We start from the raw sequence: 115343 nt of genomic DNA, 5'->3' as shown, positions 1-115343 counted from the left end.
CATTCACCAGTGTTCCGGTTGAAGTCAGCAGCTTGCCCGCCGGGCAGCGATAGATGTCAGCCTCCCGATCGTAGGTGAATTCATCGCGGGCAAACGTCCCATCCTCGCGAGCCGATTTGTCGAACACGGGTATGTGCGGCTCAATTTTACGCTGGTCCACCAACCAGGCCAGCATGTCGGCTGATCCGTAAGCGCTGTCGGCAGCCAGGCGCTCGGGATGGATGCCGAAGCGATCCTTTGTACGCGCGATCATCGTGCGTGCAGCACCGACCTTGGCCGGTCGAATGGCGCGTGTCGCCTCGACATCAACAATGACCGCAGCCTTCAGATCGATCAGGTAGTTGTCGGCGTAGGCAAAGAAGGCGTGGCCTTTGTGAGCCCCGGTCCATTGCGCGGCCGGATCGGATCGAGAGACAAACTTCGGCACCGTCTCGCTCGCTGCACCCCAGGCCGCTTCGTCCAGTGTGTCGAGGTACTCGCGGACGGACCGCCGCGCCCGGGCAAGCGTGTCCCAGTCATGGTCCTCAGTCCCCACAGCGGAGCGCTGCTTGTTGGCGTCGGCAGCGATCAGGCTGGCATCGACGGCGAAGGCCGTTCCATCGACCAGCCCCTCCGCCATGCAGCGTCGCACTACCGTCTCGAACAGCTTGCGCAGGAGATTGCAATCACGGAAGCGACCATGTCTGTTCTTTGAGAAGGTCGAATGATCCGGCACCTCACCGTCGAGGCCAAGACGGCAAAACCAGCGATAAGCGAGGTTCAGGTGAACCTCCTCGCACAACCGGCGCTCCGACCGGATGCCGTAACAGTAGCCAACCAGCAGCATCCGGACGAGCAGCTCAGGATCAATCGATGGCCGTCCGGTCGAACTGTAGAAGGGCGCCAATTCGCTCCGAACGACAGACAGATCGACGAACCGGTCGATGTTCCGCAGCATATGGGCGGCTGGTACGTGTCGCTCCAGCGAGAATTCGTAGAACAGAGCCGCCTGATCAGTCTGCTTCGGACCCATCATCGATTCAGCCTCCGCCGATAGCGGGATTGAATCAGCGATGGCGTCCCGCTTCAACAGGGGAGTTTTTCAACACAATCGGTGCAAAGCGGACGTCGCGGATCAATGTCGGCAAAGGTGTTCGATGGCGGCCAGCACGATCCAAACGCTGAAGGGATGCCGTCAGGCGCCGTATCCCTCCCGAAGCCTTACCTTTCGGCCATATGATCAGCGGGATGGTCTCTAGAATGAAGAACACCGTTTTGAACGGCGTTTAGGACGTATTTCCAGGCGACCGTCGTCCGCGGGCATCTTCCGGCGTGCGGAGCATGCGCATTCTCTATGACATCGGCATAGACATCGTTAAAAGGTATGCAAACGCAAGCGTTCGCTCCTTTTGCCGAGAGATCAATGAGCCTGGTGAAGACCTCCAAGATTTCCAAAGCCGCGGCCAAATCTCAGGCTTCGTCTCGCAAAGCTCCGTCAGCTCCTAAGTTGGGGTCACGTGCGCAGGCTTCTGCAGCCGAGCCCAATGCGGATCGGGTTGCGGAGCGGATTGCGGCCGCTACGGAAGAGCTTGCCAGCGGCCTGACCCAGGCGTCGGCGGCAGCAGAAGAGCTGCAAGGGGCCATGCAACAGATTGCCGTCGGTGCGGACGAAGCGGCGGGCGCCTCCCAGGAACAGCTCTCGGCCATCCGGAATATATCTGGCAACCTGGCCGTGGCGCGGAGCGAAGCGGACAACTCGCGACGGAAGACTGAAGCGACCCAACTCCTGCTGGCCGATGTGGCCGCTCAGATCTCCGTCTCCGTTCGCGCCATCGAGAAGAATGCAGAGCGGCAGATGGCTTCGGGAAAGGTTATCTCCGAACTCGAACGTCGTGCCCAGGACGTGGGGGCCATCACCGGCACGGTGAGCAGGATCTCGGACCAAACCAATCTCCTGGCATTGAATGCCGCCATTGAGGCTGCGCGCGCCGGCGATCAGGGCCGTGGTTTCGCAGTCGTGGCGGACGAAGTTCGGGCGCTTGCGGAGCAAAGCGACAAAAGCGCCCAGGAAGTCCAGGGCCTGGCCGAAGAGATAGCGGCCAATGTCCGAACTGCCGTGAATATTGTCGGGACTGTCGTGAACGCGGCGACCGTCCAGGCCAACGCGGGGGCCAGTGTCGTGAATACCCTGGCGGCGATCCGGGAAGATATGGCCCAGCTGTCCGACGGAAGCCAGCAGACGGTCACCGCGTCGATCGGAGCCGAGCGCGCCGTTCTGGAAGCCCAGAAAGGCGCAGAACTGGTCGCTGGCGCGGCCGAAGAACAAGCGTCAGCCGCCAACGAGGCGCAATCCGCCATCCGTGAGCAGGCCAAAGCCCTGAGCCAGGGCCAGACCGCAGCCGAGTCACTCGCAGCCCTTACGGAGGATCTCCGCACCGGCAAGGCTGCGACGTCCGCGCATGAGCAGATCGCGAGCATGGCGGAAGAGCTGTCAGCCACGATTCAGGAGCTGTCTGGCGCAGCGAGCGAGATCTCTACGGCGGTCGAGCAAATTAACCGCGGCGCTCAACAGCAATCAGCGGCGGCCCAGCAGACGTCGGTCGCGCTGGCGCAAATCGAGGACAGTGCGCAGCTCGCGGAGAAGAAAGGGCTTTCGGCGAGTGCACGAGTCACGGACGTCCAAAAAAAGTTGACCACTGCCACGTCAACCGTTGAACAACTGATCGACGGCGTTGAGCAGTCATTGAGCGAGACCCGCAAGAGCCTGACCACAATCGTCCAGCTCGAAGCCGTCGGCCGCAAGATCGGTAAGATTGTCGATTCCATCGGTCTGGTCACCGTTCAGACCAGCATGCTTGCCGTCAGTGGTTCAGTAGAGGCAGCGCGGGCCGGCGATGCCGGCCGCGGCTTTGCGCTGGTTTCCAACGACATCCGGGGGCTGGCGCGTGAAGCGTCCGACAGTATCGAGCGCATCAAGGACTCGGTGGAAAGCATTCTCGATCAGATATCACTGCTTCGTCGCGATCTTGAGCAGATCATCGCCGCCGCTGAGATCGAGGTCCAGAACAACCGCTCGGTTGCGAAGGCGCTCGCGAATGTGACCGAGGATATGGCTGGGTTGAGCGTCGCCAACCATGCCATCGTCGAGGGTGCCAAGAAGATTTTGGAAGCGGCCACCGGGTCCGCGCTGGCAGCAAAGCAAGTCGCGGCCGCGGCCGAGGAAGCGGGGGCGGCCGTGCGGCAGGCGGCGGCGGCGTCGGCCGAACAGGCGCAGGGCGCGGACGACCTCGCGGCCGCGATCGAGGAAATCGCATCGCTCTCCAGTGAGCTCAAGCAGTAGCATGCCGGACCACGACGCCGAACACGGTGCCCGTTACCTGACGTTCCGGTCTGCGGGACGTCTCTACGCCGTCATTGCGGACAAAGTGTCAGAGGTGGTCAGAATGTCGCCGCTGGCGCGCGTCCCCCAGGCGCCGAAAAGTCTGCTGGGGCTGACCAATCTGCGCGGAACAGTGGTCCCTGTCGCTGGCGTACGCAGCCTGCTTGGACGGAGCGAGATCGCGGTGTCCGATCGGTCGCGTTTGGTCGTGCTCGGCGGGGCAACGCCCGTCGCCCTGGCGGTCGATGAGGTCGCATCGCTAGAAACCGTCGATGCGCGCCACGTCAAACTCGCCGAGGCTGACATGTCTGCGGAAGCGGACGAGCAGTTAGACGGAATCTTCCAAACCAGGACTGGCATCACCAAGATCCTGAACATCGACGCATTGCTTGCCAGGGCCTTTCCCCGAACAACAGCACGTCGTGCCACGGGAACGGCCACCAGGGCGGCAGTCGCGGTCCCCGTGTCTTATGCGGCAGGACGACGCCTGGTCACGTTTCTTGTCGCTGGTCAGGAATATGCGCTGTCGCTGGACGCCATCCGTGAAATCGTGCTTGCTCCGGACGATCTGACGCAAGTGCCCGGCAGCGATGAAGCCGTGCGTGGCGTGATGGCCTATCGTGACAGACTGCTGCCATTACTGTCATTGCGCGTTTTGCTCGGTGTCGGCGCCGCGGCGGAGACCGGCAGGACGGTGATCGTGACTGCGGTGCGGGGCGTGATTGTCGGCCTCGTCGCCGACAGCGCACGTGACATCCTCACGGTGGATCCGCAACGCGTCGAGCCGGCTCCGAAGGTGTTGAGCGCGCGGGCAGGTGGAGAAGCAAGGATCCAGGAGATCTACCGTTCTAGCGAGCGGCGCCTGATCTCCATACTGGTTACAGAAGCGCTGTTCCGGGAAGACGTCATGCAGAAATTGTCGCAAGCCACGGCAGGAGCCACCGCGATCGGCAAGGCCGTCACCAACACACAGACGGCCGAGCTGCGCTTTCTGGTCTTCAGACTGGACGGCAATGAGTTCGCACTGCCGATCGATGCCGTCGGCGAGGTGGCGCGTGTGCCTGATCAGATCACCAGATTGCCCAAAACACCAAAATTTCTCGAAGGCGTCATCAATCTGCGGGGCGCCGTGCTGCCGGTCATCGATCAGCGCCGGCGTTTCGACATGGCGCCATCGGACGGCGGCGCGAGCCGGCGCCTGGTGGTCGTGACGTCGCAAGATCATCGCGCCGGGCTGATCGTGGACGGTGTGACCGAGGTCCTTCGCTGCAGCGCCGAGGCCATTCAGCCGGCACCGGATCTCACCGGCGATGCGCTCTCGCTGGTCGGTTCAGTCATCAATCTCGGCGGGGCGGGACGGATGGTCCTGCTGCTTGATCCCGCTGAATTGCTCAGCCGAGCGGAGCGCGGCCTGTTGGATTCGTTTAACAGGACCCCGTCGGCCAAGGGCGGGCGGCCGTCAGCTCAGTGATCAAGATCCTTGTCGTTGACGATTCCGCGCTGGTCCGGAAGCTTCTGGGCCAGATCTTCTCGACGCAGGACGACTTTCAGGTTGCTTTCGCGCGCAATGCCAAGGAGGCGCTCGACTCCATCGCCGCTGCGGTGCCCGACGTCGTGACCCTCGATGTCCACATGCCGGACATGGATGGGCTGCAGTGTCTCGACCGGATCATGATCGAACATCCCTGTCCCGTCATCATGGTTTCATCGATGACCGCCGACGGCGCGGATGCGACGCTGGAAGCGCTGCGCCTTGGCGCGGTCGATTTCGTGGCAAAGCCGACGGGTGCAGTTTCGCTCAAGATGGATGCGCTTGCGCCGGAGCTGGTCAGCAAGGCGCGACAGGCTGCTGGTGCGAAGTTGCGGACGTCGTTGCGGCTGCGCGAGCGCATCCGTCACAAATCTGCTGGTTTGCGCTCGGCGTTACCGCGCAAGGCAGCCGCCCTCAAACTCCAGCCCGCGGCCGGTGAAGGTCTGGTCCTGGTCGGCACCTCCACCGGCGGTCCGCCTGCGCTGGAGGCGCTGCTGGTGCCGCTCCCGTCATCCTTCCCGTGGCCGATCGTGGTGGCGCAGCATATGCCTGCGACGTTCACGGGATCGCTCGCCCGCCGCCTGGACAGGATCTGTAGCCTCACGGTCAACGAGGTCGTCGCCGCGACGGCATTGAAACCGGGACACGTCTATATCGCGCGCGGCGACGCCGACATCATCGTCTCCAAGCGCAAGGGTGGACTGGTGGCGCTGCCGGCACCCGCAGAGGCCGGCTATCCATGGCACCCCAGCACGGACCGTTTGGTCCGGAGCGCGCTGAACCATGTCGATGCCGGCCAGTTGGTGGGCGTACTCATGACCGGCATGGGAGACGATGGAGCGCAGGCAATGACCGTCCTGAACAGCAACGGTGGACGGACCATCGCCGAAGCCGAGGAGACCGCCGTGGTTTGGGGAATGCCAGGCGAACTGGTGAAAGCGGGCGGCGCCGACTTCGTGCTGCCATTGCCCGACATCGCTGCGCAACTGAGAAAGCTGGTGCCTTGAATGCCCTTGATCAAAGGCAAATCCAACCAGCCCAACGATGAAACGACCGGCCGTGAAGCCGGGCAGGCGGACATCGCTGCCGCGATGTCGGGTGGAACGGTGGATGAGCGCTGGGCAGCAGTACGCGCCGCTGCGAATGTACCGGCGGGTCTGGATATTCTCAGGCACGCGCTCACGACCGAGACCGTGTCGCGGGTGAGAGAAGCAATATTCACCGCGTTGGCCAGGATCGGGACGCCGGCGAGCGCTGCGGTTGTGGCGGCCTATGTCGGATCGGATGATCCGGAAATGCGCACGGGTGCCCTCGACGCGCTACGTGCGATGCCCGAGGCAACGGCGCGTCACCTGCCAGATCTGCTGCGCGACAGCGACCCCGACGTGCGCCTGCTGGCATGTGAACTGGTGCGCAACCAGCCGACTGAGGCCGCCAACGAGCTGTTGTCGTCCCTGCTTGCCGACGAAATGCAGGCCAATGTCTGCGCTGCGGCGGTCGAGGTTCTTGCCGAAATCGGCGATCACGCAATCCTGCCTGTCTTGCAGGGCTGCGCGGCACGCTTTCCGGACGATCCGTTCCTGGCATTCGCGATCGGACTGGCCAGCGATCGCATCGGTTCACAAGCGTCGTGCCGTGGCTGAACCGGCAACCATCACCGAGGACGAGTTTCGAAAACTCGCCGAATTCCTCTACCGGCGTACGGGAATGGTCTTCAATGAGGCGAAGCGATATTACGTCGAGCGGCGCATCCTGGACAGGATGGCTGCGACGTCGAGCGATACGTTTGCCGGCTATTTCATAATTCTTCGCGGCGAGATGCGGCGCGAGGTCGAGCATCTGATCAACGCCTTCACGGTCAACGAAACCTATTTCTACCGCGAAGACCACCAGCTCGAATGTCTTGCGCGCGATCTTTTGCCGGACCGGGTCCGGTCCAAGCGGGCGGGTGAAGCGATCCGGATCTGGTCGGCGCCCTGTTCAACAGGCGAGGAGCCCTATTCGATCGCAATGTGGCTTCTGGAAAACTGGCCGCTGGTGGATACCTACGACATCGAGATTGTCGGGTCCGACATCGACACGCGAGTCCTGGAGGCTGCGGCGAACGGCACCTATGGAAAGCGCGCGCTGATGCGCTTGCCAGCCGATGTCATCGCCAAATACTTTAATCAGGTCGACGAGCACGCCTGGCAGATCCTAGATGACCTGCGGCAATCGGTGCAGTTCTCGCGCGTCAACATTATGGAAACCCGTGAGACCCGACCGCAGGGTCGGTTCGACGTCATCTTCTGCCGTAACGTGCTGATCTATTTCGACGACGAATCTCGCCGGATCGCCGCGGAAAACCTATTCGAAAACCTGCTGCCTGGCGGCTATATCTGTCTCGGGCACACGGAGTCGATGAGTCGGATTTCTCCGCTTTTCGAAGTGTGCCGGTTTTCCGATGCCATCGTCTATCGGCGACCGAAGGAGGGACGCGCATGACCGCAAAGCGTGTACTGGTCGTCGATGACGCCTCGCTGATGCGCGCCTATTACAGGCAGGCGCTGGAGCGCGCAGGCTATGTCGTCGATGAGGCGTTGAACGGTCTCGAGGCTCTGGAAAAAATCCTGGTGCAGCCGTTCGATCTGGCGATCGTCGACGTCAACATGCCGCAGATGGACGGCATCACCTTCATCAAAACGCTACGCGGAAAAGACCTTCCCACATCAGCCGTCGCCGTACTCGTTACCAGCACCGAGGCGAAGGACCGCGACATCCTTGGTGCCCGGATGGCCGGCGCAAACTACTATTTGACGAAGCCTATCAGTCAGGAAACGCTGATCGAGCATGTCGTACTTCTCTGTGGTGCTGCGTGATGGATGAGTTTGTCGAGCAATTTCTGGTCGAGGCGCGCGAGCTTGTTGAGCAGGCGACGGTGGCGCTGGATGCCCTCGACCGGGGCGGCGAGAAGCCGCGCGAGATCGACAGCCTTTTTCGCGCAGTGCATACCCTGAAAGGCGCCGCCGGCATCGTCGAATTCGACGCTATGGGCCGGGCCATGCATGCCGTTGAAGACGTGCTGTCGCGGCTGCGGACCTCACCGGAATCGATGCCGTCGACATTAGTCGTTGACAGTTATGCCAGCATCGACCAGGTGACGCGCTGGCTCGACGAGATGCAGGCGAGCGGCGAGCCACCCAAAAATGCGGATGCGGCCGCCGACGCCATCATCCGCCGTTTCGACAGAAGCTCACATGGGTCAGGTACCGAGCCTTCGCAGGTCGCGGATCCATGGCTGGACCGGCTGCGCAAGGCCCATCCCGTGCGATTCGTCGAAAGCGTTTGTGCGTTTCTGTATTGCCCGGCGCAGGACGCATTTTTCGCGGGTGAAGACCCGCTGGCGGTCGCTGCAGCTGCGCCCGGCGCGAAAACTATGGATCTGTGGCTGGCGAATGACGTCGCGTTCGATGAGTTCGATCCGTTCAGTTGCGCGCTGCAGATAGTCGTGCTGTCGGACGCTCAGGCCAGCGAGACGCGTAATTTCTTTCGTGATCAGATCGACCGGGTCGAGATCATCGATCTGAAAGGACCCGCGAGCAGCCCGCTTTCGCCAACCGCTCGCGCGGTGCTGGACGCCCAGCTTAAGATGCTCGCATTCGATGCACAGCACGGTGACGAAGGGCGTGTCGAAGCCGCCGCTAGGGTAGCCGTCAACGTTTTGCGCATCTCTGGCCTCCAGGAGAATGCTTCCGCAGTGGAGACAGCGCTTGCAGCACCGTCGGTAGATCGGCGGCGAGAAGGCGTGATGGGCCGGATCCGGGACGCGGTGGTGCAGCGCGACGACGTGATCATCCAGCACGAACCGGCACCACAAGCGGCCGTGGCTGCAACCCGGTCATTGCGCGTCGACATGGATCGTATCGACGCACTCGTCAATCTGACCGGCGAATTGACCGTTGTGAAGAACGCGATCGGCCACATCACGGGATCGCCCCCGGATCAGGTGGATGCAAATGCCATTCGCGTGGATCTCCGCAAACAGCACGATTTGCTTGAGCGGCTGGTGCAGCAGTTGCAAAGTGCTGTCTTGCAGGTGCGCGTCCTTCCGCTTCGACATGTGTTCCAGCGCTTTCCGCGTCTGGTGCGCGAAATCTCCGCGACGCTCGGCAAGCCCGTTGCCTTCGTGATGGAGGGCGAGGCGGTCGAGGCCGACGCCACAGTGGTCGAAAGCCTGTTCGAGCCGTTGCTGCATCTCGTACGCAACGCGGTCGGCCACGGTGTCGAGCACGCCGTCGATCGCTCCGTGATGGGCAAGCCTGCGACCGCCCGGATCACGCTGCGGGCACATCGCCAGCTTCAAAACGTCGTCGTCGAGATCGAGGATGACGGTAAGGGGATCGACATCGAACGCGTCCGGCAGACCGCCGCGGCCCGGCAACTGGCGTCCACCGACGAACTCGCCCGGATGACCGAGGCGGACGTCGTCGCGCTGATCTTTGCACCCGGGTTCTCGACGGCGGCCGAGGTCACCGGACTGTCGGGGCGCGGGGTCGGTATGGACGCCGTCAAGAACGCGGTCGAACGCATGGGCGGGACGGTGACGGTCGAAACCCGTGCTGGCCGCGGCACGATCTTTCGCCTCGTCCTTCCGTTTTCTGTGATGATGACGAGGGTGATGACGGCAGAAGTCTCCGGACAGGTGTTCGGCGTGCCGCTCGAAGCGGTGGTGGAGACCGCGTCGGTCGCAAGAGGTGCCATCAGCACGATCGGCGCCGGACGCGCGATTGTGTTGCGAAACCGCACTCTTCCGGTCCTTACTCTTGCTGCGGAACTCGGGCTTCCTGCCAGTTTCGAAACTGCCTCCGAGGCCAGGTTGATCGTCATCGCGAACAGCGACCAGCTCGTTGCCGTCGAGGTCGACAGGCTCGGCGAACGGATGGACGTTATGTTGAAGCCTCTGGAAGGATTGCTGCAGGGCATGACGGGGGTTGCGGGGACCACTTTGCTAGGAGATGGCCGAGTATTGCTCGTTCTGGACGTGCAGGGGCTGTTCGCATGACCGTTGCCTTGGAAAACGGGATCGTTGTCCTCAGTGGCGATTGTCCCGCCGGAGACGCGGAGGAGCTTCTCCAGCACCTCCTCGCCGAGCCGGCTGCCGCCATCGACTGGCAACGATGCGACACCGCGCATTCTGCGGTCATTCAAGTCCTTCTTGCCGCCCGGCGTCAGATTTCTGGGCCTCCGGGAGGCGAATTCCTCCGATCTTGGGTCGAACCAGCGATAACGCGGGCGCGGAGCAGCATTTGAGCTTCCGGAATGGCCACGAAGGTGCGAAACAGCCTGTCTCATCTGCCTTGGCGGCCCCTGATGGACGAAAAATGACCCGCAAGCTCTTGATCGTAGACGACAGCAAATTGGCCCGAATGTCGGTAGCGAAGGCCCTTAAGGCTCTCTATCCCGACTGGGTGCGCGTTGAGGCCGCCAATGCCGACGAAGCGCTCGCCTTGTCGCGCGATGACGCTTTCGACATCGCTTTGCTCGACTTCAACATGCCCGGCCGCGATGGTCTGGATCTGGCGGGTGACCTCCGGAAGGCGCACCCGACCATGCCGGTGGCAATTATTTCCGCCAACCACCAGACTGAAATCGTGGCGCGCGCGACGGCGATCGGCGCCACGTTTCTGCCGAAGCCGCTCACCGAACAGGCTCTGTCCGACTTTCTGAAAGCTTCGCTCAATCAAATCGAAGCATCGAACCGATGACGGACGACCAGACGAATATTCTGACAGAACTGCAGCTTGATGCGTTGACCGAGCTCGTCAATCTCGGCGTCAGCCGGGCTGCGACAAATTTGCGGGAAATGGTGGGCGCTCAGGTACACCTGTCGGTGCCCAATGTTACCTTGGTGAACCGGGCCCGCGCGATTGCCATTCTTGCCGAGCGCGAGAGCGACAATCTGGTCGCGGTGCACCAGGTCTTTGAAGGCGACATCGGCGGCCGGGCGCTCCTGATCTTTCCGGAGACGAAAAGTCTAGAACTGGTACGGGCCATCACCGGTGGCGACCTGCCGCTGGAGGACATCATCGAGTTGGAACAGGAAGCCCTCGCCGAAACCGGCAATGTCTTGCTCAACAGTTGTCTCGCGACCATTGCCAACATGCTACATCGCAGCCTGAAAATGTCGTTGCCGGAAGTCTTGCGCGGCAATGCGGCGACGTTCTTCAGTCTCGAATCGCCTCCCGAGGCCGGCGACGTGGTGATGTTTCTCTACATCACTTTCGCCGTTCGCGAACGCGACATCAGCGGCTACATTGCCATGATCATGGACCTGCCTTCCCTCACGGCACTTACGCATCTGCTTGACGAATTCATCGAGCGGGAAGCAGGCTGACGATTTCGATGACCAAGGTCGATCATGAGGTAATGAGGTCGGCTCTCGATGCGCTCGATGCGGGCGTGGCGATCCTTGACGCTTCACAGCGCGTGGTCGAGTGGAACGAGTGGCTCGTCACCGCGAGCGGCCTTCCGCGCGCGCAGATTTTGGGAAAGACGCTGCCCGAGATATTCGGACACGACCTCTCGAACAGGCTCATGACGGCGATCGCGGACACGCTGGCGCTCAATTCCTCCAGCTTTCTAACCTATTCACTCAACCCAAAACTATTTCCGTTCCGGACGCGCGCCGGAATTCCGATGCTGCAGAATATCACCATTCGTGCGCTCGGATCGGCCGCAAACACGCAGTGCCTGATCCAGGTTCTTGATGTGACGGCTGCGGCGCATCGCGAGAAAGTGCTGCGGGAGCGTCAGAACGCCCGCTATGATGCCGTGGTGGAAAGTGCTCCGGATGCGATCCTCACGCTGGACGTAGACGGCGTCGTGCGGTTCGCCAACTCCTCTGCCGAGCGTGAAATCGGCTATACGCAAAAGGAACTGATCGGCCAGCGTCTTGAGATGCTGTTTGATGATCGCTCGGCGTGGGAAGAGCTGCTTCGCAATGTGCTGCAAGGCGAGCGCTGGGTGCGATCGCGCGATCTGCTGGCGCGGCACAAGGATGGCTCCGAAATCCATCTGGAAATTTCTGTTGCGAGATGGGTGAGTGCCGGGCGCCCGCTCGTGACCGCAATCTTGCGCGATGTGACTGAGAGAAATCTGGCGCAACAGGAACTGCGAACGCTAAACCTGACGCTCGAGAAGCGGGTAGCGGAGCGCACCGAGGAGCGTGACCAAGTCTGGCAGGTCAGTCAGGACATGCTGGGCGTGGCCGACACGCAAGGGATCTGGATTAGCATCAATCCCGCTTGGGCTCGCACGCTGGGATGGCGGCCCGACGATATTCGCGGCAAGACGCTGGCCTGGCTTCAGGACGCGGCCGAAAGCGCTAACAAACTCTCGGAATTCGTCACGCTGGCCGCCATCGGGCAGACCTTCCATTTCGAAAACAGCCTGCGAACTCGGGATGGCGACTATCGCGTCCTGTCATGGACAGCTGTGCCGGCCGATGGTTTGATTTACTGCGTGGCGCGCGACATTACGGACCAAAGGCGGCAGCAGGACGCCTTGCTCAAGGCCGAAGAGGCGCTGCGTCAGTCGCAGAAGATGGAGGCTGTGGGCCAGTTGACCGGCGGGCTGGCGCACGACTTCAACAATCTTTTGACCGGCATTTCGGGCAGCCTAGAGCTTCTGCAGCTGAGAATCTCCCAAGGGCGCCACAAGGATGTCGAACGCTATATCTCGACGGCGCAGGGCGCTGCCAACCGCGCGGCAGCCTTGACGCACCGACTACTGGCTTTCTCACGCAGGCAAACACTTGATCCGAAGGCAACCGACGTGAACCGGTTGATCTCTGACATGACCGGTTTGATCGATAACACGGTCGGTCCAAGCATCGAGACGACTATCACTGACGCTCCAACTTTATGGACGACACTGGTCGACCCAAATCAGCTCGAGAATGCGCTTCTGAATCTCTGTATCAACGCACGTGATGCAATGCCCGAAGGCGGCACCCTGCATATCGCCACAGGAAATCGTTCATTCGTTGAAGCAGATGCGCAATTGCTGGAAATGCGTGGCGGCGACTACGTTTGTCTTTCAGTTACAGATTCCGGAACAGGAATGCCCGACGACGTCATCGCGCGTGCCTTCGATCCGTTCTACACGACAAAGCCTTTAGGGCAGGGCACAGGCCTCGGCCTGTCGATGATCTATGGCTTCGCTAAGCAGTCCGGTGGACAGGTCCGTATCTCTTCGCACGTGGGTGCCGGCACGACCGTGGAGATATTCCTTCCCCGCCACGACCAGCGTGAGGTCGAAGCGGACGTGGCAGTGGATCTCGCTCGCTCCCCTCGAGCCCAAGCGGGCCAAACGGTACTCATCGTTGACGACGAACCGTCCGTGCGGATGCTCATTACCGAAGTGCTCGCCGAATTGGGCTATACGTCGATAGAGGCGTCCGATGGATCGAGCGCGCTCCGCGTCCTTGAGTCAGACGTACGCATCGATCTTCTAGTGACGGACGTCGGTCTTCCCGGCGGCATGAATGGGCGGCAGGTCGCCGACTATGGTCGGATCGCGCGTCCCGGCCTCAAGATTTTGTTCATCACCGGCTATGCTGAAACATCGGTGCTGGGCGGAGCCCAGCTGGATGACGGAATGGGCATTCTTACCAAGCCATTCGCTATGGACGGACTGGCGTCGCGGATCAAAGAGCTGATTTCATCGAATTAGTCAGGGACTCGCGGGTTTCTGCCTGATCATCGAGGCGGATCATGGCAAACTGTCATGGTCTCCTTTTGGCGCAAAGCAGACATCTCAACGCTACACCGGCGGATCCAGCAGCACCCATAGACGGGCGATCCGGCCGTCGACAATTTCGGCGACATCGACGCCGGTAACCACGACCGGGCCGTTCTTCGGCCCGGCATGCCATGCCAGATGCGCGAGGCCGTGATGGCCGTTGGCCTGTCCGACCGGCATGAAGGCGAAGTCGGGGCCGAACTGTTCGAGCAGTTTGTCGACGGTCTTCGAGATGTTGTCCCGTCCCTGCACGATATCGGTCGGCTCGAGCAGCACCGGTTCGGCCGTGTAGATCTCCGCGATCACCTTGTCGCGTTTCGCCGCGTCGCGTTCGCCGAAGACGCGCTCGATATTGGTGCGCAGGAGATGGTCGTAGTCGGGTTTATGAGATGACATGACGTGGTCCTTTGCGGTGTCCGGTGTCGCAAGATATGCGAACCAGGATACGAAGGGATGCCCGGCCGATCTGCAGGAAGATATCGGCCGGGTAATCTACTGGATCAGCCCGCGATGGCGGCCTGGAGATTTCCCAATACGCCAAGCTGGGCCATCAGGATGGTCGCTGCCGTGTAGCAGTGGAACGATTTCACCTTGCCGTTTTCGAGGTGGAAGACGTCGCAGCACGGCGTTTGCATTTCCTTGCCGGTGGCCGGGATAGTGCCGGCCGTGAGCGCCAGCGGTCCTTTATGCGTGCCGTTGAGCGACAGTTCGACGACCACGACATCTCCGGCGACATAGATGAGGTCGAGCGCACGATGCATATCGGGGAAGGCCTTGGCATAGATGTCGACGACGTTGCCGATATCGGCGCCGTAATATTTCTGGCCGGCGGAAACATCCCAGAAATAGCCGTCCGGCGTGAACAGTTCGGCGAAGCCCTTGGAGTCCTGCAGTTCGGCGACGGCGTACAGATTGCGGATGATGCGTTCATTCTCGGTCATGGTCGGTTGCTTTCACTTGATCGTGGATATGCGTGAGGAGAGGGTGGTCGGCGCCGGCGGGCTCAGATCTGTGCCTGTCCCCCATCGACGAAGAGTTCGGTGCCGTTGACGAAGCTGGAGTCTTCAGAGGCCAAGAAGACAGCCGCCTTGGCGGTCTCTTCGGGCTCGCCGACGCGGCCCATCGGAACGAGCGACGCCATATAGTCGAGCAGTCCCTGCTGCTGGGCGGCATCGGGACCGGCCAGCTCGACCAGACCCGGCGTGCGGATGGGACCGGGGCTGAGCGTGTTGATGCGGATGCGGCGATCCTTGAGGTCGAGGATCCAGTTGCGCGCGAAGGAGCGTACCGCGGCCTTGGAGGCGGCATAGACGCTGAAGGCGGGGGTGCCCTTGATGCCGGCGGTGGAGCCGGTGAGGATCACCGAGGCGCCGTCCTGCAGCAGCGGCAGCGCCTTCTGCACGGTGAACAGCACGCCCTTCACGTTGCGGTCGAACGTATCCGCATATTGCTGCTCGGTGATCTGGCCGAGCGGCAGCATCGATCCGCCGCCCGCATTGACGAACAGCACGTCTATCCGGCCGGCTTCGGCCTTTACCTTCTGGTAGAGCTGGTCGAGATCGCCGAGCTTGGCGGCGTCGGCCTGGACACCGGTGGCGGCGCGGCCGATCTTGGCCACCGCGGCGTCGAGTTCGGGCTTGCGGCGGCCGGTGATGAAGACCTGTGCGCCCTCGGCGGCAAAGCGTTTGGCGGTGGCGAGGCCGATGCCGCTGGTGCCGCCGGTGACGACTGCGATCTTTCCGATGAGCTTCTGGGACATGGTGGTCACTCCTGCTTCGTTGACGAACAGAAGATGGCGCCGGCTGGAGTATTCCGATATAGCAACGATTGAAAGTTATCGTTGCAGGATTGTCGATGTCCAAGCTCCCCGATTTCGAAGGCCTGGCGCTACTGGCCAAGGTGGCAGAGGAGCGCTCCTTCGCCGGCGCCGCCCGCTCGTTGAACCTCTCGGTGGCGACGGTGTCGCGGGCCATCACCCGGCTGGAAGACCGTCTCGGCGCGCAGGTGTTCAACCGCACCTCGCGCAAGGTGGCGCTGACCGATTTCGGCCATCGGCTGGCCGAGCGTGCCGCGCGCGTGTTGCAGGAAGCCGAGGCGGCGGAGAACGCCGCGCGCGAACTGTCGAGCCAGCCGCGCGGCACGATCAATCTGGCGGTGCCGATGTCGTTCGGCCTGCGCGAGATCGCGCCGATCGTGCCGGCTTTCCTGCGCCAGTATCCGGAGATTTCGCTCAACCTGCATCTGAGCGACGCCACCGTCGACCTGATCGGCGACGGTTTCGACGCGGCGATCCGGATCGCGGCGCTGCCGGACTCATCCCTGATCGCACGCCGCCTGCGCGCCATGAGCCGCTTCGTCGTGGCATCGCCGGCCTATATCGTGCGCTATGGACGGCCGCAGTCGCCGTCGGAGCTCAATGCCCATCACTGCCTCGGCTATGCCTATCGCGCGCGGACCAACAGCTGGCACTTCACGCACAAGGACGGCGAGCAAGTCTCGGTGACGCCGACCGGCCCGTTCTCGGTGACCAATATCGACGCTGTGTTGCCGACATTGCTGGACGGGATCGGGATCGCCGAACTCCCGTCCTTCGTCGCCGATCCCTATGTCGCCGACGGACGTCTCGAAATCCTGCTGCCGGACTGGCAACTGCCAGGCGGTGGGTTGTACTTCATCACGCCTTCATCGCGGGTACGGCCGGCGCGGATCGACGCACTAAGCGAATTCTTGGCTTCGCATCTGGGACGCTAGTAACCGACCGGTAATGGCGCAAAGCGGACAATGACCAATTGGCTTCATGGAAAATGAGCCGCTATCAATAAACAGCTTGGAAGAAATCGGGAACAAGTGGAAATCTGTCATGTTTTTATGAGAACCATGACGGGGCCGCGCTAAATGTTACAGAAAACGAGGATGGAGCCGGAAACAGATCAGTTCTTCGGCGATCAAGAAAGGCAGCCGCTCCCCCTTGACGCCGCGGCCCGGATGAATTCCCGAGTTGTGCTCGCCCTTATCGTTTTTGCCTTTGGAGTGTGGACTGCGTGGGCTTTGCTGCCGTCATTGATATGGGCAACAATTATCGCTGTTGCACTATGGCCTCTATACCTCAAGTTCGCGGGCTGGTTTTCTTCGGACAAGTCAAGCATCGCAGCGTTTTTCTTCACTGCACTCGTTGCATTGGCGCTCTTCACCCCGATTTCGCTTGCGATTTACCAGATAGCTCAACAGAGTGACCTTTTCGTCAGTTGGCTGAAACAAGCACGGGAGAGCGGTGTTCAGGTTCCTGAATGGATTGCGCGTTTACCCGTCGCCGCAGAAAGCCTGCAGACTTGGTGGCGCACCAATTTGTCGGATCCAAAGGCCGCAGCCGCGTGGCTTCAGACCGTCAACGCGGACAACGCATCGGATCTACTCAAGACTTTCGGGGCGCAACTACTTCACCGCTTCTCACTCATGCTTTTTTCGCTTCTTGCTTTGTTTTTTCTGCTTCGTAACGGAAGAGCCGTTGGAAGGCGCTTCCTGGAAACCTGCGATCGCCTTCTCGGCGATGCGGGAGAAGGGCTTGTTGGAAAAATGGTCGAAGCAACTCGCGGCACCGTCAACGGAACAGTTTTTGTCGCCGTTGGCGAGGGCTTCTTATCGGAGCTGGGTTTGTCGCCGCTGGCGTGCCCAACCCCCTGATGTTCACTGTACTGACGACAGCATTCGCGCTGTTGCCGTTCGGGGCCTGGCTGGCGTTCACCGCCGCAGCAATAGTTCTGGTCACTGGCGGCGGGAGCGGTGTCGCGGCCGTGGCGGTGTTTCTGTGGGGCGCTACGGTGATGCTTGCCGGCGATCATTTCGTGTGGCCTACGTTAGTCGGCGGTTCAGCGCGTCTGCCATTTCTTTTAGCATTTGTCGGAATCTTTGGAGGAATAGCCGCGTTTGGGTTGTTCGGGCTATTCCTCGGACCGGTCATTATGGCGGCCGCTCTAACCGTTTGGCGCGAATGGATCTACGGGTCTAAGACGCCCGAGCTCTGAACCTCCTCGTACAAGGGATTACAAGTTTCGCGTCGGATCGACATGGATGCTGCAGCTCCAGACGAATTAAGCTGCAATGGACCCGGCGGCGGTCATGAGAAGGCGTTCGAACTCATCTGCGGGGCATGGTTTGCCAAAGAAGTAACCTTGCCCTTCGCGACAACCCATTGCTAAGAGGAGATCGGCGGTCGCCGCATCCTCGATCCCTTCAGCAATCACTGAGAGATCGAGCCCTTCCGCGAGGCTGATAACCGATCTAACAATCGTGCGATCGCTCTCACATGAAAGAGCGTCCTTCACGAACGATCGATCAATTTTCAGTCCGTGGAGAGGGAAGGATTTCAAATAGCTGAGGCTGCCAAACCCGGTCCCAAAGTCGTCAAAGACAAGTCGCACACCGCTTCGCTTTAATCTCTCAATCGCTTTTTTGGCCTGGACTTCGTCGTCAAGGAGAATGTCTTCTGTAACCTCAAACTCGATAAGGTCTGGACGTATGGGAGCGGCGTGCAGTAGCGCCTCGACCTGCACGCTAAGCGAACCATCTGAAAATTGGCAGGGTGACAGGTTGATGCCCATGCGTATCTCATGGCCCGCTGCCGCCCAACGACTTGCTTGTCGCCATGCAGTCTCCACAACCCAGCGCGACATTCCGACCGAAACCGCCGTCGCGTTTGCAATTGGAATGAAATCAATCGGAGGCACAAGTCCTCGCACGGGATGGCGCCACCTAATCAACGCTTCAGCGCCGATTATTCGTTTGCTGTCCAGGCAAACTTGCGGCTGATAGAAGAGCTCAAACTCATCGTTTTGCAGAGCTCGAACCAGATCTGCCTCGGTAGCGAGACGCTTTTCGACAAGAGCGCGGTCTCGCGCTTCATAGAAATTCGCCGCCCCGTCAGCTTTGTCCTTATCCAAGGCGATATAGGCATTAGCGAAGGCGACCTCGGTCGATGCTCCATGTTCAGGCAGGTCTGCTGCGCCGATACGAACGTGGGCTTGGTGCAATCTTCCGCCAACCTGCAATGGCGTGTTGAAGAGGGCCATTACCCTTGCCGCAACATTTGGTGCAGCCTCTGAACTGCAATCGCTCGCCAGCAACGCGAACATTTCATCGCCGATGCGACCTAAAAAGTATCGATCCTCATGAAATTGATGACGAAGTGAGCTGCCGACTGCTTTGATCAACTCGCCGCTGAATGAAGGTCCGAAAATTACACTAGTGTCGGATACTCTGTTCACCCGCACGACGAAAAGGCAAAGTTGACGTTTCTTTGCCAGCAGTTCTGTAACGCGTCGTTCAATTTGATGCCGATTGGGCAGGCCGGTAAAGGAGTCGAAGTCTGCCAAGTATTTGATTTTCTCGGCTTCTCTCTTCCGGATCGAAACGTCTCTGAGGCTGACACCATAGCTCAGGCCGTCAGTATCCTCCCATGACGAAAAGCAAGCCTCAGCATCGAATTTCTGTCCATCCTTTCGGACGCCGTGGAACTCGACGAGGCGTCGGTTGTTGCCGCCAACGAGGTCGGCAGTGACGTGCGAGATCGCGTTCGAGTCTCCTGATTCCGACATCAATTCACTGAATGAACGTCCGATCATCTCGACCGACAGATAGCCAAAAATTGACTCGGCCGCGGGATTCCAGATTGTGATGCGCAAATTCGCGTCCATGCAGATGAGCGCGTCGCCCATCGACATCGCAATTCGACGGAATCTTCGCTCCGCCACACGCGTCATCAATCCCCGGACGTCGATTTCCTGAAGGGCGATCGCAAGTAAGTAGGCGGCGAAGGTAATCTGCAGCAATGATGTATCTGCGATCACTGGGATGTAGTTTTGGATGCAAAGCGCGATAACTTCGACGGCGACGGAAACAAAAGCAATGAGTATAAGCCGCCTCATCGCAGACGTTCGAGGCCAAACATACATCATCGCAATGATCGATAGGATCACGCCCGCCAGGCTGACCACCCAAGATGTCGCTGACAATGCGCGGTTTTGAGTGATCGATTCAGCGGCGAGAATTTGCAGCAATGGGCCTGGCAGAACGGACGCGTTGGGTACGCTGAAGCGATCTCCAAGTTCTATGGCTGTTCCACCGATCAGGACCTTCTTTCCTCGAAGGCTCAAGCGTGACACTGAGTTCTCATCGAGTACATCTGAATAGGAAAACATCGGTATTTCACGGAAACGGATACCGTGGTCGATGTAGAAGGCTGGCTTTGAGATTGTACCGCTTCCGGACATAGCCGTTGCGATGGAGGGGATCAGGTTGGTTCCAATTCGATCGGAGTAATCGTATTTCCGCGCGCGGCCGTCTTTTCCGACTTTGACGCTTGCCGAAGCGATCCATGCATCAGCCGCGAGAAGAGGAATTGGCAGGTTGTCGTGGACAGAGGGCGAACTACTCCTTTTCGATTGTTGAAACGCTGGAAGGACAACTGAACTGCTCGACTGTTTAATCGCTTGAGCCAAGTCGTCATCAGCGGTTGGCGTTGACGGCGAGCTGAAATCAACGTCGAAGACGATATCGCTGACACCAATCGCGTCGAGCTTTCTGATGAGATCGGCGTGGATGGATCGAGACCAGGGCCAGGCCCCCATTGCCTCGATTGAGTGTGGGTCGATAGCTATCAAAGCGATATTGCCCGTCGGCGCGCGGGAGGTCATGGAGAAGCGCCAATCGGCCGCAAAATTAAACAGCGATGCGGCGATTCCAGTCGCTGCCGCTAGGGCTACGACAAGCGTCGCTAAAAGGTGAGCGCGATATGGCTTCATGATTGTAAGCCGCTCTAAGCGTTATTTCCTTCCGTTCCCATTTCCATTGCCGTTTCCATTATTGCCATTGCCATTGCCATTGCCATTGCCATTGCCGTTGCCGTTGCCGTTGCCGTTGCCGTTGCCGTTATTCCCGTTCCCATTGTTGCCGTTCGCACGGCCGTAACCGTTACCGTTGTTACCTGCTCCCGAATTCCCATTCCCCGAGGCTGTGTCGCCTGATCTTCCGTAACCGTTACCGGTTGCGCCGGACTTTCCATTGTTTGTAATTGAGTTGGGGTTGGCGGAAGCGCTTGGCGTGAAGGTGGGCGTGACAATTGGGCTGGCTGCGGCACCGGCTACGTTGCTCGGTATTGAGGCGGGTGTGTCCGAAGTCGATCCGTTCGATCCTGCCGAGGATGGATTTGTGTTTGGCCCAGAGGTCCAATAACTCGCTCGCCTTGGCTCTCCACGACCGGGCTGCCCATCTGATGCGCCCCGAGCGAGGCCGTTTGTCACCCGGTTGATGTTGAGACGTACATCGCCAATCGGTGCGGCGATTTGTATCGGGCTGGTCTTGCTGTGAGATCCAGGTCCTCGATTCCCGATTACGCCTTCCGACTGTCGACCTGTGGGAGCCGCGGAGGAGGAAGAAGTGCCGATGGCTGCGAGCGTTCGGACTTGGACACCGGTAGCTGCCGAGCGGGGGCGGGTAGACCTGACCGCGGCACTGGCAGCCGGTCAAATGTTGGCGTTCTGGGCGTTCCTTGTTGGATGGGACTGTGGATGCCAGGGCCGGACAGCGAGAGCCCTACGCTTCCGGCCGAGCGAGATAGGACGGTCTGGCCGGGCATCACTTGAGCGATCTGGCCGGATTTGAAGTCAGCGACTTCGACCTGGCCACGAACAACGTTTACGTCGGTCCCTCGGGCCGAAACGCTGACCCGAAACTGCGTTCCTTTGACCACAGCAGCTAGATAGGGTGTTTCCACCTCGAAATGCTTCACGTTCTTTTTCTCGACATCCAACAGGATAGAGCCGGCCTTCTGAATTATGGTCGTCGACAGGCCGTCAGACGTAGCCACCGGAAGCTTCACTTCAGAGTTTGGGGCTATCAAAATCGTTTCATCTCCGCGTTTGAGCAAAACGCGGCCGTTTTGACCGGTACGAATGGTGTCGCCCGCTCGGATTTCTTGGCTTGTGAGCGATACCGGCTGGGCTTGGGAGCTGACCGTCCAAACCTGCCCCGACGACTTGGCGATGTGCCAGCCGCGTTCGTCCGCTGCGTAGGCGGGCGTTAAGATGAAGGCGAGCGCTAAGACAGCTACGACTAAATGTCTGATATCCGACACAAAAATGCTCCAGAACCGGGAACCGCCACGCTATCTGGAAACATTCAAAAATAAATTTACGTGCAAGGACACCTACAACTCGCGCGTTAACGTCTCGTTGACCATACCAACCTACCCACTTGATGAGCGGCCAATTCCGTAGTCGCGCGTCAAGAACTGGACTCCATGGCACCGTTCTGCTTTGCCGCTTATCGCCCGATCCAATCAGCACTCGCCGTAAGTCTCGTCGCCATAACGCTCATCGGCGGAATGGACGCAGCGCTCGCTCAAGCGGCCAGTCCTGGCTTCGATCCACTTCAGCCGGAGAAACGCTTTGAAGCTATGAAGCAAGGAGCAGAGCGAGCCGGCGAGGAAACTTCTCTTCCCGCAGTCTCGGCCCGCATCGGCGCCGTCGGAGGAGGCAGAAGCTTCAAGGTGCGCGGCATATCGCTCGTCGGAAACAAAGCGATATCGACAGCAGCCATCGAGCCTCTGTATCGCAAGTTTGTTGGCGACAGGATCACCGAAGGCGAGCTCAGTGAGCTTGTTGAAAAGATCAGCGAACTTTACCGCGCTAATGGCTATCACCTGTCCAGGGCGATTGTGCCGGCCCAAGACGTCGCGAGCGGCGTCCTTGTTATCAAAATCGTTGAGGGAAGTATCACGGAACTTGTTATCGACGGCGAACCTCAAGGGCGGTTCGGCGTAAGAGCTCTGTTGTCACCTATCTTGGCAGAGACGCCATCGCGACAGCAAACGCTGGAACGCCAGCTTCTACTTCTTAATTCTCTTCCTGGAATCCGGGTCTCGGATACGTCGTTAACGGAGATAGGCAATACGACGGGAGCTTTTCGTTTATCTGTGTTCGTCAAGTCATGGCAAACGTACGCATCGCTTGGCATCGACAATCTGGGGTCAAGCTCCGTAGGGCCATGGCAGTCTTACGCAACGGGCGCATTCAATTCGTATATCGTTGCAGGTGACGCGCTAACGATCAACGGTTCGACAATAGCGAACGACCCAAGCCAACTTGGGTTCGGCCGTATTGGATATGAAGCGCCGGTCGGCGTGAATGGTGTGCGACTGGGCGGATCGGCTTTCTATAGCGAAGTTCGGCCAGGGGACTGGCGTCGAGATTACGGCAACCTCACAAGAACGCAGTCCGCCGAACTGCACGCGAGCGCCGTTCCGATCCAGACCCAACGCCAGACCTTAACTGTCACAGTAGGATCACAGTTCACGGAGGTTTCCGAGGGCGATGCATTCGGGCCGCTGTATAGGGATCATCTGCGGACGCTGTATCTTACCGGAGACTACCGACTAAAGGATGAGTACGGCGGCGCGAACTACCTGACCCTGATGCTGCGTAAAGGACTTGACGTTTTTGGTGCGTCGAAAGCTGGCGATGAAATGTTGTCACGATATGGTGGCTCCGCACAAGCTGCGACGCTCAATCTTCAATACGCGCGGTACCAGTCTCTCGCCAATGACTGGTCTGTGAAGATCGCTGGCGCTGGTCAGTTTGCATCGACACAACTCCTTACCTCGCAACAGTTCTATTTGGGGGGCAGCTCTTTTGGCCGAGGCTACGGAAATGCCGAGATTAGTGGCGACAATGCCATGGCGGGATCTTTCGAATTGCGTTTCGATGGAACACTGAACGTCGGACCTCTGCGTGGATATCAGATCTACGGTTTTGCTGAGACCGGTGTCGTTTGGAACGTGGGATACCAGTATACAGATGGCCTATCCCTAGCGTCGGCTGGCGGCGGCATTCGGCTTTTTCTCGCGGAAAACCTACAGGCCGATTTCGGTGTCGGTGTCCCTCTCAGCTATCGCCCATTTGACAACGTCAACCGCAATCCACGATTTCTATTTTCTGTTTCGAATGCTTTCCGCATGTAGCAGGCGCTTAGCACCATAGAGTTGCGGGTTTCGACGCCTCATTCGACCGCGATGTCCGCTCAAGGCGCTAAATCATCATTCAAGCGCAGGCTCTAACGGGGTTGGCAGGCGCATCAAACTTGCGAGAGCTCGCCCTCTTTAACCAGTCGATGGTAAGCTTTGGGCGTCGCGTCTTTCTGGATCTTAGCGATGACCGGTCGTGCCTCAGAACAATGTGGGCTGGAAGTTAAAGTCGATCCTGTCCGTTATTGAACATGATCGCGGATCGTGGCGCCAACGATCGAAGCGCCCCTGCGATCGACAATGATGGTTCGCCCGGCGGAGGTGCTGGACTGTCGGAGCCGGGAGACCTCGAACCATACCCGTCGGTGCCAGCGGCCATCAACGGCGTCGGCCGCTGCCTTAAAGCATGCAAGATCAAAAGACTCGTTGATTGTCTTGTCCATTTTCGTCTTGCGTCCGGTCATACGCCCGCGGGAAACGGAAGGCTGATTGCCAAAATGAACAATGCGATAATCCCATGCGCCAGTTCACCATTCGACGGTTCATTCAAATCTTGTCGCGGTATCAATGGAATTCTAAACAAGGTGGGCTCGAGACCCACGTTGTTTGGTGCCCGCGGCAATTTCGCTGAGAAGCGCGAAAGTGAAAATCGCTTCGGCAATATCTGCGAACCAGGAGGCAGCGGAATAGCCGCCGTTAGCAGTGGGCTAACTCGTCACCAACACGTGCGTCGAGCAATCATTAGCGATAGTGGCCTCGATGATGTCCACGACCGCGATACCATCCGTAGTGATGACCGCGACCGCCTCGACGCAGGTGACCATGACCATGCCCGTGGCCGCCTTTCACGAGGACAGTGTCAACCTGTTGCAATTGGCTAATCGGCGCGGGCGTCATTGAGAATGCTGGGCTACAGAATAGTGTGAAGACGAAGGTTATTGCGGCGAGGGCAGTCTTGATCATATTCGTCTCCAATCTCGGGGTTCGAATTTCGATAGCGCATATACACATGCCGGTTCGCCTGGTTGAACCCGCGTGCTGAACGAAGTGCATTTGAAACTATGAGTCGCTGGGGCCATTTATTGGCCCCGGCGACTAGCTCGTATTAATCCCAGTGGCGGTGACGCCGCTCCTTGATGATCACGGTACGATCCCGATTGCGCCAGCCGCGATGCCAACCGCGATCATGCCCGGCGAAATACTCCGCGCGTGAACCGCGAAATCCATGGTCGTGATGGCGAACGTAGCCCCGGTCGTCGCCTACGCGTATGCGTACATCCTGTGCGCTGGCGGTGAGGGGACCAAGAATTGTCATCGCGGAAACCGCGGCGACCAAGCATGATATGCGCTTCATCTGGATTCTCCTGTTAATGCCAGAAAAACGGGAAAAACATGCAATCGTTCCATCCGTCACGTAATTCGCTGCGATCAACTTAGGCTTTTCACGTAGGAATATTCGAAGGCGGCCAACTACCGGCATTGCCACTTCATCCCGGCCCCGGAACTTAAAGCCGATTAAGTAAGTTCGAGATGTACGACGGAGAACCCCGATGAACACGCAGAGCCTTCGACCTCAACCTGCCCGGCGCGAGATAGACATCGCCGACGCGGAAGCCATGAAATGCTGGTGTCGGCACCTTCGCGCCACAAAGGCAGAGATCGAACGGGCCGTGTCCACGGTAGGTCCCTCGGCGGCAGCCGTCCGGAAAGAAATTGGCCGTAAGGATCGGTGAAGCGGCGCGCTCGATACGATGCCCTCGCTTGCCGCGGGCACCAAGAGCATTCGGCTCAAAGATCGTCATTTTCGGCCAGGCGGGGGAACGTCAATGTCGCTGCGCCGAAGCAAATAATCCAATCCTCCCGTCCTAAACCATCTATAACCGAAACCCTCCAGCATGAGATGGTGCCTACCGCGATCATCGGCGCGACTATGGCTTTCGGAGAGTAGGTTGATGAGGTGCAGGTCGCGGTCATCGTCCAAACCAACCACGAATGTCACTTCGCGTGGGCCTTCGTCAAAGTTGTGAACAAAGAGAGCGGAATTGTTGCGCCAGTCGTATCGAATGGCCAGCACTGACGGATCGCGGGTCGGGATAATCGAAAAGTCTCCCCATCCGATCTCTGGCACTTCCTTACGCATTCGTATCATGCGCTCGGTCCAGTTCAGCATCGAATCTGGATCGCGTCGTTGCATCGCAACGTTGACGTGATCGTAGCCATAGGGCCCCTTGTCTATCACCGGGTTCTTCAGGCGCGCGCTCTTGGTGAAGCCTGCGTGTGGTTCAGTGGACCATTGCATAGGTGTTCGAGCGCAGTTGCGTTCCGGAAGAGCGAGATTGTCGCCCATCGCGATTTCATCGCCATATCTCAAGACCGGCGTACCGGGCAGGGTGTACATGAGACTGTAGGCAAGTTCGAGCCGTCTGCGGTCACCGCCCAGCATGGGCGCAAGACGGCGGCGGATGCCGCGGTCATAGAGTTGCATCGACTTTTCCGGACCGAATGCCTCAAAGACTTTCGCTCGCTGCTTCTCAGTCAATCGGCCAAGATCAAGTTCATCGTGATTTCGCAGGAACAGCCCCCACTGTGCTGTGGCGGGCCGGGGCTTCGTGACCTTCATTGCGGCGGCGAGCGGCCGCGCATCGCCGGAGGCCATGGCGTAGAAGAGATGCTGGTTGACGTGGAAATTAAACATCATGTGCATCCGGTCACCGTCGTCGCCGAAATACTCCATGTCCGTTTCCGGTAGCACGTTGGCTTCTGCAAGCACGATCGCGTCACCCTTGCGCCACTGCAGAAATTCACGGAACGTGCGCAGCATGTCATACTGCTCGACCGGTTTATTGACCTTCGGTCCCTTGGTGGCGATCACGAATGGGACCGCGTCCATCCGAAATCCGGAGACCCCGAGCTGCAGCCAGAACCCCATGATTTTGAGGATTTCGGCCTGGACGTGTGGGTTTGAGGTGTTGAGGTCGGGTTGGAAGTCGTAGAAGCGGTGGAAATACCAGGACTTCGAACCCTTATCGTGCGTCCAAGTCGCCTTCTGGACGCCAGGAAACACCATCCCTTTGTTGGCATTGGCGGGCTTTTTTTCTGACCAGACATACCAATCACGGTAGGATGAATTCTTCGACGAGCGGGCTTCCTTGAACCACGGATGGCGATCTGAGGTGTGGTTGACGACGAGGTCGATAATGACGCGTATGCCGCGTTGATGGCAGCCGTGCGTGAATTCAACGAAGTCGCCAAGAGTGCCATAGCGCTGATCGACGCTGTAGTAGTCCGAAATGTCGTATCCATCGTCCTTGCCGGGCGAGGCCTGAAACGGCATGAGCCAAATCGCCGTGATGCCGAGGCCGTGCAAGTAGTCGAGACGCCGCGTGAGACCGCGAAAGTCGCCTATACCATCGCCGTTGGAGTCCATGAAACTTCCGACGGATAAGCAGTAGACGACCGCGTTCTTGTACCAGAGATCGTCAATCATGGATCACCTGTCAGCGAAGGAGGCGGTGAGCGTCGCGATGTCAGAGCGCCGCAACGCAAACAGCGGCCCGCCTTTCGATGGGCCGCTGTTCACGAGGTAATAGCTCGATTATTCGATGATCTGGACAACCCGTCGCGACCGCGGATCGACAAGCACCGTGCGATCGTTCACGACGGTGTACCGATATTCGCGGGCCGAAGCGTAGTCGTCCGGAACGTCGTAATAGGTCACGCCGTCCGACGGGAGAACGGTGCCAACGGCGACCGGCTCCGCATAGGTGTATGAGCGGATGTGGCGATCGGCCACGTAACGGTGAAAGCGCGGACGGTCATCGACACCCAAGACGCCAGCCACTCCGCCCACGACGCCACCAACCGTAGCGCCGACCACGGCGCCGACCGGGCCTGCCGCGCGTGCGCCCTCATGAGCCCCGCGCTCGATCCCTCCAGGGACACCCTGCGCCATGGCGAACGAAGTGGAAGCAACCACGGTAGCCGCAACAACGAAACCTTTGAAGTATGTAGACATTTAATCCTCCAGATGCATGTATTGCCCGGGATCCTAAGTGCAGGTGCAACAAAATGTTCCGTTCAATGTAGAGTAAGGTTGCGATCGAGAGTTGAACCGCTTGCCACGCTTTCCCGTCAGCGCTCCAGGCCAATCTCATTAGAGGCGGCCGACACCCAATGATCGACCGCTTTCTTGGCTCGAATCCATTCGCTGGAAGCGGATGAAATGCCACGGCCGCCCATCGCTCTCGCAAGCGCCAAAATGGACACAAGCGCGGCCCGTTCCACAGAGGCCAGACCTTCACTGACGCGCGGTGTGGGTGTCTCGGTTGAGAGCGCGCGGATCAACTGATGCGCTTCGCCATCTGAACCGATCAACGCGGTATTCATAAGCGCTACGGCGTAGCGCGCCTTTAGAAAACTAACGTGACTGCTCATTTTTCACTCGCCGGAATAAGGCTTACCTCACAAAATCGTCTGCATTCGCCGCGTATTTATGCCCGAACACCTTTTTCTCAGGTGGAGCTCAGGCGATGACGGGCAAGTGCTAGTTTTGGATCAGAATGCAGGGAAATCATCTGAACGAACGTTCAGAAAATTCAGCGTTTATGCCGAGGAACGCCAGAGCTATTACCGCATTTTCCCGATGTAAGTTCCCAAGGAGATGGAAATGCGAAAGATCGTTCTCGGACTAGCCGCCCTTGCCACCGTCGGCTTCGTTATGCCCATGGCCATCACGACCCAGGCCGAAGCCAAAACCGTCATCATCAAGAAGAGCGGCGGCCATCACCATCATGGCGGGTGGCATCGCCACGGTCCGTCCAAGAAGGTCGTGATTATCAAGCATCGCCACCGGCACTAAGCAAAACTCCGGATCGTTTGGAAGGCCCTCGCAAGAGGGCCTTTCGTATTTCGGGGAGGTGCTCGTGACTATGGCAAGTCCATCGAAAACCTTCCCTTCATATTGCTTTTGGAATCATTCTAGATGTAGGTAAACTCCGGTTTTTCCGAGGTCGCATACTTGATGACGTCACATGATCACTTGGGCATCATGATCGACTGGCTAGACGCCTATCGTGACTGCGATCTTGGTGTGATCGTCAATTTATACGGTGAAGATGCCGAGATTAGATGCCGCTGCACAGGCGAGACCTCGCGCGGGAGGTTGGCAGTCGAAAAGTACTGGCGCGATCGGTTTCGGCAGTTGCCTGCGGGCGAATTAATCGATTTGCGTACAACAGGGGACGATGTCGTCGTCACATACTGCGCCGGTGACGGAGTAGTGGAAGCGTCCTTTTCGTTCGCGCCTGATGGGCGGGTATCAACATCGATATGCGGTCCATTGCGCCGAGCATAAATGTTGGCCAGAAACGCGGTCTAAACGGTTTTTAGTTCAAGCCATGCACGCGTGAGGTGGGCAGGGTGAGAAACAACCGGATGCCCTGTTGCGACGAAGCTGCGTGTGTTTTCCGAATAAACCGTCAGACATTGATCTCGATCGCGAGTCGAATCAGGTCCGAGTGGCTGCGAGCATTCATCTTCTTCTTGAGAAGCGAGGTCGTATTGGCCACCGTCTTGTAGGAGATATCGAGCGCGTCCGCGATCTCCGCGATTTTTCGCCCCTTCGCCAATAACCGAATGATTTCCAGCTCACGTTTATTCAACCTGGAGAGTGGTTTAGCCCGGGCGTTTGCGGTGTCGAATGCGACCGAAGTAGCGATCGCAGGGCTTATATATACCTCACCTTTCGCGACGGATTTTATTGCTGCCGACAGTTCTCGTGGGTCGCCATTCTTCGCCAAGTATCCCTTGGCGCCGAGTTCGATTGCACGCACCACCACCGTGGGATCGGTGTTCATGCTGAACATCACGACGTGCGCATCCGGGTCGGCTTTCAAAATGCGACGGAGCAGTTCAAATCCGGATACATCGGGGAGGGTAATATCGAGGAGTACGACATCGGGCTTCATTTTAAGATACGTCTTCAAACCGCTTTTTGCGCTGTCCGCGCCCACGACGTGCTGGTCGTCCGCCTCCAGCATGGCTTTGCACCCTGAAACCACGACCGGATGGTCATCCACGACCAGAACCTTTATCTCTTGACTGCGAGCCACCTGGTCTGTCCTGTCAATATTTCGGGTCAAATCGGCAAAAGCGGGTCTGTATGATGTGGTCGTCCATGACATTGCGCAAGCGTATCGCAATGCTCCTTGCGGCACTTCTCGCGGGTGTCTTCTTGGCCACCATGGCCGGGCTTTGGATCGCAAATGATGAAGATATCACGGCGGAACGAGAGCCGTTCGAACGCCAAAGCGCACAAGTCGCTGCATCACTCAATGCCGTCATCAACGCCTCTAACAATCCCGATCGCGTTTTAAGCGCCTTCGTTACATCGCTGGAAACGTCGAGTGGTGCAATCACGTTCCAAACCGATCGACCGACAAACGATGTTCGGCGGAAGATGCCTCGCGTTCCATCGTGGTTTCTGCATCTGTTGCCGCTTCAAGAAAACTGGTCGCGGTCGTACCCGGTTGAGGTCGGAGGAAGAAAGCTGGGATATCTGACCTTCTTTCAAGATTTGTACCCGGATGTCTACGAGAAATGGCTGACCTTTTTGACCGTGGTCGTCATCTTTCTTGTGTTCGGCACAGGTTCCTTGGTGATCATCTACTTTGGTCTCGGAACGATGCTTCGTCCACTGGCGAGCTTGGAAGAGGGGCTTGAGGCCATCGGGCGAGGAACATTACCCGGTGCTGACGCCGGGCACGGACCGCCGGAGATCAACAGACTCATCGAAAAAACAAACGAGATTGGTGTCGCGATGTCCGGGCTTCGGCGAGAGAATAATGAATTGTTGAGGTCGATGGTCGCTCTCCAGGATCGTGAACGAGACGAAGTCTCTCGCGACCTGCATGATGAACTCGGACCGATGCTATTCGGTTTACGTGCCAATGCGATCTCCCTTCAGCAAACCGCATCGATTGAGGGATGCAGAAACCGAGCCGTCGAAATGGAAAACTCCATTGCCGCCCTGCAAGGCGCTCATCGCCAGATCCTCGACCGCTTGCGTCCCATGGAAATCCGGGAAGTCGGGCTCACCCGAAGCATTGCGGCATTGGTTGAGCGTTCTGCGAACGTGGATCCAGGCCTCAGGATCTCGTTGAACACACAACCAGGTCTGGATAAAGCAGCGGAAGCGGTGTCACGGACTGTCTATCGACTACTTCAGGAAGCAATTCTCAACATTCAGCGACACTCACACGCCACGGAGGCCGAGGTTTCCGTTGCCGTCAATCCGGGAACATCAGGTAGCGACACTATTTCGGTTTCAATTTGCGACAACGGAGTCGGATTCCCTGACGACCTGTCGGTCGGACGAGGATTGAGCGGGATGTCCGAGCGCGTGAAGGCTTTGGGCGGGAAATTCGCGCTCCATCGCAACGCTACAGGCGCAAGAATCACATGCGAATTGCCATTAGCTGGCTGACCAGATTGCTAATTTTTCCCGATCAGTGGAACTAACGTATTTCGGATCAATTAGGCCGTCGGCTCATTGAGAGCTTTGGAGGCCAAAGAGCATGAGCGATGTGGTATCCGCCACCTTATGGCAGGGATGCGTAGTCCTCGTGTTTTTCGCCGTTTTGCTTGCGTTACGGCAAATCATCTGAGTGTAGCGCGGGTGGAATTGGAGCGGGTCGATTGCCGGAGTTCGGCAATCGACCCGCTATTCGGCTGACTGGATCGGGCAATGGGGATGATCCAGCCAAGCCGAAATTCGGTCGCTACAGTCCTGACCGGCCACCGCCGGCAGCTTCAATCACCACCGGCGTGGGACCGGTGTTCGCGGACTTAATTCTGATGCTTGATTTGTCGATCTCGGCTCTTGTCGGGCTCGCGGGAGGCTTCGGAAGATAGGCGTCCGCCAAAAACAGAAGGGAGAGCAGGGCGCTTCCTACGAAGAGAAAATATCGGCCGACTGGCATGCGGAAGCCCCTGTTTCGCCGGAGTGGACCAATTCTTTTTGGCGAGTCACGCCTCGGCGATTGCAGGGCACAACGGATCTTTCGGCGATCTGTTCCAATTGGAGCTTGCAAAATCAGGAAAAACTGGCAATCGTTTGGATGCTTGCGCGATTTGGATCGACAAGCTCCACATTCCCTTGCCCCGGCTGCATGCCGGGGTATTTTTATCCGCAGGCGCGGGTAACAGGAATGGGTGACAGTTCTGTCCTATAAAGTTAGAGGCAGTATCGGCGATTCCACGTCAGGGTTGCTGGTCGGGACGCTGACTGAAGCCGCGGCGGCCGTGTCGAGGCTCAGGCGGGAAGGCGCAACCCAGATTGAGGTAACCGATCTTGCGGACAGGCCGGTTGACCGCTCGTGCCTTGAACCGATCGGCACCAAGTCATCGTCGCACTATCAAACGTAAGGCGAGAGCTAACAATTTCTTATGCGATGTACCAATTCCAATGACTGTTTAGAATGGTCGGGAACTTGTTGCAATCCGGAGACTTGAAAGGAACCTCAAACAGGGAGATTCCTAATGAAAAAGATTTTGCCGATCGTCGCCGCCGCCGCCGTTTTCTCGACCGCTGCGTTCGCGGAAACCGCGAAAACGACGGGTGCGGCCCCCGCCGAAGCAAAGTTCTCCTCGGTTTCGAAGGATGAGATGTTCTCGTCCAAGCTCAAGGGTCTGAACATCACGAACCAGAAGGACGAAACGGTCGGTGAGATTTCCGATGTCGCTCTCAAGGGAGAACGCATCGATGCCCTGATCCTGTCCGTGGGTGGCTTCCTGGGCGTCGGTGAGCGCTACGTGGCCGTCTCACCTTCATCGGTTGCGATCACCCATGATGCCAAAGCGAATAAGTGGGTCGCGAAGATGAACACGACCAAGGAAGCGTTGAAGGCTGCTCCAGAGTTTAAGTATCCGAAGTAAGAACGAACTCAGTCTGGCGAACGGCCGCGGTTTCCGCGGCCGTTTTTCGTTGTGGGGTGGTCGAATGGAAAGCAAGGACTTCGGCAGTCAGAAAGGTCTTATCTTGGCTGATTGTCGGCTCGGATCTGCCGCGTGTCGGCCGGGGGCGCTTCGGTGGGAGTCCTTGTTTCCCAAGGCGCGGGCAAGATAACCCTGACGGCGCGGTTTTGTGGCGCTCGCTCCGTGCTAGGTGCAGTGGGGGCGGCAGGATCGGCGGTAGCGGCGATTGTCATCATCAACAGCGCGAAAGGCGCCGCCAGAGCTCGTATCAATTTCATGAATGCCTCCCTTTTCGACGCGACAACGTCTTGCCAGGAAGAAGGTTCGGCTCCGGTGGTGGAAAGCGGAAATAAATCGGGAACAAGTGGCAAGTGGCAGTGTTCTCTGCACGCCCACACAGAGGGGCTCTTTATGAGGAGGAAACGATGAAAGCCAAGACCCTTGCCATTGCCGCGGTTCTGACGTCGCTTGCCGCTCCGGCATTCGCTCAGTCCTTCTACGTTGTGCAGGACGTGAAGACCAAAAAATGCACAATCACAGAGACGAAGCCGACGACGACCGAAACGACGGTGGTGAGCGGTGACACCGTCTACAAGACGCGGGCGGAAGCGGACGCCGGGATGAAGACTGTCAAAGTCTGCACCACCAACTAAAAGCGTCGTGCGCTGTGTGAAAGATTCGCACAGCGCACGTTTTATTCTTAATTGGACCGCTCGAAGTTCTGTTCGACGATTCGGCCGTTTGAATTGAAACTCAGTAAAGTGCTCATCGCTCCAAGGCGTGTTGCGAACGAGATGCGGACTCCGTTCTCCATTGGGTTGAGATCCAGCAATTCGGAAGCGGGGTGGTCTCGCAAGCGGACCATCCAGTAGTGGCGCAGTTTGCTTGCTCCGCTGACGATTGTTGAACCAACGCAATTGCAGTGGACCGTGGCATCATCGGCATACATGGCGATGATCAGATCAAGATCTTCCTCACGGTAAGCGTCAAGCCAATCGATTGCAGCGGCCATCGGGTCAAAGGTCATTATCCTCACCTACATGCCGTCGTTTGCGTCTCCTTATTCATTGTCCAATGAACGAAAACTGAAGGGAGCCTTCATGGAACCGCTGGGTTCCAGTCCGGCGCGGTGGCGTCTCTTGGTGACGACGGCGGATTGCTTGATGTCGCGTTGTGACAGAGCAGCAGGCCTGTGGCTGCGGCGAACGAGGTCAATCCCGCGAGTAGGATGAGGATTGTACTCAAGTACATGAGCTTCTATGGCCAGCCTTCAAAGAAGAGGCCGACCGCAGAACCGTCCTCGCAAATTGAGATCTGCAATCCAGACATTGAAAGCGTTGGACCTCGGACGCCGTTTTGCTCGGATGAGGGCCACTTCGATAGTGGACCATCGAGCCACCGCATTTCCGGCACTTTCGATGAGCATCCTCATCATCGCTGATTTTCGCGTCAACGGTATTCATCGTTTTTCCGTGGGTTGGGGTTTGCCGGATTGCTGGCCCGTAAGTCTGAACGCACGTCACGAAGACCTGGCAATTTGAAACCGAGCTCACGCGCCTTTTGCTGAACCGATGACGATGGACGATCGAGAGCGGCCGAGGCGCGCATCAACGTCGCACCGGCTTCACTCAGACGGAGCAGCTTGGCAAGATCGTCTTCCGTCCAAACCCTGGAAAGTGGACGCCGCGACATTTGTGCCCTTCAGTACCTGAGGCCTGGATAGATAGGACGATCAGTCCCATGCGGCTGAATGGATAGGTCAATTTTGACCACACAACCTATCAGCTTCGGTTACCGGACACCTCAGTCCCGCCCATAGTATCGGGAAAACTTGGTAAACTAATATTGCCGAATGATTTATACGACAACGATGTTACTGACATTATCCCAAGCCCTTGAAAGCAGAACGTTAACAAGCCAAGCTCTCAGGTCGATCTCACAAATTGCGATCGTGAACCCATTCATCTTCTGGGCGGTATCCAGCCTATTGGCTTCTCATCGCGGCTTCGATCGACTGGATCATCGTGCGTGCCTCGACGAATGTCGGTGATTTCATTGGACATGGCCATGCTGAGTTGATCGGCAGACCGATGGCCGAGATCTTCCCTGCGGCGCTCCTGCATGATCTTCGCAATCGGATGACGATCCTGCGAGGGCCTGATGCGGTGGAGCGCCTTTTCAACTGTCAAATTGTGAAGGGGGCGTCGGAGTTCGACATTTCGCTCCATATTTCGTTCGGCCAGATTATCGTTGAGGCTCAACTGTCGGAAGGACCGGCCGGGGACACGACATCGACTGTGACCTCGATGGTGTCCCGTCTGGACGTCACACCAGACATTCCATCGCTGTATCGCGAAGTGGCGCGCCAGGTTCGGGCTTATCTCGGCTACGATCGGGTGATGGTCTACAAGTTCGATCGGTTAGGATCGGGAGAGGTGGTCGGCGAGGTATATCGAGTAAGACGGGGCCAATGTCCGTTGATGGCGCAAAGCGGACACTCTTCTGAAATGCGAATGCATTTCTATTTTCTCGCGCGATGAACCTGTGCGGCAGCCTGCCGCACAAGTGAGGGCCGGCTCATGGAGGTCATCATGCCAGTTGCACTGAAGCGCTCGGAATTCTCGGCAGACCTGGATACCCGCCCAGTCCTTTCACGCATATCCTATGCTTCATCGTGGCGGGGCTGTTGGTGTCGGTCATCGCTCTCTCCTACGGGGTCGATCTCAGTCCGGGATTTTTTTGACCGGATCGTGATGGCTCCGCACATACATCAAGCGTCTGGAAAAATTGGCCTGATTCCGCTCTTTGCTGCGGACCTTTCTCCAATTTCGGATGTAGTTTCTGCGCGGAGCGCATTGCCCTAGATCCTTGCATCCGCCAGGTGGTCCGGTTTTGTCCCAACGGCTGGGCCGCCTGCCACAAAGGAGCAGCTAATGGCAAAGATCGAAGACGGTAGGGTTACGCAGACCGCGACGGAGGCTCGTCAGGCAGAACCTGGGCCGACGGTTCGCAACGTCCTCGTTATCAGCGTGGCGCTCGCGCTGGCCTTCATGGCCGTTATCTGGCTCATCTTCTTTAAGACGTGAGGATTGCGGGCATCAAGCGAAGCTGATCCCACGACTATGTCCGCGCAGGTTTCACCGCGAGCATTTCATTGGCGTCGTGTCGCAGGTTGTCGAGCGGCGTCTTGATGACGCAAACGACACCTCGTGGGCGATAGTCAATTTTTGCCTAACCGCCGATTTCAGCATTTAGTATGCGCTCAATCATCCGGCTGCCGAAGCCGGTGCGGGTAGGTGGCTTGACGGGAGGACCGCCGATTTCTTCCCATCGCAATTCGACCTGATCTGCGCCGTTCCCGGTCACGATCTCCCAATTTACGATGACCCGGCCGATATCACCTGACAGCGCGCCATACTTTGCTGCGTTCGTGGCCAACTCATGCAACGCCATTGCGAAGGCGATGGACGAGCGAGGATTCAAGCGAAGGTCGGGCCCGACCGTGCTGATGAGTGAACCGCTCTTGGTTCGGAACGGAAGGAGGGCGTTATCGACAACTTCAGCCATCGTCGCGCCCTCCCAGTTTTCGCGGGTGAGGACGTCATGCGCAACCGCCATAGACTGCAGGCGGGATTCCAGGCTCTTTCTTGCTTCTTCGAGAGAACCCGCCGAACGAAACGTCTGATAGGCAATCGACTGCATTGTTGCCATCGAGTTCTTGACGCGATGGTTCAGTTCACCAGCCAGAAGCGCGCGATGTTCTTCGCCCCTTTTCCTGGCAGTGATGTCGATTGAAACGCCAGCCATGCTCAACGGTGTCCCGTCGGCGCGATAGAAGGTCTTCCCGCGAATTTGAACCCATCTGATCTCGCGGGATGGCGTGACCACCCGATACTCGATGTCGTAGTCAATGCCATTTCCGATCGATTCCGCGACGGTGGCTTCCATCCGCGCTCGGTCCTCCGGGAAGATTGCTTCTAGCAACTCCGGATAGGAAAACGGGTCCGTCACGTTGCGCCCGAAATTCTCCTTGCAGATATCGGACGCCACGAGCCGACGGTCAGCGAGGTCAAGCGTCCACGTTCCAAATCGGCCCGCCTTAAGCATGAACTCCATCTTTGCTTCGCGACGGCGAAGATCTTCATTCCAACGTTCGATCTCGTCTTCAAGCGCGTCGCGGTCCTGCCGAACACGAACAAAGCGATCCCGTTCGAGCGTGATATCGAACTGCGATGCGAAGAAGTAAGTGAGCTGTCCTTCTTCGTCGAATACCGGTGAGATGAGTAGACGATTGTAGAAATCTCGCCGCTTTTCTTATGATTGAGAAGCTCGATCTCGATCGGCACGCGGCGCTCGATCGCCGACCGTATCTGTCCGACAAGCGCTGGTTTCGTCTCGGGCCCCTGCAGAAATCTGCAGTTACGGCCGAGAATTTCTTCGCGCGAGTAGCCTGTAAGCCTTGTGAACGCATCATTCACGAAGACGATTGGGTTGTCTGGCTGATGAGGGTCGGTGATCAGCATTGGCATGCGGGTCGCCTGAACGGCGGCCGCGAAGGGGTCTGTGGTTCGACCGTGCCGAGATAGCTCGGAAACAAGTCGGTCGTGCTCACGCTGATTGGTCAATTTCAGTTTCCGAGACAAGGCCGACTGCAGTCGGACCTTTTGTCTCGTTCATTGGCACACTTCAGCCGTGCGGATCGAGGTTTTTCCAACCCGATCCGTCGCAATCCAAACGCTTCGCCAGAGCTCAGCCATGACTTTGCAGAAACGAGAAAACGCCGAGAACAGCGAGACCGCCGGCGATAATCCAGACGACCAAGCCAATCGATAGGGCTTTTGCGGGGCCCGGGGTTCGATCCGTTGCAGGTGTTTCATGCGATGCAACGAGAGAAGTTTCTTCGGATGCCATGATGCTTTTGTCCTTTGTATACGGTCATTTTGAACCGTCAAAAGCAATGAGCGTTCCGGATCGACCCGCGCAGCCTACGCGGCATTAACGCATGTCGTCATTCGTATGGGCATCGAGCATAAATGGATGGAGTTTGAGAGGTGCTTAGGTAATTTGTGATGCGCAGCCCAAAACCCGCAGGCATTTTCCCCCCGTAGCTTTAGTGCCGACCGTCAACGCGGCCAAATACCCATACGCGCCAGTTCCTCGACGGAACCGACAGAGACCGTGCTCGTTTAGCATTCACGCGCCAAAGCGGGCGCACCCTCGTATTTTCGGAAATACCGTTGAGCCAAATTGTTTCCCAGGTGGATCTGACCAATTGCGACAAAGAGCCGATTCACCTGTTGGGCGCCATTCAGCCGATCGGCTTTCTCCTTGCCGCATCTAATGACTGGATCATTGCTCGGGCGTCCGCCAACGTTGCCGAATTTATCGGGCACGATCATGCAGACCTGATCGGCAGACCGCTTGCCGATATTTTTCCGGCATCGCTGATCCATGACCTGCGCAACCGAATAACGGCGCTGCGCGGACCGGATGCCGTGGAGCGACTATTTCACTGCTCCATCGTAAAGGGCGCTCCCGCCTTCGATATCTCCCTCCACATGTCGTTCGGTCAGATCGTCATCGAAGCTCAGCCTTCCGAGGGGCCAGCGGGTGACACAACGTCCATGGTGACGTCGATGGTCGCCCGCCTCGACAACACGCCGGACATCACGGCTCTTTACCGCGAAGCCGCGAGACAGGTGAGGGGCTACCTCGGTTACGACCGAGTGATGATTTACAAATTTGACCGCGGTGGCTCAGGTGAGGTCGTTGGCGAAGCGGTGCGAGGCGGCATCGGCACCTTCAAGGGCCTTCGCTACCCGGCCAGCGACATCCCCGTTCAGGCGCGAGCTCTTTACAAGCGTAATCTGTTGCGCGTCATCTCCGACGTGAACGCCGAGGCTATCCCGGTTACTCCGGAACGGGACGAAGACGGTCGGCCACTCGATCTTTCGATGTCCGTGCTCAGATCGGTATCTCCGATCCACATCGAATACCTGAAGAATATGGGCGTGGGCGCCTCGTTGTCTATTTCAATCGTCGTAGAAGGCGAACTCTGGGGGCTGATTGCTTGCCATCACTATTCGGCCTTTTGCCCGCCGTTGCAGAAAAGGTCGGTCGCCCAGCTTTTCACGCAAATGTTTTCGCTTCAACTCGAAAGCCGCGAGCGGCAGGCCGCGATTCAATACGAGGCGCGGGCACGCGATATTTCCGACCAGCTCCTCAGCGCCGTCGCGTCAGACGAGACGCTTCTCAAAGATCCTGATTGGCTTGCCGATATCCTGACCCACGCCATTCCTGCCGACGGCGTCGGTGTCTGGCTTAATGGCAATTATGCATTCAGCGGCGTCACACCCCCGACCGAAGCGTTTCGGCGCATCATTCGTGCGTTGAACGGCATGGCAGCCGGGAAGATCTTCGCCACCGACCATATTGCTTCCATCGTCCCTGGCGCTGACGAGTACGCCTCGCAAGCCGCCGGACTCCTCGCGATCCCGATCTCAAGGTCCCCGCGAGACTACGTGGTCTTGTTCAGATCTGAGCTGGTCAAGTCTGTTCGCTGGGCAGGCGATCCGCACAAGCCAGTCGAGTATGGTCCGAATGGGCCTCGTCTGACGCCGCGAGAAAGCTTCGAGGAATGGAAGGAGCTCGTTCAGGGGCGGTCAGAGCCGTTTACAGTGCCGCAATTGCGCGTGGCCGAGACATTGCGTGCGACCCTGATCGAAGTCGTGTTGCGCCTCGCGGACGAAGCAGCAGCCGAGAGGCATCAAGCCAGTGCGCGACAGGAAGTTCTGATTGCAGAGCTCAATCATCGCGTCCGCAACATTCTGGGCGTGATCCGAGGTCTGATAAGACAATCGCAGCCAGAAGAGCCGGGCGTTAAGGAATTCGTGAAGGTCGTTGATGGCCGCATTCACGCATTAGCCCGCGCGCACAATCAGATCACCGACGACCACTGGGGACCCGCGCCGTTGGAAGCGCTGATTGCGGCGGAGGCGGCTGCATTCGCCAACAGGCCGTCCTCAATCCGTGCGCATGGCCCCGCGGTTTTGCTCAATCCGGCCGCTTATTCGACATTGGCACTCGTTCTCCATGAACTTGTGACGAATTCCATCAAATACGGAAGCCTCTCCACGCCGAATGGCGAGGTGCAGATCGAATGGCATCGGTCCAATGCCCGCGATCTTGTGCTGACATGGGAGGACGTTAAAGGGCCGCCAGTGAAGCCGCCGACCCGAAAGGGTTTCGGCACCACGATCGTCGAGCGCTCGGTGCCATACGATTTGGGAGGCGCGGCAAAGGCCACATACAATCCCGACGGCGCCAAGTTCGAGTTTGTCATCCCGGCGCGGCATGTCGTAGATGCCAAGAATAGTGCAGGGCCCAAGCTGAACCTCTGGGGCAAGACACACGATAACCGCGGACTTCACAAGAAGCTGCCACCGCCCGGCGTTCTGATCGACAAGACCCTGCTCCTGGTCGAAGACAGCTTGATCATCGCACTCGACGTCGAGGACATTGCCGCGCAACTGGGGGCGCGTGAAGTGCAAACCTATGCCACCGTGCAAGGCGCGCTCGATGCTATCGACCGGGAGAAGCCGTCGGTCGCGGTTCTAGACATCAACCTCGGCGACGCCAATTCATTTCCGGTCGCCGACCGTCTGGCCGAGCTTGGCGTTCCGTTTTTCTTCGCGAGCGGGTATGGCGAGCAAGCCCGAATGCCAGCCGATCACCGTGCGCGCAAAGTGGTGCAAAAGCCTTACACGGTCGAAAACCTCGCTCGCGCCTTTGCGACGTTGTTCGGTGCGGATGACCGTTAGGATCAAAAAACTGGCTAATTCGTCCATCGTTCGTACATCCAACCCGGCAATCACGTGAACAATCTGCCTGCATTTCTCCGTAACAGTAAAAGCCAATTGGCGGCTGACATTGCCGCCTTCAACTGGGGAGCGACTTCACTCGGCCCGATTGAGCAATGGCCGATATCGCTGCGGAACACGTTGGCGACGATGCTGGCATGTCCGACGCCGATTTACGTTGCGTGGGGCCCAGACCTCATATCTTTTTACAACGACGCCTACCGACCGCTTCTCGGATACCGGGAGGCGACGGCGCTGGGAAAGCCGTTCCCGGAACTGTGGTCGAGCCTCTGGTCCGATATCGCGCCGCTCGTCGATGAAGCACTTGCGGGCGGTCATACGCGCGTTGTGAATATGAGGCTCGACCTCAGTCGTGAAGGCGTGCCCGAAGAGAGCTACTGGACCTTTAGCTATTCGCCGGTCTTCGACGACGATGGCCAGCCGTACGGCATGTTTTGCGTGACCGACGAAACGACCACAGGGGTCGTTGCGCTGCGCGACCGCGATGCCGCCGACGAGCGGCTACAACTTGCGCTTTCTGCAGGCAATTCGATCGGCGCATGGGATTGGGACGTCGAAAACGACATCGTTCGTGCAGACGGTCGTTTTGCCGCGCTTTATGGCGTTGATGCCAGTCGAGCCGCTGCGGGAGCGCCAATCGCCGAGTTCTTCAGTGGAATACATCCGGATGATCGGCCGCGCGTGCTTGCGGAGGTCGATACGGCAATCAAGTCATCCGATATCTTCAGGTCCGAATATCGACTTCAGCGATCCGACGGGACGGTGCGTTGGGTCGCGGCCCAGGGTCGTTGCGTCCGAGACTCTGAGGGGCGATGCATTCGTTTTCCAGGCGTGAGCTTCGATATCACCGAACGCATTGATACTGAGCTTGAGATCAGAAACGCAAAGGAAGAGCGCGACTTTGTCATTGCGCTGACCAACCGCCAGAGAGCGGTGACTGATCCGCTCTCGATTATCCGGCTCTCAATGGAGGCGCTCGGTCAAAGGCTGGGGGTTCATCGCGCCGGATTCTACAGGCTGTTAAATTCCCAAAGATTGCAGCACGTCGGGTGCTGGTCTAACGGGAGCATGCTGGCGTTGGTCGGCGATCAGCCGCTCGATGCATACGGCCAATTCGCCGAAGGTGAGCGACGAAGCGGTCGCACCTTAATTTTCAGTGATAGCCGCCACGATAGCGACGGCAAACTCGCACCATATGGCGAGGATGGGGTTCTGGCAGGGATTTGCGTCCCGCTGATGGAGGGCGGTCGCTGGTCTGCAGGCGTCTACCTCCATCATGCCAGTGTGCGTCACTGGACCCAGGCAGAGATCTCGCTTGCGCGTGAAGTCGCGGGCCTTATTGCTGTATCCGTTGATCGAGCCGAAGCGCTTATGCGTCTAAACCATCAACTGGACCAGCAAGCTGCGGAGCTCACAAATGTCGCATCGCAAGTCGAGGCGCTGGCAAGGCAGCAGGCCGATGCCGAGACCCAAATTCGCCAGCTCCAGAAAATGGAGGCGATCGGCCAACTGACGGGTGGCATCGCCCACGACTTCAACAACATGCTCGCGATCATCATCGGCGGACTGAACTTCGCTCAAAGACGGTTAGCCCGTGGCGAGACGAATATCACCCGGTACATCGATAACGCTCTTGAGGGGGCGACACGTGCGGCGAACCTCACCCAGCGACTGTTAGCTTTCTCCCGTCAGCAACCGCTCGTTCCGGAAGCAATCGACGTCAATCGACTTGTCATGAACCTGAGCGAGCTTCTGGCAAGGACGCTCGGCGAGAACATTCAATTGGAAACCGCGCTTGGTGTCGGTTTGTGGAATATCAAGGCCGACCCCGGACAGCTTGAAAACACGATCGTCAACGCCGCCGTAAATGGCCGGGATGCAATGCCGGACGGTGGAAAGCTGACGCTGGAGACGAGCAATGCCTCAGTGGACGACGAGTACGCGAGGCAGCAGTCGATTTCTGTCGGCCAGTACGTTTTGATCTCGATCACGGATACTGGGACGGGGATGAACGCCGATGTCCTCGCGAAAGCGTTCGATCCTTTCTTCACGACCAAGGAAGTCGGCAAGGGGACCGGTCTCGGGCTCAGTCAGATGTTCGGCTTCGTTCGCCAGTCTGGCGGTCACGTAAAGATCTATTCCGAGGTTGGATATGGCACGACAGTGAAACTGTATCTCCCGCGTTTTTGGGGAGTTGCGCCACAGCCCGTCCCTCGCCGTGTCGTCGGTGGGCGTCGCACAGGCAATCTCGACGAGATCATCTTGGTTGTTGAAGACGAGGATCGCGTCCGCAATCTGACAGTCGAAGCGCTTCGTGAATTTGGCTACACGGTTCTGCTGGCATCCAGTGGCCGAGAAGCTCTGAAAATTTTAGATAGCGATCAGCCTGTCACGCTACTGCTCACGGACGTCGTCATGCCGGAAATGAACGGCAAACAGCTCGCCGATCTTGCGCTGGCGAAACGACCATCGTTGCACGTTCTTTATGTGACCGGCTACTCACGCAATGCCGTGCTCAACAACGGCGTCCTTGATCCCGGCACCAACTTCTTAGCCAAGCCTTACGGATTGGACCAATTGGCCGAGAAAGTTCGCGAGGTTCTGGATACGCCGAAGCTGCCTTTGTGAATCGGCAACGCGCGTCTGGCTTTATGCGAAAACCGGTCGAGCCACAGTCGGTTTCGGAGTAGGAGCCGGCCTCACGCGTTCTGAGGTCTCGGTCGGTCTAGGATCGGCATTCCACTCGCGATGCAAGTGAGAGACCAGGGACGGCCGATCAATGCACGGCAAAAGGCCGAAGCTGCTCATCAAACATGCCGTAGCCAACAAGCCGAACAGGCTGATTTTGGACCTTGTGAACACAGAAGCTTTCTGGCCAGCACCGTTGAAGTGCGCGGATCAACACACTTTAGCAAGCCACCAAGACCGTCAATCCCTGCTGCCTATCATCCTCGATGAAACTTTTGTTCTGACATCGAATTGGTATCCGCTCGGAATGGGGGCATCGTGGCGCAGGTTTTGGTAGTGGAGGACGATTGCCTTATCGCATTCGTTCTGGAAGACGCGCTTTCGGAGGCAGGCCACGGCGTCGTTCTGGCCGCAAACGCCGACTTGGCGCTCAACATCATGAAGGACAGTCAGTTTGACGTCCTTTTTACCGACATCGACATGCCCGGCTCGATGGATGGTATCGCGTTGGCCAAGCTTGTTCGCACAACCAATCCTCAGAGAAAGATCATCATAGCAAGTGGCAAGAGGCAGACATCCAGACAGGAGCTGCCGGAGAATTCCATTTTCTTGCCAAACCTTACCTTGCCTCTGAGGTTTTGAAGCTGATCGAGACAGTGTAGCCGAAGCGTGTCGATGTTTGGGGTTTCTGCCTGATCATCGTATGGACGCTCGTCGTTTAGCCGCCGTCGAGCAGGACAATCTCCGTCGGCATTTCTTCAAACCGTCCAATACGCGGATAATGCGGAGCAAACGGCAGTGGATCGGCGGATGGCGTGACCTCGCGCAACTGCCCAGCCTCGTTAGCTACGACCCAATGCCTCTGGAAAATGCAGGATCCAATGATCAGCCGACCCCTCACTTGCCCAAACCTAGGCTGATCATCTGAAAACCGCTCCGAATTTGCCTCGGCCGTCCAGCGTAGCTGCATTTGCTTGAAGTAAAATCTGGACCAAAAAAGGCCCCAGTCAAATCCATAATCATCATGCTGCTGCCGGTTGTTGCTGGAGCGCGCAAAATTTACCTCTCAGCTCTGCCACAGTGGGGATGCAGCAGTGACCAATCTCGCAAACGTAGCCGCCGTGGATCACACGGGCTTTGCCGTTTCCTCGTTAAAGGAGTCGATCCGCTTCTGGACGGAAGCGCTCGGCTTCGAGCTGCAACGGCAGTCGGAGATGGAAGGCGATTTCCTGCATCAAGTTACAGGTTTAGATGATCCGTACGTCCGGACCGCAATTGTCAAGGCGCCGGACGGGTTCGTGGTTGAATTGCTGCAATATTCAAGAGGCCGCCAAAATGGGGCCGTGCCGGAGAGCGCGGGCGCTATCGGGGCTGCCCACTTGGCTTTAACCGTGAAAGACATCCACGCCGCCATCACTCGTGTCGAGGTCGCGGGGTGGAAGGTGAAAGGAAGCCCGCAGCCGATTCCAGGCGGGCCACGAGTGGGGACACTGACCGCCTATGTTTCAGGACCGGATCACATCACGATAGAATTTATGCAGCCGCCAGGCTGACTGCGGGTTCACCGTGCAGGCTCATCAAATGGTCAGAGCACTTAACTAATTGAAATGCGATATCCTCTGTCGGGGTGGCTCGAACGTGTTCTGGTGACACCCGCGAAGCTATGACCGAGCCAAGGAGGGCCGGGATCTCCGACGATCGCGGCCAAGAATACGATTCTCAGAAATCTTGCTTTCGCCACAGTGACAAGGGCGCGTTGGTTTGTACGGGCAAGGTATTAGCATAGGCAATATGATCGGCGGGCGCCTCGTCCATCAACAATCCGATAATAAGAAATCACGTGAGGCATGAGCGAGCCAATTGGCTGTCACGACTGGAAGACAACGTTCACGAGTCCGCGGTTGGCGCGAAGCAGTCATCCGTAGGACGTTTTCAAGTCGCCTGCCTGCGTTCGCCAAGAGCGCTGCGTTGCGCGCCTCGGTTCGATAGGCGACCCCCGACCGTAAGCTAACGATGAGGTCTCACGCGGCGCATCAGTGATTGACGGCCCTTCGTGCGCGGCCGATGCATCGACCGCAGCCACGCGCGGTGGGGCGATCGCCGTGGGCGGGTTGGCGCGCGTCACTGTGGAATACCCCAAGACGTCCAGATGACCGGGCGGCCAAAGCCTCAAGGCCTCTCGCCAGGAGATAAAATCGGTCTGAGTGCAACAATCGCATCCGAAAGCCGTCCGGTGTTGCGCCCGGGCGGCTTGTGGCGTTGTCGCACTGCTGCGCCCTAAGCGCGGGAGGGGACACGGCTGCGTTTTGGTGGTATAGCACCTCAACTCAGGAGCCGCACATGCCATGTGTCCCCACGTTTTCAGTTCGGCCTCATTCCAGCGCCGGCTTCGTTATCATCGCGTCGTGGCCTAAAGGTCATGTTGAACAGCTTGTCGGCGTGTTCGAAACTTCGATTGACGCTAAAAAGTGGGTCGCTCGGCACTCAAGTGGCTACGTGGAGCAGCTCGGACCCCCGTCAAGGCGGGTGGTTCGACTTGAGGAATACCGAAAAAATTGAGCGCAACGGACGGACTGTTATCGCTCAGGTCTGTTAGTAACGACGGCTTTCACCCATCTGAGTGATGCAGGGTTATTATATGTTGAGAGAAACTGCTGTTGCCAGATTCGAGGGTGATAGCATGCCTACGAACAGCCTTGTCCCTTGTCCCAAGTGTAATACGCGTCGCCACTTTGCAGGAATGTGCAAAGGTTCGCTGGGCGCGGAAATTCGATTGTTCGACTGCACATCCTGCGGCGTCATCACAGAATACGAGCTTCGAGGCCGCTCAGTTCAAAAGCTGATAGATCGGCCTAGTCAGCCGTCGGAAGCCGTCGCGTAGCAGATTCGATCTGACCGTCAGCAAGTTTGCGGCAGAACCCAATCGTGGTAGCAGCCCCCGGCGGAATTGCGCTGTACAATCTCGCGGGCTTTGGCTCGGGCGGCGTCCTGGGCAGGGTGAATGTTTCCCGAACATGTCAACGCTGATCAGATGACGGGTCCGCATGCTCGCCGATCGCGTTGATCAGAAAGCGCAGGTGGTCGAGCAAGAGTGCTTAACAGTAAATGTCGGAACCAGCGTCGCGCGGACTTCGGATGAAATAACGCCAAGCAGGTCGTAGCGCTCAATCGTCTTCAAAGCTTTCTTCGAAAAGCCGAGAGAAGTGATCACCAACTTCAGCGTGGCACCCGCATGACGCTTTAACCAGTTTGCGCTTGCTTAAAATCGAAATTTCACCCCGACGGTAGTCGATGGCGCCGTCCCGTTGGAGTTCGAGCGCACATTCTGTAATGCTTGTGCGCCGAACACCTAACATCCGCGAAATGTCGCTTTGTGTCAGGCTCAGCTCATCTCCGGCGAGTTCTTGCAACCTGAGAAGCCATGAACTTAGTCGCCCTGACAGCTCATGAAGAGCACTACACGCAGCCGTCTGCTGAACTTGAGCAAGAAAGTATTGCTCATAAGCGAGAGCCCTTTTGCGAAATTCTGGAACGGTAAGCAGAAGCTCTTTGAGTGTCTGAACCGCGATCGAATAGGCATATCCGATGGATAGGGCGCTCACACTATAAAGACTGACTCTATCATCAAGAGCCATTCCGGCGCCAAGCAGACCATCACTTCCAATGAGACCTGTAGTGAATGAGGCGTCATTCTTCAGTTCAATATCGACCACAAAGGTTGTGCTGACCGGAAAGTAAGCCTTCTCAATTTTTGAATAGGGTCGAGCGACTACAGCCCCTGCTTCTAGACTAACTAGGTTCAGATGTGGCTGGATCAGTTTCCGGGCTTCAGCACCGAGGCCGGATAGAAACTCGCTATCTCGGGCCACTTCGATATCTGCGGGGATGTTCATTTCTTCAAGTGGCCTTCCGCTTCAGGGGGAGGGGTTTTTTGCCGTCAGGCAGAAGTTCCTGCAACCGATCGTGAACGACGTCTGCACTGAACGGCTTGTTGATGAATATTGCGCCGTCAGGCATGTCGCCGACAGCTGGTTTGGCGGCTCCGGAAGCGATCAAAATGCCGATGTCGGGCCAGCGCTCGGCACATTGCCTGGCCAGATCAAAACCCGTCAGTTCTCCTGGCGGCATATGCACATCAGTGAAGAGAAGTTGGACGCTTTCGGCGTGGTGCTCCAGCAGCTCTATCGCCTCGGCAACGTTGGAGGCTTCGTGCACCAAGAAGCCGGCTGCTTCGAGGATGTCCGCCGCATCCATGCGGATGAAGGCATCATCATCCGCAATGAGGGCATACGGCGTTAAATCTTGATCGTCGAACATTTGCTTCTCCACGCGAAGCAAGTCGCTCAGGTCACGATTGATCCACGCTTCGGCAAGTTTTGCTTCGTCGACCGCTTTGCATTGACTTGAAGCTTTGACCGCACATAGGCAAGGCGACAATGCGGCCTCTCTTTGCCGCAAAAAACCTGCGACTGTTGAGTCGCCTAACCGACTGACATTGAGAGCCGGTCCTGTTATGTTCTGTCACGTCACCGCACGGTTCGTGGCTTATACCGGTGATGAGAACGCCCCGAAGCGCTCCCGCCCTCCTCAAATGGAAGGGAAATTGCGCATGATCTGGCTTATTTCTTCAGCGCGACGCGACACCCGACAGATACTGATCGACCAAGCAGCGGTGTTACGAGCACAGGCTCAAAAGATGCCGCCCGGCGTTGAGCGTGACCGGCTTATAAAGCAGGCCCGGCAACTTGACGCTGAGGCTAAAGCTGGAAATTGGGCAAATTCGGCTGCTCTGCAGTCGCCCACGTGAACTGGTGGAATTGTCGCAGCAGTGATGTGGAACGGCAATTGATGCCGTCGGTTCTTCCTCGCCTTGCAGCAGACCTGCTGCATCAACGAGGATCCTGATGCCACAGCACAATGAGACGGCCGTCGCCGAACACGAAACTCCGCAGAACGATCACACGCCGTTTCCCGCCAAGGTCTTGACGATCAGTCTTGTCGTCTGGCTCGTTTTGGGCGGTTTGGCTGTCCTTGGCACCTACAGCTATCTGCTCCAGGGCCGCGGATAGTCTCGTTCAGCGCATCGGCGTCGTCCACAATGCCGAAATTTCTGCAGACTCGGCTCGGTGCTCAGCGTCCGAAGCTGCCGCGATCAGCCCAGCTTTCATGGCGCCGTCTGACATGGCCTCTGCATCGTCCCTGAGCCGAGCTGCCCTATCTCGAAGGCCCGCCGGGTCTGATTGCAGATCGAGAACAAGTTGGCGGGCACCGTTTCGTTTTGTGGATCGAGCGTCTTTCGCCAACTTCATCTCCTCTTTGTAGCTAGACGCATAGAGGTCGACCGACGTTCCGCTGAAGAATGCAGCAAGGGCGAAAGCGGTAATGGAAGGTGCATATTTTCCGTCGCCGCAGCCATCCGGAACGAAACATCAGAGCTTGTTTTGAATCGCTGTCAGTAGCGGAGTTGCGTTATGCGTTCAGGATGGAGCCCATCCGTGGTGCCGGCCGGCGTCCACGACACTGTGTATCTCGTCGTCGATTGCCACGGTCCCGGCGGTTGCGTTTGGCGAGAGGCAGATATCAACGGCACCGATCTGGAGACCGTCATCACAGATCTTATACGCGGCGAGTATTCAGACCCTCTCTGCATCGTGGCCTTTAACACCACAGAAAACTGGTCGCGGGACGTAACCGCCGACATTGCCCGCGAGATCCAGGAACGTTGCGACCTTGCTTATGAGGACCTGCCCACGTGGCTTGAGGATTTCGTGCATCAGCATGTTCGACCAGAGCGCGAGACGCCGCTGAGGCTAAGCCGATGAAAGCTTTAGCGCCTCCGATCGCCCCGTCTCCTCAGACCGATGCGCTGCTCGAACTGATCGGCTATCTTGGCGCAGCGATCGTCCGATCCGACCACATCCCGGATCCTGTCGTACGGGCGCAGCTTCACTCCGCACATCGTATCGCGCTTGATCTATACGCGTGTCGTGATGAACGGCCGCAGCGTCAACATACTGCTTGAACAGGGTGGTTTTCGCACGCGTGACGGCAATGCGAGCGCCCTCACTTAAAACGGTCGATCGTATGTCGCCGTCCCCGGCGTGGTAACTGCGATGAGGTCAGATCCCGCCTCTCATGCAACGCTGGAAGAGCGGAATTAGCCGCCGAAGCGTCTATACAGCCGAGATGCCACTAATTGTCGTTGGCTAGATGTCGATAGTGCGCGAGGAACTCTTCGTTTTCTGCCAGCTGAATCCATCGTAACGCTTGCGTTACGAGCTCCACCTGCTCTTGCACATCGGGGGATGCGTCAGCAGCCCTCGAGAGATTTGCCGCGCGTAGCGATAAGAAGAAGACTGATAGTGGGGGTATAGCGCGCGTCCATTCTGCTCCTCAGGGCACTACGTACATACTCCAAATACCGCTGGCCATAAATGGGCACGTGAAGATCGCTTTTAGTTGGAAATGCAATCGAGGTGCGCAGTCGTCGCCCTTTGCTGCATTATTTAGCATTTGCGACGCGCGACCATCGAGTGTCGCCTAGCAGACCGACGGGAACTCTGTCATTGGCTATTGAATCACAGTACTCGCCAGGCTGGTCTCCTATGCCCCGCAAATTGCTGACTCAAAAATGGACAGACGAGGATGCGGCAAAGCTAGTCGAGCTCTCGAAAGCTGGCGCGACGCTCGCACGGGCTGCGGGTGCGTTGAGCAGGAACACGAGCTCGGTTCAGAAAAAAGGTCGCGAATTAGGGGTGGCTTTTCCCGGTGTGCGGGCAGTTCGAGAGGCTCTTCGAAAGTCGGGCGCTATCGAAATCGGGCGCAGGCCTGCACGCTCGTAAACGAGACGGCACAACGCAGAGACGACGTGATAGGCAAGGCGAGCTAGACCCGTGTAAACAATCGCAATGAAGCCAACAGCAGCCGTATGGGCTGAACAAGCCGCCGATCTCCGAAAGCGTGCCGAGACGTTGCCGCTTGGCGAGGACCGTGACCGCCTGTTGATCCAAGCTGATCAGTTGGATGCGGCGGTCGATATGGTTGAGATACTCTCCGTTCAACGGCCGCCTCGGACGCGGTGATCTGGCGACAAACGTGAATGACTGCTCTTGGCAATCAAGCCGGGCAGCCACTAGCGGTCCGTAGGCGCCAGGATGTGCGCGAATGAGCGTCAGCCCTGCGTCGGCGCGTTTAAAGGCGCCATTGCGACCCTCTTCTCCCTATCCGCAATTTCGGATACAATTTGCTCTAATTTGACAGCGACCGCGGGGGTGAGAGCAAAGTGCGACCACCAAAGTTCGGTCGACACGCCTCTGCGCGATTTCAGTTCGTTGAACCATTCGCTAACCTCGTTAACCGGGGTTCGGGTCCCGCCCCAAGGCTGAGGGGCTGGAAAGAGCGGGAACGTCCCCGCGCCACGTGCACCGACGCATCTACTAAGGTCGGTTTTTCAGATGCGTTCCCTGCCAAGTCTTCATTCCACCTGGGTTTGCCGTTTCTCGTTGTTGGCATTGCGCTGTCGCAAATCTCTCGCAGCGGACACTCCGAGCTTGGTGGCTTGCACCCTTATTGCTGGCTCGCTCCGGCGGAGTTTCCTCGCCACCTTGGCCACAGACACGCCGGCAACAAGAAGCGCGACCATTGTCTCATGATCGGCCGCGGTCCATTTTCGGTTCGGTCGTAATGTAAGCCTCATCGCCATACAGGCGGGTTTAGCAGGAGCCGGCGTTCGTCGCCAAGGGCCCCCATCCTTAGGGCGCAGGCCAAATTCGTGCGCTTACATGGCGCGCCGCGATAGGCTTAGCCAACCGTCCATCGTGATCACGTTGGCAGCTGGCTTCGGAGGGAGCGGCGTTCCGCTGACCACAAGGGCGATAACGGGCTTGCCAGACACGGTCGTAAGCGGCTTCTCGATCGCGGGCATTGGAGGTGCAGTGTCCATTCGCTGCAGCGCTTTCCGTCCGGCGTCGGTAATCTGCCAGCCGTTTGCGTCACGTATGACGAAACCTTCGGTGAAAATGTCGAGGCCTGGCGCATTCGAGGCCAGCTTATTGATGCGCTGCGTCCATGCAGGCCCGGCGCCCGCAAGCACCTTCAGATCGGCGTTCATCGCCGCAAGCGTCGCTCGGCCGTTCGGGTGGCCCGACAACACCAACATAATCTGAACTTGCAACGACACGCCTACGCTCTCACGCTGCCGGACAACCGATCCTGACAGATCTGTGTCGGCTATCCGCTTCGGCGTGGAATTGTCCACAGTTACCCGGCTCAGTCCACAGGCACTTTAGGTGCATGACCGAACAGCTCATCGGTCATCGCGCTCGATGGGATTCAAGCTAGTAACGTTAACCGCGGGGCACGATTGAGGGTCGCGGAAGAAACACGCTACCTGCCAACAGCCGGAACGTGGTTCCAGACCCGCGAACTGGCTAGGCTCGACGTCGCCCAGATCGACGTCGGGCCGCCTTATGCGGCTTTCGTTTTCTTGGTCGAGGCAGGCTTCTTAACAGCTCGAGGCTTCTTGGACACCTTTGCAACGGCAACGAGCTGGTCGAGGGAAGCTTCCAGTAACTGATGCTGCGCAATCAGCCAGAAATTATCAGCTTGGCCATCCGGTCGGCCCGCATCGTCCCACAGATGGTAGGCCCGCTCACGTATCGAATTTTCGATGTCTTGCATTTGCAGCTCCTATTGCGCTGCGGAACGTGTGGCGGATCGTGGTAAACGGCGTCCTAACAAAGCGCAATAATCGCCACAAAACCGGGAAGGGCGTAGTTGTCGAATTCCCTTGCTAACGGCCAAAATTGCTTTGGCGCGGAGCCAGGCCTTTATGTCTCAGATGGGCCACCGTCGGTTGTCAGGGCTGACTGGTCGCATGGGGTTTGATCTTTTCGATCCCTTGACGACATCAGCGACTTCAAACCTGGCCGCCGACCGTTCACACGGAAGAGCGCGTGCACCTTGCCATCGACAGTTGCACAGCCGCCGCGCATGTTCGGGAAAATCAACGTCGCTTCGCTCATTTTCTGCTCCTGACTTTCAAGCAGACAACAAGAGTTAAATTAGAGCGTTCCTATGAGCCTGCCGTCAGGGTTAGTGCTTGGTTAATCACGGGCGTGTTCCTAGCGCCGTTGCTTGTCCATGACAACAGGCCATACAACGCGACCGTTCCCTCCGGCTTCGCGAGGCGGTCGTAACATATGAGCGGTGCGCCTCGATGAGACTACAACAGCTCAGGCGCTAACTGATCCCTTCTCAATGTGTCGCAAACGCAAACGGCCTGCCGTTAACAGCAGGCCGTTTATCAACATTGTCCGAGCGTTGTTACTCGACGATCTGCACAATGCGACGAGTACGCGGATCGACCAGCACCGTGCGGTCATTCACGACGGTGAAGCGGTATTCTCGCACCGAAGCATAATCATCTGGCACGTCGTAATAGGTCACGCCATCAGCGGGCAGCACGGTACCAACAGCGACCGGCTCAGAATAGGAGTACGAGCGGACGTTGCGGCCTTGGACGTAGGTGCGGAAGCGGGGACGGTCGTCCACACCGAGCACGCCAGCCACGCCGCCGACAACACCACCCACCGCCGCGCCGACCGCAGCGCCTACCGGACCGGCTGCACGTTCGCCATCACGGGCGCCACGCTCCATGCCGCCGGGGACGCCCTGAGCCACTGCGACCTGGCTGGTTGCGATCAAAGCAGCGACTGCGACAAACGATTTGAAACGAAAAGTCATAGTGAACCTCCATGAGACATTGCCCGCGCTACAAGCTGCTGTGCGGCAATATGTTCCAGAGAATTTCGCGGTGAACATCAGCCCATCGCTTACGAAACCATCGTGCAGCTCGAAGTCTCGGTTATGGATTACATGCGCTCATCATAGGCCGCTGAGTTATGCGTACCGCCAACAAGGTGGGCTGCCGGCCCCAAGTTTGGTTTGCATCAAGATGGGTTCTTGAGCGCATCCACTGTGTTATCGACCGCGTCTTTCGCGGCGTTCTTCGTGTCGTTCATCGCTTTCTGAGCATCGCCCTTGGCTTGCGACGCCCTAGCGATGCTGAACTCAGCCACCTCTCGCAGCGAGCCACACACGTAATCTGCGCCGGTGGCCTCCTGTATTACAGATTTTTCCGCTTCTGTTGCTGACGATGCAGAAATCACGACGACGGCATCCGGCGCCTTGCGGCGTACACGACGGACGGCGTACCGCATATGGGACGTGTTTCGCCACTCCAAATACGTCAAGCATACCAACGCGACACCGGCGACATTCAGTTTGAAGATGTTTTTCGTCGTCAACGCGTCAGAAGCTTCTGAACGCGCGCCAATGCCATGTACGCGGCAAAGATGGGCGAGCATGACCGCGACGCTTTCATCTAGCGCCGTCCGTCCGGCAATGAAGAGAGCTGGGGTGTCGCCCTGCCACGCGGGGAGCAGGCTTTGCTTTTCAACCACGGCGAGCTGCTGTTCCGGAGGCACATGCTCGAGCGCAGCGCTCGCTTCTGCATCTGTCAGCGCCCCCGCACCATTGGATTTCTGCAAAACTTGATCGGACAGATCAGCCGTGAACTCGATGACCGTTTCGCTGATCTTGGATAGGCGCTCGTCGTCGAGAGCTTCGCGTTCGAGGTCTGCTTGCGCAAGCATCAAGCCGGGCAGCGCAACGTCGTCGTAAAACGCACCGAGAGAGCGCTCCTTCAAGAACTGCTCTGCTTTCTCGGCCGCCTCGGTCGGGTCGCCGGCGAGCATGCGTTGATAGAAAATCTCGGGCGGCGATAAGGCAGGTCGGTCTCCGAACATGACATCAAGGAATTCGAGGCGTTCGACATGGCGGCCAAGGACGACGAGGCATACGGTAAGTGGCGTCGCGAGGATCAGGCCGATCGGCCCCCATAGTGCCGTCCAGAACGTCGCCGAGACGACAACGGCCACCGGAGACAATCCAGTGCTTCGTCCGTACACCAAGGGTTCTATAACCTGTCCGATGCCCGGCTCGATCACAAAGAAGAGGATCGCGGTCCAGATGAGCATGGACCAGCCTGGATCTACGGCAAGAGCGAGCGTCAGCGGGAAGGCGGCGGCGATGATCGAGCCGATATACGGGACGAAGCGAAGGACGGCGGCCAGAATGCCCCACAGCGCGGGGCTGGGCACGCCGATGATCCAAAGACCTATGCCGATCAGAATGCCGAAGCCGGAATTGATGAGGAGTTGATTGAGAAAGAGGCGACTCAGACGACGTGCGGCGTCGTCTAGCGCAGCCGTCGTGCGCTGAAGGTCATGCGTCCCCGCCAGCCGTATCAAGCGGTTTCGGAGATCTTCTCTCTGCAGAAGAATGAAGATCACGAAGATAACGATGATGCCCGTTGTTGCCAACGGCGATATCAGAGGTGCGATCAAAGACCTGAGATTGCTGAGGGTGCCGGGATCGGGCTGCAAGACTTCGACCGGGACAGGTGTGCGGGTTTTGCCATCGGTCTGGACATCGGCCTGTGTAAGGGACGGGGACGACGTGCCTTTCGGTTTGTTCAGCTCTTTGCTCAATTCCTGCAGCATCCCCTCTGCACGCTCCATCGTGGTCGAGCCGCCGGCGACGCCCCGGAGGGACGAGATCTTCCCCTGGATAGTGGACTGGTACTTCGGTAGGTCTCCCGCGAGGCGGGTGGCCTGCGATGCGATGAGGCTCCCGAGAGCAAAAATGACCGCGAAAGCGCACAACACGGAAATAATGGCGGCGATCGGTCGAGGCAGGCGAATGTCCTCGAGCCACTCGACCGGGCGCGCCAGTACGAAGCTCAGCAGGATAGCCAGAGCCATCGGCACGAACACCTCGCGTGCAACGTACAGCGTCGCCACGATGATCATTGCGAGGATTGTCACCGCGCAGGCGCCAACGAGCCCTGCGACATCTTCGACCGATTGCGCTTTGCCGATCTTCATCGCCGTTCCCGAGCTCGTTTGTCGGCCGGAGGCGCGAGCCTTTGTCGATCGACTGTCTGTAGAAGGAAGCCTCGCAATTTCGCCAACCTTCAGCCGAACCTGACAATTGCGTTGATAACTGAACGTTCCGACCACGCGCATTTCTGCCTTGGAAAAACGGAACAAACTCGGCGCGCGGTGTTTACATCGACGGAAAAGACGGAGGATTTCAATGTTGATGAAGCTGCTGTTCGGTGATGTTGTGCGGGAAGAGGCAAGGTCCACGAGCGCCCTCCGGCGTAGCAGCAACGGTTCGGACTTCTCGGAGATTGTGCGGATGCTCGGCGCCGAGGACTACCGGGACAGTCACGAGGTTGTCGAACGCGTCATCGGGCCAAGCAAACGCTGATCAACCCTGACCAGTTTTTTGGCCACTCCTCGAACCGGAATTTCGACGCTGGCCGCAGGTACTGGCGAGACCGGACGGATCTAAGGAGATCGCTTCACGTCGTCGGCAAACTGTTCAAACTGAAGACCACTGATAACGTACCAACGCGGTATCTAGGTAGGTCTCTATTTTCTTTCGTTCGTACTATGTTCTTGCGTCAGCAATTGTCTTAGGACAAAGTGCGGCGGAATTAATTTGGGCGGAAGCGTGCCGCATACGGGTTACAAGTCGGACGAGCACTTCATGCGCATGGCGATCGAGGTCGCCACCGAGCGCGGCAGCGATCCGGATCTCTCACCAATCGGATGTGTGATTGTGCTCGATGGGCGAATTGTTGCGACCGAGCGCAATCACGTTGCTGAGAAGCATGACTCCACCGCTCATGCTGAGATCGAAGCCATTCGTGCCGCCGGGCGTTCGTTCAATGACGGCGAACTGAGGGGCGCAGTCCTCTACACCACACTACAGCCATGCGGCATGTGTACGATGGCTTCGATCTGGAGCAAGGTCGGCAGGATCGTCTACGGCGCAGGTCGCGACGACGTGCATCCGATGTATTTCGAGGCGCGTCACGTTAACACGCTCGATTTCGTCGCTGACGCTTTCCGAGAAGATATCGAGATCGTTGGGGGCGTCCTTCGGTCCGAATGCGCCGAATTGTACTATCGCCCTTGGGACGACGTCCCTGAGGCGAAGCAAGGAAACAAGTAGGCGCGAGAGCCTCGCGGATGCCGCGGCCTCGGTGCCTCACATGCCTGATCGGTTTTCTCATGGATGTCCGTCGCAAACTCGAAATCCTCGCCGACGCCGCGAAATACGATGCCTCCTGCGCGTCGAGCGGCACGGAAAAACGCGACTCGCGTGACGGCAAGGGCATAGGCTCTACCGAAGGGATGGGCATCTGCCATTCCTACGCGCCGGACGGCCGTTGCATCTCGTTGCTCAAAATCCTTCTGACGAACGCGTGCAATTTCGATTGCCTCTATTGCGTCAATCGTGCCTCCAGCAATGTCCCGCGCGCCCGGTTCACCGTGGACGAAGTCGTAAAGCTCACGCTGGACTTCTACCGCCGCAACTATATCGAAGGCCTGTTTCTGTCGTCCGGAATCATCAAAAGCCCGGATTACACGATGGAGCAGGTGGTCGCCGTCGCACGCAAGCTGCGTGAGGAGCATCACTTTCGAGGATACATCCACCTCAAGACCATTCCGGAAGCCGGCGACGCATTGATCACGGAAGCGGGGAAGTATGCCGACCGACTTTCGATCAATATCGAGGTTCCGGAAGAAGGCAGCCTGAAGAACCTGGCTCCGGAGAAGGATGTCCGCGCGATCCGGCGCACGATGGGACGTCTGCGCCTGAAGCTCGATGAGGCCAAGGAAGGGGCGAAGCCGACGCCGCGCGGCCGCACCGCACCGCGCTTTGCGCCGGGCGGACAGAGCACGCAGATGATCGTTGGCGCAGACAGCGCCAATGACGCGACCATCATCAAGACATCGGCCAATCTCTACGGCTCCTACAACCTCAAGCGGGTCTATTACTCCGCCTTCAGTCCGATCCCGGATGCCAGCCGGGCCTTGCCGCTCCGTGCGCCGCCCCTGATGCGCGAGCATCGCCTGTACCAGGCGGACTGGCTGATGCGGTTTTATGGTTTCGACGCCGACGAGATCGTGGAAGGTGAGGGTGGAATGCTGCCTCTCGACATGGATCCGAAGCTTGCATGGGCACTGCGTAACCGCGAGCGCTTCCCGCTGGACGTCAACCGGGCCAGTCGGGAAGAACTGCTTCGCGTTCCGGGCTTCGGCGCGCGGACCGTCCAGCGGATCATCGAGACGCGGCGCATCAGTTCGATCCGAACCGGCGATCTCGCGCGGCTCCACGTGCCGTACAGGAAAGCGTTGCCCTTCATCGTCCTGCCGGACCATCGCCCGGTCATCACCCAACTTGACAGCGCGCGGTTGATCGAGCGGTTCAAGCCAAAGGCAGAGCAACTGGGGTTCGGTTTTTAAATTCGCTCGGTGCGGACGTTTCCCACCTAAGATGTTACGGGAGCTGATGGCTGAACTAGCCAAGCTGGGCGGCTCCGGCCGACCCGCGATCCGGCGATCCCGCAGGTCAACAATAGAGAGCGGCGAGCACGGATCTTTCTTGTGCCCAAAAAGCGGTACTGCGAAGGGCGTCATTTTCATCACTATCGAGGACGAATGCGGCGTCGCCAGCCTAGTCGTCTGCTCGTCGCATTACGAGCGGCATGCCCCCGTCATTCTCGGCTCCTCGATGATCAGGGCCCCAGGACACGTGCGGCCAGAGGGGATGTCGTCCACCTCGTAGCATACAACTGACCGACATGTCGGCGGATCTGATCGGCGACCGCGACGAAAGCTTTCCGTTACCGCGCGGCCGCGGCGACGAATGCGCATCGCGGCGGATCACCGTACGCCCGCGGTGTGTTACTGAACGGACTGCGTACGCGAGACATCTACACCCCTCATCCCCACATCGACAGTTCGTAGATCGCTTCACGCACTTTCCTTTAATCATAACCTGTCGTTGGGAATGCTCATTCTGCTGAGGAACCATGAGGTTGTAGGCGCGTTCCGTTCAAGCTGCCGCAGAAGTAAATTTCTTCATAGCACCATTATGTTCATAGCATCCCGCCGGACAGCCCGCGCGCGGCGTGGACGGTATTGGCCGCCTGAAAGCCACGGGGATCGCAATATGACACGAACGGCAAACGAACCGCTCCGAATGGCTGTGCAGCGGTTGCGGCGATCTGTCATTCGCGAAGGCAAGCCATTCCCGCTAGGTGCGACATGGGACGGAGTGGGCGTCAATTTCGCATTGTTTTCCGCACACGCCACGCGGGTCGAGCTTTGCCTATTCGACGAAAAGGGCGACCGAGAACTGGAACGCGTCGATCTCCCGGAATATACCGACGAAGTTTGGCACGGCTACTTGCCAAACGCTCGGCCAGGCACTGTCTACGGATACCGCGTCCATGGCCCATTCGAGCCTGATGTCGGGCACCGGTTTAATCCCAACAAGCTGCTACTGGATCCCTATGCCGACCATTGAGCATTTACTCCGAGGAAGGGCTCGGCACGACCGTCCGAATGGTTTTTCCGTGCGAGAATTCAAAACCGGAGCCGGTTGGGTCGCGGCCGCCCCGTTCGACGCCGGACGGCAGATACTTTGTCGTGAAAGGCCGGCTCTGGCGTCTGGCGGATCCCTCATTGCCAGAGGCAAAAAAGTCTGCGCTCGTATCGGAGCTCATGCGGGCGCGCCGGGCAGTGAGGACCGCCAAACAGGCAGGCGACGAACAGGCGGAAGCTGCGGCGCATCGCGACGTGGACGCCGCCAAGCAGGCGCTGGGCGAACGCGGAGCGGTCTGGTGGGGGAACGGCGATCCGGACCTCAACAGGCACATGGTGAAGAACACGTCCTACGCGTCATGGTTTGCCGGCCTCAAGGCAAATCGGGGTAAGCGATCCGCGTGAAAATCGTGACCTTCGACTTCAACTAACGGCTCCGCAACCTGCTGGCGTGGCTGAAGTCGTCGAAGCCCGATGGGGGACCCTCGGCACGGCAGATCCGAGTGCCTGCGCACGGACGTTTATCAGGCTTGCACGAGATGATTGACGGCGTGCGGATCGACGCCGCTCCTCCTCTACCGTTCAAAAGTTCGGCTCGGAACGATTGCATTGAAGGCGAGTTCGTTTTTCTCTCGAGGGATAGCAGATGCCGACGAACGACAAGTATTCCGCACCGCTATCCGTGACTCGAAGAGAGGTCGTGGGCGCAGCAGGCATAAGCTTGTCAGCCGCCGCGTTCGCCAGACCAGCATTCGCGCAAGGACAGATTCCGATGGCTCCGAAAACTCTGCAAGACCCCGCACGCAATATCCGCAGCCGCCCTACAAGAAACAGTCGCAGAAGTGGCCGGGTCTCGCCAGCGATATGGATCCTGTGCCCGACCATGGCGAGAAGACCTATAAGGGGTCCGGACGTCTCAATGGCCGGAAGGCTTTGATCACCGGTGGCGACTCTGGGATGGGCCGCGCGGCGGCAATCGCCTACGCGCGGGAAGGAGCCGACGTCGCCATCAATTATCTGCCAGACGAAGAGCAGGACGCAAAGCAGGTGATCGAGCTGATCAAGGCCGAAGGCCGGGTCGCTGTAGCTATTCCGGGTGATCTGCGCTCAGAAGCATTCTGCCAGGAAATGGTGGCCAAGGCTGTCAAAGACCTTGGAGGCCTGGACATCCTGGTCAACAACGCCGGCCGGCAGCAGACCCAGGCGTCGATCATGGACATCACGTCGGAAGCGTTCGACGCGACAATGAAAACCAACATCTATGCGCCGTTCTGGACGATCAAGGCGGCGCTTCCGCATCTGAAGCCGGGCTCCGTGATCATCGGTACGTCGTCCGAGCAGGCCATGGACCCGTCGGCCGAGCTCTACGATTACGCTCAGACCAAAGCGGCGACCACGAATTATGTGAAGTCGCTGGCCAAGCAGTTGGCGCCCAAGGGTATCCGCGTGAACGCCGTCGCCCCCGGTCCGATCTGGACGCCACTGCAGGTATCGGGTGGCGCGACCATGGAAAAACTGGAGAAATTCGGCGGCATGACGCCGCTTGGTCGCGCGGGCCAACCAGCCGAGCTTGGCTCGATCTACGTGCAGCTCGCCGCCGCGGACGCCAGTTACGCCACCGGTCAGGTCTATGGCTCGGCTGGAGGTTCGGGGCAGCCATAGCGCCGAACCGAGGAATGAAACCCTTAAGCGTGAAGTGTCTTTTATGCCGTGATGATCACGACGGTCGCAGTCAGCATAAGACCCATCGTAACCACCAGACCAAAGAGGACGAGCTTGCCCATCAGTGGGTGTTCGTCCTCGGCCACTTCTCGAGATCAGGCTTCGCAGGATCGGCCGATCCCGGATCGGTCGTGTTTTGCGGGTTCTTCTCCCAAAAGGATGGTCGCTCTGGGCGAGGCTACCTTTGTCCCGCTCGGTGCGGGGATCGGGCTTGACCTTTTCGCTTGCTCGGTTGTCTTTGACGTTTTTCGCGGCTGAGTCTCCAGGCTGCAGATTTTGCCAACCTGCCTGAGTTCGTACGTTCCGTTGGCAACGGAACTAATCTCACACGCACCTCTTTCATCTCCATGGCGCACCACACCGACCAAGTCGCAAGTCTTTCATTCGTTGTGGAGAACGCTGTCCAGATCGCTCGGGAAAACCTGGAGAGCTCCGGGGATGTAGACGATGCGGCACACTGCAGCCGCTTCCTCGCGAAATTCGTTGAAGCGATGATCCGGCAGGGCGTGCGAAGCCGCCTGCATGCTTTCGAACCGAGCAATCGATCAGTGTCGATGGGCGCGCGTGGGACGACCTATGGACCGCGTGTCCTGATGTCGATGGTGACGGGCAGCGGACGTAAGGCGAAACGACACCGGGCGAAGATCGGGTGGCTTTTGGATAAGTGGCTTGCAAAATGTGAGGCTCGGACATGTTCGGATTACTCACCGACCGAATTGGACCGGAGCCCCCGCCGGACAAGGACGAGCCTGAAGGCCTGGTGATTGGCATCGTGACGCTCGGATTGCTGGCCATTAGCCTGCCAGCGCTGTTCCATATCATCGGCACGTGAGCATATCGTCACGATGCGGATCGGACTTATCGGTGACACCTGCATCGCTACGGACGGGCGCATCGTTGCCAAGATAGTGTGGCTTGAAGCGGGCGCTGAAGCGGGATGGGCTTTGAGCTGCGAAGATAAGGCGGATGCCGCGCAAGCACCCGCCCTTATTTTTTGATATCAATCTATTTGGCCGATTTCTTCGTTTTGGCCTTCCTTGATTTCTTGGCGGCGGATTTCTTGACCGAGGCCTTCTTCGTCTTCTTTGCTTTCGCCGCGTTCATGTTGTCCACAAGGCTGGGATATTTGCGACCGGCCTTCTTGGCTGCTTTTTTTGCTTTGGCTTTCTTGGCAGGCGTCAGCTTCTTGGACTTCTTGCCTGCCTTCTTCTTGGGGTTAGCTTTGTCCCACGGTGCCTTCTTCGATGTCTTTGCCTTTTTCGCCACTGAAAATCCTCCTTGAAAGAATGGCAACGAGAGTAGCGAAGCGCGGTTCCTGCTGATTGCCTTTCACATGCGCGCCTTTGAATTTCTTGCCGGGAAGATTGCCTCGTCTATTCGATTTGCGTTGGGAAAGAACCAGACCTGTAGGAACAAGCTGCAAGACGCTCTGTTGGGCCCCCAATCACTCAAACGATCGGAGATCGTTATGTTCTTACGCGTTCGATGACGGCTCAGCCCTCTATGAGACCTTCCGCGCTAAGAAGTATCGATGCATCAAGGTCGTCCCGACAGCGTAGGTAAAAAATGGCGATAGAACTGCGGCTGAAGAGCCGGCCTGTGAGATGAGTGGCATGCAATCCAAACCGCCGAAGTCGTCTACAGCGAAAACACGGAGTCGTTCATTCAGCCCGTCGCCTCCGCCGATATCGTCCGATGCTCCGTTGGGTCAGGCAGCGCTCTATCTGCTCGAGGTCTGGCGTTCCGCATGCCGCGCCGGATTGATCTTCATTTGCGATGACGAGCGCCGCGCGGAGCAATTGGGCGCTGCCGTTCATGCCTTTGAGCCCAGTTCCCGGGTCATGGTGCTGCCAAGCCTTGGACCGACGGCAATGGATGATATCGAACCGTCGCCGGAGATCGCAGGGCGGCGCAGTTCGGTGCTGCGCCGTCTCGCGGAGGCGGAAGGCGCACTTGTCATCACTACGGTCCATGCTCTCGCAAGACGGGTGCCGGCGCCGGAAACCATGTTGACATCGGCGCTGCACCTTTCGAATGGTGGGCCGTTCGCTGAAGACAAGGTGCGTAGCTTTCTGACCAGCAGCGGATATCTGCTTGATGATCGGATCGAAGCGCCCGGCACCGCCATCTTTCTCGGAAATGCGCTTGAAATTTTTCCGGCGGGCGCTCTGGGCCCGGTGCGTATCGGATACGAGGCAGATCGGGTCACGGATATCCACCTATACGATTTGATGGATCAGAGAGATCTCGAAGCAATCAACGCGGTCGTGATCGACGTGGTTGACGAAACAAGTCCATGTGGAGCTGAAAAATCCGGCGGCTTGGGGAAATCGCGGATCGCGACGACGTTTTTCGACTACTGCCCGTCTTCGATAGTTGTCGTTGATCATGGCGTGGAGTCGCTTGCGAAACGGTGGCTAGGCAGTGTCGACGCCGAGAAGGCGTCGACCGTCATGTCCTTCAACGAATGGAAACAGAGTCTCTCGCGTCGCAACGCCGTTGTCCTGCCCGAGACATCTTCCGGGTCAGAGCCGCGAACGTTCTTTAAAGAAGCCGCGCCAACGCGAGCCTTCCGGCTGTTTCTTCAGCAACAGCAGGATAGTGGTCGTCTGGTGATCTTCACGGCTGTGTCGAAGCGGGACCTGCGGTCAATGGAGCGACGGGCGGGGTTGGCCAGCACCCTATGCCCGGACTGGAAACAAGCCACCGCGCAGGCGAAGCCCAATCGTCCTGCAGCGATGTTTGCCGATCTCGATTGTGGTTTCGCCTGGACCGACGGCGTGGTCGTCGTGGCTGCGGCCGATCTCCTCGGTAGCCGTGCGACGCATCAGGACATCATGACGGTTGGTCTGCGACGAAGTATCTGTGATCAATCACTGTCGCCGGGCGATGTCGTTATCCACATGGACCGCGGCATGGCCATTCTGCGCGATCTGGTCCCTTTGTCGGCGGCCGGTGTTCCGGATGCGGAAATGATCCGGCTGCAATTCGCAGACGATGACCACGTTTTGCTGCCATTATCGGATCTCCGATTGATCTGGCGCTATTCGTCAGATTCCGATGGCGTTTCCCTCGACAAGGCTGACGGCTCGTCTTGGCTCGAACGTCGATCGCGAGCCGAAGACGACATTGCGGCGACAGCGGAGCACATCGCCGACCGCGTGAGCGAACGTCAGCAACGCCGGGTCGATCCTATCGTGCCAGAAGTCGCGGATTACGAGACGTTTGCTGCGGCCTTCGATTACATTCCCACAGCCGATCAGGCTGTGGCCATCACCGACGTCCTGACCGACCTTGCGTCCGATAGTCCGATGGACAGGCTGGTGTGCGGTGACGTCGGATACGGCAAGACAGAAGTCGCGCTGCGTGCGGCCGCAGCGGCGGTGTTCGCGGGAAAGCAGGTTGCGGTGGCTGTGCCAACGACGGTGCTGGCCCGACAGCATTTTGAGACCTTCCGTCGTCGCTTCGCGCCTTTCGGCATTGAGGTGGGGTTGCTGTCACGCTTCACGACGGCCGCCGAGGCCCGCGCCATCAAGGCGACGTTGGCGGATGGCTCGCTATCCGTCGTGATCGGAACCCATGCATTGGCCGCCAAGGGCGTCGAATTCAAGGACCTCGGCGTGTTAGTGATCGACGAGGAACAGCATTTCGGAAAAGTGCAAAAATCCAAACTCGAGGCTCTGGCTGAAGGTCTGAATGTCCTGACCATGACGGCCACTCCGATCCCCAGAACCTTGAGTGAAGTACGTGCAGGATTGCGTGCGCTCAGCATGATTGCAACGGCGCCGGTCAGACGTGTCCCGGTCATGACCGCCGTCGAGCCATTTCATGAAGCGACTGTCGCGGCCGCGTTGCGCCGCGAACATCGGCGCCGTGGACAATCCTTTGTCGTATGCCCACGGATCGAAGATATCTCGCCAATGGCGCGGCGTCTCAAGGACGCCGCGCCGGAACTGAAGACAATCGCGGTGCACGGCAAAATGCCGGCCGCCGATATTGATGCTGCGATGATGAGTTTCGCTGCAGGTGAAGCCGACATTCTTCTCGCGACCAACATCATCGAAAGCGGCTTGGATCTCCCGCGAGCCAACACGATCATCGTGTGGCGTCCGGACAGGTTCGGCCTAGCGCAATTGCACCAGTTGCGAGGCCGGGTGGGGCGCCGAAGCACAAGATCGTTTGCATTGTTTCTGACTGACGCCGAAAACGCCGTTTCGGGCGCGGCGGCCAAGCGGTTGGACACGCTGAAGAATCTGCGGGACCAAGGCGCCGGCTTCTTGGTCAGCGCAGGTGACATGGATATGCGCGGAGGCGGAGACCTGCTATCGGACAAGCAGAGCGGACACATTCAGCTTCTCGGGACCGAATTGTCTGGTCATCTGCTGGATCGGGCGATGAGCCAAGCCGATCTACCGCCGGTGTTTGACCGGCGTCCGGAGGTCAATCTCGACATACCGGCCTTGTTACCGATCCCCTATGTCAAGGATGCAGGCATTCGGCTGGAGCTATACGCCCGCATCTTCCGGGCGGAACGTGACAGCCAGTTGGAAGAGTTGGAAGACGAGATCGACGAGCGCTTTGGACAACTGCCGACCGAAGCGCGTAATCTTATGGGACTGGCGCGCTTCGAACTCGGATGCATGCGGCTCGGCATCGCGAGCGTCGATGCCGGACCAAAATCTTTGGCTGCCACATTTGACCAGCAACGGTGTGCCGATCTGCCGAAGGCCTTTGATCCCAAAACCATGCTCGAATGGAAAGACGACCGGTTGACGTATCGCCGATCGGCACCGCCGTCGCAGCGCCTGGCCGTTCTCGAAGCGTTTATTGCCACGATTGGACGCGTAATTGCGACGGATGACGACAGCACGCAGTCTTCGCGGCCGCGCAAGGCCCGCAACCCGCGAGCGGACGCATGACGCCGGACTTGATGCCGTGGAGAATGTCTTCGGCGCGAGATCGCGGAAGAGCTGCCCCAGCTCAAACTCGGTCGTCTAGTTCTTTGGCGGGAAGCGACAACGAAGAACAAGTATTCCGGTCGCAGAATGAGCGATGCCCTGTTTATCGCCAAGAAGACGTCAGGGCGCCTGGAGATCGGTGACAAGATGGAGCTGGACAAGGCAGTCTGGCGCAAGCCTCATCGTGTCCGGCTGACGCCCACGTCCCGCTACATTCGCGACAAACTGTTCACATGATGCAGTCGTCTCGGTCAGTCAAGTCTCGGAAGCAGTCTACGATAGGCCGCCTCGGGGTCATCTCCGACACCCATGGCCTGCTGAGACCGGAAGCAGAGCGAAGCTTGGCCGGGGTTGATCACATCATTCATGCCGGGGACATCGGTCATCGGGACATTGTCGCGACCCTCGCCCGGATTGCGCCCGTGACCGCCATCCGGGGCAACGTTGACACGGCAGCATGGGCTAAAGCCTATCCCGAGACCCAAAGAATCAGCTTCGCAAGTCGCTCCATCTTCGTGCTGCACGATCTCAAGGCGATGGCTTCGCTACCCGCGGGCTGTGACATCGTGATATCTGGCCATTCGCATATACCAAAGGTCGAAATCGTGAATGACGTCTTTTTTCTAAATCCCGGAAGCGCTGGCCGCCGTCGCTTTAAGCTGCCGATCACTCTTGCTCTTCTTGAGTTCGACGAAGACGACATCCATCCAACGCTCATCGATTTGACAAGCTGACGGAGCAGGTCGGGAACGTCGCGTCCCCGTCAGCGTTTTCGGCCCGGCCGCAGCATGGCGACGGGCGAGCAAGGGGAACATGGCGCTACAGCATCCTGTCACACCGGACGGACGATATTTCGGCGTTCGCGGACGACTCTGGCGGCTCGCTGACCCGAAGCTCTGAAGCACGAAAAGCCGTACTTGTGTCCGATCTCATGGATGCGCGTCGGGCTGTCAAAGCCGCGCGAGCGCAAGGCGATGCTGATGCGGAAAGCGGCGCTCATCGCGCGGTGTATGAGGCCAAGCGAGCGTTGAGAGAGCGAGTGCCCGTGTGGTGGCATGACGGCGCCCCGACCTGAATCGCCATATGACCAAGAATACTGCCTACGCGGACTGGTTTACGGAGCTTAGACGAGGCCGGAGACGTTGCGCATGAAGGTTGCGACGTTCAACATCAATAACGTCAAGAAGCGTCTCAAAATCTGCCCGCTTGGTCGAAATCGTCGAAGCCGGACATCGTTTGTCTACAGGAACTCAACCCCGGTCAGGCAGACTTTCCAGAAGCCGCCTTGCGTAAGGCCGAGTATTCGGCCGCCTGGGTCGGGCAGCGTACGTGGAACGGCGTGGCCAAACCGATCTCTAAGCTCGCTGCAATGTCGGCTCATGGCGGTGAGTTCAACCGATCGCTGCAACACATTCGGCAAACCTTTCAGCCGGCGTCTCATAAAGCAAGGTTTTCCGTGGTCGCTCATTGAGCTGCCTTGCAATGGCGCCGAGCTGGGCCTGGCTATGCAAGGAAAGGTCGGTGCCACGCGGAAGATATTGGCGCAGCAACCTGTTAGTGTTTTCGTTTGATCCGCGCTGCCAGGGAGAACGTGGGTCACAAAAATAGATATCGACTTCGGCGGCCAGCGCCAGCCGCTGATGATCGGCAAGCTCTTTACCCCGGTCCCAGGTCAGCGACCTGTAAAGTTCGCTGGGCAACCGCCGCGATTGCTTAATCAGCGCTGAGACGACGCTTTCGGTATCCTTGTTCGCGACCTTGATCAGCATCACGTAGCGCGAATGGCGTTCAACAAGCGTTGCGATATAGCTATTCTTCGATCCGCCGATCAGATCACCTTCCCAATGGCCGGGGACTGCGCGGTCTTCAACGGAAGGTGGCCGCTCTCTGATGGAGACAGCGTTCTTGATCTGGCCGAGCCCGTTCCGCTTCATGCTCGCATGCCGCGAGCGACGAACAGTACGCTTGGCTCTTAGGTGCTCAAGAAGCTCTTTTTTCAGGACGCCGCGCGCCTGGATGAAAAGGCTGCGATAGATCGTTTCGTGTGACACCTGCTTTTCGGGCTCCGCCGGGTGCATGCGCTTCAGCCGACCGGCGATCTGCTCCGGCGACCATTGTTTCTGCAACAGCTTCGATACTGTCCGTCTCAAGAACGGACGACAAGCCAGCTTACAGAGCTTGGGTCTTCGCGACCGATCCCAAGCCGCCTGATCAGACGGAGCCGCCCTGTACCGATTTGTCCCACCATTGCGATGGACCTCGCGGCTGATGGTCGAAGCAGATCGTCCCAAATGACGCGCGATCGACCGCAAAGAGCAGCCCGTGCTGAGCCAACGAGAGATTTCTTCCCGTTCAGACAGACTGAGCGCTCGCTTGGCACGACGCCGATCCGGTGGTTGGATGCCGCCAGTCGGCGATATGATCGAGAATACTGATGAGGAATCGCGATCAAACCGGCGTCCGATAGAACTCATCGGCTCGCCTGCTCGCCAACGATCCCAGATTTCGGATCGTTGTGCCGCCGAGTAATTGATGCGTTGCCGTCGTCCCATGTCTACACTCCATCTTTGCTAGAAGATTAGAGTGTTGCGCCGACCGATTGGGTCTACCGCGCAAAGCGGACGTTGCGATGGTCGTTCACTATTTCGTCGGTGACGTCATCGGTTGATAGCGAACGCGGCCCATTCGTAGCCATCAATCGCATCTCTTTTAATGCAACCCAAAGGTCGGCAATGAAATCTGATAAGGCCGCCTTACCCTTGGTGACCTAACACCAAGGTGTTAGCGATTTGCCTTTCGTGGTTATGGGCAACGAACCGAGTGTTGGCTATCCACGCTAAAGCGTAACTATGAATGGTTGCGCGAGCAGTTTTTCTGCAAGTCGATGCACCGAACTCGCCCCCGAACCTCGCGCACCGCAGTCCCGCAAAGGATGAAAATATGGCGGAAAATCGTTATGGACCGTTCTGGGACATGATCGAAGGGCGCGCGCCACTGCCTAGAAGCTCCGCTCTCTTGGGGTTCCGCCTGATCCGCGTTGTTCCGGAGGAGGGGATTCTTGAATCTGAATTTCGAGCAGCTTCCGAATTCATGAATGCGGGTGGATTTCTACAAGGCGGCATCATCACTGCCATGCTCGACGATGCCATGTCATTTGCAGGGACTGCGGCCCTCGGTGGTGGTTCGATGCTGCCGACCTTAGAAATGAAGACGAGTTTCGTCCGTGGCGTGACTGAAGGGCTGGTGATTGGCATCGGACGTGTCGTCCACCGAGGGCGCGACTTCGTGTTTCTCCAGGGTGAACTGAAGGGAGAAGGAAGGCTACTCGCCACAGCTTCAGCGACTGCGAGGATCCTTCAAATGTCGCCCCGCGATAAGGGCGCTTAAGTGAGCAGAAAGGCCAAGCCGTTTGTAAGTCCAGTTGGTAGGGCGAACGGATGCTCCAAAAAATCGCAAAATGGTGGGCGGAGACCGAAGATCAACGATTAGAGGTGCAACTTGCCGCAGCACTGTCCCTCATACTGGCGGCGGTCGTCACAGCCGGTTTGCGACTACTGTTCGCAACGGTTTGATCATCGACCGACGCTCACGCCTTCTTAGCGGAGGCGCCTGCCTCCGCTTATTTACGTGTCTCTGCCCTGTTCGCTGAACCGTATCGAAGCTGGCCAAGCAATGCCATGGAGTACTTTGGTTCGTATTTTCGAAGTGCTAACAATTTGTGCGAAGCCAGCCTTGCTGCCGGCTTTGGGGCCGCAATAGCGCGTTGCACGGTTGAGATGTCAGGCCAGCAGTTGGGGTTGATGGCCGCGAAGCTTGTGTTCTCGACCGATAATTTACCAGCAGTAACGTCACAGTCGCTCGATAGCGACAGCGATATCCCAAGCCGGCCTAATTATCATGTCTGATATCACCGCCGCCTAGTGTTTTCGCAACGTCACCAATCCTGAGCGTTCCCCCAGCAAGAACGGTGATGTAGATGCCCATATCTGCGTGCCCGTAGTGATCGCGTAGCTCAAGCGGGACGCGGATATCCGTTTGAGCAGTATCGGGATTGACCTCGGTAGCAGGGCATCGCCTAGTGCGCCGGACACCCCGGAACTTAACGTTTCCGATCTGAAGCTCGCGATCGATCCAATCGAATTCGATCCAAGGATCAAGCCCGTCAAGCAGGAGGTTTGCGCGGAAACGCCTCGGATCAACGCGACGCCCGAGTTTGCTCTCCAGGTCACGGACTGATGCCAAGTTGATCACAGATATTGCTTCCATGAGCATCGGTGAATGGACGCTGACGTCGGTGAAACGATGTCCGGTACCTTTCACCACCCGCGGTCGACCTCCGAGTTCGTCACCCATAAAGGAATGAACGGCCTCCTCTATCGCGTCGCGACCGGTCTGCGTTTCCAGATTCCCCGTAGCGACGGTAGATTCTTCATGTCGCATTGAAAAAATCGAACTGGGAACGTCAAGCTTTGTTTTCAAAGCGGCGAGCCGCGGGAAGCGCGCAAGAACTGCAAACTTGGTTTTAGGGATAGGTCGCGGATTCAACTCGTCAAAATCGGTGTCGGCTAACGCAAGCGCAAATATGCGGTCCCCGGGCAAGCCGCGGCCTGCTGATAGTCCCACTTCTGCAAGGTCTTCGGCTGAGAGTCCCTTTACGGGATACCGGCTGATGCGAGTGAGAGCGGCCACCTTTTGTCTCCGTTGCTTTGAGTAAATCGTCCTGCTGACATGACCGGCTCCGCTATCCAGAGCCGAACCCTGACCCTATCGGGCTGCCGCGCGGTCGACTTGTTCAAACGCGATGCGAACTCGCGTTTGAGGTCCCGTGATTAAGTCTTTGTCGATGCCATTAGGGAGTTACGCAGTCTCGCGACTTCCTCCTGAAGGTGACGAAATTTCCGCTCGTTGAGGCCCGTGGCGCTGACCGTGACTGCAGCAAATTGAAGTGCCTTCTTCTGGAGGCGGCGCCCCTTGTCGGTGATGGCTATGCGGACACTGCGCTCATCTAAGTCGTCGCGATATCGGCTCACGTAGTCCATCTTCTCCAGACGTTGCAACATGGGAGTGATTGTACTCGGCTCTAAAAACAATCGTTCGCTTAGCGACTTGACGGTCTGGTGATCGTCCTCGCAGAGCGAAACGATGGCGACATACTGCGGATAGGTGACGCCGAGCTTCTCAAGTACAGGCTTGTAAACCCGCGAGTAGGCCAAGTTTGTTGAGTATATCGTGAAGCAGAGAAAGTCTGAAAGCCTAGCATACTCATTCTCGACGCTCTTCATTGCACCCTCCACCCAAGAGCCGGCACCACCAGCCACATTCAGAACTTAATTATCGAAATAATAATTGTGATGGTAATCAAAATACGAGGTTGTCATGCGGTTTTTTGTCGTTCTGTTCGCGGTTGTCGCCATCAGGGGCATCCCATGTGCTTGGGATGCCCCAAAGAAGGCTGCTGAGGAGTCCGTGATTGCCGGTTTAGCCCTAGCTACATGGTCCTCCCCAGCGCACGCTGACACTGCCAGGTAAGCGGCTTGCTTTCAGACGGGATGTGACATCCGACCGACGTGCTAAACGGGCGCCAAAGCGTGACGCCCAGTGATGATCGGCCGGCCAACAAAAGAGGAGGCAGCCGAGATTGCTGAGCGCATCCTTGACGGAGCGAGATCGGTATTCTGCAAGCGCGGAATCGACGGAGCGTCGATTGACAAGATCGCAGCAAGATTGAAGCTGTCAAAACACACAATCTATCGTCGATATGCGGGTAAGACGTCGCTGCTCGAAGCGGTCGCAGTACGAGACATTCATCGCTTCGGGCATCAACTTGCGCAGGCCTACGACTGCGCGGACACGGCCATAGATGGACTACGCGAAACGGCGCGCCGCTACGTGGAGATCGGGTCGTCGCGCGACTATGCTGCGTTCTATCTAGGGGCATGGCGGAGGCCGTCAGGTCCGCGGCACTGCGAAGACAGCTTGCGTCTTGGGCGGCGATTTCGCTCGAACCCATCGTGACGGCGGTCGTCGCCACCCAGAAGGCGGGCAGTTTGAAGGACGCCGATCCGGCATTTGCGACTGCCATTCTTATCGATCTCCTTGAAGGTGTGAACAACCACATGAGGCTCGGAGATGTCGTTCGGAACCGGCCCGCCACCATGGCTGGCCTGTTCGACCAGCGATGGCGGGTCTTCCTGGCTGCCATGGCGCCCCCGGAGTCGCCGCACAACAACGCGATTGATATATGTGGCTGTGCGGCTGGCCTCGCGCCTTAAGGTATGAGGAGAAGTTTTCCGGTGGACGCCCGGCTTTCCATATCCGAGTGCGCTTTTGCGGCATCCTGGAGCGAGTACTTCGCACCGATACGAACCCGCAAATGACCTTTCAGAATCCAGTCGAACAGTCGTCCGGATTTCGTTCTCAGGGCATCAACTGTGGGAATGTGGTCTAGAAAAACCGCGTACCCTAATTTGATGCTCTTTGGCAGGCTCATAATGTCGAGTGGACCGGGACCTCCGAGCACTGGTCCATACCAGCAGAATGTGCCCGACCGCCTCAACGCTTTTAAAGATCCCTCGAAAGTGCTCGGACCTGATCCGTCATAGACGACATCGACGCCCCGGCCGTCCGTCAAACGCAAGACCTCGTCGGCGAAATCTCCTTCCTTGTCCACGATGACATGATCGGCCCCAGCGTCTCTCGCAGCAGCTGCCTTCTGGGTCGAGGACACTCTTCCGATTACTTTACCGCCCCGAGCTTTGACGATCTGCGTGATCAAAAGGCCGAGGCCGCCCGCCGCAGCGTGAACCAGAGCGACGTCGCCGATCTGTATTGGATAGAAGTCAGTCGTGAAGTGACTTGCTGTAAGCCCCTGCATCATCACGGCCGCAGCGGTCAAATCATCTATGCCGTCGGGAATGGAGACCAGCGATGCGGCTGGCATAACCGCGCTTTCCGCGTAGCTCCCGGGAGCATAAACCCAAGCCACCCGTTGCCCGATCTTGAAATCATGCACCCCTGAGCCAAGTGCAGCGACGATGCCCGCGCCCTCGACACCCAGTGTCGCCGGACCAGACTGATCTTTCCATAGCATTCCCCGGCGCACACCGACGTCCATAAAGTTCACGCCTGCGGCTGCGAGCTCGACGCGGACTTGGCCGGGTCCGGGGGCAGGATCTGGCAACTGGATGTACTGCAAGACCTCGACCCCGCCAGGCCGATTCATCACGACTGCTCTCATATCAGCTTCCTTTCTTGAACGATCGTTCCATTTTAAGTCAAAAAATTTACTTTAAGGCTTGGAGTACGCACGCGCTTAGAGATCTAAGTTGAGCCAATGAGGCTCCGCCCCTGGCCGCCAGCCTGATCGCAGCCAAATTCGCAAGGACAAAAGCGGCGGCATCTGGAGAAGCCAGATCTCGCCTGATGTCGCCTTGTGCATACGCCTCGTCAGCCTTTTTCACGACGGCCGCCCGGAGGGCGCGGTCGGCGGCCGAGTGAATGTCGCGCAGTTCCTTGCGTGAACAACCAAACTCCGAGATCGAACTTACGCCGAGGCAAGCGCGCTTTGCATCTGCAACAACGCGATCAAGCATGCGTGCAATGCCGTCGATCGCACGCGCGCTACCATTCAGAGCTTGGAGATGTTGCTCACGTTCAGCATCCGCATAACGTCGGACCGCTTCGCAGTACAACTGCCATTTGTCTCCGAACGTGTCGTAAAGGCTCTGCCGTCCGATACCCATGGCCCGCGTCAGCATCTCCGCAGAGGAACCAGCAAACCCATGTTCGCGGAAGACCTCCACGGCGGCATTCAGTGCCTCGGCCTTGTCAAATTCTTTCGTTCTCGCCATGGCGCAAACCTCGCATTTCTGGAATGGTCAGTCAAGTATGCGGTAGCCGAGTTTGAGATCGCTTTTGTACAATCCGAGCGCGACATCTCATGACAGATCGGATCGCGCTCAGATGCCGGGCGGATAGCAGGCATCTACCTGCAGATATGGGAGAAAGACATGATGGTTTCGAAGCGAGCGGCGCTGCTGATTGCGTTTCTATCTCTTGGCGCGACGCCCGCATTGACGGCGGATGCGAAAAACGTAGTGATCGTGCATGGCGCCTTCGCCGATGGCTCCGGCTGGCGTGCGGTGAGCGATAAGCTGACGGCAGAAGGCTTTACGGTGACGATCGTGCAGCAGCCGCTGACCTCACTCGCCGACGACATCGCCGCTACCAAGCGTGTCCTATCATTGCAGGATGGGCCCACGGTCCTCGTCGGTCACAGCTACTTAATGCCCGCACGATCGTGTGTCGGCGCGGATTAGACTGCTCACACGGTGGCTGGTCCAGGACCGTCTGATGTCGGCTAGGGCAGAGGATCGCATTTACCAGACGGGCAGATTGCGGCTGGTTGCAGAATGATATGGCCGTCAAAGCCTGGCAAAAATTTTGCGCTGACCTCTTGAAATCGACCGGCCGTTTTTTCTAAATATCGGATGTCGGATGCCTCAGGGTCCGGCAAAGGCGGGCGCTGGTGGTGTCCGGCGTCTGCTCATACCCATCTTGCTCAACGGAGGATTTGGCTATGAGGACTTACGATTTCGCCCCGCTCTGGCGCTCGAGCATCGGTTTCGATCGCCTGTTCGACCTTCTGGACGCGACCCAGCGTGCCAATGAAGAGGGCTCTCCGCCCTACGATATCGAGCGTCTCGGCGAGGACAGCTACCGCATATCCCTTGCACTGGCGGGCTATGCTCCCGAGAACATCTCGTTGACCGCGGAGCAGAACGTCCTCACGGTAGAGGGCCGCAAGGATGAGCAGAAGCGGGACTTGCTCTACAAGGGCATTTCCGCGCGTAGCTTTAAGCGGCAGTTCAATCTAGCTGAGCAAGTTACCGTTACGGATGCATATCTCGACAACGGGCTGCTTCGGATCGGCCTGAAGCGCGAAGTGCCCGAGGCCAAGAAGCCCCGCAAAATCCCGATCGGACAGGGCGTTCGCAATAACGTCGAACAACTGGAAGCGAAGGCTGCCTGACCCAGCCTTCGACCCCGCGCGCCGGTTTTTCCGGCGCGCCTTTATTCCAGACATCCACTACGGAGTTTGACGATGGCCGCAATGGCTCTTCCCGCCCTGGAAGCAGGGGGCGGGTTCACGCGCTATATGAACGCGATCAAAAGCTTTCCAATGCTTTCGCCGGATCAGGAGGCTGCCTACGGGCGTCGGCTTCGTGAGACGGACGACGAAGAGGCCGCGTATCAGTTGGTGACGAGCCATCTTCGTCTCGTCGCAAAGATCGCGATGCGCTACCGCGGCTACGGACTGCCGATCTCCGACGTCATTTCGGAGGGCAATATCGGACTGATGCAGGCCGTCAAACGCTTCGACCCGGATCGCGGATTCCGGCTCGCAACCTATGCGACCTGGTGGATCAAGGCGACCATCCACGAATACATTCTGCGGTCCTGGTCCGTTGTCCGGATCGCGGCTTCCAATTCCCAGAAGCGCCTCTTTTTCAATTTGCGTCGTCTGAAGAGTAAAATCGGCGCATTGGAAGACGGGGATATGCAAGCTGAGCAGGTCACGCGCATCGCGCGACGTCTGAACGCTGCCGAGAGCGAAGTCATCGACATGAACAGGCGTCTGCAGGGCGACATGTCGCTGAACGCAAGGTCGGTTGACGACGACGATGAAGGGCTGGAATGGCAGGATCGTCTTGCGGACGATATGGACGTCGAAGAAGTCTACGCAGAGCGGAGCGATGGCGCACGACGTCGACAAGCGCTCGAACAAGCGCTCAGCGGACTTTCCGCAAGAGAGCAACGTATCATCAGGGCAAGATGGCTCACAGACAATCCACTGATCCTGGATGAACTGAGCGCAGAATTAGGAATCTCCCGAGAACGTGTCCGGCAGGTCGAGGAACGCGCGATTCAGAAGGTTCGTGTCGCTATCGCATCTGCCTTGGGAGGGGCTGCTCGTCACGGCACTGTCAGTTTGCCTAAGCAACCGAGTTTTGGGGCTTCTGGATGATGAAGGTGTGAATGTCCAAAAGACATTAACGTCGGCGTCACCCGACGCTAATCGCGAGCTGCTGTGCTGTCGTTGACAAGGTACGCGCCATGTCTTGACGTATGAGCATTAGTCAGGCGGCGGCCGGCAGAATTGCACGTAAGCAAATCGACAAGGCAGTCAGGAATGACGGACACTATCACAGATCGATCGCGATCGCGCGCTGCACATCGCTCAGAAGTGGCGTACGGGCATCTTGCGTCTGACGTGCGCAATTTCCTAATCGCAGGAAGCAGGAAAGTCGCAGATCACTATAAGCGTCTGATTGCTAACACAAACGATGCAGGTGAGAGACAACTCTACATAGATCGAATTGCGAGAGAGAGCCGGGCAATTCAGGCACTTAGTGAAAATGGGGGATACGCAGGATGACGCAGACCGTGCTAGGCATCCTTCTACTTAACAATCTTGCAGCTTCTTGGGTCGCACCGTTTATGGCTTTTCACGCCGCGGTCGGATCGCTGGTCGACCATGACAGCGGGCCCGGGAGATCGTAAGGAGTAGTTTCCCAGATGAAACGACAGACGCGCCCATCCTGAGAAGTGGGCAGTCGCTGCGTGCGGCGCATGAGCCCAACGCCACAGCGCCCAGCAAGCAGATTGTTTGCGAAATCCTCCGCGGTCAGTTGTTAACTCTTGGGACCATCGCGGCAATCGATGAGCATGCCGGATCCTGTGCGGATTGGGCACCTGGCTTGGTCAACTTGGCAGGTGAGGTTGCAGGCGGGCCGGCAAAAATGGGCGTGGGCGAGGGGACTGGGGGAGTGGCCGGGTCTGTGACCTTGGTCCAATCCTGCCCGCCGCAGAAGATCTTTCCCATGCAGCCGCGAACTTCGAGTTGCCCTTTAGGCGTTAGTCGCGCCGTGACGTCATATTGTTTGCCGCCCGCCGTCACTGCCGTTCCTTTCGGATCATAAATCTTTCCGGCCCAGAGCCCTTGCTCAGTCTCGTGAAGATTGATCAGGAGAGGCACGCCAAGCATGGGCCGACCGCGCATCGCCGGATCCGGATTGTTCATGTCCTTTCCAGGTGTCTTTTCTGCTGCGATGTACCCCCAAAGGGCCGGCGGGCAGCTAATCACGCGGACGCGAATGCTTTTGTCCTCGACCAGCCAATCTCCGGTCAACGCATTCTGACAACGCGCCGTCACGCTCGTGGAAACCAGAAGCAATCCGGCGACACCCAACAGCTTTGCAAGCACGACCAACTCCGCTTTCTTGCACCACAGACGGACCTTTTTCAAATCGAACGAATGCGCAAAAATGAAGGCGATTTAATCGTTTGCCTAACACTCATTCGGCTTACGTATTCCCAGCAAAGAGAGCATTTGGGGGCTGCAACCTGATGTCCGCATGTGCCTGAGAGTTGCAGATTGCCGAGACAGATAAGTGTGACGCATATGGAAGCAGCCGCCCGAGAGCGGCTGCAGAGCTTCACGCGTGAATATCGGCTAGACGACGTCTGCTCTCCCGAGCCGTCTGACCAACGGCGCGGATGGGACGTCGGCTCTTTGGAATGGTGGCACGACCGGGGCAGGGCGGTGCCCCATCGTCGTCGTCCAGAACCTTCAGCGCTGCAATAATGTCGCCGATCCGGACCTGAGCGTTGGACCCAGGAAGCTGCCGAAGCCAGGGTTTTCCTTCGACGGCGAACGCGTCAGACGCCCATGTTGCAAGGACGCAGCGCTTTTGAAGAGCGTCCAAAAATGGATTCGCGAGCACTTCCCGGGGATGCGTGAAGGTGCTGGCAAGTAGAGAGTTGGCGTGAATCTCATTCATCGACATGGCAGAATTTGACATGCTGGCCTCCTATACTCCTTTCGGTAAGGCACTTGGGCTGCCACTGCGGCGACGCCGCAGCGGCAGGTGAGACACGGTAATTAAGCAGCCTTCGATGTGAGCTGCTCGACGTTCGACCTCGGTGAGGAGGAGATCTCGATCTTCCGAGGCTTCTTCGCCTCGGGCACTTCCCGCAGCAGGCCGATTTGCAGAAGTCCGTTATCGAAGTTGGCGCCGGTTACCTGGACGTGATCGGCCAAATTGAACTGGCGTTTGAACGACCGGCCGGAGATTCCATGATAGAGGAGGTCCCGTTTCTGATCGTCCTTGCGGCCTTCTACCGTGAGCACATTCTGCTCCGCGGTCACCGAGACATTTTCGGGACTGTAGCCAGCAAGAGCGAGCGTGATCTGGTAACGATCGTCGCCTACGCGCTCGATATCATACATCGGAAAAGCGTCCTCGTTGCCGCGCGGGGCAGAATTTACCAGGTCGAAAAGGCGATCAAAGCCAATGCTCGAACGCCAGAAGGGGGCGAAGTCGTAGTTGGTCATAGCCAAATCCTCCATTGAGCAAGATGGGTATGAGCGGGCGCCGGACGCTACCGGCGCCCGCCTTGTACCAGGCCCATAAAAGCGCCCGGCGCCCCTGAAATAGAAAAACCGAGGCTGGAATTTCAAGAGGGAGCGCGAATTTTTTGAGGGGCGGGCCCAATGTGCCTGACCGGCATATCTGGAACCGAGGTGACATTCTCACTGTTTTCGAGGCCCATACGGCTATTAGGCTTGAGGCGCCCCATCGGCTTGGCGATGGAGATTTTCAGGGATGTCACCCGGTTTCTGCAGCATCTAGGGAACTCTCGTCTTGCTCGAGCGGCTTCGAGAAATTATTCAAGTCACAATAAAACGTGACAGTGTCGATGCCGTGTGAGCCGGAAAGAGCGTCGGTGGCGGTCCGGTCCATGAGCTCCTAAATCGTATAGGGTCTGTTTAGCTGTAACCGCTATGTTCACTACGATATCGCTACTTCTCTCCTTCGCCCTCCTGCTGTTTATAGCCGCTCGGTGTAAAGCGCATGAACGTGAGACGGGTCTATCGCCGCCGTCGGCAGAGACGTTGGCAAGCATCCGGCGTGACGCGCGAGAGCGGCAAATCCCAGCGTGCCGAGCCTATAGCGAATGGATTGCGCGAGAACAGCGCGCGCAATCCATTGCAGACCGAGCTTCGCGAACTGCGACGCTCGACCAATAGATATTTAGAGGGAAGTTCGCTTGTAGAAGGCCCTTGACGACCTCAACGAGTTTTCTAAATTCCCGGCGGGTATCTTGATTGCCCGTCTCAAAACGAAAGCATGCATAGACCGTCTGGGGACGATGATGATCGACGAAAATCTGGCAAGGATCCGCACGCACCGCAACAATATCGCTCGGTACTGGCGACTCTTAAGAAGCGAGCTGTCAGATTCTGAACGATCGTCCATCGAACGACGTCTGGCAGAGGAGCGAGCTTCTCTCAACGCTTTGGCTGCTGAGACCTTCCCGCATGCGATGGCTCCAGCGGCGAGGCAGTTCCAAGCATCAGCGGCCTGACCAATGCCGCAGACACGGACCCAACCCTGCCTCGAGTGCGGGGCTTCGTCGATATGGCTGCGTTCTACACCAGCGCGGCTGGGCTATGTGACTCATGCTTATGAATGTCCCAGATGCTCCTTTATCCAGACATCAGTTGAGAAGGAGCCCCTTGCTCTGGGAGATGGATGGGTCAAAGGCGAGCTAAAGCCGCCGACGAGATGATCGATGCAAAAGTACTTCAACGTGTACATTGTGGCCGGCGTTGCGATCATCGTCGCCGCTGGCGTGATCTTGGGATGAGGTTAGAGCTACGGCGATTGCAAGGCGCCCTTCTTTCTTGGGACGATCGGCGATTCACGTCCTGGCACCTGATTGCCCTTATAGTTTGAGAAAAGATTTAGGCAGGCTGCGTTACCAAATGATCAGTCTTGAGGAAGATATCGAGTACAAAGGTTTCACGATCCAAGTAAGGCGTCTTGGCGCGGGCTGGATCGCCCGAATGAGGAGGCCTGATGGGATATTGATGCCGAGATCGCCATTGACTGACGACATTCTGAAACGAGAAACGGTGATTGAGCAGGCCAGGACGCGCATAACGTCGCTTTCCTCTACGGCTCTCGATCAGCTATGAAAATTGCTGCGCCTCGTATACAGACAGGCAAAGAGCGTCAGCGCTTTGGCGGCTAAGCGTCGCGTCTCGACAGGGCGAAAGAAGCCCGGTCGACTTTTTTTTATTGGGTAAATTCGGATCGCGACTTCGCGCGTGGTCTTGCGGCAGCAACACAGCTAATAACGGGACGAGCTCCATACTCTTTTCCGCACTCGTCGGCACATCGGTAGTCATTGACGCGTTTTGGCTGGATAAAAGCACACGTGTGGGCGATCACGCAGCCGCTGAGGAGACTGCAAAGCCAGATTCAAACGCTTGCTCACCATCGATGACAAACGCAGGTGGCGTCCGATCAGGTGTTGCCAACAGGCCGGTCCATTCCTAAAACTAGCTGCCGGCAGCAACGTAGCCTCATCACAACCTGAAGGCTGTCTTAGACGAGGCGGGCGTGCCGGAGGCGCTACAGGCGCTGTCAGACACAAGATCACTTTGGTGGGCCGTGGCGTCCAGCGGACGCGATCTGGATGACGGTGAATTCGGCGCCTCCGGGATCATCGAGCGATTTGGCTAGACGCCTAAAGGCCTGCCGGGTTTCGAGGCCCGCCCGACAGTTTTCCTTCGGATCGCTGTTGGTAATAGGCAAGAGCATAGAGCCGCAACGCGGATGAAAGATTGCCGTCCTCACGGCTCTTGTCGATTTCCGAGCCAAGATCCGACAGCGTCATCGAGCGCACCGCCGCGATCTCTTTCAGTGCGGACCAAAATTCGTCCTCTACACTGACACTGGTCTTGTGCCCGTTGAGGAGGATCGAGCGCTTCCGTACTGGCGATTTCATGTCGGTAACCGCATCTCTCCCTAATGATATTTTCGGTCAAGATCGCATGTGACGAGGCCGGTGGTCAACTCGATCCCGGTCTTTCGCAACACATCCTCGAGCACATGCAGACGCAGAGCTGATTGGACATCGAAGGGATGTTGCTGCCCAACTCGACGCACCAAAGTTCGTAGAGAAATATCGCGCTCGATAGCAATATCTTCGAGGCAGTCCCAGAACTGTTCCTCCAAGGCAATTGAGACGTGTCGGCCTTCAACAAAGAATATCCGATTTTCCATTTGCCTACGCGCCCCTTGATGCCGGTCAGACACTAGACGAATTATCTCTGTCGCAGAACCTCGCTACCGCGCCTCACTGCCATGCAACGTCAAGCGCGTAGAAGGCGCGCACCGACGGAGCCAATCCAGATCGGAGCTGTAGACGTGCGCGAAGCGCATTGCCCGGGTTTCTTACTCCGCCAAGCGATTTGGTCGGGATCGTTCGCGACCGGCCCGGTCTAAACCCGCGAGGACGATATGCCGAGAATGGAGATGGCCGGACCAACGAAACTTCAATAACAGCGCGCCAGCCTGGCCCGTCGACTCTCGTACGTGGGTAACCAGTTTGATGATCGCTGCGCTGGTGCTTGGTCGGTTGTAAGTTCGGTCCGGTACAGAAAAGGTACTTATCGACGAATACGTCAAAGCTTTGCTGAACAGTGACATGCTTTTTCGGGCCATGGCTGAAGCCACTCGTCCTCAGGACCGCTTTTGGCGGATTGTGTTGAAAAACTCCCCTGTTGAAGCGGGACGCCATCGCTGATTCAATCCCGCTATCGGCGGAGGCTGAATCGATGATGGGTCCGAAGCAGACTGATCAGGCGGCTCTGTTCTACGAATTCTCGCTGGAGCGACACGTACCAGCGGCTCATATGCTGCGGAACATCGACCGGTTCGTCGATCTGTCAGTCATTCGGAGCGAGTTGGCGCCATTCTACAGTTCGACTGGACGGCCATCGATTGATCCTGAGCTGCTCGTCCGGATGCTGCTGGTCGGCTACTGTTACGGCATTCGGTCGGAGCGCCGGTTGTGCGAGGAGGTTCACTTGAACCTCGCTTATCGCTGGTTTTGCCGTCTGGGGCTGGATGGCGAGGTGCCGGATCACTCGACTTTCTCGAAGAACAGACATGGTCGCTTCCGTGATTGCAATCTCCTGCGCAAGCTGTTCGAGACGGTGGTGCGGCGTTGCATGGCAGAAGGGCTGATCGACGGAACGGCCTTTGCCGTCGATGCCAGCCTGATCGCTGCCGACGCCAACAAGCAGCGATCCGCTGCAGGGACCGAGGACCATGACTGGGACGCGCTTGCCCGGGTGCGGCGGTTAGTCCGTGAGTACCTCGACACACTGGACGAAGCGGCGTGGGGTGCGGCGAGCGAGACGGTGCCGAAGTTCGTCTCCCGATCCGATCCGGCTGCGCAATGGACCGGAGCTCGCAAAGGCCACGCCTTTTTTGCCTACGCCGACAACTACCTGATCGACTTGAAGGCTGCGGTCATCGTCGATGTCGAGGCGACACGCGCCATTCGACAGGCTGAGGTCGGTGCGGCCCGTACGATGATTGAACGTACCGAGGAATGTTTTGGCATCCACCCCAGCGTTTGGCCGCCGACAGCGCCTACGGATCAGCCGAGACGCTGGGATGGTTGGTCAACGAGCGGGGGATCGAGCCGCATATACCTGTGTTCGACAAGTCCGCTCGCGATGATGGGACATTCGCCCGCGACGGCTTTGCCTACGATCCGGAGAGCGACATCTATCGCTGCCCTGCAGGCAAGGTGCTGATTTCAACCGGGACACTGGTGAACGACGGAGCGACGCTTCTCTATCGCGCCAGCAAACGTGACTGCGACATCTGCGAACTCAAACCACGGTGTTGCCCGAAGATGCCAGCCCGCAAGGTGCCACGCTCGATCTACGAGAGCGCTCGCGATGTAGCGCGCGGGATCGCGAGGACGGAAGCCTACGTAACCTCGCGACGTGAACGCAAGAAGATCGAGATGTTGTTCGCGCATCTGAAGCGTATCCTGCGCCTCGATCGGCTTCGTCTGAGAGGCCCTTGCGGCGCTCGCGACGAGTTCCTGCTCGCCGCCACCGCTCAGAACCTTCGAAAGCTGGCAAAACTGGTCCCGCCACCGGCTCCAATGCCCATCTGAACTGGGGCAGACGCTCGCATGCCGCCCCACTGTGCACGCGCCGATAGCCAACTTGCCGACTTCTTCAACACAATCGGCGCTAAGCCGTCATTCAGGCGGAGGCTCTATTCTTCCCGAGCTCGCTGGGAGCGACGCGGTGGGACGGGCGGATTTGGAGCCAGATCTATGCCCGCTTGGAATAAGGGACAAATTATCGGCCAAAAACTGCCCCTCAAATCGAAAGAAGTTTGGGGATAAGAACGAGATTGGAAGTCGCCTCAAACTTGCGAGAACTTGCTCTCTTTAACCTAGCAATCGACAGTAAGCTTCGGGCATGTGATCTAACGTGCGTTAAAGTACAGGACCTGACGATCTCCGGTATGTTTCGCAGTCGAGCGATGGTCATTCAAAAGAAGACCGGACGTCCGGTCCAGTTTGAAATATCGGAGCAGGCGAAGAACAGCCTCGATAAGTGGATTTCCTTCCGGAAATTGCTTCCAGCCGACTTTCTGTTTCCTAGCCAAAAATCAGCCAAACCGCATCTGTCTACGCGGCAGTATGGGCGGATTGTCAATCGCTGGGTAGTCAGCCTTGGGCTGGACCGAAGACGCTATGGGACACATTCGCTGCGCCGGACGAAAGTGTCCCAGATTTATAAGAAAACGGGAAATCTTCGTGCGGTTCAACTGCTCCTTGGACATACAAAGCTTGAGAGCACCGTGCGCTATCTTGGAATCGAAGTAGACGATGCATTGGCCATGTCAGAGCAAGTAGATCTCTAAGTGTCATTGAGGCGCATCACCAAGTGATGCGCCTTTTGGCGCAAAGCGGATCTTTGCAACGCTATGCTTGGCGCATCAAGCAGGTCACGTAGATTGGTGGCCAGTAGCGGTCGCAGAGCGGCAGAAGTGAATTGCACACCGCATTCAGGTGGTACACAACAGTGGTCACAAACACTCGCCGACCGAAGCGAAAATGCCCTGTTTCAGGGCTTATACGGGTTAGCTACTGGTAAAATTGGAGTCCCTCTCTCTCCGCCATTCCGCTGAGTGGCTAGGACACCCAGTAAAATCAACGGCTTATGCTGACGCCGACATGCGGTAATCGAGACGGGCGAAGTTCTGCGGATCGAATATGACGGCGCTAGTTCACCGGGTTCAACTCGGGACATCCTGCCGCTTGCTGTTCTGTCAGATGGCAAAGTGCATGCGTAGGCTACAGGCGAAGACGTTCGTGCTTTCGAAAATGCGCCTGAGTGCCAGCGCGGTCGAGACATATCTGAGGAGGCTGGGCGCTCCCCGAACGTTCATTCAGTGTCGGTATTGTTGCGAGATCGTAGCTGTCTAGTTTTGCCAACGCTCACGTTGGTGGTTTCCAGAGTTCTCTGGTGACAATAACTCGTCGATTCCTGCACGATGTGTCTCGCTAATCAGCCTCGCCAATCGCGCGGTCGTACGCCAAACCGTTGTTTAAACCTGCGGGAAAAGTGTGACAATTCGGCGAATCCCCAGTCAAACGCGATCGATCCGATGTCTCTACTCGCATTCTTCGGGTCACGAAGATCGGCCGCGATTCCTTCGAGGCGTCGTTGCATCAGGTGATCTGAGAACGTCGTTCCATTCTTTGCGAGAAGCATGTGGACATAGCGCTCGCTGATGCCGACCGACGCGGCAATGTCGGACACTTGAAGGCCGGGCTTTCGAATGCGAGTCTCGATCGCTTGATGCACCGCGAGGGTCGTCGCATGCGCGATGCTGGAGGTTTCTCGAACGCCTCTGTATTCCCTTCGTGAATAACTCAACGCGACGAGATCAAGGAGAACATCGAATAGTTTCACGGAATCGATCTCAGCCATCCGCGCAGCGTTGAGATTCAGTGTCTTCATGCTCATCGCAATCAGCGGGCCAAGCACAGGATCATCGGAGATACGGGTTGGGAGCACGTCATCCGGGGTGGACAGGCGCTGGTTGAGCGCCTCCGTTGGTATTTGGAGCGATGCGACCCCAAAGGATGAAGATTTTTTGTGTTCAATCGCAAATCCGCGGGCGCTGTCGAAAAGGGCGATCTGACCCGAGTCCTGGCGCAACTCCCGATCGGCCAGACGAATGTTGCAATCCCCCGCCAGCTTGAGATTGAGATAAAAGCAGCGCGCGCTGGTCGATGCAGCTTTGGGAAGCGAGCGGTGTACGACATAATTCTTATAAGCGAGCCTGTTGAGCGCGCCGCAACCAATCCGTATGTGCTCCAGTGTTGCGGGGAAGTCTATCGAAGCAGGCTTCTCGGGCGCGAGATTTGTGAACGCTCGGCAGATCGCTTCGCGGAAATAGGCGAACTGATCTGTCGATTTGATGCCATGCGTCGACCAGGATTGCAGGCGGTCACTCGATGACTGTCCAGTGAGTGGCATTTGTTCGCTCCGAGACCATTCCTCTTCCGGTTTAGCCAAGCGCGATAGTCGAAGCCATCATAAAACCATGAGGTGTGCGCCGTCCATGGTGCGAAGCAACGAGGTCATGTCAAGCAACATCTCGTGCGCTGTTGTACCGAAAATAGGCGCATCAAGGAATCCATCCCCACTCGACCATGCTGTCGGAGCATTTGAGATGCGGGGAGCGTGTAACGAAGACGGCTACGTTTCGTATAGCGACCTTTGGTTGTTGAGCTGATTGGAAGGGGTGGATGAGGGATAAGATGTTATACTCACTCGCAAAAATAGAAGTCGTGTGTGTGAAGTTGACGCGGCCTGTTTCTGCAGCGAAGCGATTGGAAACTATACTTCTGCTCCGCTGGACAGTGAGTTGGCTGTGGCATGATCGACAATGCGTCCGGACGATGGCCGCTAGAATTCAGAGAATAACTGGTCAGTCGTCACCGAGAAGAACGCCCGTAGAAATGGCGAGCATGTGATGAACAAAGCGGTTCTAAATTGGTTGCCGCCGTCTCCGCAGCGAAAGATCAAGGTTGCGGAGCTTGCGAGCTGGGACATACCGCGTCCTCGTTTGCTCAAGAAGCTGACCGAAGTCCTGTCGGTGCCAATGACGGTCGTCCAGGCCGGTCCGGGTTTCGGGAAAAGTTCGCTCCTCCGAAGCTGGGCGGATCACCTGAAGAAGGACAATCATGTCGTTGCGTGGTTATCGCTTGATCGACATGACGACGATGCAGCGACCATCTTCCCGAATCTAGCGCGCGCATTGTCCCAAGCTGGGCTTGTGATGAAGCAAGTCCAGAACTGTGCTCGCGCGGGCGTGCGGCAGCCCGCTTATGCCTGGGCGAACGCAATCCTCGCGGATCTGACCCAGGAGAACAAACTGCTGTTCGTCATCCTCGACGACTTTCATCTGATCTCACGGGACGACGTTCATAGTGCCATCTCCCATCTGTTCAAATACGCACCGCCAAATGTCCGGTTGATTTTGGCGAGCCTTACGGCGCTCCCGACCGTCCTGGAGAGCATTCATACGCAAGCGCCCACTGTCGAAATCGATGCACCCGCACTCGCATTCGATATTGAGGAGCTCCGGTCATTCTTGATCAAGGAGGAGATCGACGGGGTAGGGAGTTTCGAACTGTGCCGCCTGCATGAACGCACAGAGGGATGGCCGGCGCTTGTACGGGTCATCACGGTTTGGGCCAAAAACGCGCCCGGGGGACTGAGTGGCTGCGTGGACCGCCTGACGGCGCAAGCGAAGCCGATCCGTGGCTTCATGGACGGTGTTATGGCGCGGCTGCCGCAAGGCCTGGCGCAGTACATGTTGAGCATCAGCATATTGAAGCGATTACGCGCCGACGCGTGCCTTGTCGTGACACAGGATCAGGCAAGCGAGAACCAGATCAAGGTGCTGGCCAGCCAGCGGCTGTTGTTCAGCATCGGCGGCGACGAGGGACTGACGGAGTATCGGTTTCCCCTTCTCTTGAGGGAGTATTTTCAGAGCCGATTGCATGCGGAGCATCCGAGAGATGTTGCGGTCCTGCATCGACGCGCGGCGGCGTGGTCGGCAGATCATGGCTTCTGGGAGGAGGCAATCGATCACGCGGTTGCTGCCGGCGATCTGGCGCAGGCGAAGCAATGGCTCGGACAGCACGCATCGACACTGGTTGGATCGGGGTGCTCATCGCGTCTGCTGAAATGGCCGCATTTGCTGTCAAAGGCGTCCGAGATCGGCGACACAAAAGCGAAGTTAGCCATCGCGTGGGCAATGATCATGGGGGCTCAGCTCGATGAAGCGCGTGGCCTGGTCTCGCAAATTGAGCGCGAGGACGTGTTTGGTCCGGACGCCCAAGCGGTCGAAGCGCAATGTCAGTTGCTGCGTGAATATTTCGTGGCATTTGGCGAAAAGGGTTCGAAGCGCGCGATCCTCACGGAGTTCGTGCGGACAGGCAGTGTAGACAGCTGGACGAACAATGCGGCTGGCAACATGGTTGCGCTGTCAGCATATCGGCAAGCGGAATATGGACAGTTCTACGACGTGCCATGGATTCCGCTCGCTGACGAGCATGATGCGATGAATGTGCAAGCCAGCACGTTCCGATCAAACTTGCATTCCTGCGTCGCGTTTGACCAATTGCAGCTCGATCTCGCCGAGCGTCATGCCACGGATGCCTTCGAGGTGGCGCGTTCTCGTCTCGGCGATTATTCATTGGCTGCGACGTTTTCGAGCTGTTCTTTAGCCCGCGTGCGCTATGAACAAGGACGCGTCGCGGAAGCCGAGGAGCTTGCGTCGCGAAATCTGGCGATGACCGATTCCGTCGGAATGGCTGAATCCGTCCATATCGCTTATCGTGCCTTGGTTCGATGCGCGATCGCGCGAGGCGATCGGTCAGGCGCGCACAAGATCATCGATCGGGTCAAGCGTGTGTGTGTGAACCGCGGCTGGACAAATCTGAGATTCTACTTTCTGGCCGAGCGTTTTCGGCTTCTCATCATCGAACAGCGATCGCAAGAAGCACACGCAACGCGGCGCCGGTTGGAACACGCGCTAAAGTCGATCGTCATTGGGTCGACGGGAGAGAGACGGGCCGTTGAAGCATCGTCCCTGCTGGCGCTTGCCAGGACGGGGACCACAAGCGAAAAACTCGCGCATCTGGACGCCATCCCCATCTCGTCGCCTTATGTGGGGTTGCTAGTAGAATTGTCGCGTGCATCCGTGGCGTGGTCAGCGGGGGATGCGGCGGCCGCGTTGGTTGCATTCCGCAAAGCAGCGTTGGCGGCAGCGCCGCATCGATATCGCCAAACCTTCAATGACTACTGCCAGGCAACGCCGATACTTCTGGATCGTCTCGTTCTAGACAGCGCGAAGATGGGACTGTCGAAAGAACTGCTGAGCTGGTGCGCGGAGATGCGTCGCGCGGGGAGGCGTCATCCCCGCAATTGGTTCCGGCTGTTTCCTCTCGGCATTATCGGTTGAGTCCGCAAGAGCACCGCGTTCTGCAATTGGTTGGTGACGGTTGCTCCAACAAGCAGATAGCACGTCAGCTTGGTATCACCGATGAAACGGTGAAAAGTCACGTCAAGCACATCTTCGAGAAGCTCGATGTCGATCGGCGTTCGCAGGCGGTTCAGCGGGCGTTCTCCGAAGGCCTGCTCCAACCGCATCATTAGCAATACACTGCTCCGGCGAGCATTGGTCTCGCTCGATAGCCGGTCCGATCCTTCATCCCCGAACGGGGGATGGCTCATCACCGCTGCGCGTGATGCTTACCGCAATTATAGGCGAGCGACACGAAGGTCATAGGCGATGTTGGCACCTGAGATTTGCGATAGTCGTCCGGATCCTGTCGAAAGGGATATTCAACCGGCCCACGACGTTCCGGAGCGGCCGAAAAATACGGCGCCTGCCGGGCGATGGCGAATACGCGCGTCAGTCTTGTTCGTCGCGTGCTTTGCCGGCGTGATCGCGTGCCTGACGTTCTGGTTTCTCGTGCATCCAGTGCACGTCCTCGTGCAGGGCGAAGCCGATGCGACGCGCATCGACATCGCGGCGCGCGTCGATGGGAAGGTCGGGTATCGACCGGCATCGCGCGGTGACAATATCGCTGCAGGGCAGTTGCTCTTCAGGATCGATAACCCGGAACTGATCGCCAAGCTGCAGGAGGCGGAGGCATCGCTGACTGTTGCCCATGCGAATCTGGCCAATGTCGAGGCCGGAACACGGATGGAGGTCGTGGCACAGCGCAAAGCAGCGATGGACAGCGCAGCGGCGGATTTGAATCTCGCGCAGCTGACCTATGAACGGATCAAGGAGCTGGCGGATGCAGGGCACGCGCCGTTGCAGCGCCTGGATGAAGTGACAAACGCACTTCACGTCGCTCAGCGCGGCGCGGATCAAGCGACAATCGCCCATCAGGAGGCCGTTGCGGGTCATACCAAGGAGGAGAGGGGAATCGCGCGGGCCGATGTCGCAAAGGCGCAGGCTTCCATCGAGACGATCCGGGCGCAGGTCGGTGAACTGACCGTGCGAGCCCCCATCGCTGCACAAGTTTATCAGATTGGCTCGGAAATCGGAGAATATGTCGCGCCCGGTGTCCCGCTGCTGTCGCTGGTCGATCTCAACGACGTCTGGCTCCAGTTCAATCTCAGGGAAGATCTGATCAGAGGCCTGAAACCTGGCGATCGCTTCGATGTGCGTATCCCGGCATTGGCAAATCGGGCCGCGACGGCCGTCGTGCGCTTCATCTCGCCGAAGGGCGAATATGCGGGGTGGCGGGCGACACGGGCGACAGGCGACTTCGATTTGCGCACCTTTGAGGTGCGGGCCTATCCGGAGCCGCCATTGTCCGATCTCCGGCCTGGAATGTCTGTCTATACGGAAACGCTCGGTGGCAGGCGATGAAGGTGGCTCGGACTCCAGGCGTCCTGCTCGTCGCCATGCGCGAGCTGCGCTGGATGTATCGCGACAGGATCGCGCTGATCCTGGCCGTTGGCCTGCCGCTCTGCTGTTTCGCGTTGCTCGCCTGGACATTCAGCAATGCGGTGATCAGGGATTTGCGGATCGTGGTGGTGGACGAAGACCGGACATCGACCTCCATGACATATATTCAGGCTATCGATGCGGCGCCCGGCGTGAGCGTGGCTCACCGCATGCAGGATCTGAACGCAGCCATGCATGTGGTTCGATCTGGCGGAGCGATTGCGTCTGTTTATATACCCGCGCATTTCGAGCGCGACCTGATGGCGCGGAAGCGCCCGCAACTGGCGATCTTCTATAATCGTCAGTTTCTGACACCCGGAAACAACGCCTCCAGTTCCATTGCGAGCGCAGTATCCGCCGCGACCGCGACGTTATCGCAGGGAAGTGCCGGAAAGCTGGTTTTCTCGCCCGGACCGCTCGTGGCGGAGCAATATGTGCTGACCAACCCGGCCTTGAACTATGTGCAATTCCTGCTCCGCGCTGTCCTGCCCACCGTGCTCCACGTGATCATGACGATTTCGGCCGGATATGCAGTTGGATCGGAATTCCAGCGGCGCAGCCGTCGGGCCTGGATCAGAGCCGCCGGCGGTCGTCCGGTCGCTGCGCTGGCCGGCAAGTTGTTGCCGCTCGTCGTCATATTTGTGCTGATGATGCTTCTGGAAGCCGGGATCGTTCACGGCATTTTCGACGTCCCGTTTCGAGGAAATCCTGGGCTCGTCATCGTCGCAGCCTGCGGTCTGATCGTGTCCTATCTGGCGCTCGGGGCCGCTGTTCAACTGCTGGTTCGCAATCTCTCGGTCGGCCTGAGCCTGTCCGCGATCATCTGCTCACCTGCCTTTGGTTTTGTAGGCATTGGCTTCCCGGTCTTCGCGATGAACGCTTTTGGGCGGGCATGGGGTGATGCCTTGCCGCTACGATGGTATTTCGAGATTCTCTACGATCAGGCGCTGCGAGGTCTTCCGGCGTTGAATTCGCTGGTCCCGCTGCTGATCCTGCTGGCCATGGCCGCCACTCTGTTGCTCGTGGCGTTGAACCGCCTGACGGCGATGTTCGCTGCACCAGGCACGGTGTCGCCGCGGCCCGCAAGCCGTTTGGCAAGGCCGCCGTCCAGCATGCTGGACGCGGTAGTCCACGAAATCCGCCTCGTGTTTGCCGATCCTGGTGCGCGAGGCTTGATGATTGCTGCTCCTGTGCTGTACGGGCTGCTCTACCCGCAGCCATATCTGACGCAGATCTTACGCGATCTTCCTATCGCCGTAGTCGATCAGGACCACACCGATCTCAGCCACGATCTGATTCAGAATCTGGATGCCAATGAAGGGCTGTCAGTGGCTGTCCGGGCAGATACGCTCGCCGATGCGCGGCGCGCGATCGCGCGGCGGGAAGCATTTGCCATCGTGGACATTCCCGAAGGGACCTATCGCGACGTGCTCAAAGGCAACAAGGCGCGGCTCGCCGCTTATATCGATTCCGCTTACTTCCTGCTCTATACGCGCATCGTTCAGGGCATCGCCGACAGTTCGGCGGTGACCAATGCGGCCATCGCCGCGCATGGTGCGAAGCCGGACGGAAGCCTGGCACAGGCGGCGCTCCTCCGCAGCTCGCCGGTGGATGTCCAATCCGAGCCGCTGTTCAATCCAACGGGAGGTTACGGCAACGCGATCGTTCCTGCGGCGTTCATCCTGATCATCCAGCAGACCTTGCTGATGGGCGTAGCGTCCCTGAGGGGCGCTGCCGTGGAGCAGGGGGAGATGCGGTTTATCGGACGGAGAGCGGCATCCGCTCGATCGTGGGACGATCGATCGCGCATCTCGCCGTGATGACGCCCGGCCTCGCGCTCTACCTGGTGATCCTGCCGCGCGTCTACGGCTTCTCCTCGCTCGGCCACGTCCTGGATCTCGTCGTCTTCGCGATACCGTTTGTTCTATCAGTGAGCTTGCTTGCCCAGCTGGTCAGCCTTTGGTTCCGGCGTCGCGAGACCGCCGTTCTCATCTTCATGGCGACCAGTCTTCCACAGTTCTTCCTAGTGGGCGTGTCGTGGCCGCGGGAATTGATCCCGGCGCCGCTGCAGGCGCTGAGTCGCCTGGTGCCGACGACGTCGGCGATGGATGGCTTGGTGCGGATCAACCAGATGGGCGCGACGCTGCAGGATGTGCGCTTCGATTGGTTGATCCTGTGGGCACTGACGATCGGATACGGCGCGCTGGCCATTCTATTCGCCGGATCGAATGCACGTGCGGAGATCGCTCATGAGCATTAGAACAACCCGTACACGCACGCGCCTTGGCGCCGCCGTGATCGTGCTCGGCAGTGTTGGCTGTGTCGCCTACTCGGCGCTCGAACAAGACCCGGTGCCGGCGCCTATCCTGGGCGTCGTCAGGGAAACCGAAATACACGTCGCGGCTGAGCGGAACGGTCGGCTCGCCAATGTCGTGGTCGCACCTGGGCAGTTTGTGCGCAGGGGGAGCCTTCTGGCGGTGCTCAGTAGTCCTGAACTCGAGGACTCGCGCGAGGATGCCCATGCGGCCGAGCGACAGGCGCAGGCCTACCGAAACAATGTGAATGTCGGCGTGCGCAGGGAGGAGATCGATATTTCCGTGCAAGGGATGCAGATTGCCGAAGCAAATCTCGAACTCGCGCGACAACAGTATCAACGGTCCGCAATGCTTGCGGTGCACGATTTTGCGAGCAAACAGAAACTCGATGAAGACACGACCGCGCTGCGGAAAACGCAAGCCAAGCTAGACGCCATGAAAGCTGGTCTCGCGCTGAATCAAAACGGGGCGACGAAGGAAGAGCGCACGATCGCGCAATCGAAAGTGGTGTTGGCATCCGCTGTCACCGCAGCGGTCGATGCCGCTCTGTCAAAGACACAGCTGCTCGCGCCGGACGATGGTGTGGTCAAGGTGGTCGTCGCAAACTCAGGTGAAATCGTTTCTCCAGGGCAGGCGGTTCTAACCATGGCGGATCCGCTGTCAGGCCGATGGATGAGTTTCACCATCCGTGAAGATCGGCTGAACGGACTGGCTATCGGATCGAAGGTTCGGGCGATGACGGCGCGTGGCAAGCAGATCATCGGGCACGTGGCGGAGTTGCGACCGCTCGGCGAATTTGCCACTTGGCGAGCCGCCCGTGCGGTTGGCGATCACGATCTGAATAGCTTTTTTGTTCGCGTTGAACCGACAATCCTGGATGCGGATGTCCAGCCCGGAATGTCGATTTGGCTCGTCGGTCATTCTCCCGGTGATTCAAGCAATCGCCATGTCAGGAACGCATATGGTCTTTGGCTCCGGGATCGCTAGGAGCCCAGACCTGCAATCGGATCGAAACATCACTTGATGAAAGGGAGCAGGAAAATCACGCGTGCGGGATGGGTCTCTTGGCCAGCTTCCGCACCAGGGTGCGGCGATGTATGCCGAGACGGCGCGCCGCTTCCGAGATGTTGAATCTCGTTTCCGCCAGCGTCTGATGTATGCGTTCCCACTCGAGCGATTTTATTGACGTTGCTCTCGGAGTAACAGAGGCCATGCTATCGCCCGAAACTCTTTCGAACGCTGCTTCTATTTCGTCGGGGCCGCACGGTTTTGCAAGATAGTAGCAGGCGCCGAGTTTGATTGCCTCCACGGCCGTTGTGATGCTGGCGAACCCCGTGACCACGACTATGCGGATACTCGGGTCATACTGATGAATGATTTTGATGCATTCAAGCCCAGAGGCACCGGTCAGTTTTAACTCAAGGATGGCGCAATCCAAGGGTGTCTCGGCGAGATAGAGAGGAAGTTGCAGGGGTTTGTTGCAGAGTGTGACTGTATACCCGCGACGCTCGAATATATGTCGCAGCGATAGCGCGTAAGCAGCACACTCCTCGACGATCAGTAGCGACCTTCCGGTGCGAAAGTGTGCACGTTTCTCAAGGTTGCCCGGGGTAAACCAGCCGTCCATCGATGACCTCGTAAGGCATTGTGGAATAAATGACAGCGCGCGTATGACTACGGAGCCTGCCGATCGGATTGGGCCGTTCTACAGATGATCTGGCTGTTCAGTTGCATTGTCGCGCGTGGGGCGCGATATTTGTCGTCGCCTCCATCCTGCCGGCGGAACTCCGAAGTGGCGACGAAAATGTCGGCTGAGGTGAGCTTGATCAGCGAATCCGCAATCGATCGCAACTTCGCATAAAGGTAATCTCGTGTTGAGCAGAAGCTCCCGCGCATGCGCGAGACGTCGTCTTACGATGAAGGAATGCGGGCTGTCGCCAAAACTCTGTTTGAACGCCCTTGAGAAGTATGCCGGACTAAGGCCCATAAGGGCGCTGAGATCGTCGATCACGATCCTTCTTCCCAGATTTTGCGAGATGAAGTTTTTCGCTTTGGCAATCTGCCAACCTGATAATCCACCACGTGATTTAGATCGCTTTCGTGATTGAGGTGTGAGCGTGCCGTGAATGATGCAGTGGGCCTCCGCAATAAGCGATTTGGCGGTGCTCGCGTCGGAATCCACGAAGCGTCCAGCCATCTCTAGGAGCATCTTGAGGTGCGAGGCCTGTGCGGTGAGAGATCGATCGACAACTGAATCATTCGGCATGTCAGATTGTTGCGAGTAGACGTAGGCGGTCGCGACAGTTTCCGGGTCTGTTCGAGCGCGCATGTTCGATCTCTCATTCGGGCGTAAGCGTACCGTGGAATTGTTCGAGCGGATTTCTATTGTTCGGCGTGACCAGTGATAATCCCCAAATGGGGGGTGGTGGCTGTTGTCGTTTGGCACGCATATGGAGCAGTGGATGCGCGTGTTCATCACCGAACACTATCGATCAGCAGCGATGACTTGTGCAGGGAACATCAGTTATGACGATGCTGGGCAATACGATGCATGGCACGGCGAGCTTCGGTCAGACGGCGCTCATAACGGGTGGCTCCCGAGGCATCGGTGCGGCCATCGCCGAGCGGCTCGCGCAGGACGGATTTTCCGTCATGATCAACTACGCCAGTTCCGAGCCCGAGGCGAACGAGGTCGTTAACCGGATCGAAAACGCAGGCGGAATGGCGATCCCGGTTCAAGGGGATGTATCGAATCCTGCTGCGGTGCGTCGGATGTTCGACATCGCTGAGTGTCAATTCGGCGGCCTTGACGTCCTGGTCAACAGCGCCGGACTGATGAAGCTCGCCACTCTCGCCGAGACAGACGACGCGCTCTTCAATCGTCATATCGACATCAACCTACGAGGCACGTTTAATACGCTGCGCGAAGCTGCGAAGCGTCTGCGCGATGGCGGCTGTATCGTGAATCTGTCCTCGAGCGTCGTTGGGCTCTACCAGCCGACTTATGCGACTTACGCCGCCACAAAGGCGGGCGTGGAAGCGATGACGCGTGTGATGGCCAAGGAGCTGCGTGGGCGCAACATCTCGATCAACGCAGTCGCGCCGGGGCCGACGGCGACGAGCCTGTTTCTGGATGGAAAGCCGAAAGCGGCGATCAATGCATTGGCGAATCTTTCGCCGCTCGAGCGACTGGGGCTGCCGGAAGATATCGCTGCAACTGTGTCATTCTTGGCGAGTAGCGGTGGTCGCTGGATCCATGGGCAGGTCGTGCGCGCCAATGGCGGCGTCATCTAGTGACGACATGTCGTGCGACCCATGTTTCGAAACGCGGATGCTTTGCGATCCCTGCCACTCGCAGAGCGGTGAGCTCCTGGCGAAAGGCAGGGAGTGTCAGAAGTCGCTCGATGTCCGGCTCCCAGATCGTCCAGATGGTGCGCGGGATGAAGCCGTGGATCTTGAGTTCGTATAACTCGAAAATGGAATAGATCACTTCACGGATTACCCGCCGCTCACGCGACGTCATTTCGATACGGCGCTCGTCGTCCTCGAACAGAAACCGATCCGGCAGGCTCTGGCGGAGATCGGAAATGCGTTCGGCATATCGCAAAAAGATGTCGGCGCCGAGCCGCCGGTTGTTGGTGCGGAGCGCCGTATAGATCGCAATGGCCCCGATGATGACGGAGAATAGCGTCATGGATTTGAGGATTTCGTCCAGCATCGCGCAGGCTCAACGCTCGGGAAAATGGAGGTTCGTCGAGATAGAATTACATCCTCGAACGGGTCGGATGGTTGAAGAGAGCAAACTTAGTGACGGATCGCGGATCGTTCTTGCATTTCGAGACGCGTGTGTCGTGTCGTTTTCGGGTCTTTTGAACGTCTCGCATATGGCATTTCGTCCGATGACACATTGCCCAATGACATTTCGCCCAATCGCCAAAGCCAAGCCTGCAGCACACGAGAGAGACGATGCGTGATCGCGCACAGCAGTGCGTCGATTTAAAAATGAACCGATATCACGTCAGATCTAAAGAGAAGCGGGGATGGAGATAACGAAGATGCCACGTATATTTACGAATGATCGATCGTACCTCTGGATTCTTATTGTCCTGAGCGTTGTTGCGCCGGCTTGCGCCGAGGATAGAGGGCCGGTTGGCGACGCGGGCCTCGTGGAGCGCCTGGCCAGTGAGCAGCCGTTCATCGATGAGAATAACGCGGCCATGTTCAAGATGATGTCGGAGATGGAGATCAAGCCGACAGGCGATGTTGATGCCGATTTTGCAGCGATGATGATCGCGCATCATCGCGGTGCGATCGCGATGGCGCTGGCGGAACTTCGATATGGCCGGAACGAGAAGCTGCGCAGGATCGCGCAGGAGATCGTTATCGAGCAACAACAGGAAATCATGGCCATGCAATTGGCGCTCGGCCAGCCGCTATCATTCTCCGCCGTACCGAGCGCGGTCGCCACTTCGTCATCGGTCCCGCGGGAGCATTCCGCCGCAAAGCACCATCATCGGAGGTCGTCCGAAATGTCGGACCCTGCAATGTCGTCTGCAGAAATGAAGGGGTTTACCAAATGATCCGCGCCGCACGCCTAGCAACCTGTCTTGCAATCTCCATGGCTCATGCGGCGACAGCCACAGCTGGCCAAGCACCGGGGGCTGCCTCTGATCCGGATATTCCGATCAGCAGCCGCGATCGCGTATACGCCGCAGAGCAGTTCTCGAATACCGTATCGGTTATCGATCCGATGGCGAACCGACTGCTCGGCGTGATCCGCCTCGGTGAGCCACAGCCGGTTAATTTCAGTCCGCTCTACAGAGGCCAGGTGCTCGTGCATGGCATGGGCTATGCCCCGGACGGACGAACTATCGCCGTCGTCTCGATCGGTTCAAATTCGGTGACGTTCATCGATACCGCGACTAACAAGGTCAAGCACACGACTTATCTGGGACGGTCGCCTCATGAAGCGTTCTACACGCCGGATGGTTCGGAGGTCTGGGTCACGGTGCGCGGCGAGGACTACGTCTCGGTAATCGACGCCAAGAGCTTCGCGGAAATCGCCCGCATCAAGACGCCGAATGGCCCTGGCATGCAGATCTTCTCGCCCGACGGCAAATACGCATACATCTGTTCGTCCTTTAATCCAGAGCTTGTCGTGGTGAGCGTGAAAGATCGCAGCATCGTCGCGACGGTGCAGCAGGAGAGCCCGTTCTGCCCGAACATCGCTGCGTCTCCGAATGGAGATCAGGTGTGGTTCACACTGAAGGACACGGGGCGCACACAGATATTCAATGCAAGGCCGCCTTTCGAGAGGATCACGACGATCGATACGGGCCCCATCACCAATCACGTCAATTTCGCCAGGACACCGCAAGGAACCTTCGCATATGTCTCCGTGGGAGGTCTCAACGCAGTGAAAGTGTACCGGACCGACAATTTCGAGCAGTTGGCGGTCATTCCGGTCGGCAATCTGCCACATGGTGTCTGGCCATCGGGCGACGGTCGCCGCATCTATGTGGGCCTTGAGAATGACGACGCGCTGGCAGCCATCGACACGGCCACCAACAAGGTCATTGCCCATGTGCCGGTTGGGCAGGCGCCGCAAGCGATCAACTATGTGCCGAATGCAGTACGGGAGGGGGCAGGGACGGAGAACCTCGTCCCCCCGGGCGCTGCAGGCCATGCGGTTCATCTCACGCTGTCCGTCAAAGGCGCGCAAGCTGGCGATCGGGCGCCGACGAACGTCGCGCTGTTCGATCAAGGGTTAGTCCAGATCTTTCAGGCGGCTGTGACCGGTTTGCAGCCGAAGAAGCCATATTTCATCGGTCTTGCCGAGCAGCCGGACGGGCACGGCTCCGTTCAGCCTCTCGCAGTCTTTACGACCAATCCGGCTGGATCTGCCATCGTGAATGCGTCAGGCCCAATCCGGCAGCTCGTGCAATCCGGTGACGACAAAACGAGACGATATCTCGTGATCGGCGAAGGCACCGCCGCGCAGCCCGGCACTATCGTGCAGCTGCAGGCGCGTTGAGAGCTCGCCGGGCAGAATCGAAGTAGATCGTCGGCGCATCAGCGAGTTCGCAGCAAGCTCATCCAACGATGACATGTCTGTGCAAGAGGAGCGCCGGCGATCGCGGCATAGTGTGAGCACCTGACCCGGTCCGAGGTCGAACCACGATGGTGGGTGCGCAATGGTCATAGCCGTTACGAGATCGTCAAGAGCGATAGCTGCTCGCCTGTTTGTTCTCGAGCTGAACGCGGGGTGCATCCACGCGATGAATGTGGATGGCTCCGAACGCAGAACCATCGTGACCGGATGCCGCTTTCCAGATGGTATCGCCGTCGATTTTGAAGCGGGGCATATCTACTGGACCAATATGGGCGTTCCCAACCTGAATGACGGATCTGTCGAGCGGGCCGATCTCGACGGCAAGAACCGCACAATCATCGTGGCAGACGGGGCGACGCACACGCCCAAGCAGATCATCCTGGATAAGAAGGGCGGTCGGCTCTACTGGTGCGATCGCGAAGGCATGCGGGTCATGCGCTGCAATCTCGATGGCTCAGGGCTGGAAACGCTTGTCGAAGCGGGTGATGTCGCGACGGACGGGCACGATCAGACCCGATGGTGCGTCGGCCTGGCCATCGATCACAAATGCGGGCGGATCTACTGGACCCAGAAAGGGCCCGATAATGCGGGGCTCGGCCGCATCTTCCGCGCCAATGTCGAAATTCCGGTCGGCGAGACTGCGGCCACGCGAACGGACATCGAGATCTTTTACGATAGCCTTCCAGAGCCGATCGATCTGGAGATCGATCACGGGCGACGGATTCTCTACTGGACGGACCGCGGCGATCCTCCGAGTGGAAACACGGTCAACCGCGCGTCCATCGACGACAAACCTGCCGAGCCTGAGATCGTATTGACGCATCTCATGGAGGCGATCGGGATCGCGCTCGATGTCGCGAATGATCGCATGTTCGTGACCGATTTCGCCGGCTCGGTTTATTCCGCGCGGCTCGATGGATCCGACGAGCGCAACTTTCTTTACGCGCAGGGCAATCTCACCGGCATCGCTTACGCCGACATCTAAACCAGGTATGGGAGAGAACTGAGATGGCCGATATCAAACCCATCCGTCGCATCGCTGTCGTCGGGACTGGCGTGATCGGTGCGAGCTGGAGCGCGCTATTTCTCGCCAAAGGCCTTGAGGTCGTCGCGACGGATATTGCACCGAATGCAGAATCGGCCCTGAGGGACTTTATCGATATGGCTTGGCCAGCGCTGGAGCGGCTGGGCCTGTCTCCTGGAGCCTCGCGAGCGCATCTCACCTTCAGTCCGCATCTTTCCGAGGCCATCGCCGGTGCGGATCTCGTTCAGGAGAACGGGCCGGAGCGGATCGAATTCAAGCAGAAGCTCTACGCTCAACTCGACGAGCTGTTGCCGCCAGATGTGATCATCGCCTCCAGTTCTTCCGGCCTCACCATGAGCGAGATCCAGAAGGGAACCGTGTCCCATCCGGAGCGATGTGTCATCGCCCATCCTTTCAACCCGCCGCATCTGATCCCGCTGACCGAGATCGTTGGTGGCGCGAAGACATCGGAAGCCACGATCCGGCGCGCGGAAGAGTTCTATACGTCGATCGGGCAACGGACGGTGCGGGTGAACAAGGAGCTGCCGGGACATGTGGCCAACCGCCTGCAGGCCGCGCTCGGCCGGGAGGTTTATTACCTCGTCGCCGAAGGCGTGGTGAGCGCCGCGGACGCCGATACCGCCCTAAGTTGGGGGCCAGGCCTGCGCTGGGGCGTCATGGGCAACATGATGCTCAACCATCTCGGTGGAGGCGCGGGCGGCATCGAGCACTTCTTCCAGCAATTCACCGGCCCGATGACGGCGTGGTGGAAGACTCTCGGCGCGCCGGTGCTGACGCCCGAAGTGCAAAAGAAGCTCATCGACAGTGTCCATGCGGAGACCGGAGCGCGCACGGTCGCGGAGCTGGAAGCAGAGCGCGACGCCATGCTCCTCGGTTTGATCGAGCTGCGCAGGAAAGCCATCCGTCCGCGTTGAGACCATCGTCGGCACTGATGAAATCGACCACCCCTTCATTCGTCATCTTTCAGGCTTGTGAGCCGCAGCGAGGAGAGACCGCAGATGCCCACCGCCAACACAGCAAGCAGGACCACAGCGCCAAAGCCTGCACCGGATGCAAGCAGCGATTTCTATCAGCTTGCCGACCTTCTGACCTCGGAGGAGAAGGCGCTCGTCCGGAAAGTGCGGACTTATATGGAGACCAAGGTCCAGCCGATCATCAACAAATACTGGTCGGACGACGCCTTCCCGTTCGAACTGCTGCCGTCCTTCAAGGAGCTCGGCCTCGGCGGGCTCGGCTTCGAGGGCTATGGCTGTGCTGGCGGGAGCCAGAAACTGTTCGGATTCGTGGCGATGGAGCTGGCGCGCACGGACGCATCTCTCTGTACGTTCTTCGGCGTACATAGTGGCCTGGCGATGGGATCGATCTATCTCGACGGCTCCGAAGAGCAAAAGCAGAAATGGCTCCCGGCGATGGCGCGCTGGGAGAAGGTCGGTTGCTTCGGCCTCACCGAGCCGCTGGTCGGCTCTGGAGCAAGCGGCGGTCTCACCACGACAGCGAAGCGCGATGGCGACAGCTGGATCCTGAATGGGCAGAAGAGGTGGATCGGCAACGCGCCGTGGTGCGATCTGTCGATCATCTGGGCTCGCGACCTGGATGACAATCAGGTCAAGGGGTTCATTGTCGAGAACAAGTCGTCGCCCGGCTTCAGCGTCGAGAAGATCGAGCGCAAGATGGCGCTCAAAGTGGTCCAGAATGGCCACATCACGTTGAAGGATGTGCGGGTGCCGGAAGCGAACCGCCTGCAGGGCGGAAATTCATTCCGCGATACGGCGCGCGTGCTTCGGATGACGCGCTATATGGTGGGGTGGGGCTCCACCGGAATCCAGATGGGAGCTTACGAAGCCGCGCTGACATACGCCCAGGAACGCATGCAGTTCGGCAGGCCCATCGCATCGTTCCAGCTGATCCAGGATCTGCTGGCCAAGATGCTGGGCAATCTCACCGCCTGCCAGTGCCTGATGCTGCGCCTGGCCCAGCTCGATGACGAAGGCAAGCTCGGTGACCATCACGCAGCTTTGGCAAAAGCGTTCTGCACCGCCAAGGCGCGCGAGACGGTGGCGTGGGGGCGCGAGGTGCTCGGCGGCAATGGCATCGTGGCCGATTACAATGTCGGCCGGTTCTTCGCCGACGCCGAGGCGCTCTATTCCTATGAGGGGACGTATCAGATGCAGAATCTGATCGTCGGCAAGGCCATCACCGGCTACGGCGCCTTCCTCTGACATGTGAGCGGCGCGGCGCGCAAGCGCTGCGGGCCGCCGATCAGGAGACATCACGATGGTTTCGGACACTGCATCGCTTTCCTCTTCGCTTGCCACGGCACCTGGTTCCAGGCCGAATATCCAATACGAGAAAAAAGGGCCGATCGTTTACGTCACGATCAATCGGCCGAAGGTACTCAACGCGCTCAATACGGCGACATGGATCGATCTTCATGCCGCATTCGAGGACGCCAAGGCGGATCAAACCGTGCGCGGCGTCATCCTCACCGGGGCCGGCGACAAGGCCTTCATTGCCGGCGCCGATATCGGTGAACTCGCAGATATCGATGCCTACGATGCCGAGGAGTCCAGCCGGTTCGGGCAGGATGTGCTGGACCTCATCGAAAATCTCGGCAAACCGGTGATCGCGGCGATCAACGGCTTCGCCCTTGGTGGCGGTTGCGAGACTGCGATGGCCTGCACGATCAGGATTGCGGCTGAGCATGCCAGATTGGGCCAACCAGAGGTTAAGCTCGGCCTGTTGCCCGGCGGTGGCGGCACGCAGCGCCTGCCGCGTCTTGTCGGCAAAGGGCGCGCTTTGCAGCTGATCCTCACGGGTGAGACGATTTCCGCGCAGGAAGCCTATCGCATCGGCCTGGTGAACGAGGTCGTTGCGGCGGACAGCCTGATCGCGCGTGCCGAGGCGGTGTTGCAGCAGATCATGGCCAACGCCCCGATCGCGGTGAAGTTTTCCCTGCAAGCCACCAACAGGGGCATGGGGACGAGCCAAAGCGAAGGTCTTGCCCTGGAAGCCTCGTATTTCGGAATTTGCGCTGCGACCGAAGACAAGCAGGAAGGCACCGCTGCCTTTTTGAGAAACGCGCGCCGCAGTTTCGCGGGCGCTGAACGCAACGCAACCTCCTGAAAGGGCAAGCATGGCCAAAGACAACATATTCTCCGGATTGAAGGTGGTAGATCTCGCAAGCTTCATCGCGGGTCCGAGTGCTGCTGTCATCCTGTCCGATTTCGGCGCAGACGTGATCAAGGTCGAGCCGCCCGGTGGCGAACTATGGCGGCACGCCAATCATTTTCCGCCGCAGCCGATTGCCGACGATGCCTATCCCTGGCATTTGGCCAATCGCAACAAGCGCGGCATGGCGCTCGATCTCAAATCGCCGGGCGCGCACCAAGTGCTCGAAAAGCTGGTCAAATGGGCCGACGTCCTCATCGTCAACACGCCCCATCCTGCGCGCAAGAAGCTGAAGATCGCTTATGACGATGTCTTGGAATGGAATCCCCGGTTGATCTATGCAGATTTGACAGGGTTCGGCGACAACGGACCTGATGCAGATCTTCCAGGTTTCGACATCACGTCATATTGGGCGCGTAGCGGATTGCTGTCGATGACCCGCGATGCAGGTGCGCCGCCGACCTGGCCGGTCGCAGGGAGCGGCGATAATGCCACTGCCGTTGGACTCTATTCGGCCATCGTCACCGCCCTCTATCGCCGGGAACGCACGGGGCAGGGGGCACATGTCACCACCTCGCTGCTCGCCGAAGGCGTGTGGTCCGCCAGCGTGTCGATTCAGGCCGCGCTTTGCGATGCAAAGTTCTTCGGCCTGCACGATCGCAAGCACCCAGCTAACGCAGCGATGAATGTCTACCGCGCCAAAGATGGCGTCTGGTTCGTTCTCATCATCACTCCGGACAAGCTGGAAGCGGTCGCCAGAGCGATCGGTCGCCCAGATATTCTCACTGATCCGCGCCTTTCCGATCCGGCACAGCTGACGGCCAACATGGCGGAGCTGACGGCGATGTTCGACCAGACATTTTGCGCGGAGCCGATGGCGCATTGGTACGAGGTCTTCAACGGTGTGCACGTCACCTTCGGCGCGGTGCGCGGGCCGCAGGAGGTCATCGATGACCCCCAGCTCAGGGCAAACAACATAATCGTTCCGCTCGAAGGCGCCGGCGGCAAGCTGACATCGACGATCTCGAGTCCGCTTCAGATTCACGGCGTCGCCAAAGTAGCGGCGAAGCGCGGACCGACGATCGGGGAGCACAATCACGAGATTCTCCGCCAGCTCGGATTTGGCGCCGCGGAGATCGAGAGCCTGCATGCCAGTGGTGCCGTTCCGAATGCGAAGGATCACGCAGCATAGACAAAGCGAGACTGCGGCGGTCGTGATGGCAAAACAGTCACGACCATCGGAGCGCGCATGATATCCGCTAGAGCTTCGCCGGCCGTTGAGACGACAGTCGCAAAAGCTCCGGCCGATGATTTCAAGCGGGTTTGGTACCAATTGAGCAGCCATCTTCAATCGCCTCGGTATCGGATCGCTCATGCTGAATGCACGCGCTGCTGCTGTTCGGGCGGAGGGCGGCAGATCGAATTCGGAGCGAACCTGGAGCCGGGAGATGAATGTCAAATCCATTGCTGGCCAGCTGGGCGACCGACGATCGCGACATGATCCCGATCTCGCGGCCCATCGGACGATCTCGGACTTTGTCGCTCTCACCAAGCCACGTGTGATGATGCTGGCGCTTTTCACGGCGCTTGTCGGCTTGAGTTGCGCGCCGGTTCGACCTGAACCCATCATGATCGTGTTCGCCGTTCTGGCGATTGCGGCCGGTGCAGGCGCCGCCGGCATGCTCAACATGTGGTACGACGCGGATATTGACGCGGTCATGAGCCGCACCGCGATGCGGCCGATTCCCCGCGGGAGGGTCTCCCGGTTCGAAGCGCTCGCCGGCGGCATCGTTCTGGCCTGTTGCTCCGTCGTCGGTCTCGCCATGGCGACGAATCTGACGGCAGCCGCGCTATTAGCAGGAGCGATCTTGTTTTACGTGGCCGTGTACACGGCGTGGCTGAAACGCTCCACACGGCACAATATCGTCATCGGCGGCGCAGCGGGGGCGCTGCCGCCCGTGATCGGATGGGCCGCGGCGACCGGTGACATCGGGCTGCAGCCGGTGGTGCTGTTCCTTGTCATCTTCGTCTGGACGCCGCCGCATTTCTGGGCGCTTGCCCTCAACCGGAGCGATGATTATGCGCGCGCGGGCGTGCCGATGCTGCCCGTGGTGGCAGGACGTTCGGTCACGACGCGGCAGATATTGATCTATAGCGTGCTGCTGGCTGCCATATCGGAGCTGCCCTGGGCATTGGGGTTTGCCGGTCCGATTTACGGCATCGCTGCTGCGATCGGCGGGACCGTCTTCTTCGCGCTTGCCTATTTGCTCGACAGAAGCATCGGGGCCGATCGCCGTCCGGCCCACCGGTTATTCGTATTCTCCATCGTCTATCTGTTCGCTCTGTTTTCGGCGCTCCTGATCGACCATGGCGCAAGTTCATTCCGGCAGATGCGGGCGTCGCATAACGACATCTGCGCGCCGGTGCATGTGGTGCGTCTGGCGCAGAGCGCGTGCTCCAAAAATCCAACGGAGGTCTGACATGCGATACGGTTTGCTGGCTTGCCTGCTGACCTCGGCGACGCTGCTCAGCGGCTGCACCGAAGGCGTGCTCGATCCGAAAGGACCGATCGCCATGGCCGAGCTGAAGATCCTGATCAACGCGCTCGGCATCATGCTGGCAATCGTAATCCCGGTGATCGTCGCCATTGTCAGTTTTGCGATCTGGTTTCGTGCAACGAATGAGCGCGCGCGCTATCGGCCGGACTTCATCTATTCCGGACGTCTCGAATTGCTGGTCTGGTCCATCCCCGCGATGACAGTGCTGCTGGTTGGCGGCGTCGCATGGATCGGCGCCCACGAACTCGATCCGCCCAAGGCGATCGACGCCGGGGTCAAGCCGGTCCATGTGCAGGTGGTCTCGCTCGACTGGAAATGGCTCTTCATCTATCCCGAGCAGGGGATCGCGAGCGTCAACAGGCTCGTCGTGCCTGTCGATGCGCCGATCCGCTTCGAGCTCACGTCATCGGGCGTCATGAACAGCTTCTTCGTGCCGCAGCTCGGAAGCCAGATCTACACCATGTCGGGCATGACGACCCATCTTTATCTCAAGGCGGACCAGGTCGGCAGCTATCCCGGATTCTCCGCCATGTTCAGCGGCGACGGATTTTCCGACATGCGTTTCAACGTCGATGCCGTCACGGATGATCGCTTTGCGCAATGGGTTCGGCAGGCCCGCGACACCGGCGCGGTCCTCGATCGGCAGAGCTACGCCGAGCTCGTGAAGCCGAGCATTGCGGTTACACCGCGTAGCTATCGTTCCGTTGCGTCCGATCTGTTCGGTAGCATCGTCGATGCTGCCATGGCGACGCAACAGGCAGGTCAGGACGTTTGTTTAACCTCGCAGAGGGCCGAGCGATGAATCTCCTTGGGAAGCTCGATTGGAATGCCATTCCGCTGCATCAGCCGATCATCATGGGGGCGACGGGATTTATGGTCCTGGTCGTGTTGGGTGTGTTCGGATTTGTGACGGCGAAGGGAGCCTGGCCCTATCTGTGGCGGGAGTGGCTCACATCGGTCGATCACAAGCGGATCGGCGCCATGTATTGCATCCTCGCGCTCGTGATGATGCTGCGCGGCTTCAGCGATGCGATCATGATCCGTGCGCAGCAGGCATTCGCAGCCGGCGGAGCCCAGGGCTATCTGGCGCCCGAGCATTTCAATCAGGTCTTCACGGCGCATGGCACGATCATGATCCTGTTCATGGCGATGCCGTTCGTGGTCGGGCTGATGAATTTCGCGGTGCCGCTGCAGCTAGGCATTCGCGACGTGGCCTTTCCCACGCTCAATTCAGTTAGCTTCTGGCTCACCGCATCCGGGGCGCTGCTGGTCAATATCTCGCTCGCGGTCGGCGAATTTTCAAAGGCGGGCTGGTGGGGATATCCGCCGCTCAGCGGATTGCAATATTCGCCGGGCGTCGGCGTCGATTATTATCTCTGGTCGCTGCAGATCTCGGGCATCGGCACGCTGCTGGCGGGCATTAATTTCGTCACGACTATCCTCAAAATGCGCGCACCGGGAATGAGCTATATGCGCATGCCGGTGTTCTGCTGGACCGCCCTGGCAGCCAATCTGCTCATCGTGGCAGCGTTTCCGGTCCTGACCGCAACGCTCGCGATGCTCGCGCTCGATCGCTATCTCGGCTTTCACTTCTTCACGCTCGAAGGCCAGGGCAATCAGATGCTGTATGCCAATCTGTTCTGGATATGGGGGCACCCCGAAGTCTACATCCTCATCCTGCCGGCATTCGGTGTTTATTCCGAGGTGATGGCGACCTTCTCCGGCAAGCCGCTGTTTGGTTATCGTTCGATGGTCGCCGCGACGATGGCCATCTGCGTGCTCTCCTTTCTTGTCTGGCTGCATCACTTCTTCACCATGGGCGCCAGCGCGAATGTCAACGGCTTCTTCGGCGTGGTGAGCATGATCATCGCCCTGCCGACGGGCGCTAAGATCTTCAACTGGTTGTTCACGATGTATGGCGGCCGCATCCGCTTCACCGTGCCGGTGATGTGGTCGCTCGGCTTCATGGTGACGTTCGTCATCGGCGGTCTCACCGGTGTGCTGCTGGCGGTGCCTCCGGTGGATTTCCAGCTGCACAACAGCGTCTTCCTGGTCGCGCATTTCCACAACGTCGCTATCGGTGGCGTCGTGTTCGGCGTGATGGCGGGATACAATTATTGGTTCCCGAAGGCGTTCGGCTTCAGACTCGACGAAGGCTGGGGCAAGGCGTCGTTCTGGTGCTGGTTCGTTGGCTTCTATGTGGCCTTCATGCCGCTCTATGTGCTCGGCCTGATGGGCATGACGCGCCGCCTGCAGCATTACGACAATCTGTCATGGCAACCCTGGCTGATTGCGGCAGCGCTCGGCACCGGCATCGTTCTGGTCGGCGTGGTGTGCCAGGTCGTGCAGCTGGTGGTGTCGATCCGCCGTCGCGCGAAGTTGCGGGACGTGACGGGTGACCCCTGGAACGGCCGCACGCTCGAATGGGCGACGCCCTCACCGTCGCCGGCGTGGAATTTCGCCATCCAGCCCGAGGTCGCCGGACTGGACGCGTTCTGGAGCAGCAAGAACTTGGTCGGGACGCCCGGAGAGCGGCTAGCGCAGACGCGGGCCTATGAGCCCATCGAAATGCCGAAGCACAGCGCGACGGGGGTCGTAATAGCCTTCTTCTCCGTCGTCATCGGCTTTGCACTGATCTGGCACATCTGGTGGTTGGCCTGTGTCGGCATGGTCGGTGCCTTCGTCACGCTGCTGGCCTTCGCGTTTCGCAGCGAAAACGACATCGAGGTGCCGGCCGCGGAGATCGCCCGGTTTGTGCAGGCTCACCAGACGGGAGTTTCAGCATGAATATAGCGGTTGCCGTCGATCAGATGCAGCAAGACGCGCTGCTCAATGCCAGCGAAGCGGGCCCAGCACCGAAGCGGATCGTAGTCGCCTATGGCTTCTGGATATTCCTGCTGAGCGACATCGTCATGTTCGCGTCGCTGTTCGTCGGCTACGCCGTACTCGTGCGTGCCACGGCTGGCGGGCCGGGGGGCGCACAACTGTTCAGCCAGGCCACGGTGGCGATCGAGACGGCTTGCCTCCTCCTGTCCAGCTACACTTGCGGGCTGATGCTGTTGGCGGTTAATGCGCGCCGCACGGCCGCGACCTATGCCACGGCGCTCGCCACCTTGCTGCTCGGTGCGGTCTTCCTTCAACTGGAAGTCCGCGAGTTCCAGACCATGATCGCGCTTGGCGCCGCGCCGCAGCGCAGCGCCTTTCTGTCGGCATTCTTCACGCTGGTCGGGTGCCATGGCCTGCATGTCGCGCTCGGGCTGGTCTGGCTGGTCGTGATGCTGGTGCAGGTGGCGGTGTTCGGATTCGCCGAGCGGGTGCAGCATCGCCTACTGTGCTTCTCGTTGTTCTGGCACACGCTTGATATCGTCTGGATCGGTGTGTTGACCATGGTTTATCTGATGGGAGTAAGCTCATGATCGAAGCCCGGCACGAACGCGCACCTGGCGATAGGCCAAGCCGCGAGATGAACGACGCGGCTCCATCCGAATTTCTCGTCTACACGATCGGCCTCGTTGTCGCGGCTCTTCTCACGGCGACCTCGTTCTGGGCGGCGAACACGACGGCGCTCTGGCCGGGCGGTGTCTTCCTCGGCCTATCGGTGCTCGCCATTGCCCAAATGGGCGTTCATCTGGTGTTTTTCCTGCATGTGACCAGCGGGCCGGAAAGCACCAACAATGTGCTCGCGCTGGCCTTTGGGGTGCTTATCGTTTTTGTAGTGATCACCGGCACAATTTGGATTGTGGCCGACATGAATGCGAACATGGTGATGCCCTCGAGCCTATCGGCGAGCATGTCGATGAAACATTGAAGAGGGCAAAGCGGAAGATCGGCGTAGGCAAGTGCGGTGTGGTCTCTCAGCAGGAACCGACCGAGACGTCGCCCTCTGCTTATGCGAGATCTAGGATTTACAATCGGGCCCGCGCTTTCGGAGATGTCGCTGGTCAAGCACTGTAGGCTTTACGCACAAGGATCCAGCATACACGGAAGTTAAGAACGCTATAATGAACGAAGTTCCGTACATCTACAGTCATGATGCGGCGCGAGACCTCTCACGTGGTACCGAGGCAATAGTGATGGAGACTGCCAATCAGTGACACGCCGTGAAAAGTGCATGCGTTACTGCATTTGGTTGCAGTCACTGTCAGCGCAGCGGCGGTGGGACCGCACAGGATGGCCCCGCCAGCATAAAAACTCTCAATCATGAAAACGGATTACTTGCTGCCCAAGTGAGGGCATCTAAACAGCTCCGGCGTTCCGTGCACGCCAAGCGTTGGAGGACGTCCGCGCGAGCTTGTTCCGTTGCACTGAATGTAGATCGACGAAGATGCGGCCAAGCCAGAAGTGTGGATGTGAGATAATGCCAAAGAATTGGCTTTGATTGCCATTAGCCAGCCGGCCAATTCGAAGCATATTTGGTGCGCTGACCGACGTGCTCTTTTTCGGCTTTCGGTCGGCATTTTGACTACTTAATTGTGGTCATCGTACCTCCCTCGACTTAAGCGAGATAGCCCAACTATCTCGCTTTTTTCGTTCAACGCACCTATTCGTCCTTTCGCGTCTGATCGACGATCGTATGGGATATCGGCCGACCGGCACCCATTCGGAAGCTCAGGGTGAATGTTCTGCCGCCTCAATCTGAGGTAACGTTGGCAGGCAGTTTCGGGCTTAGCCAAGGTGGCGGAAACTGTCACGCGGTGGGGTTAGGCCAATCCTCCAGGCAGAAGCGAAAGCTCGACTGAATACAATGCGGCGCGGTTGTTCGCCGGCTGGTCCCGGCCGCTTTTTCAGAACGAGAGACTTAGCGAACCTCGGGATGCAGCCGGTCCAACTTCTAGAAGAGGTCAAAAACACTGGGCCCGAGATCGACGATCTTTGTGGAAACAAGCTAAGCAGCTGCCTCGACACTGGTATACCAAGAGAGTTTGTGGCAATTCATTTCAATCTAGGGAATACAACTCAGCAAGCTTTCCGTGTCGCGACGGCCTTCATCGCTCGCTGATATTGAGGTGACCATGAAGGGCAGCACGAGGAGGCCGGTCGCATCCAGCCCAAAGCCAAAAGGCGTGACACGCGGTCGAGCGATCGATTTTGATAGATATATTCCGACAGTTGTCGCGCGCCTCATGACCAAGCTGCGCATCTCGGCGCAAGCATTTTTTGATCAGAAATATGGCATTACCCGTTTGGATTGGAGAATACTGTCGTTTCTAGATTCTGAGGGGGCGTCGAGTGCTTATGAGATTTGGACGATCGGCAATTTGGACAAAGCAGCTGTCAGCCGTGCGGTCAAATCTCTGGAAACGCGCGGTCTCGTCACAGTTAACGACGTGCCAAAGAGTGCCCGAAGGCGTACGGCGATATCTTTGACGCCAGCTGGCCGCAAACTCACCGATCAGATTTTCTCTGAGGTGATCAAACGGCACCGACGATTGCTTGGTGCATTGACGCTCGACGATATCGAGAAGTTTATACAGACCGCGCGATATCTCGAAGACCGCATCCCCGAGATGGACCAAGAAACGGCACGTCAGTCGTCGACGTTTGATCCGACTAAGCTGCCTCCATCCGCTTCACCGCCCACTAAGAAGTCAAGAAAGTAGCAATTTTCGTTCTGCTTTTTTCGGAGCTTGAACTTAGTCCGATATCCTCACAAAAACCGCGTTGCCCTCGACTTTGGTCAGGTAAGTGGCGATATCTTTTTCCGCGGGGCTGGTTAGCGCCTTCCCCGTTCGGATATCGAACCGCGCATTGTGAAGCGGACATTCGATCGCATCGCCCTCGATGAGCCCGTCCGAAAGCAGTGCATAGGCGTGGCTGCAAATGTTCGACGTCGCAAAAATGCATCCATCCAGCGAATAGAGAGCCAGTTTCGTGCCGGCGATCTCGCACGCAAACGGCTCTCCATCGACGACGTCATCCAGATCCGCAGCCTTCAACCAACCGTCTGACATTCCAATCTCCTCACAAGCTGTAAAAGTCGACGACTGTCGGAATGCGATCGTTCGCCAGAATGATTTTCTTCGATGCGATCGTAGGGCTTTCCCCCGACAGCGAGAACAGGAATTCGTAGTGGCCAAAGTGACAGTGCTCACGCGCCGTTCGCGGGTCGAACACATGCACCACGAAACTGGCGCTCACGAGAGCGGGGCTTTGCTTCTCATCCAGGAAGTGCACGTTCGAAATCACATGCACGGTGCGCGGCAACGGAAGCGCTGTAATCGATTTCCTCGACTGGATGCGCGAGATGCGCTCGGCAAGCTGCCCTCTGTTGGTATGATAGATGAGAGAGACCTGCCGATCCGGATCGTCAACAAGGTCGTATTCGTTCAACCAGCCCGGTGCCCAATAGACGGCGTCTTCTTCATACATCAGAAGCCATTCTTTCCAGCTTTTCTGATCCAGAAGACGGGCCTCTCTATAGATGGCTGCGCTGATGGATGACAAATCATGCGACATGCGCTCGCTCCTAGATCTTTTGGCCGGCATTTAAGAGGAGGCGATGCCACTCGCGATATCCCGCATGGAAATTGGTTTCGCCACCGAAGGTCGGTGCTCCGAACGCATACTCATCCGGCGTGATACCGACTTCATTCGCATGCGGCCCGTCATGGACCGGATCTGAGCCCAGACCTCGCAAATAGCCCAACGTGTTCCCGGCTTCGGCGACATAGCCCGTCTGGCAGTATTCGTACATCACGTTGTCATCGGATGTTGCGAGGCCGCTGGGATTGAAAAAGTCTTCGTACCCTCTGATGCGCATGCGCCGGGACTCCGCGCTCTCGCCGACGGGCGCAATGCAGTGTGAAGTCATTTCCGTCTTGTCGGGGGCGAGCGGTCGCCACGTCCGAAGCTGCGATGAGCTGATGTCGATGAGTTGGAGGCTCGGAAATATCGTCAGATTCCGCTGTCGAAGCATCCATTTGACGCGATCCCGGCCGAATTGCTCCGTGAGCCTGTTCAGATTTTCCTGATCGTTCGACAGGGGGCGGCCATATGCAGAGACTTGCTTGATCGACCAGTTCACCGCGTGGCCATGGGGGAAGCTGAAGCTGCCCTGTCCGACCCGCTCCGCCGAATCCTCGCGCGGAAGGTCGGCATTCGACGATACGGCGCGATTCTTCAGGATGTCGACGTATGAGCTGTGCGTCGAATTGAAATGATAGTAGTCGAGGCCGTTTTCGAATTGCAGCTTCCAGTTGGCGTCGAATGTGTAACTGGAGGCTCCCGGAACGAACTCCACTTGGCCGACGGGGCTTTGATCGACGATCAGGTCGATGAAATGTGCCGCCTGTCCCAGATACTCTTCAAGCGGTGGAACTGACGGGGACAGGCTCGCGAAGATCAGGCCGCGATATGATTCCAGTCGAGCGACCGGAATGAGATCGCGATTCTTGTCTCGGAAGCTTTCCGGATATTGGCCGTCGGCCTCTTCGGTCACTGCTGTATTGCGACCGTCGCTGTCGTAGGCCCAACCGTGATACCGACAAACGTGAAATTTCTGGCGTCCGTGCTTGAACGGGCAGACGATCGTGCCCCGGTGGCGGCAGGTATTGAGGAAACATCCGACGCTTCCGTCGCTTTTGCGCGTGAGGAGCACCGGCTGCGACCCGATATGGGTCGTCAGAAAGTCGTTCGCTCTCGGAATCTGGGTTTCGAGGCCGACGAAAGTCCAGAGCGCCTCGAAGATGTATTTCTGCTCCAGCGCGAAGATCTCCGGGTCCGTGAAAGCACGCCGTGCCACCTCGAAGATGCCGTCCTGCGGTCGGTCGATCAGCAATGATCCGATTGCGCTCTCGCTTGTCATGATTTCTGCTCCTGGGCGCTCTTGATCGCCTCTTTGAGATTGATTGCTCCATTCATGCAGTCTGCGTCGCGGATCGCAGCGCCCGCGGTGACGAGCTTCCTCGCCATCTGGAATTCACGTTTCCCATCAAGCATCGCGGCGCCGATAGCCCGATTCTCGCCATCGAGAAAGAGGTAGCCGGACTGACCAAGTGATCGCTTGGAGTTTGCATGCATGATGTTTCCGACGACCTGAAACATCAGTCCGTATTGAGTGGTCCATAGATAGGGCACGGTCCTGGCCGCAACATCCCCCTCCACGATCGATAGAGCCGCAGCCTCCGCAGAAGATTGGGCATGGGCCCAACTCTCTTCCCGGCGGCGGCTATGATGCCGTGCAACGTCGCCGATTGCGTAGATCATGTGGTCAGTGATCGATCGATACTGATCATCGACGAGTATGCCGTCGTCGCAGGCAATCCCGCTCTCGCGCGCCAACTGATCGTTGAGGACCATGCCGACGCCGATCACGACGAAGCGTGCTGCTATGGTTTCGCCGTCATCAAGGTCGAGGACGACGCCATCATTGCCTAGATCGCGCAAGCCAACGATCTTCGTCGACTTTCGAATGGAAACGCCGTGGTCGTGATGCAGCCGTTCGAGGAGCGACGAGCATTCCTGGGGAAGCACGCGAGACAGAATGGTGCTTGCCGCCTCCATCACGACGACGTCGAGGCCAGCTTTCCGAAGACTCGAAGCGATCTCCAGCCCGACAACGCCGGCGCCAACAACAACAACAGGACCGCCCCCGGCCATCATGTGCGCGAGGCGTCGGCTGTCTTCAGCCGTTCTGACGTAGCAGACGCGGTCGTGCGACATCTCCTTCAAGCGCCGGGCTTCGCCGCCAGTGGCCAGGACGAGCCGATCATACGGCTCATCGACGCCGCTCTCGGTTCGAAGGGTCTGCGCAGTCCTGTCGATACGCGTAATCCTGGTATCGATACGGACATCGATGCCCTCAGCACGCCAGCGTTCGTGGTCAGCCAGATATGTGAGTTCCGACGCCTCGCCGGTGAGATATTCCTTAGACAAAGAGGGGCGTTCATACGGCAATGTCGCTTCGGCGCCGTACAGCGTAATCCGGCCTCCGAAACCACGCTTCCGCAGCGCGAGTGCGCAGACCCCTCCGGCTTGACCGGCTCCCACGATTGATACGCTGGCGTCCATTTCTACCTCAAACAACCCGGCGCCCCTGTTTTACGCTCGGCGACAATGGTTGTCAAAACACCTATTAGGGCAAGAGGGAGCCGGGCCTAAAGCATCGGCGATCGGGCACTATCCGCCGCACCTTTCTCAATTGATGCGGATGTTGGCGCTGCCTGCGATGTCCCGCCACTTCTTGATTTCCCTGTCGATGAAGTCATCGAACTCCGCAGGTGACGAGCCAATGGGTTGCATTCCGAAAGATGCGGCCTTGGCGGCGAATTCCGGTGACTTCACGAATGCAGAAACATCGCGTGAAAGCGCCTTCACCATCTGATCCGGCGTTTTCGATGGAACGACCAGCCCGAACATCGAATTTGCTTCATAGCCGGGATAGGTCTCCGCGATCCGCTTGTATTGCGGCGCATTCGGGATCGGCGTGGCATTCGTCACGCCAATGACCTTCAAAGTTTTATCCTGGACGTGCTGCTGGACCGAATGCCAGACATCGAACATCAACGGGACGCGTTGTGCCAGAACATCCGTCAGGGCATTCGCGCTGCCGTTATAGGGCACATGCAACATCTTGATCTCTGCCACCTTCTGCAGGAGTTCAGCGGCCATGTGAGTCGCGGTTGCGGGGCCGGGCGTTGCATAAGCAAGCGGCTGGCTGGCCTGCTTTGCCAATCTCACCAGGCCGGGAATGTCATCTGCCTCGAACGCTGGATTGGCCACCACGACCATGTGAGCTTCGGCCAGCTGCGTAATGCCTCTCAGGTCGCGCTGGGCATCGAACGGCATCTTGTCCCTGACAGCGGGGTTGATGACGTGCGCAGTAATAACCACGCCGACAACGTGCCCATCGGGCGTGGATTTGGCGACTGCATCCGTTCCGATCATCGTGCCTGCGCCGGGTTTGTTGTCCACGATGACGGGAACGGACCATTTCACCGACATCGCTTCCCCGATAACCCGCGCGATGACATCGGTCGGCCCTCCCGGCGTGAACGGAACGACGAGGCGAACAGCACGCGACGGGAATGACTCTTGAGCCACGGCCTTTTTGCCGCTCATCGCGAGCATTGCCCCACCTGACAAGACGAACTGTCTGCGATCCATGATTTTCCTCCAGTACCCGCTCATTTGAATGGCGTAGTTGTCAAGACATTAGTTGTTAAATCTCCTATCGCCAATAGACAAATGTCAAAAATTCCGTGCTTCGCTGCGCTGCAAAATACTTGCCGTCGCTGGGCGCTTCTGGTCGCTGGTATTGAAAATGTGGCTGATGGCGGGACGGGCGGGCTGACCTATGAGGAGGCCGACTGGCTCACAGTCAACGAGAAGCCAAGCGGGGTTCTGCGCCGGCGATCGTCGATACCGTCTCGAATGGGCTCCGATTCAAGTCAGAATCAAGCGGAGTGCCACTATCTATTGGTTTGGTTCAGCCACGCGAATGTTATCGCTGGATTGGCCGCGAACGAGGCGGTCGGACATCATTTCCGATATCCGACAGCGTTGGTCGCTCTCAGGTGAGCACCACGACTTTTCCAAGTATCGTTCGCTCGCTGAATAGCTGCAGAGCTTCTGCACCATCCTGCAAAGGATATGTCACGGTGACTGGTGGGCGAATCTCATCGCGCTCATACATCTGCAACAGCGTGTCCCGGTTTGCTGCATTCGCGCCGGGCTCTTCCATCGAGAACGTTCGCCAATTCACACCGAGAATTTCGGACGATTTCAGGAGTGGAAGATTAAGCGGGATGCTGGGAATCCCGGCCGTGAAACCGAGGACCAGATAGCGCGACTTCTCGCCCGAGGATCGCAGCGCTATCTCAGCCAATGGTCCAC

98 protein-coding genes and 9 pseudogenes (2 of these 107 running past the window's edge) are annotated in these 115343 nt (G+C 58.3%); 66 read left to right on the top strand and 41 right to left on the bottom strand.

Annotated elements, in window-relative coordinates:
• On the bottom strand, positions 1-1015 hold the 5' portion of the coding sequence (locus tag RPMA_RS27005) for an IS1182 family transposase (protein ID WP_211910765.1). 347 nt of this gene lie to the left of the window's left edge; 1015 of the gene's 1362 nt are visible here — the first part of the coding sequence; the start codon lies at positions 1013-1015; its stop codon lies beyond the left edge, outside the window.
• A gap of 387 nt (positions 1016-1402) precedes the next feature.
• Here RPMA_RS27005 and RPMA_RS27000 point away from each other — a divergent pair, with 387 nt between their 5' ends.
• From RPMA_RS27000 to RPMA_RS26955, 10 genes are all read left to right on the top strand, one after another.
• Positions 1403-3319: a methyl-accepting chemotaxis protein gene (locus tag RPMA_RS27000; protein WP_211910764.1), complete on the top strand. Its 1917-nt coding sequence runs from the start codon at positions 1403-1405 to the stop codon at positions 3317-3319.
• 1 nt (position 3320) lies between these two features.
• Positions 3321-4829: a chemotaxis protein CheW gene (locus RPMA_RS26995; RefSeq protein WP_211910763.1), complete on the top strand. Its 1509-nt coding sequence runs from the start codon at positions 3321-3323 to the stop codon at positions 4827-4829.
• The gene (cheB, locus tag RPMA_RS26990) at positions 4826-5896 is read left to right on the top strand and encodes a chemotaxis-specific protein-glutamate methyltransferase CheB (RefSeq protein WP_211910762.1); all 1071 of its coding nucleotides are present in this window, start codon (positions 4826-4828) and stop codon (positions 5894-5896) included. Before RPMA_RS26995 ends, cheB begins: the two co-directional genes overlap by 4 nt.
• Before the next feature lie 6 nt (positions 5897-5902).
• Positions 5903-6532: a HEAT repeat domain-containing protein gene (locus RPMA_RS26985; RefSeq protein WP_211910761.1), complete on the top strand. Its 630-nt coding sequence runs from the start codon at positions 5903-5905 to the stop codon at positions 6530-6532.
• Entirely contained in the window at positions 6525-7373 is an 849-nt protein-coding gene (locus tag RPMA_RS26980; protein WP_211913866.1) for a CheR family methyltransferase, read from the top strand. Before RPMA_RS26985 ends, RPMA_RS26980 begins: the two co-directional genes overlap by 8 nt.
• A complete protein-coding gene (locus tag RPMA_RS26975) occupies positions 7370-7747 on the top strand; it encodes a response regulator (RefSeq protein ID WP_211910760.1) in 378 nt (125 codons plus the stop codon). Before RPMA_RS26980 ends, RPMA_RS26975 begins: the two co-directional genes overlap by 4 nt.
• Positions 7747-9930: a chemotaxis protein CheA gene (locus tag RPMA_RS26970; RefSeq protein ID WP_211910759.1), complete on the top strand. Its 2184-nt coding sequence runs from the start codon at positions 7747-7749 to the stop codon at positions 9928-9930. Before RPMA_RS26975 ends, RPMA_RS26970 begins: the two co-directional genes overlap by 1 nt.
• Before the next feature lie 319 nt (positions 9931-10249).
• Complete coding sequence (locus RPMA_RS26965) at positions 10250-10633, top strand: response regulator transcription factor (RefSeq protein ID WP_211910758.1); 384 nt, start codon at positions 10250-10252, stop codon at positions 10631-10633.
• Positions 10630-11262: a chemotaxis protein CheC gene (locus tag RPMA_RS26960; protein WP_211910757.1), complete on the top strand. Its 633-nt coding sequence runs from the start codon at positions 10630-10632 to the stop codon at positions 11260-11262. Before RPMA_RS26965 ends, RPMA_RS26960 begins: the two co-directional genes overlap by 4 nt.
• 8 nt (positions 11263-11270) lie before the next feature.
• A complete protein-coding gene (locus tag RPMA_RS26955) occupies positions 11271-13601 on the top strand; it encodes a PAS domain S-box protein (protein ID WP_328516544.1) in 2331 nt (776 codons plus the stop codon).
• A gap of 90 nt (positions 13602-13691) precedes the next feature.
• Here the strand turns inward: RPMA_RS26955 and RPMA_RS26950 are convergent, their stop codons facing one another.
• The 3 genes from RPMA_RS26950 to RPMA_RS26940 all read right to left on the bottom strand — a co-directional run bounded on the left by RPMA_RS26950 (position 13692) and on the right by RPMA_RS26940 (position 15429).
• Positions 13692-14066, bottom strand: a complete 375-nt coding sequence (locus RPMA_RS26950) for a nuclear transport factor 2 family protein (RefSeq protein WP_211910756.1) — start codon at positions 14064-14066, stop codon at positions 13692-13694.
• Between the two features lie 104 nt (positions 14067-14170).
• The gene (locus RPMA_RS26945) at positions 14171-14611 is read right to left on the bottom strand and encodes a nuclear transport factor 2 family protein (protein ID WP_211910755.1); all 441 of its coding nucleotides are present in this window, start codon (positions 14609-14611) and stop codon (positions 14171-14173) included.
• A 62-nt stretch (positions 14612-14673) separates the two neighbouring features.
• Positions 14674-15429: an SDR family NAD(P)-dependent oxidoreductase gene (locus RPMA_RS26940; RefSeq protein WP_211910754.1), complete on the bottom strand. Its 756-nt coding sequence runs from the start codon at positions 15427-15429 to the stop codon at positions 14674-14676.
• Positions 15430-15524: 95 nt separating this feature from the next.
• On the opposite strand from RPMA_RS26940, the gene RPMA_RS26935 reads away from it, so the two are divergent.
• Together RPMA_RS26935 and RPMA_RS26930 are read left to right on the top strand one after the other, a co-directional pair.
• Complete coding sequence (locus RPMA_RS26935) at positions 15525-16421, top strand: LysR family transcriptional regulator (protein ID WP_211910753.1); 897 nt, start codon at positions 15525-15527, stop codon at positions 16419-16421.
• Positions 16422-16565: 144 nt separating this feature from the next.
• Positions 16566-17692 (top strand): annotated as a pseudogene (locus tag RPMA_RS26930) (AI-2E family transporter).
• 66 nt (positions 17693-17758) lie between these two features.
• On the opposite strand, the gene RPMA_RS26925 reads toward RPMA_RS26930, so the two are convergent.
• Positions 17759-20467: an EAL domain-containing protein gene (locus tag RPMA_RS26925; RefSeq protein WP_211910752.1), complete on the bottom strand. Its 2709-nt coding sequence runs from the start codon at positions 20465-20467 to the stop codon at positions 17759-17761.
• A gap of 587 nt (positions 20468-21054) precedes the next feature.
• Positions 21055-21798 carry a FecR family protein gene (locus RPMA_RS28475; RefSeq protein ID WP_328516543.1) on the bottom strand — a complete coding sequence of 248 codons (744 nt, stop codon included), beginning with the start codon at positions 21796-21798 and terminating at the stop codon, positions 21055-21057.
• A 165-nt stretch (positions 21799-21963) separates the two neighbouring features.
• Between RPMA_RS28475 and RPMA_RS26915 the strand changes: the two genes are divergently transcribed.
• The 3 genes from RPMA_RS26915 (at position 21964) to RPMA_RS28650 (ending at position 25418) form a co-directional block, all read left to right on the top strand.
• On the top strand, positions 21964-23682 hold the full coding sequence (locus tag RPMA_RS26915) for a ShlB/FhaC/HecB family hemolysin secretion/activation protein (protein WP_211910751.1): 1719 nt from the start codon (positions 21964-21966) through the stop codon (positions 23680-23682).
• Positions 23683-23936: 254 nt separating this feature from the next.
• Positions 23937-24566, top strand: a complete 630-nt coding sequence (locus RPMA_RS26910; protein WP_211910750.1) for a hypothetical protein — start codon at positions 23937-23939, stop codon at positions 24564-24566.
• Between the two features lie 669 nt (positions 24567-25235).
• A complete protein-coding gene (locus RPMA_RS28650; protein ID WP_211910749.1) occupies positions 25236-25418 on the top strand; it encodes a DUF3606 domain-containing protein in 183 nt (60 codons plus the stop codon).
• A gap of 65 nt (positions 25419-25483) precedes the next feature.
• Here RPMA_RS28650 and RPMA_RS26900 read toward each other — a convergent pair whose 3' ends face one another.
• The 3 genes from RPMA_RS26900 to RPMA_RS26890 form a co-directional block, all read right to left on the bottom strand.
• A complete protein-coding gene (locus tag RPMA_RS26900) occupies positions 25484-27172 on the bottom strand; it encodes an alpha-amylase family protein (protein ID WP_211910748.1) in 1689 nt (562 codons plus the stop codon).
• Positions 27173-27280: 108 nt separating this feature from the next.
• The gene (locus RPMA_RS26895; RefSeq protein WP_211910747.1) at positions 27281-27700 is read right to left on the bottom strand and encodes a DUF1236 domain-containing protein; all 420 of its coding nucleotides are present in this window, start codon (positions 27698-27700) and stop codon (positions 27281-27283) included.
• Between the two features lie 116 nt (positions 27701-27816).
• Entirely contained in the window at positions 27817-28119 is a 303-nt protein-coding gene (locus RPMA_RS26890; RefSeq protein ID WP_211910746.1) for a hypothetical protein, read from the bottom strand.
• Between the two features lie 232 nt (positions 28120-28351).
• Between RPMA_RS26890 and RPMA_RS26885 the strand changes: the two genes are divergently transcribed.
• Positions 28352-28543 carry a hypothetical protein gene (locus RPMA_RS26885; RefSeq protein WP_211910745.1) on the top strand — a complete coding sequence of 64 codons (192 nt, stop codon included), beginning with the start codon at positions 28352-28354 and terminating at the stop codon, positions 28541-28543.
• Between the two features lie 619 nt (positions 28544-29162).
• Here the strand turns inward: RPMA_RS26885 and RPMA_RS26880 are convergent.
• Positions 29163-29723 (bottom strand): response regulator, encoded by a 561-nt coding sequence (locus RPMA_RS26880; protein ID WP_249225772.1) that lies wholly within the window; start codon positions 29721-29723, stop codon positions 29163-29165.
• Between the two features lie 137 nt (positions 29724-29860).
• Between RPMA_RS26880 and RPMA_RS26875 the strand changes: the two genes are divergently transcribed.
• The 3 genes from RPMA_RS26875 to RPMA_RS26865 all read left to right on the top strand — a co-directional run bounded on the left by RPMA_RS26875 (position 29861) and on the right by RPMA_RS26865 (position 33311).
• A complete protein-coding gene (locus RPMA_RS26875; protein ID WP_211910743.1) occupies positions 29861-31168 on the top strand; it encodes an ATP-binding protein in 1308 nt (435 codons plus the stop codon).
• Between the two features lie 1055 nt (positions 31169-32223).
• Positions 32224-32619, top strand: a complete 396-nt coding sequence (locus RPMA_RS26870) for a PRC-barrel domain-containing protein (protein ID WP_211910742.1) — start codon at positions 32224-32226, stop codon at positions 32617-32619.
• Positions 32620-33083: 464 nt separating this feature from the next.
• Positions 33084-33311 (top strand): hypothetical protein, encoded by a 228-nt coding sequence (locus tag RPMA_RS26865; RefSeq protein ID WP_211910741.1) that lies wholly within the window; start codon positions 33084-33086, stop codon positions 33309-33311.
• 47 nt (positions 33312-33358) lie between these two features.
• Here RPMA_RS26865 and RPMA_RS26860 read toward each other — a convergent pair whose 3' ends face one another.
• Positions 33359-33685 carry a nuclear transport factor 2 family protein gene (locus RPMA_RS26860; protein WP_211910740.1) on the bottom strand — a complete coding sequence of 109 codons (327 nt, stop codon included), beginning with the start codon at positions 33683-33685 and terminating at the stop codon, positions 33359-33361.
• A 997-nt stretch (positions 33686-34682) separates the two neighbouring features.
• On the opposite strand from RPMA_RS26860, the gene RPMA_RS26855 reads away from it, so the two are divergent.
• Positions 34683-35198, top strand: coding sequence for a GAF domain-containing protein (locus tag RPMA_RS26855; RefSeq protein ID WP_211910739.1), 516 nt, complete (start codon positions 34683-34685; stop codon positions 35196-35198).
• Positions 35199-35591: 393 nt separating this feature from the next.
• Positions 35592-35744: a hypothetical protein gene (locus RPMA_RS26850; RefSeq protein WP_211910738.1), complete on the top strand. Its 153-nt coding sequence runs from the start codon at positions 35592-35594 to the stop codon at positions 35742-35744.
• Between the two features lie 34 nt (positions 35745-35778).
• Here RPMA_RS26850 and RPMA_RS28645 read toward each other — a convergent pair.
• Positions 35779-37283: pseudogene (locus RPMA_RS28645) on the bottom strand (HWE histidine kinase domain-containing protein).
• A 612-nt stretch (positions 37284-37895) separates the two neighbouring features.
• Between RPMA_RS28645 and RPMA_RS26840 the strand changes: the two are divergent.
• From RPMA_RS26840 to RPMA_RS26825, 4 genes are all read left to right on the top strand, one after another.
• A complete protein-coding gene (locus tag RPMA_RS26840) occupies positions 37896-40478 on the top strand; it encodes an HWE histidine kinase domain-containing protein (protein WP_211910737.1) in 2583 nt (860 codons plus the stop codon).
• Positions 40479-40532: 54 nt separating this feature from the next.
• On the top strand, positions 40533-43166 hold the full coding sequence (locus RPMA_RS26835; RefSeq protein WP_211910736.1) for a PAS domain-containing protein: 2634 nt from the start codon (positions 40533-40535) through the stop codon (positions 43164-43166).
• A 378-nt stretch (positions 43167-43544) separates the two neighbouring features.
• A complete protein-coding gene (locus RPMA_RS26830; RefSeq protein ID WP_249225450.1) occupies positions 43545-43868 on the top strand; it encodes a response regulator in 324 nt (107 codons plus the stop codon).
• A 452-nt stretch (positions 43869-44320) separates the two neighbouring features.
• Positions 44321-44779 carry a VOC family protein gene (locus RPMA_RS26825; RefSeq protein WP_211910735.1) on the top strand — a complete coding sequence of 153 codons (459 nt, stop codon included), beginning with the start codon at positions 44321-44323 and terminating at the stop codon, positions 44777-44779.
• 1611 nt (positions 44780-46390) lie between these two features.
• On the opposite strand, the gene RPMA_RS26820 is transcribed toward RPMA_RS26825, so the two are convergent.
• Complete coding sequence (locus RPMA_RS26820; protein ID WP_211910734.1) at positions 46391-47119, bottom strand: Crp/Fnr family transcriptional regulator; 729 nt, start codon at positions 47117-47119, stop codon at positions 46391-46393.
• 4 nt (positions 47120-47123) lie between these two features.
• Entirely contained in the window at positions 47124-47543 is a 420-nt protein-coding gene (locus tag RPMA_RS26815; protein WP_211910733.1) for a response regulator, read from the bottom strand.
• A gap of 587 nt (positions 47544-48130) precedes the next feature.
• Between RPMA_RS26815 and RPMA_RS26810 the strand changes: the two genes are divergently transcribed.
• Both RPMA_RS26810 and RPMA_RS26805 read left to right on the top strand, forming a co-directional pair.
• Positions 48131-48295 carry a hypothetical protein gene (locus RPMA_RS26810; protein ID WP_211910732.1) on the top strand — a complete coding sequence of 55 codons (165 nt, stop codon included), beginning with the start codon at positions 48131-48133 and terminating at the stop codon, positions 48293-48295.
• Positions 48296-48721: 426 nt separating this feature from the next.
• The gene (locus RPMA_RS26805) at positions 48722-49048 is read left to right on the top strand and encodes a hypothetical protein (RefSeq protein WP_249225448.1); all 327 of its coding nucleotides are present in this window, start codon (positions 48722-48724) and stop codon (positions 49046-49048) included.
• Positions 49049-51003: 1955 nt separating this feature from the next.
• Here the strand turns inward: RPMA_RS26805 and RPMA_RS26800 are convergent.
• The 5 genes from RPMA_RS26800 to RPMA_RS26780 form a co-directional block, all read right to left on the bottom strand.
• A complete protein-coding gene (locus RPMA_RS26800; protein ID WP_211910730.1) occupies positions 51004-51405 on the bottom strand; it encodes a hypothetical protein in 402 nt (133 codons plus the stop codon).
• Positions 51406-51692: 287 nt separating this feature from the next.
• Positions 51693-51905 carry a DUF2934 domain-containing protein gene (locus RPMA_RS26795; RefSeq protein WP_211910729.1) on the bottom strand — a complete coding sequence of 71 codons (213 nt, stop codon included), beginning with the start codon at positions 51903-51905 and terminating at the stop codon, positions 51693-51695.
• Between the two features lie 149 nt (positions 51906-52054).
• On the bottom strand, positions 52055-52249 hold the full coding sequence (locus RPMA_RS26790; RefSeq protein ID WP_211913865.1) for a hypothetical protein: 195 nt from the start codon (positions 52247-52249) through the stop codon (positions 52055-52057).
• 301 nt (positions 52250-52550) lie between these two features.
• Positions 52551-52970: a DUF1236 domain-containing protein gene (locus RPMA_RS26785; RefSeq protein WP_211910728.1), complete on the bottom strand. Its 420-nt coding sequence runs from the start codon at positions 52968-52970 to the stop codon at positions 52551-52553.
• A gap of 206 nt (positions 52971-53176) precedes the next feature.
• The gene (locus tag RPMA_RS26780; RefSeq protein ID WP_211913847.1) at positions 53177-55174 is read right to left on the bottom strand and encodes an AI-2E family transporter; all 1998 of its coding nucleotides are present in this window, start codon (positions 55172-55174) and stop codon (positions 53177-53179) included.
• Between the two features lie 670 nt (positions 55175-55844).
• Here RPMA_RS26780 and RPMA_RS26775 point away from each other — a divergent pair.
• The 5 genes and pseudogenes from RPMA_RS26775 to RPMA_RS26755 all read left to right on the top strand — a co-directional run bounded on the left by RPMA_RS26775 (position 55845) and on the right by RPMA_RS26755 (position 60355).
• Positions 55845-56312, top strand: coding sequence for a nucleoside deaminase (locus RPMA_RS26775; RefSeq protein ID WP_211910727.1), 468 nt, complete (start codon positions 55845-55847; stop codon positions 56310-56312).
• A gap of 59 nt (positions 56313-56371) precedes the next feature.
• Entirely contained in the window at positions 56372-57610 is a 1239-nt protein-coding gene (locus RPMA_RS26770; RefSeq protein WP_211910726.1) for a putative DNA modification/repair radical SAM protein, read from the top strand.
• 709 nt (positions 57611-58319) lie between these two features.
• Positions 58320-58667 (top strand): annotated as a pseudogene (locus tag RPMA_RS26765) (glycogen debranching protein GlgX); the annotation flags it as partial.
• Between the two features lie 224 nt (positions 58668-58891).
• The gene (locus tag RPMA_RS28640; RefSeq protein WP_408056477.1) at positions 58892-59098 is read left to right on the top strand and encodes a hypothetical protein; all 207 of its coding nucleotides are present in this window, start codon (positions 58892-58894) and stop codon (positions 59096-59098) included.
• Between the two features lie 345 nt (positions 59099-59443).
• Positions 59444-60355 (top strand): SDR family oxidoreductase, encoded by a 912-nt coding sequence (locus RPMA_RS26755; RefSeq protein ID WP_249225771.1) that lies wholly within the window; start codon positions 59444-59446, stop codon positions 60353-60355.
• Between the two features lie 440 nt (positions 60356-60795).
• On the opposite strand, the gene RPMA_RS26750 is transcribed toward RPMA_RS26755, so the two are convergent.
• On the bottom strand, positions 60796-60939 hold the full coding sequence (locus tag RPMA_RS26750) for a hypothetical protein (protein ID WP_211910724.1): 144 nt from the start codon (positions 60937-60939) through the stop codon (positions 60796-60798).
• 167 nt (positions 60940-61106) lie between these two features.
• Here RPMA_RS26750 and RPMA_RS26745 point away from each other — a divergent pair, with 167 nt between their 5' ends.
• Positions 61107-61247, top strand: coding sequence for a hypothetical protein (locus RPMA_RS26745; protein ID WP_211910723.1), 141 nt, complete (start codon positions 61107-61109; stop codon positions 61245-61247).
• A gap of 173 nt (positions 61248-61420) precedes the next feature.
• Here RPMA_RS26745 and RPMA_RS26740 read toward each other — a convergent pair whose 3' ends face one another.
• Positions 61421-61681 (bottom strand): hypothetical protein, encoded by a 261-nt coding sequence (locus RPMA_RS26740; RefSeq protein ID WP_211910722.1) that lies wholly within the window; start codon positions 61679-61681, stop codon positions 61421-61423.
• 437 nt (positions 61682-62118) lie between these two features.
• On the opposite strand from RPMA_RS26740, the gene RPMA_RS26735 reads away from it, so the two are divergent.
• The 5 genes and pseudogenes from RPMA_RS26735 to RPMA_RS28180 all read left to right on the top strand — a co-directional run.
• Positions 62119-65334 carry a DEAD/DEAH box helicase gene (locus tag RPMA_RS26735; RefSeq protein WP_211910721.1) on the top strand — a complete coding sequence of 1072 codons (3216 nt, stop codon included), beginning with the start codon at positions 62119-62121 and terminating at the stop codon, positions 65332-65334.
• 21 nt (positions 65335-65355) lie between these two features.
• Positions 65356-65610 (top strand): annotated as a pseudogene (locus tag RPMA_RS26730) (NUDIX hydrolase); the annotation flags it as partial.
• Positions 65610-66107, top strand: coding sequence for a metallophosphoesterase family protein (locus RPMA_RS26725; protein WP_211913845.1), 498 nt, complete (start codon positions 65610-65612; stop codon positions 66105-66107). The pseudogene RPMA_RS26730 and the gene RPMA_RS26725, both read left to right, overlap by 1 nt.
• Before the next feature lie 79 nt (positions 66108-66186).
• A pseudogene (locus RPMA_RS28635) lies at positions 66187-66525 on the top strand (hypothetical protein).
• Positions 66522-66718: pseudogene (locus RPMA_RS28180) on the top strand (endonuclease/exonuclease/phosphatase family protein); the annotation flags it as partial. The pseudogenes RPMA_RS28635 and RPMA_RS28180, both read left to right, overlap by 4 nt.
• 46 nt (positions 66719-66764) lie before the next feature.
• Here RPMA_RS28180 and RPMA_RS26720 read toward each other — a convergent pair.
• Positions 66765-67925: an IS30 family transposase gene (locus RPMA_RS26720; protein WP_211910720.1), complete on the bottom strand. Its 1161-nt coding sequence runs from the start codon at positions 67923-67925 to the stop codon at positions 66765-66767.
• 388 nt (positions 67926-68313) lie between these two features.
• Between RPMA_RS26720 and RPMA_RS26715 the strand changes: the two genes are divergently transcribed.
• Entirely contained in the window at positions 68314-68760 is a 447-nt protein-coding gene (locus tag RPMA_RS26715; RefSeq protein ID WP_211910719.1) for a PaaI family thioesterase, read from the top strand.
• Positions 68761-69261: 501 nt separating this feature from the next.
• Here the strand turns inward: RPMA_RS26715 and RPMA_RS26710 are convergent.
• A complete protein-coding gene (locus tag RPMA_RS26710) occupies positions 69262-70062 on the bottom strand; it encodes an MOSC domain-containing protein (protein WP_211910718.1) in 801 nt (266 codons plus the stop codon).
• Positions 70063-70202: 140 nt separating this feature from the next.
• Positions 70203-70655 (bottom strand): MarR family winged helix-turn-helix transcriptional regulator, encoded by a 453-nt coding sequence (locus RPMA_RS26705; RefSeq protein WP_211910717.1) that lies wholly within the window; start codon positions 70653-70655, stop codon positions 70203-70205.
• A gap of 319 nt (positions 70656-70974) precedes the next feature.
• On the opposite strand from RPMA_RS26705, the gene RPMA_RS28630 reads away from it, so the two are divergent.
• Complete coding sequence (locus RPMA_RS28630) at positions 70975-71388, top strand: TetR/AcrR family transcriptional regulator (RefSeq protein WP_211910716.1); 414 nt, start codon at positions 70975-70977, stop codon at positions 71386-71388.
• Positions 71385-71645, top strand: coding sequence for a hypothetical protein (locus RPMA_RS26695; RefSeq protein ID WP_211910715.1), 261 nt, complete (start codon positions 71385-71387; stop codon positions 71643-71645). Before RPMA_RS28630 ends, RPMA_RS26695 begins: the two co-directional genes overlap by 4 nt.
• Here the strand turns inward: RPMA_RS26695 and RPMA_RS26690 are convergent.
• Together RPMA_RS26690 and RPMA_RS26685 are read right to left on the bottom strand one after the other, a co-directional pair.
• The gene (locus RPMA_RS26690) at positions 71642-72610 is read right to left on the bottom strand and encodes a quinone oxidoreductase family protein (RefSeq protein WP_211910714.1); all 969 of its coding nucleotides are present in this window, start codon (positions 72608-72610) and stop codon (positions 71642-71644) included. The genes RPMA_RS26695 and RPMA_RS26690 overlap by 4 nt on opposite strands.
• Positions 72611-72656: 46 nt before the next feature.
• On the bottom strand, positions 72657-73223 hold the full coding sequence (locus tag RPMA_RS26685) for a TetR/AcrR family transcriptional regulator (protein ID WP_211910713.1): 567 nt from the start codon (positions 73221-73223) through the stop codon (positions 72657-72659).
• Positions 73224-73385: 162 nt separating this feature from the next.
• Here RPMA_RS26685 and RPMA_RS26680 point away from each other — a divergent pair.
• The 3 genes and pseudogenes from RPMA_RS26680 to rpoH all read left to right on the top strand — a co-directional run.
• Positions 73386-73655 (top strand): annotated as a pseudogene (locus tag RPMA_RS26680) (alpha/beta hydrolase); the annotation flags it as partial.
• Positions 73656-73951: 296 nt separating this feature from the next.
• Positions 73952-74404, top strand: a complete 453-nt coding sequence (locus tag RPMA_RS26675) for an Hsp20 family protein (RefSeq protein WP_211910712.1) — start codon at positions 73952-73954, stop codon at positions 74402-74404.
• Between the two features lie 72 nt (positions 74405-74476).
• Positions 74477-75400 carry an RNA polymerase sigma factor RpoH gene (gene rpoH / locus RPMA_RS26670; RefSeq protein WP_211910711.1) on the top strand — a complete coding sequence of 308 codons (924 nt, stop codon included), beginning with the start codon at positions 74477-74479 and terminating at the stop codon, positions 75398-75400.
• Positions 75401-76060: 660 nt separating this feature from the next.
• Here rpoH and RPMA_RS26665 read toward each other — a convergent pair.
• The 5 genes from RPMA_RS26665 to RPMA_RS26645 form a co-directional block, all read right to left on the bottom strand.
• Entirely contained in the window at positions 76061-76639 is a 579-nt protein-coding gene (locus RPMA_RS26665; protein WP_211910710.1) for a DUF2147 domain-containing protein, read from the bottom strand.
• A gap of 232 nt (positions 76640-76871) precedes the next feature.
• Entirely contained in the window at positions 76872-77237 is a 366-nt protein-coding gene (locus tag RPMA_RS26660) for a hypothetical protein (RefSeq protein WP_211910709.1), read from the bottom strand.
• An 80-nt stretch (positions 77238-77317) separates the two neighbouring features.
• Positions 77318-77770: an Hsp20 family protein gene (locus tag RPMA_RS26655; RefSeq protein ID WP_211910708.1), complete on the bottom strand. Its 453-nt coding sequence runs from the start codon at positions 77768-77770 to the stop codon at positions 77318-77320.
• A gap of 2201 nt (positions 77771-79971) precedes the next feature.
• A complete protein-coding gene (locus RPMA_RS26650) occupies positions 79972-80232 on the bottom strand; it encodes a ribbon-helix-helix domain-containing protein (RefSeq protein WP_211910707.1) in 261 nt (86 codons plus the stop codon).
• A 20-nt stretch (positions 80233-80252) separates the two neighbouring features.
• The gene (locus tag RPMA_RS26645) at positions 80253-80510 is read right to left on the bottom strand and encodes a ribbon-helix-helix domain-containing protein (protein ID WP_211910706.1); all 258 of its coding nucleotides are present in this window, start codon (positions 80508-80510) and stop codon (positions 80253-80255) included.
• A 554-nt stretch (positions 80511-81064) separates the two neighbouring features.
• Here RPMA_RS26645 and RPMA_RS26640 point away from each other — a divergent pair.
• Both RPMA_RS26640 and RPMA_RS26635 read left to right on the top strand, forming a co-directional pair.
• Positions 81065-82425, top strand: a pseudogene (locus RPMA_RS26640) (IS1182 family transposase).
• 165 nt (positions 82426-82590) lie between these two features.
• Positions 82591-83186: pseudogene (locus RPMA_RS26635) on the top strand (tyrosine-type recombinase/integrase).
• 647 nt (positions 83187-83833) lie between these two features.
• Here RPMA_RS26635 and RPMA_RS26630 read toward each other — a convergent pair.
• A complete protein-coding gene (locus RPMA_RS26630) occupies positions 83834-84811 on the bottom strand; it encodes a helix-turn-helix domain-containing protein (protein WP_211910705.1) in 978 nt (325 codons plus the stop codon).
• Positions 84812-85310: 499 nt separating this feature from the next.
• Here RPMA_RS26630 and RPMA_RS26625 point away from each other — a divergent pair, with 499 nt between their 5' ends.
• The 6 genes from RPMA_RS26625 (at position 85311) to RPMA_RS26605 (ending at position 92614) form a co-directional block, all read left to right on the top strand.
• Entirely contained in the window at positions 85311-87809 is a 2499-nt protein-coding gene (locus tag RPMA_RS26625) for a MalT transcriptional regulator family protein (protein WP_211910704.1), read from the top strand.
• Positions 87731-88003 (top strand): response regulator transcription factor, encoded by a 273-nt coding sequence (locus tag RPMA_RS28625; protein WP_408056476.1) that lies wholly within the window; start codon positions 87731-87733, stop codon positions 88001-88003. Before RPMA_RS26625 ends, RPMA_RS28625 begins: the two co-directional genes overlap by 79 nt.
• 136 nt (positions 88004-88139) lie before the next feature.
• On the top strand, positions 88140-89234 hold the full coding sequence (locus RPMA_RS26615) for an HlyD family secretion protein (protein WP_211910702.1): 1095 nt from the start codon (positions 88140-88142) through the stop codon (positions 89232-89234).
• Positions 89231-91132: an ABC transporter permease gene (locus tag RPMA_RS26610; RefSeq protein WP_256438175.1), complete on the top strand. Its 1902-nt coding sequence runs from the start codon at positions 89231-89233 to the stop codon at positions 91130-91132. The genes RPMA_RS26615 and RPMA_RS26610 overlap by 4 nt, the downstream gene beginning before the upstream one ends.
• On the top strand, positions 91132-91572 hold the full coding sequence (locus RPMA_RS28300) for an ABC transporter permease (RefSeq protein ID WP_256438174.1): 441 nt from the start codon (positions 91132-91134) through the stop codon (positions 91570-91572). Before RPMA_RS26610 ends, RPMA_RS28300 begins: the two co-directional genes overlap by 1 nt.
• Positions 91562-92614 carry an HlyD family secretion protein gene (locus RPMA_RS26605; protein WP_211910701.1) on the top strand — a complete coding sequence of 351 codons (1053 nt, stop codon included), beginning with the start codon at positions 91562-91564 and terminating at the stop codon, positions 92612-92614. The genes RPMA_RS28300 and RPMA_RS26605 overlap by 11 nt, the downstream gene beginning before the upstream one ends.
• Positions 92615-92669: 55 nt before the next feature.
• Here the strand turns inward: RPMA_RS26605 and RPMA_RS26600 are convergent, their stop codons facing one another.
• The gene (locus RPMA_RS26600) at positions 92670-93254 is read right to left on the bottom strand and encodes a response regulator transcription factor (protein ID WP_211910700.1); all 585 of its coding nucleotides are present in this window, start codon (positions 93252-93254) and stop codon (positions 92670-92672) included.
• A 78-nt stretch (positions 93255-93332) separates the two neighbouring features.
• The gene (locus tag RPMA_RS26595) at positions 93333-93956 is read right to left on the bottom strand and encodes a helix-turn-helix domain-containing protein (protein WP_211910699.1); all 624 of its coding nucleotides are present in this window, start codon (positions 93954-93956) and stop codon (positions 93333-93335) included.
• Positions 93957-94153: 197 nt separating this feature from the next.
• Here RPMA_RS26595 and RPMA_RS26590 point away from each other — a divergent pair, with 197 nt between their 5' ends.
• Positions 94154-94921 carry an SDR family oxidoreductase gene (locus RPMA_RS26590; RefSeq protein ID WP_249225446.1) on the top strand — a complete coding sequence of 256 codons (768 nt, stop codon included), beginning with the start codon at positions 94154-94156 and terminating at the stop codon, positions 94919-94921.
• On the opposite strand, the gene RPMA_RS26585 is transcribed toward RPMA_RS26590, so the two are convergent.
• Positions 94914-95345, bottom strand: coding sequence for a hypothetical protein (locus RPMA_RS26585; RefSeq protein WP_211910698.1), 432 nt, complete (start codon positions 95343-95345; stop codon positions 94914-94916). The genes RPMA_RS26590 and RPMA_RS26585 overlap by 8 nt on opposite strands.
• A gap of 322 nt (positions 95346-95667) precedes the next feature.
• On the opposite strand from RPMA_RS26585, the gene RPMA_RS26580 reads away from it, so the two are divergent.
• The 13 genes from RPMA_RS26580 (at position 95668) to RPMA_RS26520 (ending at position 110110) form a co-directional block, all read left to right on the top strand.
• A complete protein-coding gene (locus tag RPMA_RS26580) occupies positions 95668-96207 on the top strand; it encodes a DUF305 domain-containing protein (RefSeq protein ID WP_249225444.1) in 540 nt (179 codons plus the stop codon).
• A complete protein-coding gene (locus RPMA_RS26575; protein WP_211910697.1) occupies positions 96204-97661 on the top strand; it encodes a YncE family protein in 1458 nt (485 codons plus the stop codon). Before RPMA_RS26580 ends, RPMA_RS26575 begins: the two co-directional genes overlap by 4 nt.
• A gap of 277 nt (positions 97662-97938) precedes the next feature.
• Positions 97939-98724 carry a 3-hydroxyacyl-CoA dehydrogenase gene (locus tag RPMA_RS26570; RefSeq protein ID WP_328516540.1) on the top strand — a complete coding sequence of 262 codons (786 nt, stop codon included), beginning with the start codon at positions 97939-97941 and terminating at the stop codon, positions 98722-98724.
• Positions 98725-98747: 23 nt separating this feature from the next.
• Entirely contained in the window at positions 98748-99698 is a 951-nt protein-coding gene (locus RPMA_RS26565) for a 3-hydroxyacyl-CoA dehydrogenase NAD-binding domain-containing protein (RefSeq protein ID WP_211910695.1), read from the top strand.
• A gap of 84 nt (positions 99699-99782) precedes the next feature.
• A complete protein-coding gene (locus tag RPMA_RS26560) occupies positions 99783-101003 on the top strand; it encodes an acyl-CoA dehydrogenase family protein (protein WP_211910694.1) in 1221 nt (406 codons plus the stop codon).
• A 55-nt stretch (positions 101004-101058) separates the two neighbouring features.
• Complete coding sequence (locus RPMA_RS26555; RefSeq protein ID WP_211910693.1) at positions 101059-101907, top strand: enoyl-CoA hydratase-related protein; 849 nt, start codon at positions 101059-101061, stop codon at positions 101905-101907.
• A gap of 10 nt (positions 101908-101917) precedes the next feature.
• Positions 101918-103144 carry a CaiB/BaiF CoA transferase family protein gene (locus RPMA_RS26550; protein WP_211910692.1) on the top strand — a complete coding sequence of 409 codons (1227 nt, stop codon included), beginning with the start codon at positions 101918-101920 and terminating at the stop codon, positions 103142-103144.
• Between the two features lie 256 nt (positions 103145-103400).
• Positions 103401-104432, top strand: coding sequence for a heme o synthase (locus RPMA_RS26545; protein WP_211910691.1), 1032 nt, complete (start codon positions 103401-103403; stop codon positions 104430-104432).
• A 1-nt stretch (position 104433) separates the two neighbouring features.
• The gene (gene cyoA / locus RPMA_RS26540) at positions 104434-105312 is read left to right on the top strand and encodes a ubiquinol oxidase subunit II (protein WP_211910690.1); all 879 of its coding nucleotides are present in this window, start codon (positions 104434-104436) and stop codon (positions 105310-105312) included.
• Positions 105309-107297 carry a cytochrome o ubiquinol oxidase subunit I gene (gene cyoB / locus RPMA_RS26535; RefSeq protein WP_211910689.1) on the top strand — a complete coding sequence of 663 codons (1989 nt, stop codon included), beginning with the start codon at positions 105309-105311 and terminating at the stop codon, positions 107295-107297. The genes cyoA and cyoB overlap by 4 nt, the downstream gene beginning before the upstream one ends.
• On the top strand, positions 107294-107926 hold the full coding sequence (locus tag RPMA_RS26530) for a cytochrome c oxidase subunit 3 (RefSeq protein ID WP_211910688.1): 633 nt from the start codon (positions 107294-107296) through the stop codon (positions 107924-107926). The genes cyoB and RPMA_RS26530 overlap by 4 nt, the downstream gene beginning before the upstream one ends.
• Positions 107923-108318, top strand: a complete 396-nt coding sequence (gene cyoD / locus RPMA_RS26525; protein WP_211910687.1) for a cytochrome o ubiquinol oxidase subunit IV — start codon at positions 107923-107925, stop codon at positions 108316-108318. Before RPMA_RS26530 ends, cyoD begins: the two co-directional genes overlap by 4 nt.
• A 1204-nt stretch (positions 108319-109522) precedes the next feature.
• Positions 109523-110110, top strand: a complete 588-nt coding sequence (locus RPMA_RS26520; RefSeq protein WP_211910686.1) for a MarR family winged helix-turn-helix transcriptional regulator — start codon at positions 109523-109525, stop codon at positions 110108-110110.
• A 33-nt stretch (positions 110111-110143) separates the two neighbouring features.
• Here RPMA_RS26520 and RPMA_RS26515 read toward each other — a convergent pair whose 3' ends face one another.
• From RPMA_RS26515 to RPMA_RS26490, 6 genes are all read right to left on the bottom strand, one after another.
• Positions 110144-110461 carry a non-heme iron oxygenase ferredoxin subunit gene (locus RPMA_RS26515; protein ID WP_211910685.1) on the bottom strand — a complete coding sequence of 106 codons (318 nt, stop codon included), beginning with the start codon at positions 110459-110461 and terminating at the stop codon, positions 110144-110146.
• Between the two features lie 10 nt (positions 110462-110471).
• The gene (locus RPMA_RS26510) at positions 110472-110966 is read right to left on the bottom strand and encodes an aromatic-ring-hydroxylating dioxygenase subunit beta (RefSeq protein ID WP_211910684.1); all 495 of its coding nucleotides are present in this window, start codon (positions 110964-110966) and stop codon (positions 110472-110474) included.
• Positions 110967-110976: 10 nt separating this feature from the next.
• On the bottom strand, positions 110977-112314 hold the full coding sequence (locus RPMA_RS26505) for an aromatic ring-hydroxylating oxygenase subunit alpha (protein ID WP_211910683.1): 1338 nt from the start codon (positions 112312-112314) through the stop codon (positions 110977-110979).
• Positions 112311-113519, bottom strand: coding sequence for an NAD(P)/FAD-dependent oxidoreductase (locus RPMA_RS26500; RefSeq protein WP_211910682.1), 1209 nt, complete (start codon positions 113517-113519; stop codon positions 112311-112313). The genes RPMA_RS26505 and RPMA_RS26500 overlap by 4 nt, the downstream gene beginning before the upstream one ends.
• Before the next feature lie 126 nt (positions 113520-113645).
• The gene (locus tag RPMA_RS26495; RefSeq protein ID WP_211910681.1) at positions 113646-114638 is read right to left on the bottom strand and encodes a tripartite tricarboxylate transporter substrate binding protein; all 993 of its coding nucleotides are present in this window, start codon (positions 114636-114638) and stop codon (positions 113646-113648) included.
• A 382-nt stretch (positions 114639-115020) separates the two neighbouring features.
• On the bottom strand, positions 115021-115343 hold the 3' portion of the coding sequence (locus RPMA_RS26490; protein WP_211910680.1) for an NADPH:quinone oxidoreductase family protein. It continues 670 nt past the right edge of the window; the window shows 323 of its 993 coding nt (coding positions 671-993); its start codon lies off the right edge, out of view; the stop codon is at positions 115021-115023.

The organism is Tardiphaga alba, from assembly GCF_018279705.1.
Taxonomy (GTDB): domain Bacteria; phylum Pseudomonadota; class Alphaproteobacteria; order Rhizobiales; family Xanthobacteraceae; genus Tardiphaga; species Tardiphaga alba.
Note: the sequence above shows the minus strand (reverse complement) of the source record. Positions and strands in the feature narration are given on the sequence as shown.

Excerpts from the sequence above, each read along its gene's own strand:
- RPMA_RS26625 (WP_211910704.1), top strand. The coding sequence starts at position 85,311 with ATGAACAAAGCGGTTCTAAATTGGTTGCCGCCGTCTCCGCAGCGAAAG.
- RPMA_RS26725 (WP_211913845.1), top strand. The coding sequence starts at position 65,610 with ATGCAGTCGTCTCGGTCAGTCAAGTCTCGGAAGCAGTCTACGATAGGC.
- RPMA_RS26865 (WP_211910741.1), top strand. The coding sequence starts at position 33,084 with ATGAAAGCCAAGACCCTTGCCATTGCCGCGGTTCTGACGTCGCTTGCC.
- RPMA_RS26585 (WP_211910698.1), bottom strand. The coding sequence starts at position 95,345 with ATGCTGGACGAAATCCTCAAATCCATGACGCTATTCTCCGTCATCATC.
- RPMA_RS26995 (WP_211910763.1), top strand. The coding sequence starts at position 3,321 with ATGCCGGACCACGACGCCGAACACGGTGCCCGTTACCTGACGTTCCGG.
- RPMA_RS26955 (WP_328516544.1), top strand. The coding sequence starts at position 11,271 with ATGACCAAGGTCGATCATGAGGTAATGAGGTCGGCTCTCGATGCGCTC.
- RPMA_RS26500 (WP_211910682.1), bottom strand. The coding sequence starts at position 113,519 with ATGGACGCCAGCGTATCAATCGTGGGAGCCGGTCAAGCCGGAGGGGTC.
- RPMA_RS26580 (WP_249225444.1), top strand. The coding sequence starts at position 95,668 with ATGGAGATAACGAAGATGCCACGTATATTTACGAATGATCGATCGTAC.
- RPMA_RS26600 (WP_211910700.1), bottom strand. The coding sequence starts at position 93,254 with ATGGACGGCTGGTTTACCCCGGGCAACCTTGAGAAACGTGCACACTTT.
- rpoH (WP_211910711.1), top strand. The coding sequence starts at position 74,477 with ATGGCCGCAATGGCTCTTCCCGCCCTGGAAGCAGGGGGCGGGTTCACG.
- RPMA_RS26550 (WP_211910692.1), top strand. The coding sequence starts at position 101,918 with ATGGCCAAAGACAACATATTCTCCGGATTGAAGGTGGTAGATCTCGCA.
- RPMA_RS26770 (WP_211910726.1), top strand. The coding sequence starts at position 56,372 with ATGGATGTCCGTCGCAAACTCGAAATCCTCGCCGACGCCGCGAAATAC.
- RPMA_RS28650 (WP_211910749.1), top strand. The coding sequence starts at position 25,236 with ATGAACACGCAGAGCCTTCGACCTCAACCTGCCCGGCGCGAGATAGAC.
- RPMA_RS26935 (WP_211910753.1), top strand. The coding sequence starts at position 15,525 with ATGTCCAAGCTCCCCGATTTCGAAGGCCTGGCGCTACTGGCCAAGGTG.
- RPMA_RS26885 (WP_211910745.1), top strand. The coding sequence starts at position 28,352 with ATGCGAAAGATCGTTCTCGGACTAGCCGCCCTTGCCACCGTCGGCTTC.
- RPMA_RS26530 (WP_211910688.1), top strand. The coding sequence starts at position 107,294 with ATGAATATAGCGGTTGCCGTCGATCAGATGCAGCAAGACGCGCTGCTC.
- RPMA_RS26965 (WP_211910758.1), top strand. The coding sequence starts at position 10,250 with ATGACCCGCAAGCTCTTGATCGTAGACGACAGCAAATTGGCCCGAATG.
- RPMA_RS26605 (WP_211910701.1), top strand. The coding sequence starts at position 91,562 with ATGAGCATTAGAACAACCCGTACACGCACGCGCCTTGGCGCCGCCGTG.
- RPMA_RS26555 (WP_211910693.1), top strand. The coding sequence starts at position 101,059 with ATGGTTTCGGACACTGCATCGCTTTCCTCTTCGCTTGCCACGGCACCT.
- RPMA_RS26685 (WP_211910713.1), bottom strand. The coding sequence starts at position 73,223 with ATGGCGAGAACGAAAGAATTTGACAAGGCCGAGGCACTGAATGCCGCC.
- RPMA_RS26615 (WP_211910702.1), top strand. The coding sequence starts at position 88,140 with ATGTTGGCACCTGAGATTTGCGATAGTCGTCCGGATCCTGTCGAAAGG.
- RPMA_RS26925 (WP_211910752.1), bottom strand. The coding sequence starts at position 20,467 with ATGAAGCCATATCGCGCTCACCTTTTAGCGACGCTTGTCGTAGCCCTA.
- RPMA_RS26890 (WP_211910746.1), bottom strand. The coding sequence starts at position 28,119 with ATGAGCAGTCACGTTAGTTTTCTAAAGGCGCGCTACGCCGTAGCGCTT.
- RPMA_RS26655 (WP_211910708.1), bottom strand. The coding sequence starts at position 77,770 with ATGACCAACTACGACTTCGCCCCCTTCTGGCGTTCGAGCATTGGCTTT.
- RPMA_RS26795 (WP_211910729.1), bottom strand. The coding sequence starts at position 51,905 with ATGCAAGACATCGAAAATTCGATACGTGAGCGGGCCTACCATCTGTGG.
- cyoA (WP_211910690.1), top strand. The coding sequence starts at position 104,434 with ATGCGATACGGTTTGCTGGCTTGCCTGCTGACCTCGGCGACGCTGCTC.
- RPMA_RS26945 (WP_211910755.1), bottom strand. The coding sequence starts at position 14,611 with ATGACCGAGAATGAACGCATCATCCGCAATCTGTACGCCGTCGCCGAA.
- RPMA_RS26810 (WP_211910732.1), top strand. The coding sequence starts at position 48,131 with ATGCCACAGCACAATGAGACGGCCGTCGCCGAACACGAAACTCCGCAG.
- RPMA_RS26560 (WP_211910694.1), top strand. The coding sequence starts at position 99,783 with ATGCCCACCGCCAACACAGCAAGCAGGACCACAGCGCCAAAGCCTGCA.
- RPMA_RS26590 (WP_249225446.1), top strand. The coding sequence starts at position 94,154 with ATGACGATGCTGGGCAATACGATGCATGGCACGGCGAGCTTCGGTCAG.
- RPMA_RS26520 (WP_211910686.1), top strand. The coding sequence starts at position 109,523 with ATGAAGGGCAGCACGAGGAGGCCGGTCGCATCCAGCCCAAAGCCAAAA.
- RPMA_RS26645 (WP_211910706.1), bottom strand. The coding sequence starts at position 80,510 with ATGGAAAATCGGATATTCTTTGTTGAAGGCCGACACGTCTCAATTGCC.
- RPMA_RS26790 (WP_211913865.1), bottom strand. The coding sequence starts at position 52,249 with ATGAGCGAAGCGACGTTGATTTTCCCGAACATGCGCGGCGGCTGTGCA.
- RPMA_RS26510 (WP_211910684.1), bottom strand. The coding sequence starts at position 110,966 with ATGTCGCATGATTTGTCATCCATCAGCGCAGCCATCTATAGAGAGGCC.
- RPMA_RS26820 (WP_211910734.1), bottom strand. The coding sequence starts at position 47,119 with ATGAACATCCCCGCAGATATCGAAGTGGCCCGAGATAGCGAGTTTCTA.
- RPMA_RS26915 (WP_211910751.1), top strand. The coding sequence starts at position 21,964 with ATGGCACCGTTCTGCTTTGCCGCTTATCGCCCGATCCAATCAGCACTC.
- cyoD (WP_211910687.1), top strand. The coding sequence starts at position 107,923 with ATGATCGAAGCCCGGCACGAACGCGCACCTGGCGATAGGCCAAGCCGC.
- RPMA_RS26705 (WP_211910717.1), bottom strand. The coding sequence starts at position 70,655 with ATGAAGAGCGTCGAGAATGAGTATGCTAGGCTTTCAGACTTTCTCTGC.
- RPMA_RS26975 (WP_211910760.1), top strand. The coding sequence starts at position 7,370 with ATGACCGCAAAGCGTGTACTGGTCGTCGATGACGCCTCGCTGATGCGC.
- RPMA_RS26940 (WP_211910754.1), bottom strand. The coding sequence starts at position 15,429 with ATGTCCCAGAAGCTCATCGGAAAGATCGCAGTCGTCACCGGCGGCACC.
- RPMA_RS26850 (WP_211910738.1), top strand. The coding sequence starts at position 35,592 with ATGGCAAAGATCGAAGACGGTAGGGTTACGCAGACCGCGACGGAGGCT.
- RPMA_RS27000 (WP_211910764.1), top strand. The coding sequence starts at position 1,403 with ATGAGCCTGGTGAAGACCTCCAAGATTTCCAAAGCCGCGGCCAAATCT.
- RPMA_RS26780 (WP_211913847.1), bottom strand. The coding sequence starts at position 55,174 with ATGAAGATCGGCAAAGCGCAATCGGTCGAAGATGTCGCAGGGCTCGTT.
- RPMA_RS26870 (WP_211910742.1), top strand. The coding sequence starts at position 32,224 with ATGAAAAAGATTTTGCCGATCGTCGCCGCCGCCGCCGTTTTCTCGACC.
- RPMA_RS26875 (WP_211910743.1), top strand. The coding sequence starts at position 29,861 with ATGACATTGCGCAAGCGTATCGCAATGCTCCTTGCGGCACTTCTCGCG.
- RPMA_RS26610 (WP_256438175.1), top strand. The coding sequence starts at position 89,231 with ATGAAGGTGGCTCGGACTCCAGGCGTCCTGCTCGTCGCCATGCGCGAG.
- RPMA_RS26815 (WP_211910733.1), bottom strand. The coding sequence starts at position 47,543 with ATGTTCGACGATCAAGATTTAACGCCGTATGCCCTCATTGCGGATGAT.
- RPMA_RS26910 (WP_211910750.1), top strand. The coding sequence starts at position 23,937 with ATGATCGCGGATCGTGGCGCCAACGATCGAAGCGCCCCTGCGATCGAC.
- RPMA_RS26565 (WP_211910695.1), top strand. The coding sequence starts at position 98,748 with ATGGCCGATATCAAACCCATCCGTCGCATCGCTGTCGTCGGGACTGGC.
- RPMA_RS26960 (WP_211910757.1), top strand. The coding sequence starts at position 10,630 with ATGACGGACGACCAGACGAATATTCTGACAGAACTGCAGCTTGATGCG.
- RPMA_RS26895 (WP_211910747.1), bottom strand. The coding sequence starts at position 27,700 with ATGTCTACATACTTCAAAGGTTTCGTTGTTGCGGCTACCGTGGTTGCT.
- RPMA_RS26515 (WP_211910685.1), bottom strand. The coding sequence starts at position 110,461 with ATGTCAGACGGTTGGTTGAAGGCTGCGGATCTGGATGACGTCGTCGAT.
- RPMA_RS26575 (WP_211910697.1), top strand. The coding sequence starts at position 96,204 with ATGATCCGCGCCGCACGCCTAGCAACCTGTCTTGCAATCTCCATGGCT.
- RPMA_RS26785 (WP_211910728.1), bottom strand. The coding sequence starts at position 52,970 with ATGACTTTTCGTTTCAAATCGTTTGTCGCAGTCGCTGCTTTGATCGCA.
- RPMA_RS26595 (WP_211910699.1), bottom strand. The coding sequence starts at position 93,956 with ATGCGCGCTCGAACAGACCCGGAAACTGTCGCGACCGCCTACGTCTAC.
- RPMA_RS26675 (WP_211910712.1), top strand. The coding sequence starts at position 73,952 with ATGAGGACTTACGATTTCGCCCCGCTCTGGCGCTCGAGCATCGGTTTC.
- RPMA_RS26880 (WP_249225772.1), bottom strand. The coding sequence starts at position 29,723 with ATGCTGGAGGCGGACGACCAGCACGTCGTGGGCGCGGACAGCGCAAAA.
- RPMA_RS26715 (WP_211910719.1), top strand. The coding sequence starts at position 68,314 with ATGGCGGAAAATCGTTATGGACCGTTCTGGGACATGATCGAAGGGCGC.
- cyoB (WP_211910689.1), top strand. The coding sequence starts at position 105,309 with ATGAATCTCCTTGGGAAGCTCGATTGGAATGCCATTCCGCTGCATCAG.
- RPMA_RS26495 (WP_211910681.1), bottom strand. The coding sequence starts at position 114,638 with ATGAGCGGGTACTGGAGGAAAATCATGGATCGCAGACAGTTCGTCTTG.
- RPMA_RS26970 (WP_211910759.1), top strand. The coding sequence starts at position 7,747 with ATGGATGAGTTTGTCGAGCAATTTCTGGTCGAGGCGCGCGAGCTTGTT.
- RPMA_RS26650 (WP_211910707.1), bottom strand. The coding sequence starts at position 80,232 with ATGAAATCGCCAGTACGGAAGCGCTCGATCCTCCTCAACGGGCACAAG.
- RPMA_RS26690 (WP_211910714.1), bottom strand. The coding sequence starts at position 72,610 with ATGAGAGCAGTCGTGATGAATCGGCCTGGCGGGGTCGAGGTCTTGCAG.
- RPMA_RS26545 (WP_211910691.1), top strand. The coding sequence starts at position 103,401 with ATGAATGTCAAATCCATTGCTGGCCAGCTGGGCGACCGACGATCGCGA.
- RPMA_RS26505 (WP_211910683.1), bottom strand. The coding sequence starts at position 112,314 with ATGACAAGCGAGAGCGCAATCGGATCATTGCTGATCGACCGACCGCAG.
- RPMA_RS26750 (WP_211910724.1), bottom strand. The coding sequence starts at position 60,939 with ATGCAGGCGGCTTCGCACGCCCTGCCGGATCATCGCTTCAACGAATTT.
- RPMA_RS26630 (WP_211910705.1), bottom strand. The coding sequence starts at position 84,811 with ATGCCACTCACTGGACAGTCATCGAGTGACCGCCTGCAATCCTGGTCG.
- RPMA_RS26900 (WP_211910748.1), bottom strand. The coding sequence starts at position 27,172 with ATGATTGACGATCTCTGGTACAAGAACGCGGTCGTCTACTGCTTATCC.
- RPMA_RS26775 (WP_211910727.1), top strand. The coding sequence starts at position 55,845 with ATGCGCATGGCGATCGAGGTCGCCACCGAGCGCGGCAGCGATCCGGAT.
- RPMA_RS28300 (WP_256438174.1), top strand. The coding sequence starts at position 91,132 with ATGACGCCCGGCCTCGCGCTCTACCTGGTGATCCTGCCGCGCGTCTAC.
- RPMA_RS26660 (WP_211910709.1), bottom strand. The coding sequence starts at position 77,237 with ATGTCAAATTCTGCCATGTCGATGAATGAGATTCACGCCAACTCTCTA.
- RPMA_RS26745 (WP_211910723.1), top strand. The coding sequence starts at position 61,107 with ATGTTCGGATTACTCACCGACCGAATTGGACCGGAGCCCCCGCCGGAC.
- RPMA_RS26860 (WP_211910740.1), bottom strand. The coding sequence starts at position 33,685 with ATGACCTTTGACCCGATGGCCGCTGCAATCGATTGGCTTGACGCTTAC.
- RPMA_RS28630 (WP_211910716.1), top strand. The coding sequence starts at position 70,975 with ATGATCGGCCGGCCAACAAAAGAGGAGGCAGCCGAGATTGCTGAGCGC.
- RPMA_RS26720 (WP_211910720.1), bottom strand. The coding sequence starts at position 67,925 with ATGGGACGACGGCAACGCATCAATTACTCGGCGGCACAACGATCCGAA.
- RPMA_RS26950 (WP_211910756.1), bottom strand. The coding sequence starts at position 14,066 with ATGTCATCTCATAAACCCGACTACGACCATCTCCTGCGCACCAATATC.